116 protein-coding genes, 3 pseudogenes, 1 riboswitch and 1 other annotated feature (1 of these 121 running past the window's edge) are annotated in these 115,343 nt (G+C 40.7%); of the genes and pseudogenes, 26 read left to right on the top strand and 93 right to left on the bottom strand.

The features are described from left to right. Positions 1-224 carry the 5' portion of a DJ-1/PfpI family protein gene (locus JNUCC41_RS02280; RefSeq protein ID WP_192206189.1) on the bottom strand. 295 nt of this gene lie to the left of the window's left edge, so 224 of the gene's 519 nt are visible here — the first part of the coding sequence; it begins with the start codon at positions 222-224; its stop codon lies beyond the left edge, outside the window. Between the two features lie 137 nt (positions 225-361). Here JNUCC41_RS02280 and JNUCC41_RS02285 point away from each other — a divergent pair, with 137 nt between their 5' ends. Then, positions 362-757, top strand: a complete 396-nt coding sequence (locus tag JNUCC41_RS02285) for a winged helix-turn-helix transcriptional regulator (protein WP_192206190.1) — start codon at positions 362-364, stop codon at positions 755-757. Between the two features lie 523 nt (positions 758-1,280). On the opposite strand, the gene JNUCC41_RS02290 is transcribed toward JNUCC41_RS02285, so the two are convergent. Genes JNUCC41_RS02290 through JNUCC41_RS02300 form a run of 3 tightly spaced genes read right to left on the bottom strand, consistent with a single transcriptional unit; the run spans position 1,281 to position 2,836 of the window. Beyond that, complete coding sequence (locus tag JNUCC41_RS02290; RefSeq protein ID WP_192206191.1) at positions 1,281-1,766, bottom strand: SRPBCC family protein; 486 nt, start codon at positions 1,764-1,766, stop codon at positions 1,281-1,283. 15 nt (positions 1,767-1,781) lie between these two features. Then, complete coding sequence (locus JNUCC41_RS02295; RefSeq protein ID WP_228467491.1) at positions 1,782-2,315, bottom strand: GNAT family N-acetyltransferase; 534 nt, start codon at positions 2,313-2,315, stop codon at positions 1,782-1,784. A gap of 2 nt (positions 2,316-2,317) precedes the next feature. Continuing rightward, positions 2,318-2,836, bottom strand: a complete 519-nt coding sequence (locus JNUCC41_RS02300) for a YfiT family bacillithiol transferase (RefSeq protein ID WP_370662557.1) — start codon at positions 2,834-2,836, stop codon at positions 2,318-2,320. A gap of 396 nt (positions 2,837-3,232) precedes the next feature. On the opposite strand from JNUCC41_RS02300, the gene JNUCC41_RS02305 reads away from it, so the two are divergent. Then, positions 3,233-3,670: a GNAT family N-acetyltransferase gene (locus tag JNUCC41_RS02305; protein WP_192206193.1), complete on the top strand. Its 438-nt coding sequence runs from the start codon at positions 3,233-3,235 to the stop codon at positions 3,668-3,670. A gap of 60 nt (positions 3,671-3,730) precedes the next feature. Here JNUCC41_RS02305 and JNUCC41_RS02310 read toward each other — a convergent pair whose 3' ends face one another. Then, the gene (locus JNUCC41_RS02310) at positions 3,731-4,015 is read right to left on the bottom strand and encodes a transition state genes transcriptional regulator AbrB (RefSeq protein ID WP_053536026.1); all 285 of its coding nucleotides are present in this window, start codon (positions 4,013-4,015) and stop codon (positions 3,731-3,733) included. A 501-nt stretch (positions 4,016-4,516) separates the two neighbouring features. Here JNUCC41_RS02310 and JNUCC41_RS02315 point away from each other — a divergent pair. From JNUCC41_RS02315 to JNUCC41_RS02325, 3 genes are all read left to right on the top strand, one after another. Beyond that, positions 4,517-5,488: a DMT family transporter gene (locus JNUCC41_RS02315; protein ID WP_192206194.1), complete on the top strand. Its 972-nt coding sequence runs from the start codon at positions 4,517-4,519 to the stop codon at positions 5,486-5,488. A 144-nt stretch (positions 5,489-5,632) separates the two neighbouring features. Then, positions 5,633-5,732: riboswitch (guanidine-I (ykkC/yxkD leader) on the top strand. A gap of 72 nt (positions 5,733-5,804) precedes the next feature. Then, the gene (locus JNUCC41_RS02320) at positions 5,805-6,146 is read left to right on the top strand and encodes a DMT family transporter (protein WP_192206195.1); all 342 of its coding nucleotides are present in this window, start codon (positions 5,805-5,807) and stop codon (positions 6,144-6,146) included. Then, on the top strand, positions 6,146-6,460 hold the full coding sequence (locus tag JNUCC41_RS02325) for a DMT family transporter (protein WP_192206196.1): 315 nt from the start codon (positions 6,146-6,148) through the stop codon (positions 6,458-6,460). Before JNUCC41_RS02320 ends, JNUCC41_RS02325 begins: the two co-directional genes overlap by 1 nt. Before the next feature lie 388 nt (positions 6,461-6,848). Here the strand turns inward: JNUCC41_RS02325 and JNUCC41_RS02330 are convergent, their stop codons facing one another. The 17 genes from JNUCC41_RS02330 to JNUCC41_RS02410 all read right to left on the bottom strand — a co-directional run bounded on the left by JNUCC41_RS02330 (position 6,849) and on the right by JNUCC41_RS02410 (position 27,763). Next, the gene (locus JNUCC41_RS02330; protein WP_192206197.1) at positions 6,849-7,640 is read right to left on the bottom strand and encodes a DUF817 domain-containing protein; all 792 of its coding nucleotides are present in this window, start codon (positions 7,638-7,640) and stop codon (positions 6,849-6,851) included. Between the two features lie 72 nt (positions 7,641-7,712). Further along, positions 7,713-7,934: a helix-turn-helix domain-containing protein gene (locus JNUCC41_RS02335; RefSeq protein ID WP_063232556.1), complete on the bottom strand. Its 222-nt coding sequence runs from the start codon at positions 7,932-7,934 to the stop codon at positions 7,713-7,715. Between the two features lie 10 nt (positions 7,935-7,944). Then, positions 7,945-8,427, bottom strand: coding sequence for a DUF2975 domain-containing protein (locus JNUCC41_RS02340; protein ID WP_192206198.1), 483 nt, complete (start codon positions 8,425-8,427; stop codon positions 7,945-7,947). A 452-nt stretch (positions 8,428-8,879) separates the two neighbouring features. Next, a complete protein-coding gene (locus JNUCC41_RS02345; RefSeq protein ID WP_192206199.1) occupies positions 8,880-12,089 on the bottom strand; it encodes a DEAD/DEAH box helicase in 3,210 nt (1,069 codons plus the stop codon). A 427-nt stretch (positions 12,090-12,516) separates the two neighbouring features. After that, positions 12,517-13,626 carry a GerAB/ArcD/ProY family transporter gene (locus JNUCC41_RS02350; RefSeq protein ID WP_192206200.1) on the bottom strand — a complete coding sequence of 370 codons (1,110 nt, stop codon included), beginning with the start codon at positions 13,624-13,626 and terminating at the stop codon, positions 12,517-12,519. A 21-nt stretch (positions 13,627-13,647) separates the two neighbouring features. Further along, positions 13,648-14,871: a Ger(x)C family spore germination protein gene (locus tag JNUCC41_RS02355; protein ID WP_192206201.1), complete on the bottom strand. Its 1,224-nt coding sequence runs from the start codon at positions 14,869-14,871 to the stop codon at positions 13,648-13,650. Then, positions 14,861-16,498, bottom strand: coding sequence for a spore germination protein (locus JNUCC41_RS02360; protein ID WP_192206202.1), 1,638 nt, complete (start codon positions 16,496-16,498; stop codon positions 14,861-14,863). Before JNUCC41_RS02360 ends, JNUCC41_RS02355 begins: the two co-directional genes overlap by 11 nt. Positions 16,499-16,678: 180 nt before the next feature. Then, positions 16,679-17,296, bottom strand: a complete 618-nt coding sequence (locus tag JNUCC41_RS02365) for a DedA family protein (protein ID WP_192206203.1) — start codon at positions 17,294-17,296, stop codon at positions 16,679-16,681. A gap of 83 nt (positions 17,297-17,379) precedes the next feature. Then, the gene (locus JNUCC41_RS02370) at positions 17,380-18,030 is read right to left on the bottom strand and encodes a phosphatase PAP2 family protein (protein ID WP_192206204.1); all 651 of its coding nucleotides are present in this window, start codon (positions 18,028-18,030) and stop codon (positions 17,380-17,382) included. A 529-nt stretch (positions 18,031-18,559) separates the two neighbouring features. Beyond that, positions 18,560-19,798, bottom strand: a complete 1,239-nt coding sequence (locus tag JNUCC41_RS02375) for a cytochrome P450 (protein ID WP_192208004.1) — start codon at positions 19,796-19,798, stop codon at positions 18,560-18,562. 805 nt (positions 19,799-20,603) lie between these two features. Continuing rightward, positions 20,604-20,786 (bottom strand): DUF4083 domain-containing protein, encoded by a 183-nt coding sequence (locus JNUCC41_RS02380; RefSeq protein ID WP_228467493.1) that lies wholly within the window; start codon positions 20,784-20,786, stop codon positions 20,604-20,606. 291 nt (positions 20,787-21,077) lie between these two features. Next, a complete protein-coding gene (locus JNUCC41_RS02385; RefSeq protein WP_192206205.1) occupies positions 21,078-22,517 on the bottom strand; it encodes an amino acid permease in 1,440 nt (479 codons plus the stop codon). Positions 22,518-22,579: 62 nt separating this feature from the next. Further along, the gene (locus JNUCC41_RS02390) at positions 22,580-23,854 is read right to left on the bottom strand and encodes a peptidase (protein WP_192206206.1); all 1,275 of its coding nucleotides are present in this window, start codon (positions 23,852-23,854) and stop codon (positions 22,580-22,582) included. A gap of 28 nt (positions 23,855-23,882) precedes the next feature. Beyond that, the gene (locus JNUCC41_RS02395) at positions 23,883-25,061 is read right to left on the bottom strand and encodes a thiolase family protein (RefSeq protein WP_192206207.1); all 1,179 of its coding nucleotides are present in this window, start codon (positions 25,059-25,061) and stop codon (positions 23,883-23,885) included. Positions 25,062-25,066: 5 nt separating this feature from the next. Beyond that, positions 25,067-25,732, bottom strand: coding sequence for a 3-oxoacid CoA-transferase subunit B (locus JNUCC41_RS02400; protein ID WP_192206208.1), 666 nt, complete (start codon positions 25,730-25,732; stop codon positions 25,067-25,069). Next, the gene (locus JNUCC41_RS02405; RefSeq protein WP_192206209.1) at positions 25,717-26,415 is read right to left on the bottom strand and encodes a CoA transferase subunit A; all 699 of its coding nucleotides are present in this window, start codon (positions 26,413-26,415) and stop codon (positions 25,717-25,719) included. The genes JNUCC41_RS02400 and JNUCC41_RS02405 overlap by 16 nt, the downstream gene beginning before the upstream one ends. Beyond that, complete coding sequence (locus tag JNUCC41_RS02410; protein WP_192206210.1) at positions 26,396-27,763, bottom strand: aspartate aminotransferase family protein; 1,368 nt, start codon at positions 27,761-27,763, stop codon at positions 26,396-26,398. Before JNUCC41_RS02410 ends, JNUCC41_RS02405 begins: the two co-directional genes overlap by 20 nt. Positions 27,764-27,922: 159 nt before the next feature. On the opposite strand from JNUCC41_RS02410, the gene JNUCC41_RS02415 reads away from it, so the two are divergent. Continuing rightward, positions 27,923-29,482 carry a PucR family transcriptional regulator gene (locus tag JNUCC41_RS02415; RefSeq protein ID WP_192206211.1) on the top strand — a complete coding sequence of 520 codons (1,560 nt, stop codon included), beginning with the start codon at positions 27,923-27,925 and terminating at the stop codon, positions 29,480-29,482. 425 nt (positions 29,483-29,907) lie between these two features. On the opposite strand, the gene JNUCC41_RS02420 is transcribed toward JNUCC41_RS02415, so the two are convergent. From JNUCC41_RS02420 to pruA, 5 genes are all read right to left on the bottom strand, one after another. Next, on the bottom strand, positions 29,908-30,588 hold the full coding sequence (locus JNUCC41_RS02420) for a DUF975 family protein (RefSeq protein WP_192206212.1): 681 nt from the start codon (positions 30,586-30,588) through the stop codon (positions 29,908-29,910). A 635-nt stretch (positions 30,589-31,223) separates the two neighbouring features. Beyond that, complete coding sequence (locus JNUCC41_RS02425) at positions 31,224-31,478, bottom strand: biotin/lipoyl attachment domain-containing protein (protein WP_076364404.1); 255 nt, start codon at positions 31,476-31,478, stop codon at positions 31,224-31,226. A gap of 37 nt (positions 31,479-31,515) precedes the next feature. Next, positions 31,516-32,781, bottom strand: a complete 1,266-nt coding sequence (locus tag JNUCC41_RS02430; protein ID WP_228467495.1) for a Glu/Leu/Phe/Val family dehydrogenase — start codon at positions 32,779-32,781, stop codon at positions 31,516-31,518. Between the two features lie 22 nt (positions 32,782-32,803). Further along, positions 32,804-33,997, bottom strand: a complete 1,194-nt coding sequence (locus JNUCC41_RS02435; RefSeq protein ID WP_192206213.1) for an ornithine--oxo-acid transaminase — start codon at positions 33,995-33,997, stop codon at positions 32,804-32,806. Positions 33,998-34,015: 18 nt separating this feature from the next. Beyond that, the gene (gene pruA / locus JNUCC41_RS02440) at positions 34,016-35,563 is read right to left on the bottom strand and encodes an L-glutamate gamma-semialdehyde dehydrogenase (protein WP_192206214.1); all 1,548 of its coding nucleotides are present in this window, start codon (positions 35,561-35,563) and stop codon (positions 34,016-34,018) included. Between the two features lie 397 nt (positions 35,564-35,960). Between pruA and JNUCC41_RS02445 the strand changes: the two genes are divergently transcribed. Beyond that, positions 35,961-37,358: a sigma-54 interaction domain-containing protein gene (locus JNUCC41_RS02445; RefSeq protein WP_428834135.1), complete on the top strand. Its 1,398-nt coding sequence runs from the start codon at positions 35,961-35,963 to the stop codon at positions 37,356-37,358. A 73-nt stretch (positions 37,359-37,431) separates the two neighbouring features. Here JNUCC41_RS02445 and JNUCC41_RS02450 read toward each other — a convergent pair whose 3' ends face one another. The 18 genes and pseudogenes from JNUCC41_RS02450 to JNUCC41_RS02535 form a co-directional block, all read right to left on the bottom strand. Further along, complete coding sequence (locus tag JNUCC41_RS02450) at positions 37,432-38,118, bottom strand: FMN-dependent NADH-azoreductase (RefSeq protein ID WP_192206216.1); 687 nt, start codon at positions 38,116-38,118, stop codon at positions 37,432-37,434. Positions 38,119-38,147: 29 nt separating this feature from the next. Beyond that, entirely contained in the window at positions 38,148-38,996 is an 849-nt protein-coding gene (locus JNUCC41_RS02455; protein ID WP_192206217.1) for a VOC family protein, read from the bottom strand. A 4-nt stretch (positions 38,997-39,000) separates the two neighbouring features. Further along, on the bottom strand, positions 39,001-39,405 hold the full coding sequence (locus JNUCC41_RS02460) for a DoxX family protein (RefSeq protein ID WP_192206218.1): 405 nt from the start codon (positions 39,403-39,405) through the stop codon (positions 39,001-39,003). 136 nt (positions 39,406-39,541) lie between these two features. Continuing rightward, positions 39,542-40,360 carry a nicotianamine synthase family protein gene (locus tag JNUCC41_RS02465; protein WP_228467497.1) on the bottom strand — a complete coding sequence of 273 codons (819 nt, stop codon included), beginning with the start codon at positions 40,358-40,360 and terminating at the stop codon, positions 39,542-39,544. Beyond that, positions 40,338-41,675, bottom strand: a complete 1,338-nt coding sequence (locus tag JNUCC41_RS02470; protein ID WP_192206219.1) for an MATE family efflux transporter — start codon at positions 41,673-41,675, stop codon at positions 40,338-40,340. The genes JNUCC41_RS02465 and JNUCC41_RS02470 overlap by 23 nt, the downstream gene beginning before the upstream one ends. Positions 41,676-41,744: 69 nt before the next feature. Further along, a complete protein-coding gene (locus JNUCC41_RS02475) occupies positions 41,745-42,509 on the bottom strand; it encodes an ABC transporter ATP-binding protein (RefSeq protein WP_192206220.1) in 765 nt (254 codons plus the stop codon). Then, positions 42,506-43,303, bottom strand: a complete 798-nt coding sequence (locus JNUCC41_RS02480; protein WP_192206221.1) for an ABC transporter ATP-binding protein — start codon at positions 43,301-43,303, stop codon at positions 42,506-42,508. Before JNUCC41_RS02480 ends, JNUCC41_RS02475 begins: the two co-directional genes overlap by 4 nt. Beyond that, positions 43,300-44,139, bottom strand: coding sequence for a nickel transporter permease (nikC, locus tag JNUCC41_RS02485; protein ID WP_192206222.1), 840 nt, complete (start codon positions 44,137-44,139; stop codon positions 43,300-43,302). The genes JNUCC41_RS02480 and nikC overlap by 4 nt, the downstream gene beginning before the upstream one ends. Continuing rightward, positions 44,130-45,083, bottom strand: coding sequence for a nickel ABC transporter permease (gene nikB / locus JNUCC41_RS02490; protein WP_192206223.1), 954 nt, complete (start codon positions 45,081-45,083; stop codon positions 44,130-44,132). Before nikB ends, nikC begins: the two co-directional genes overlap by 10 nt. Beyond that, a complete protein-coding gene (nikA, locus tag JNUCC41_RS02495; protein WP_192206224.1) occupies positions 45,084-46,613 on the bottom strand; it encodes a nickel ABC transporter substrate-binding protein in 1,530 nt (509 codons plus the stop codon). A gap of 175 nt (positions 46,614-46,788) precedes the next feature. Further along, positions 46,789-46,992, bottom strand: a complete 204-nt coding sequence (locus tag JNUCC41_RS02500) for a hypothetical protein (protein ID WP_192206225.1) — start codon at positions 46,990-46,992, stop codon at positions 46,789-46,791. A 332-nt stretch (positions 46,993-47,324) separates the two neighbouring features. After that, positions 47,325-48,467: a mannitol-1-phosphate 5-dehydrogenase gene (locus JNUCC41_RS02505; RefSeq protein WP_192206226.1), complete on the bottom strand. Its 1,143-nt coding sequence runs from the start codon at positions 48,465-48,467 to the stop codon at positions 47,325-47,327. A gap of 5 nt (positions 48,468-48,472) precedes the next feature. Then, positions 48,473-50,563, bottom strand: coding sequence for a BglG family transcription antiterminator (locus JNUCC41_RS02510; RefSeq protein ID WP_192206227.1), 2,091 nt, complete (start codon positions 50,561-50,563; stop codon positions 48,473-48,475). A gap of 86 nt (positions 50,564-50,649) precedes the next feature. Then, the gene (locus JNUCC41_RS02515) at positions 50,650-52,593 is read right to left on the bottom strand and encodes a PTS mannitol transporter subunit IICBA (RefSeq protein ID WP_192206228.1); all 1,944 of its coding nucleotides are present in this window, start codon (positions 52,591-52,593) and stop codon (positions 50,650-50,652) included. Between the two features lie 205 nt (positions 52,594-52,798). After that, entirely contained in the window at positions 52,799-54,091 is a 1,293-nt protein-coding gene (locus JNUCC41_RS02520; RefSeq protein WP_192206229.1) for a CitMHS family transporter, read from the bottom strand. A gap of 256 nt (positions 54,092-54,347) precedes the next feature. Beyond that, positions 54,348-54,674, bottom strand: a pseudogene (locus tag JNUCC41_RS02525) (AraC family transcriptional regulator); the annotation flags it as partial. Positions 54,675-54,810: 136 nt separating this feature from the next. Continuing rightward, positions 54,811-55,500: a response regulator gene (locus JNUCC41_RS02530; protein ID WP_192206230.1), complete on the bottom strand. Its 690-nt coding sequence runs from the start codon at positions 55,498-55,500 to the stop codon at positions 54,811-54,813. 11 nt (positions 55,501-55,511) lie between these two features. Further along, positions 55,512-57,089, bottom strand: a complete 1,578-nt coding sequence (locus JNUCC41_RS02535; protein WP_192206231.1) for an ATP-binding protein — start codon at positions 57,087-57,089, stop codon at positions 55,512-55,514. 53 nt (positions 57,090-57,142) lie between these two features. On the opposite strand from JNUCC41_RS02535, the gene JNUCC41_RS02540 reads away from it, so the two are divergent. Beyond that, complete coding sequence (locus tag JNUCC41_RS02540; protein ID WP_192206232.1) at positions 57,143-57,556, top strand: hypothetical protein; 414 nt, start codon at positions 57,143-57,145, stop codon at positions 57,554-57,556. Positions 57,557-57,590: 34 nt separating this feature from the next. Here JNUCC41_RS02540 and JNUCC41_RS02545 read toward each other — a convergent pair whose 3' ends face one another. Next, positions 57,591-58,040, bottom strand: a complete 450-nt coding sequence (locus JNUCC41_RS02545) for a collagen-like triple helix repeat-containing protein (protein ID WP_228467499.1) — start codon at positions 58,038-58,040, stop codon at positions 57,591-57,593. A gap of 140 nt (positions 58,041-58,180) precedes the next feature. Then, positions 58,181-59,089 carry a DNA-3-methyladenine glycosylase family protein gene (locus tag JNUCC41_RS02550; RefSeq protein WP_192206233.1) on the bottom strand — a complete coding sequence of 303 codons (909 nt, stop codon included), beginning with the start codon at positions 59,087-59,089 and terminating at the stop codon, positions 58,181-58,183. Between the two features lie 168 nt (positions 59,090-59,257). Between JNUCC41_RS02550 and JNUCC41_RS02555 the strand changes: the two genes are divergently transcribed. Beyond that, positions 59,258-59,854, top strand: coding sequence for a bifunctional transcriptional activator/DNA repair enzyme AdaA (locus tag JNUCC41_RS02555; RefSeq protein WP_192206234.1), 597 nt, complete (start codon positions 59,258-59,260; stop codon positions 59,852-59,854). Next, positions 59,844-60,368: a methylated-DNA--[protein]-cysteine S-methyltransferase gene (locus JNUCC41_RS02560; protein WP_192206235.1), complete on the top strand. Its 525-nt coding sequence runs from the start codon at positions 59,844-59,846 to the stop codon at positions 60,366-60,368. Before JNUCC41_RS02555 ends, JNUCC41_RS02560 begins: the two co-directional genes overlap by 11 nt. A gap of 61 nt (positions 60,369-60,429) precedes the next feature. On the opposite strand, the gene JNUCC41_RS02565 is transcribed toward JNUCC41_RS02560, so the two are convergent. The 4 genes from JNUCC41_RS02565 to JNUCC41_RS02580 form a co-directional block, all read right to left on the bottom strand. Beyond that, positions 60,430-60,873 (bottom strand): DUF2690 domain-containing protein, encoded by a 444-nt coding sequence (locus JNUCC41_RS02565; RefSeq protein WP_192208009.1) that lies wholly within the window; start codon positions 60,871-60,873, stop codon positions 60,430-60,432. Positions 60,874-60,957: 84 nt separating this feature from the next. Then, positions 60,958-61,419, bottom strand: a complete 462-nt coding sequence (locus JNUCC41_RS02570) for a DUF2690 domain-containing protein (protein WP_192206236.1) — start codon at positions 61,417-61,419, stop codon at positions 60,958-60,960. A gap of 368 nt (positions 61,420-61,787) precedes the next feature. Continuing rightward, the gene (locus JNUCC41_RS02575) at positions 61,788-62,414 is read right to left on the bottom strand and encodes an NUDIX hydrolase (protein WP_192206237.1); all 627 of its coding nucleotides are present in this window, start codon (positions 62,412-62,414) and stop codon (positions 61,788-61,790) included. A 20-nt stretch (positions 62,415-62,434) separates the two neighbouring features. Then, positions 62,435-62,701 carry a transporter suffix domain-containing protein gene (locus tag JNUCC41_RS02580; protein WP_342614369.1) on the bottom strand — a complete coding sequence of 89 codons (267 nt, stop codon included), beginning with the start codon at positions 62,699-62,701 and terminating at the stop codon, positions 62,435-62,437. Between the two features lie 271 nt (positions 62,702-62,972). Here JNUCC41_RS02580 and JNUCC41_RS02585 point away from each other — a divergent pair, with 271 nt between their 5' ends. Continuing rightward, on the top strand, positions 62,973-63,653 hold the full coding sequence (locus JNUCC41_RS02585; RefSeq protein ID WP_192206238.1) for a copper homeostasis protein CutC: 681 nt from the start codon (positions 62,973-62,975) through the stop codon (positions 63,651-63,653). Between the two features lie 161 nt (positions 63,654-63,814). Here the strand turns inward: JNUCC41_RS02585 and JNUCC41_RS02590 are convergent. The 5 genes and pseudogenes from JNUCC41_RS02590 to JNUCC41_RS02610 form a co-directional block, all read right to left on the bottom strand. Next, a pseudogene (locus JNUCC41_RS02590) lies at positions 63,815-64,477 on the bottom strand (putative protein N(5)-glutamine methyltransferase). 328 nt (positions 64,478-64,805) lie between these two features. Continuing rightward, complete coding sequence (locus JNUCC41_RS02595) at positions 64,806-65,543, bottom strand: MerR family transcriptional regulator (RefSeq protein WP_192206239.1); 738 nt, start codon at positions 65,541-65,543, stop codon at positions 64,806-64,808. Between the two features lie 261 nt (positions 65,544-65,804). Beyond that, positions 65,805-66,659 (bottom strand): pentapeptide repeat-containing protein, encoded by an 855-nt coding sequence (locus JNUCC41_RS02600; RefSeq protein WP_192206240.1) that lies wholly within the window; start codon positions 66,657-66,659, stop codon positions 65,805-65,807. Positions 66,660-66,701: 42 nt separating this feature from the next. Next, entirely contained in the window at positions 66,702-67,181 is a 480-nt protein-coding gene (locus JNUCC41_RS02605) for a VOC family protein (protein WP_192206241.1), read from the bottom strand. 122 nt (positions 67,182-67,303) lie between these two features. Continuing rightward, complete coding sequence (locus JNUCC41_RS02610) at positions 67,304-67,813, bottom strand: GNAT family N-acetyltransferase (protein ID WP_192206242.1); 510 nt, start codon at positions 67,811-67,813, stop codon at positions 67,304-67,306. A 441-nt stretch (positions 67,814-68,254) separates the two neighbouring features. Between JNUCC41_RS02610 and JNUCC41_RS02615 the strand changes: the two genes are divergently transcribed. After that, a complete protein-coding gene (locus JNUCC41_RS02615; RefSeq protein ID WP_192206243.1) occupies positions 68,255-69,643 on the top strand; it encodes an L-cystine transporter in 1,389 nt (462 codons plus the stop codon). A gap of 83 nt (positions 69,644-69,726) precedes the next feature. On the opposite strand, the gene JNUCC41_RS02620 is transcribed toward JNUCC41_RS02615, so the two are convergent. The 5 genes from JNUCC41_RS02620 to JNUCC41_RS02640 all read right to left on the bottom strand — a co-directional run bounded on the left by JNUCC41_RS02620 (position 69,727) and on the right by JNUCC41_RS02640 (position 74,591). Beyond that, on the bottom strand, positions 69,727-70,488 hold the full coding sequence (locus tag JNUCC41_RS02620) for an HAAS domain-containing protein (RefSeq protein WP_192206244.1): 762 nt from the start codon (positions 70,486-70,488) through the stop codon (positions 69,727-69,729). 2 nt (positions 70,489-70,490) lie between these two features. After that, positions 70,491-70,820 carry a PadR family transcriptional regulator gene (locus JNUCC41_RS02625; protein WP_192206245.1) on the bottom strand — a complete coding sequence of 110 codons (330 nt, stop codon included), beginning with the start codon at positions 70,818-70,820 and terminating at the stop codon, positions 70,491-70,493. 180 nt (positions 70,821-71,000) lie between these two features. Further along, on the bottom strand, positions 71,001-72,002 hold the full coding sequence (locus tag JNUCC41_RS02630) for a hypothetical protein (protein WP_228467500.1): 1,002 nt from the start codon (positions 72,000-72,002) through the stop codon (positions 71,001-71,003). A gap of 353 nt (positions 72,003-72,355) precedes the next feature. After that, the gene (locus JNUCC41_RS02635; RefSeq protein WP_192206247.1) at positions 72,356-73,012 is read right to left on the bottom strand and encodes a phosphatase PAP2 family protein; all 657 of its coding nucleotides are present in this window, start codon (positions 73,010-73,012) and stop codon (positions 72,356-72,358) included. 229 nt (positions 73,013-73,241) lie between these two features. Further along, positions 73,242-74,591 carry an amino acid permease gene (locus JNUCC41_RS02640; protein ID WP_192206248.1) on the bottom strand — a complete coding sequence of 450 codons (1,350 nt, stop codon included), beginning with the start codon at positions 74,589-74,591 and terminating at the stop codon, positions 73,242-73,244. Positions 74,592-74,650: 59 nt separating this feature from the next. Continuing rightward, positions 74,651-74,887, bottom strand: a binding site (T-box leader). A gap of 347 nt (positions 74,888-75,234) precedes the next feature. Between JNUCC41_RS02640 and JNUCC41_RS02645 the strand changes: the two genes are divergently transcribed. Next, complete coding sequence (locus JNUCC41_RS02645) at positions 75,235-75,645, top strand: HTH domain-containing protein (RefSeq protein ID WP_192206249.1); 411 nt, start codon at positions 75,235-75,237, stop codon at positions 75,643-75,645. Between the two features lie 456 nt (positions 75,646-76,101). Here JNUCC41_RS02645 and JNUCC41_RS02650 read toward each other — a convergent pair whose 3' ends face one another. The 12 genes from JNUCC41_RS02650 to JNUCC41_RS27025 all read right to left on the bottom strand — a co-directional run bounded on the left by JNUCC41_RS02650 (position 76,102) and on the right by JNUCC41_RS27025 (position 85,614). Then, on the bottom strand, positions 76,102-76,335 hold the full coding sequence (locus JNUCC41_RS02650) for a hypothetical protein (protein WP_192206250.1): 234 nt from the start codon (positions 76,333-76,335) through the stop codon (positions 76,102-76,104). A gap of 326 nt (positions 76,336-76,661) precedes the next feature. Next, on the bottom strand, positions 76,662-77,357 hold the full coding sequence (locus JNUCC41_RS02655; RefSeq protein ID WP_192206251.1) for a cupin-like domain-containing protein: 696 nt from the start codon (positions 77,355-77,357) through the stop codon (positions 76,662-76,664). Positions 77,358-77,370: 13 nt separating this feature from the next. Next, positions 77,371-78,447, bottom strand: coding sequence for a TldD/PmbA family protein (locus JNUCC41_RS02660; protein WP_192206252.1), 1,077 nt, complete (start codon positions 78,445-78,447; stop codon positions 77,371-77,373). Continuing rightward, entirely contained in the window at positions 78,437-79,681 is a 1,245-nt protein-coding gene (locus JNUCC41_RS02665; RefSeq protein ID WP_192206253.1) for a peptide arginase family protein, read from the bottom strand. The genes JNUCC41_RS02660 and JNUCC41_RS02665 overlap by 11 nt, the downstream gene beginning before the upstream one ends. After that, a complete protein-coding gene (locus tag JNUCC41_RS02670) occupies positions 79,671-80,465 on the bottom strand; it encodes a hypothetical protein (protein WP_192206254.1) in 795 nt (264 codons plus the stop codon). The genes JNUCC41_RS02665 and JNUCC41_RS02670 overlap by 11 nt, the downstream gene beginning before the upstream one ends. Further along, positions 80,450-81,349 carry a multinuclear nonheme iron-dependent oxidase gene (locus JNUCC41_RS02675; protein ID WP_228467502.1) on the bottom strand — a complete coding sequence of 300 codons (900 nt, stop codon included), beginning with the start codon at positions 81,347-81,349 and terminating at the stop codon, positions 80,450-80,452. The genes JNUCC41_RS02670 and JNUCC41_RS02675 overlap by 16 nt, the downstream gene beginning before the upstream one ends. Positions 81,350-81,439: 90 nt before the next feature. Further along, complete coding sequence (locus tag JNUCC41_RS02680) at positions 81,440-83,326, bottom strand: B12-binding domain-containing radical SAM protein (RefSeq protein WP_192206256.1); 1,887 nt, start codon at positions 83,324-83,326, stop codon at positions 81,440-81,442. Positions 83,327-83,421: 95 nt separating this feature from the next. Continuing rightward, positions 83,422-83,556: a hypothetical protein gene (locus JNUCC41_RS27010; protein WP_260286709.1), complete on the bottom strand. Its 135-nt coding sequence runs from the start codon at positions 83,554-83,556 to the stop codon at positions 83,422-83,424. A gap of 54 nt (positions 83,557-83,610) precedes the next feature. Beyond that, positions 83,611-83,745 (bottom strand): hypothetical protein, encoded by a 135-nt coding sequence (locus tag JNUCC41_RS27015; protein WP_260286709.1) that lies wholly within the window; start codon positions 83,743-83,745, stop codon positions 83,611-83,613. A gap of 54 nt (positions 83,746-83,799) precedes the next feature. Continuing rightward, positions 83,800-83,934 (bottom strand): hypothetical protein, encoded by a 135-nt coding sequence (locus JNUCC41_RS27020; RefSeq protein ID WP_260286708.1) that lies wholly within the window; start codon positions 83,932-83,934, stop codon positions 83,800-83,802. A gap of 71 nt (positions 83,935-84,005) precedes the next feature. Then, entirely contained in the window at positions 84,006-85,397 is a 1,392-nt protein-coding gene (locus tag JNUCC41_RS02685) for an MFS transporter (RefSeq protein WP_192206257.1), read from the bottom strand. A gap of 88 nt (positions 85,398-85,485) precedes the next feature. After that, positions 85,486-85,614, bottom strand: coding sequence for a hypothetical protein (locus JNUCC41_RS27025; protein ID WP_286182314.1), 129 nt, complete (start codon positions 85,612-85,614; stop codon positions 85,486-85,488). A 167-nt stretch (positions 85,615-85,781) separates the two neighbouring features. Here JNUCC41_RS27025 and JNUCC41_RS02690 point away from each other — a divergent pair, with 167 nt between their 5' ends. Continuing rightward, positions 85,782-86,687: a helix-turn-helix domain-containing protein gene (locus tag JNUCC41_RS02690; protein WP_192206258.1), complete on the top strand. Its 906-nt coding sequence runs from the start codon at positions 85,782-85,784 to the stop codon at positions 86,685-86,687. Between the two features lie 446 nt (positions 86,688-87,133). Further along, positions 87,134-88,297 (top strand): MFS transporter, encoded by a 1,164-nt coding sequence (locus JNUCC41_RS02695; protein WP_192206259.1) that lies wholly within the window; start codon positions 87,134-87,136, stop codon positions 88,295-88,297. Positions 88,298-88,782: 485 nt separating this feature from the next. Here the strand turns inward: JNUCC41_RS02695 and JNUCC41_RS02700 are convergent, their stop codons facing one another. The 5 genes from JNUCC41_RS02700 to JNUCC41_RS02720 all read right to left on the bottom strand — a co-directional run bounded on the left by JNUCC41_RS02700 (position 88,783) and on the right by JNUCC41_RS02720 (position 92,366). Then, positions 88,783-89,424 carry a response regulator transcription factor gene (locus JNUCC41_RS02700; RefSeq protein WP_192208010.1) on the bottom strand — a complete coding sequence of 214 codons (642 nt, stop codon included), beginning with the start codon at positions 89,422-89,424 and terminating at the stop codon, positions 88,783-88,785. Beyond that, a complete protein-coding gene (locus JNUCC41_RS02705) occupies positions 89,417-90,463 on the bottom strand; it encodes a sensor histidine kinase (RefSeq protein WP_192206260.1) in 1,047 nt (348 codons plus the stop codon). Before JNUCC41_RS02705 ends, JNUCC41_RS02700 begins: the two co-directional genes overlap by 8 nt. After that, positions 90,460-91,206 (bottom strand): cell wall-active antibiotics response protein LiaF, encoded by a 747-nt coding sequence (gene liaF / locus JNUCC41_RS02710; protein WP_192206261.1) that lies wholly within the window; start codon positions 91,204-91,206, stop codon positions 90,460-90,462. Before liaF ends, JNUCC41_RS02705 begins: the two co-directional genes overlap by 4 nt. A gap of 157 nt (positions 91,207-91,363) precedes the next feature. Further along, on the bottom strand, positions 91,364-91,999 hold the full coding sequence (locus tag JNUCC41_RS02715; protein WP_192206262.1) for a PspA/IM30 family protein: 636 nt from the start codon (positions 91,997-91,999) through the stop codon (positions 91,364-91,366). A 19-nt stretch (positions 92,000-92,018) separates the two neighbouring features. Continuing rightward, positions 92,019-92,366, bottom strand: a complete 348-nt coding sequence (locus JNUCC41_RS02720; RefSeq protein ID WP_192206263.1) for a lmo0954 family membrane protein — start codon at positions 92,364-92,366, stop codon at positions 92,019-92,021. Positions 92,367-92,501: 135 nt separating this feature from the next. Between JNUCC41_RS02720 and JNUCC41_RS02725 the strand changes: the two genes are divergently transcribed. Together JNUCC41_RS02725 and JNUCC41_RS02730 are read left to right on the top strand one after the other, a co-directional pair. Continuing rightward, complete coding sequence (locus JNUCC41_RS02725) at positions 92,502-92,669, top strand: hypothetical protein (protein ID WP_192206264.1); 168 nt, start codon at positions 92,502-92,504, stop codon at positions 92,667-92,669. A gap of 36 nt (positions 92,670-92,705) precedes the next feature. Next, complete coding sequence (locus JNUCC41_RS02730; RefSeq protein ID WP_192206265.1) at positions 92,706-93,050, top strand: hypothetical protein; 345 nt, start codon at positions 92,706-92,708, stop codon at positions 93,048-93,050. A gap of 67 nt (positions 93,051-93,117) precedes the next feature. On the opposite strand, the gene JNUCC41_RS02735 is transcribed toward JNUCC41_RS02730, so the two are convergent. Next, on the bottom strand, positions 93,118-93,732 hold the full coding sequence (locus JNUCC41_RS02735; protein WP_192206266.1) for a TetR/AcrR family transcriptional regulator: 615 nt from the start codon (positions 93,730-93,732) through the stop codon (positions 93,118-93,120). Between the two features lie 173 nt (positions 93,733-93,905). On the opposite strand from JNUCC41_RS02735, the gene kynU reads away from it, so the two are divergent. The 6 genes from kynU to JNUCC41_RS02765 all read left to right on the top strand — a co-directional run bounded on the left by kynU (position 93,906) and on the right by JNUCC41_RS02765 (position 99,750). Continuing rightward, the gene (gene kynU / locus JNUCC41_RS02740) at positions 93,906-95,183 is read left to right on the top strand and encodes a kynureninase (RefSeq protein ID WP_192206267.1); all 1,278 of its coding nucleotides are present in this window, start codon (positions 93,906-93,908) and stop codon (positions 95,181-95,183) included. An 89-nt stretch (positions 95,184-95,272) separates the two neighbouring features. Further along, positions 95,273-96,694 (top strand): amino acid permease, encoded by a 1,422-nt coding sequence (locus JNUCC41_RS02745; RefSeq protein WP_192206268.1) that lies wholly within the window; start codon positions 95,273-95,275, stop codon positions 96,692-96,694. Positions 96,695-96,752: 58 nt separating this feature from the next. Next, the gene (gene kynA, locus JNUCC41_RS02750) at positions 96,753-97,598 is read left to right on the top strand and encodes a tryptophan 2,3-dioxygenase (RefSeq protein ID WP_192208011.1); all 846 of its coding nucleotides are present in this window, start codon (positions 96,753-96,755) and stop codon (positions 97,596-97,598) included. A 21-nt stretch (positions 97,599-97,619) separates the two neighbouring features. Then, on the top strand, positions 97,620-98,246 hold the full coding sequence (kynB, locus tag JNUCC41_RS02755; protein WP_192206269.1) for an arylformamidase: 627 nt from the start codon (positions 97,620-97,622) through the stop codon (positions 98,244-98,246). 422 nt (positions 98,247-98,668) lie between these two features. Then, a complete protein-coding gene (locus tag JNUCC41_RS02760) occupies positions 98,669-99,301 on the top strand; it encodes a LysE family translocator (protein WP_192206270.1) in 633 nt (210 codons plus the stop codon). A 113-nt stretch (positions 99,302-99,414) separates the two neighbouring features. Next, positions 99,415-99,750, top strand: coding sequence for a hypothetical protein (locus JNUCC41_RS02765; protein WP_192206271.1), 336 nt, complete (start codon positions 99,415-99,417; stop codon positions 99,748-99,750). A gap of 101 nt (positions 99,751-99,851) precedes the next feature. On the opposite strand, the gene JNUCC41_RS02770 is transcribed toward JNUCC41_RS02765, so the two are convergent. Next, on the bottom strand, positions 99,852-100,703 hold the full coding sequence (locus JNUCC41_RS02770; RefSeq protein ID WP_192206272.1) for an MBL fold metallo-hydrolase: 852 nt from the start codon (positions 100,701-100,703) through the stop codon (positions 99,852-99,854). Positions 100,704-100,835: 132 nt separating this feature from the next. After that, the gene (locus JNUCC41_RS02775) at positions 100,836-102,263 is read right to left on the bottom strand and encodes a phospholipase D-like domain-containing protein (protein ID WP_192206273.1); all 1,428 of its coding nucleotides are present in this window, start codon (positions 102,261-102,263) and stop codon (positions 100,836-100,838) included. A gap of 201 nt (positions 102,264-102,464) precedes the next feature. On the opposite strand from JNUCC41_RS02775, the gene JNUCC41_RS02780 reads away from it, so the two are divergent. Further along, the gene (locus JNUCC41_RS02780; protein ID WP_192206274.1) at positions 102,465-102,911 is read left to right on the top strand and encodes a hypothetical protein; all 447 of its coding nucleotides are present in this window, start codon (positions 102,465-102,467) and stop codon (positions 102,909-102,911) included. A gap of 546 nt (positions 102,912-103,457) precedes the next feature. Here the strand turns inward: JNUCC41_RS02780 and JNUCC41_RS02785 are convergent. Both JNUCC41_RS02785 and JNUCC41_RS02790 read right to left on the bottom strand, forming a co-directional pair. Continuing rightward, positions 103,458-104,006 (bottom strand): peptidoglycan-binding domain-containing protein, encoded by a 549-nt coding sequence (locus JNUCC41_RS02785; protein ID WP_192206275.1) that lies wholly within the window; start codon positions 104,004-104,006, stop codon positions 103,458-103,460. A 220-nt stretch (positions 104,007-104,226) separates the two neighbouring features. Beyond that, on the bottom strand, positions 104,227-104,388 hold the full coding sequence (locus JNUCC41_RS02790; protein ID WP_192208357.1) for a hypothetical protein: 162 nt from the start codon (positions 104,386-104,388) through the stop codon (positions 104,227-104,229). Between the two features lie 194 nt (positions 104,389-104,582). Between JNUCC41_RS02790 and JNUCC41_RS26590 the strand changes: the two are divergent. After that, positions 104,583-104,865: pseudogene (locus JNUCC41_RS26590) on the top strand (alpha/beta fold hydrolase); the annotation flags it as partial. A gap of 184 nt (positions 104,866-105,049) precedes the next feature. Beyond that, a complete protein-coding gene (locus tag JNUCC41_RS02795; protein WP_192206276.1) occupies positions 105,050-105,673 on the top strand; it encodes a DUF2238 domain-containing protein in 624 nt (207 codons plus the stop codon). Between the two features lie 830 nt (positions 105,674-106,503). Here the strand turns inward: JNUCC41_RS02795 and JNUCC41_RS02800 are convergent. The 10 genes from JNUCC41_RS02800 to JNUCC41_RS02845 all read right to left on the bottom strand — a co-directional run bounded on the left by JNUCC41_RS02800 (position 106,504) and on the right by JNUCC41_RS02845 (position 115,229). Further along, positions 106,504-106,653: an FbpB family small basic protein gene (locus JNUCC41_RS02800; RefSeq protein WP_192206277.1), complete on the bottom strand. Its 150-nt coding sequence runs from the start codon at positions 106,651-106,653 to the stop codon at positions 106,504-106,506. Next, positions 106,646-106,813 carry a Fur-regulated basic protein FbpA gene (locus JNUCC41_RS27210; protein ID WP_192206278.1) on the bottom strand — a complete coding sequence of 56 codons (168 nt, stop codon included), beginning with the start codon at positions 106,811-106,813 and terminating at the stop codon, positions 106,646-106,648. Before JNUCC41_RS27210 ends, JNUCC41_RS02800 begins: the two co-directional genes overlap by 8 nt. Then, positions 106,734-107,345: a flavodoxin domain-containing protein gene (locus tag JNUCC41_RS02810; RefSeq protein WP_192206279.1), complete on the bottom strand. Its 612-nt coding sequence runs from the start codon at positions 107,343-107,345 to the stop codon at positions 106,734-106,736. Before JNUCC41_RS02810 ends, JNUCC41_RS27210 begins: the two co-directional genes overlap by 80 nt. 192 nt (positions 107,346-107,537) lie before the next feature. After that, positions 107,538-108,140 (bottom strand): nitroreductase family protein, encoded by a 603-nt coding sequence (locus JNUCC41_RS02815; protein ID WP_192206280.1) that lies wholly within the window; start codon positions 108,138-108,140, stop codon positions 107,538-107,540. A gap of 279 nt (positions 108,141-108,419) precedes the next feature. After that, entirely contained in the window at positions 108,420-109,070 is a 651-nt protein-coding gene (locus tag JNUCC41_RS02820; RefSeq protein ID WP_192206281.1) for a DsbA family oxidoreductase, read from the bottom strand. A 215-nt stretch (positions 109,071-109,285) separates the two neighbouring features. Next, complete coding sequence (locus JNUCC41_RS02825) at positions 109,286-112,324, bottom strand: efflux RND transporter permease subunit (RefSeq protein WP_192206282.1); 3,039 nt, start codon at positions 112,322-112,324, stop codon at positions 109,286-109,288. 735 nt (positions 112,325-113,059) lie between these two features. Beyond that, entirely contained in the window at positions 113,060-113,758 is a 699-nt protein-coding gene (locus JNUCC41_RS02830) for a polysaccharide deacetylase family protein (RefSeq protein WP_192206283.1), read from the bottom strand. Positions 113,759-113,843: 85 nt separating this feature from the next. Continuing rightward, the gene (locus JNUCC41_RS02835) at positions 113,844-114,293 is read right to left on the bottom strand and encodes an ASCH domain-containing protein (RefSeq protein WP_192206284.1); all 450 of its coding nucleotides are present in this window, start codon (positions 114,291-114,293) and stop codon (positions 113,844-113,846) included. 105 nt (positions 114,294-114,398) lie between these two features. Further along, positions 114,399-114,848, bottom strand: a complete 450-nt coding sequence (locus JNUCC41_RS02840) for a VOC family protein (protein WP_192206285.1) — start codon at positions 114,846-114,848, stop codon at positions 114,399-114,401. A gap of 57 nt (positions 114,849-114,905) precedes the next feature. Further along, on the bottom strand, positions 114,906-115,229 hold the full coding sequence (locus tag JNUCC41_RS02845) for a hypothetical protein (protein WP_192206286.1): 324 nt from the start codon (positions 115,227-115,229) through the stop codon (positions 114,906-114,908). Positions 115,230-115,343: the final 114 nt, after the last annotated feature.

The following is a 115,343-nucleotide window of genomic DNA, read 5'->3' on the forward strand; positions in this document are numbered from 1 at the left end:
CCTGATCCCCCAATTACTGCAACTGCATCATAATCACTGGCCGAAACATCAGAAAAGATCACCTCAGCTACCGCCTTGCCTTGATCGTCCCCACTTATTTCACCGGTTTTCGTACTGGCTATCGTTACTGCCACTCCTGCATTTTCCAAAACTTCTTTCGGCTGAAATAATTCATCTTCATTAAAACGTTCTGGTGGTATAATTAGTAATGCTTTTTTACTCATATATATTGCCTCCTGAATTGAAATTGTCTGATGACTACTCAAATTGTAACGTTGGTAATCGACGATGGGAAGAATGCACTTTTATGTGCGGAGGTTACCTAAAGGTTACTGGTAAAATTAAAAAGGAGTTATTGTCCATGTCAGAAACATTAAGAGATGAAATCAAAGAAAAGATCTTAAACGGCTATTATAATTGCGAAAAAGAACTTACTTTATCCATATTCAGCGGTAAATGGAAAATCGTCATTCTATGGCATTTAGGTGTAGAAGGCCCACACCGATTCAGTGATCTTCAAAGGCTTTTCCCAAAAATATCCCATAAAATCTTAACGAATCAATTACGTGAACTTATGGAAGACGGAGTCGTCCATCGGGAGGTATATCCCGAGATCCCTCCCAAAGTCGAATATTCCATGACTGACCTTGGAATGACCTTGCTGCCAATCGTTGAAATGATGTATGAGTGGGGGAAAAACAGAATGAATGAAATTAAACAAGAAATGCATGTCAGTGAAAATGATACGAAAAAATAATGCATTCGTGTCCCGAAAAACAAAGTCAGTTGGACAATTTAAACGTTGATTGGAACAAAGGGCACTCGCTTTCCGCGGGGCGGGCGGTGAGCATCCTCGGCGTAAACGCCTGTGGGGTCTCACCTGTCCCGCTGCTCACGCAGGAGTCTCGCACTTCCACTCCAATCAACCTTAAATAGTCTCGTTTTAAAAACAACACAACAATCTTAACAAAAAGAGCCTTGTTTTTAGATTTGATAGAACACGACTCCCCCTTACATCTGTAGACCGAATATGCAGGCCTAGTTTGTAGACAATTCGAACCCCAGTTGATTTCAGAAATTAGCTCCCTTTCCGCCGACTGTCTGCCAAGCCTCCTCGACGCAAGTGTCTGTGGGGTCTCGGCTAGCCAGTTATTCGGCAGGAGTGTCGCAAATTTCTTCCATCCATTGAGGGTTTCAGTAAAAAAACTTTAAGGATAATCTAATATGGTCAATTACAGTCATAACATCACTTCGGTTTTATTTATTCACCTGCATTCCATTCATCCATCAAGTCGTTCTACGGCGGCCGTATATTCCTTATGCCATTTTTCCCATTCGTCCATCGGGAAGTCCTGATGATGACCATCCAGTAAATCACTCAACATTTCGAGGCAAACATGCCAGCCTGCCAAATCCTTTGATGTATGATCATTAACCGGCGTGATGGATTCTTTCAATACCAATGAGCATCCATCCTTTTCAGGGGATACCTCGAAACGAACCCAGCCGTCACCCCAATCAAAATCTAAAACGGCAGATTCCCGAAAATCCCTGATTTTCATATCAAAAGATTCCCCTGACCCATCATTGAAATTGAATTTGATGGTCCCGCCTTTTCGAAGGTCCTTCATTTCCAGGTTGGACATCCACCTTTCCACCTTATCATTCTCCGTCAAAGCACTCCATACCTTTTCGACCGAATGATTGAGCAGGCGGTCGAATCTTGCAATAATCCCCTTACCCTGTTTTTCGATTACAGCTTGCATATAATCCCCCCCCATTCAATTCGTTTTTTTATAATAAAAAATGGTTGGATCGTATTCACCATTTGCAGATTTCGCATAATCAGGGATCCTGCCTGCCTGAATATATCCCAATGAAGTATACAGGGCGATAGAAGGATCTCCCTCCCTTGTATCCAGGACCAATAATGTCCGTCCCTCCTGCTTGGCCTTCTTCTCAGCCTCCAGCATGAGTGAACGTCCTATTCCATTTCGCCTATAACCAGTATGTGTCATTAATTTTGCGATTTCCGCACGATGGCTGCCGTTTTGCTTTGAACATACATGTAACTGTACGCTCCCGACAATCTCACCCTGTATTTTAGCGACAAACAGAATCACATCAGGGTTTAAGGCGCCATCCCAATAATCAATGGCCTCAGACCGTTTCATGGGAGGTAAAAAACCAATGGACGCGCCATCTTCCACCACTTGCACTAAAAGATCGGACAGTTCATTAAGATGGTCTTCGATTGATGTTATTTGTTCGATTTTCACATCGGCGTTCACAGTAATCACACCTTTCTCAGTCATATTCACCATCCCTGGCGCTTTGATAAAGAAGTAATATGAGCCAGATGATGTCGTCCGTGCCAAGCATAAATGCCTATATTTTCACCGACAGTCACCTCTCCTGAATCAGGATGGATGAATATTCGGCTTAGGTCGTCTGCATGAAGACCCGATAAAAGTTTACACATTCGGATATGTATACCTTCGATTAGTGATAGAGAAACATCAATCGGTAAATCATAATCAGGCAGCTCTGCCCATTGCCCCTCCTCGTACGGTTTAATGACAGGACTTTCTTCCGTAAGGGCCAATTTGAAGCGAATATACGCATTCATATGACTATCGGCAACATGATGCACCACCTGGCGGACCGTCCATCCTCCAGGCCGATAAGCCGTATCAAGCTGTTCATCATCCATGTTACCTACCGCTTCACGCAGCATCCGAGGCAAAACTTCAATCTCGTTGAGCCACCCCTCGGCTATACCACAAGTAATTTCTCCGTCAAACTGAAACTTTCCAATCGGGTATCTTAAATCCATCTTCATTCCCCCTTGATGTTCAATAAAAATAGCATCTATATATATTCTTTATCAATTAAGACAAATCCTTTTTCCGACATACTTTGCTTTGCTCTACTACTCATCACTAAACATCAGGAAATTTATTCCACAACATTAGCACGAATGCTATTTCCATATTTAGCAACCATAAACAATTTTCACGAGTAAATCACCCAATTTCACGAGTATATGCTCCAAACTCACGAGTAAATCGACTAAACTCACGAGTAAACGCTGATATCTCATAAGTTTGCTGCTCACCTTGGGTTTATAGTCGAAAAAATCAGGATGGCACCGGAAAATGTGGCTTTGAATTTGTCGGGAAGCATGATTAAATGATAAATTTAGAGTATTCTAACAATTGGAGGTCCATTTATGAGCATACAGAAGGCTACATTACATGAGCTGGAATCACTGACCGAACTTTTTGATTTATACAGAGTGTTTTATGAGCAAGCATCCGATCCTGGTCGTGCAAGGGAGTTTTTAAGGGAAAGGCTGACAAATGGGGAGTCTGTGGTTTTTATGGCCTATGATGAAGGAAATCCTATTGGTTTTGTACAATTATATCCTTCTTTTTCATCTGTGAGTATAATGCGGTCATGGGTTTTGAATGATTTATTCGTGAAGGAGTCCGCCCGCAAAAAGGGTTTTGGCGAGGAGTTGTTGAACGCGGCCATCATGTTTGCACGCGAAGCAGGTGCCAAAGGGGTTTCACTGGAGACAGGCAAGGATAATGTAAACGCACAAAGACTTTATGAAAAAATTGGTTTCGTCCGTGAAACGAACCATTTTTATTATTTCACCATTTAATATAAAAAAGTGTAGGGAAAACCTTCCCTACACTTGGATGCTATATATCTAGTATATTAATTATTTAGCAGTTTCCATGCTGGCTTGAATTTCTTTAATTAGAAGTTCGGCACCTTCAGGGCTAAGTATTAATTTACCATCAGCAAGTTTCATATTGTCATCGGAAACCTCACCTGTAACTTGGCAAGTCATGTTTGGTTTATATTTTTGAAGGATGATGCGCTCTTGTTCTACATAAATCTCCAGAGCGTCTTTCTCATTAATTCCTAATGTTCGGCGCAGTTCAATTGGAATGACTACCCGTCCTAATTCGTCAACTTTACGTACAATACCTGTAGATTTCATTTAATTTACCCCACTAACTTTTTTGCGAATGTTGCATTTAATATTTCGTCACCATTCGACATTATTTGCACTTTTATAAAGATACCACTCCCTACCATATTCGTCAATTCTCGTATCTTCATATATTATCTGCCTCTATATGATTTTTATATAAAATATTAGTAATCCCTTCATAATCCGCTACATAACAATGTTTCTCGCTTGTCTAAATGGTACATTTTGTTAATTTAAATATTAAAATGGAAACGTCTTCATTTAACTCCAAAAGCCATTTCTTTCGTTCCATGTCGAATCATGGAGAAGGAATTTCACTAGCTTCAAAGAATCCTGTTGATTTTCTATTGCTTTTGAAGGACAATTTAACTTGATCGCTTATAATATTCCGAAAATTCATTCCACTTTTGACACAGTGGATATTTCTTGAAAGTCGTTTAGAAAGACGAAACGATTGCCATGCTTCCAGAGTCTTACTGACTCATAAAACAGATTGAGGTGAGTCAATTGCGTCCGATTATATTAGGTATTTGTTCCGCTTTCTTTTTTGCATTTACGTTTGTTTTAAATCAGGCAATGGAGTTATCTGGCGGAAGTTGGATATGGAGTGCTTCGCTGCGTTATATCTTTATGGTGCCTTTTCTGTTATGTATCGTGTTAAGCAGAAAAAATCTGCTTCCCCTTTTACGAGTGATGAGAGAAAAGCCGGGTCCTTGGCTGCTATGGAGTTTTGTCGGTTTTGGGTTATTTTATGCTCCTTTATGCTTTGCATCCGCCTACTCACCAGGCTGGCTAATTGCCGGCACTTGGCAAATCACGATCATTTCGGGTGCATTACTTGCGCCGCTGTTTTTTGAGAATGTCCAAACGAAAGATGGGCTTGAAAGGCAAAGAGGAAAGGTTTCTGTGAAAGGCCTCCTCATGTCCATGATCATCCTGCTTGGAATCATCCTGATGCAGCTGGAACATACCAAGCACATTTCAATGGCCAATCTTTGGCTGGGAGTGATTCCGATCGTAATCGCCTCGTTTGCATACCCTTTGGGAAATCGCAAAATGATGGAAGTATCCGAAGGACGTCTGGATGCATATCAGCGGGTATTGGGAATGACTTTGGCGAGTATGCCATTCTGGTTTCTGCTTTCATTGTACGGTTTCTTTACAGTAGGGGCGCCGACGAAGATGCAAAGTTTCCAATCCCTATTGGTGGCACTATTTTCTGGAGTCATCGCCACGGTCCTTTTTTTCAAGGCGACCGATTTGGTAAGCGGAAATATGCAGAAATTAGCTTCCGTTGAAGCTACACAATCGATGGAGGTCCTTTTTGCACTGGCTGGCGAATTACTATTCCTATCTTTACCGATTCCTTCTCCGTTAGCGTGGTTCGGCATCTTTATCGTCATCATAGGAATGATCCTGCATAGCTATGTATCACATAAAAAAGAAGGTGCATCACGGAAACGGATAGTGAGTGCCTAAACAGCAAGTCAAAAAGAGCCCCGAATCTTATCGGGGCTTTTTCAATTTTTTATTGCAGCAAAAAGCTCACCATCCATTTTTTTCATTAAACTTTTACCTTGTGTAAGTTCAAGAAGTATGTATAATGAAAGGTAATTGCATATGTCAAAGGTTTTCTAGGGTTCCGCAGTGCGTCTATTGCTGGTCTGGTCCGAGAGAAAACTCACAGCATGCTGTGCCACGGAAGGATAAAAGCCTGGGAGAAACTGTTTAACGGTTATCTCTTGGGCTTTTTTTGTTTTTTTGGTAAAGAATAATATCGGAGGTGCGGTATTTCATGAGCAAAAACTGGATTAAAGTATTCATTGCAGCTTTTTTTGAAGTATTTTGGGTGATTGGCTTAAAACATGCAGATGACTTTTGGACTTGGTCTGGAACGGTCATTTCGATCATCATCAGTTTTTATTTGATGATAATGGCTGGCAGGAAGCTTCCTGTCGGAACGGTATATGCCGTTTTTGTCGGTATGGGGACGGCCGGGACCGTTTTTTCCGAAATCATTTTCTTTGGGGAATCCTTCAAGCTGAGCAAAACGCTATTGATCCTCCTCTTATTATCAGGAGTGATCGGCTTGAAATTGGTGACTGATGATAAGGCTGAGAAAGGGGATGAATCTTAATGGCTTGGGTCTCTTTAATCTTAGCGGGGCTATTTGAAATGTTTGGGGTTGCGATGATAAATAAATTGCACAAAGACCGTAATTGGCAATCCTTGCTGCTGTTATTCATCGGATTCGGAGCAAGTTTCCTATTTCTTGCTTTTGCCATGAAAACCTTGCCGATGGGGACGGCTTATGCTATCTGGACAGGGATCGGCGCATCGGGCGGAGCGATAATCGGGATGCTCCTCTACGGGGAATCCAAAGATTGGCGAAGGGTCATTTTTATAGCCATGGTCCTTGGCGCAGCAGTGGGATTAAAACTTGTTTCATAGCAATGAGTGATGGTCGTTTTTCGTGGAAATTCAGAAGAAAAAAAGGAATAGGACACCGCAATTCTTTATAAAAGATTTAGAAAATCAGAGATGGCACATATATGTTCATTATGTGCCGTCTTTTCACCTAATTGTTTTTCATGCGAAGGCCGAATTTCTTTTTATAAGGCTCTTTTTGTAAAGATTGTTGTTTTTAAAAACGAAACGATTTAAGGTTGATTGGAACGCAAGTGCGAGACTCCTGCGGGAGCAGCGGGACAGGTGAGACCCCACAGGCGTTTACGCCGAGGAGGCTCACCGCCCGCCCCGCGGAAAGCGAGCATCTGAAGGGGAAATCAACCACACCCCTTTGCTTGGTAAATAGCAACAAAATAGCGAAAAAAGCCTTTTATAAAAATGGACTTGCATCCATCTTAGTGGATTCTTTCCCCTTAACCTGTTTTAGCGTCGCTACTATAAGAAAGCTAACAATCACTAATAAGAGCCATGAACTTACCTTTCCTAGATGAACGAGACTCCATGCATCGGTTTGGTTTGGATATTCCCAAGCTCCAAAGAACGTTGCGATATTTTCCGCTATCCATATAAAAAATCCGATGAGAACGAATGAAAGTGCGATTGGCATACGATAATGAGTTCCGCCAACCTCGTATGTGACCCATGATCGCCAAAAGACGATGATGACAAGTCCAGATAACCACCAACGAATATCAATCCAATAATGGTGGGTGAAAAAATTCAAATAAATCGCAGCAGCAAGAGATACAACGGCCAAAAACGGTGGCCACTTGACCAGTTCAACCTTTAACCTCCTCCACGCCTGGCAAAGATAACTCGCTACACTTGCGTACATGAATCCGCTATACAGCGGCACTCCAAAAATTTTGAAATAGCCTTCCTCTGGATAAGTCCAGGAGCCCATATGTACCTTGAAAAGTTCAAGAGCAAGTCCAATAAGGTGAAACAGTGTGATGACCTTCAGCTCATCCTTTGTTTCAAGCCCGGAACGCACCATCCACCACTGCATCAGAAGGCAGATGATGAGCAGCCAGTCATACCGCGGCAGGAAGGGAAGCGGTAAGAATTTTGTAATAGCCAAAGAGGCAAAAATAACGGCAGGGAACAAGCATGATAAAACCTGCTCCCAACCAAAACGAACGAGTTGTTTCAGTGCTCTCATGATTGGTGCCTCCATTTTTTTAATGGTTAAGTGACTCCCCTTTGCTGAAGTCTTTCTTGTTCTTCCACTTTTTCAATCTTGGGTGTCTTCATCATTTCGGTATTCTAATATATCTCCGGGTTGACATTCTAAAGCCTTACAAATCGCCTCTAAAGTTGTTAATCGAATCGCTTTTGCCTTACCGTTTTTCAATATGGAAAGATTGGCCATCGTTATTCCAACCCTCTCGGAAAGTTCTGTAACACTCATTTTCCTTTTAGCCAGCATCACATCAATATTGATTATAATCGCCAAGTTATTCACCTCAGACTATTAAGTCATTTTCTGATTTTATATCGATGGCTTCTTGTAAAAGCCTTTGAAGGACAGCAGCAAAGACTGCAATCACCATTGAAGCAAAAATAACGACCATTCCGATCAATATGATACCTGGGGCGTCATCCATTTCCGCTATGAGATAAAAGAGCGGCATGCCTACCACATACAAGCCACTGATTGTGATTGCACAATTTTTTATTGTCTTTAAAGCTCTTACAGATAATTCCGAGAAAGCTTTGTTCTTGTCAATATAACTTAAAAGTTTAAAGGCTTGATATAGAGCAAAGTAAAAAGGTATCGCCGATGCATACAAATCGATTAAAACGAGATATTTCAAATAAGTCATATCCGGATATAATTCTGCTGCAAAGTTCGCTATCTTAGGCACAAAAAAAATGCACAAAGCAAGAACAGGCAGTCCAATAAGAATGACAGCCATCTTTAAAAAGAGTGTTGTTCCTAGTTTCATAAAAAGCACCCCACTTATTTATTGTCCATATAATTTATCATATGATTTATCGTTTTACAATAAAACATTGTTGTTTTATATTATATTATTATTGTTACCTAAATATCCTTTTCTTTTAAAAAAAGAAAAGGATGTTTTAGCATACGTTGTTGCTATTTACCAAGTAAAGCGGTGTGGTTGATTTCCCCTCCAGATGCTCGCTTTCCGCAGGGCGGGCGGTGAGCCTCCTTAGCGTAAACGCCTGTGGGGTCTCACCTGTCCCGCTGCTCCCGCAGGAGTCTCGCACTTGCACTCCAATCAACCTTAAATCGTTTTGTTTTAAAAACAACAATCTTTACGAAAAGAGCCAAATAAAAAAGCATTCCTCATTATAAAGAAATGCTCATGACTAGACTATTCAATTCATAAATTGTTCCTGTCTGTTAATAAGCTGCGTAACCGCATTCCCCTCCTTATATCATCAGGATTTCCCTGATATCCTCTTCTGTAAGGGCAGACGGCGACTTATCCCCAGGGTCGATGATTTCTTCAATTAGGTGTCTCTTTTTCTCTTGAAGTTCATTCATTTTTTCTTCGATTGTGCCGCGGGCAATAAGTTTGATGACTTGAACCTCATTCTTTTGCCCCATTCGATGGGCACGGTCCGCAGCTTGTTCTTCAACTGCCGGATTCCACCAAAGGTCATATAGAATGACTGTATCGGCACCCGTCAGATTGAGACCCGTACCGCCCGCTTTCAATGAAATGAGGAATATATCCCGTTCCCCCGCATTAAACCGATTGCAGATTTCCACACGTTCCTTTGATGGAGTTTGCCCATCCAGGTAGAAAAAGGGTTGTCCTTTCATGGCCAGATCCCTGCCGATAATTTGAAGCATTTTTGTAAATTGTGAGAAAATCAGCACCCGCCTTCCAGAATGCTTCGATTCCTCGACAATTTGCATCAGTTGCTCATATTTTGCTGAACTGCCTTTATATCCGTCCACAAACAAGGCGGGGTGACAGCATATTTGCCGAAGCCGGGTCAAGCCTGCGAGGATCCTGATCCGATTTTTCCTGAGGGTGTCCTTGTCCAGGTGTTTCAGCGTATCATGCCGCAGCTTCGCCAGATAGGCGCCGTACAGTTTCTTCTGATCAGGGAGCAGTTCCATCGATTCCAGGGACTCGATTTTTTCCGGTAGTTCCGCAAGTACATCCTCTTTCATTCTCCGCAGTAAAAATGGGCGAATCCTGCGGGAAATCTGCTTCCTTGAGAGGTTGCTGTACTCCTTTAATCCCATGAATAGCTCAGGGAATACGACGTGGAAAAGGGACCAGAGCTCTTCTAGTGAATTCTCGATGGGCGTACCAGTCAATGCGAAGCGATGTGCCGCTTTTATCTTCTTGGCCGCTCGTGCCGTTTGTGTCACTGGGTTCTTAAAGGCCTGTGCTTCATCAAAGAACACTGTATGGAAGTCCTCTTTTTCAAACGACGCGATGTCTTTCCGGAGCAATGGATAAGAAGTGATCACTACATCCACGTCACCCACTTCCTTCAGCAGCTTTGTCCTTTCCGTCTTGTCACCATCCACGACGACGGCTTGGATATCAGGAGCGAATTTTGTGAATTCACTCAGCCAATTGTAGGTCAATGATGATGGGCAGACAATAAGCGCCGGAACCCTCTTCTTACGGATGTCAGGAAGCTCGGATAAAATGAACGTGATGCTTTGCAGTGTTTTTCCCAAACCCATATCATCAGCAAGAATCCCGCCAAAACCGTATTGGGCAAGTATTTTCATCCATTTGTAGCCGTTTTTTTGATACTCGCGCAAAATCGGTTCCAGACTATTTGGCACCTCGAACTCCAAGGCGCCCGGATTCCTGATGTTATCCAAAAACTTTCGGAAGGATTCTTCCATTGTGAATGTCTGGCTGTCATTAACGGAATCAAGGAGCTGCAGCCCTTTTACGATTGGCATGTTCAGCCTGCTTTCCCAGTCTTCCTCCTGTACGGGCAGTGCATGAAGAAAACGATTGATTTCCTCGAATTCCCTTGTTTCAAGGGAAAGCAGCGACCCATTCCTTAAACGATAGTATTTCCTTTTTTCTTCAAGAGCTGCTAATACCTCACGTATTTGTTTATCTGGGATATCATCCATTTCAAATTTGAATTCGAGCCAATTAGTACGTTCCTTTTTAATTTTCACCGTAATGCGCGGTGCAGCATTCCCACGGGAAATTCGGTTTCTTACAGCGGTCGTGGCGTAGATTTGCACCAGCTTCTGGAGTTTCGGAACGATGTGGTACAAAAACTCATACTCCAACTCTTCGTTATGCAAGAAATAGCCTCCGTCCGTCTTGGCAAACTGGCTATCCTCCATCAGCTTTAGTATCTCCGCCTCCTTCTCTACATCCCTTATCACCTTGGATTCCTGTTTTTCCAAAGGGTTGATCACAATATTCCCATATTGGAATTCCAGTCCCGCAAGCAGCCTGTTTTTCACACGATCCAAGTATAGCTTCGCAACCAGCGGTATCTTCAAGAACAATTCAGTGATGGATCTTGCTACATTGACTTTACCGAGTCTTTTCAAACCTGGTACCACTTTGTCCATGAATAATTCCAGCTGGTCATGATGGATTGGAATTTGATTCATCCCCGAATCCTCCATCATTTGCTTTAACTCTGAAAGGCGTTGAAAATCCTCATTTTCGAGCTGAACCAATTTTCCTTCAAATAGAACCAATGTGTATGCATTCATGACGATCATCTCGTGCAGCCTTTTAATATTCAGTTCATAACCTTTGGCCTCGCTTTCGGTAAAGTCAAACTGTAAAGGAAGCGGTCCGTTTGATACACGAAAGCCATTGAATGTAAGGCCGCCATAGGCAAGCTTCACCGATGGAGCCACTTCAAGGATGGGGACAAGCCTTCGAAAAGAAGATGGAGGCAAAAGTAATAAGTGATTGTCCAATGTGTATTCAGATTTATCCGTCAGGGCGTCAACATAGACTTTTTCATCCGATATCACTGTAATGAGCTCCTGAAGCACAGAATCATTTTCATTCTGAAAACAATGCAGCACCGGGTCATATATAAATGAAAGGGACACTTGGGCAGGCTTTCCTTCTTTAACTCGCTTCAGGAAATCCCGGACATTCGCCACATTGAAAGAACCGATTTTCATTTCCAGTCCTAACATATATTGATCCGTTCCCATCCATACCGGTTTACATGTAAATTCCGCTTCAAGCATCTTTCTTTTCTCAAAGTGGCGCTGATGACCGCTTTTGCGTACAGGCTGATTATTGAAAAGGGTCAGCAAGCCTTCTGACAACTTCTTATTGGCTGAAGCATCAGAGCTGTCTGCATTTAGGCCCTCAGGAATCGTCCCATCTCGCTGATGGTCGTAAACCGACAGCAGGACGGCTGCAATATGCTGGCAATCCCTTTGGAAGGAAGCTAGCGTAGGACAGCTGCATTTCGTCCGGAACCCCCCGACAGCATCCGCTTCAATCGTGACATGGAAGTCTTCCTTTCCTTTGACCGTTGCTTCACACCCATCAGGAAGATAACTTTCAAATGTCACTTTATTGGCACGATGAAAAGCTTCCCCTCTTTTGTAGGAGACGGCCCCGCACATGTCTTTTATGATTTTTTGATTCAATTTGATATCCAAATTGCCGCCCTCCTTCCGAGGTTTTTTGTTTTAGTGATTTTACATTCTGCCGAAAAATAAGCTCATTTTATCATCATACTATGAAATAGGTTTACGAGGTTGTAAAAAAGCAAAAAGACAAACTCCCACATTCGGAGTTCATCTCTATTTCAGCACCGGGAATTTGCAGTCATTGTTGTCCTTTCGTGTTGCCTTTCTTTTTTTTTCGATAAAAGAAGCTGAACAAAAGGAATACAAGAAGAATGAGAAAAAGGATAATTTCTGCAGGGTCCTTTACCAAAAATGGGTTAAAGGCATGCTTGATTGAATTATCCAAATCAAATCCCATTAATATATCCATACCTAAGGTTATGACCACTAAAGGGGCTAGGATCAAAACTGTAATGCCAAAGAGTTTCATTTCTCATCAATTCCACCTTTTAGGAACTTATTTTGGTGCTTGTCTTCCTTTTTTTCGATTCTTAAAAAAGGCAATGATCAAGAGAAGCAAAGGGATGATCACCTGAAATGGCAGATGGATGTAATGTGGTACGGCACCTAATCCTTCATTTATATGTTCCGTATAACTGCTTGCGATAATGATCGAGATCAATAAAATGATCATGCCAACAGGGTAAGCAAGTTTGGAGGGCTGTTTAACATTGAAAATATTCGCCGTACCCGTTACCGCTACATAAGTAAATACACTTAGCTTGATGAACCCGCCAATCATCAACAAAAATAAGAAGTACACATCGAGACGTTCAAGAAAGCCAGCGACCTCTATGGACTGGATGAGGGTAAGAATAGGGTATTGTGAACGTGTTGTAAGGTCCACGCCAAGTACAGCAACATTCACGGCCATTATTATCGCGAGAAAAATACCGCTTGTCGCCAAGCTCCCTATCCCGATTTTTTTCAATCGCTGAGGTTCTTTCAAATAAGGAAAAATCATTAAAAACACTATGACCTCGCCAAATGGAAAGAATACGATTTTAGTGAAACCCATTTTCATCATCTCTGTCCCGCTGATTTCAAAAATGGGTTTTAAGTTGTTTAAATGGATCATGCCTGAAGCAATAATTAGAAGCATGAAGGTCATTAAAAGTAAATTCTCCAAGACAAAGAATAGTTCCCCGGTCCTCACCAATACTTCTACCCCTTTACGGACCGTATATACCACGACTGACATGAATACAGCGTTCGCAAAAAATAACGGAATATGAGGATAGGCAAAAGTAAGCAGTGTATCTCCGAAATCCCTCAGCACCCTCGCAGAAAGATAGATGAAATAAAGGATGTATAGAAAAGCTACTATACTGCCTAGAAAATTCCCCAATATCTGTTTTACAAACTCTGTTAACAGCTGATCAGGGTAGTATTGAAAAAGGCCATAATAAATGAAAAATAATAAAAATCCGCCTATCATCGCAATAAGGATGACTAACCAAGCAGCCTGCTTGGCTTCACCTGCAAGCGGAACCAAAAGTGCACTGCCCATTTCAAACAGGAAAATAAGGACGAACAGCTGGTAAGCGCTGATTTTTGCCTTTTCCATGAGGATGCCACTTCCTTTCCATTATTGATCATTCTTTTTTAAATTCGAAAGATACGGCTTATTACGTAATCCAGTACGGCGAATGAAAGTTTCTGCCTGCACATCTACTTCCAGTTCAGGAAAAGAAACATCGTCCCAGTTTTTTTCGATTTTCTTCCATTCTTTAGGGTGGTTTTCGTGCATGATTTCACCAAAGCCAAAAATATCGGATTTATTTTTTTGTGCCCGAACGACCGCATCTTCCATCTCCTTCTTTAATTTCTTGGCTAACTTCTTTTCAATATCTATCAGAACATGCGTATCGGTTAGATTCAAAGGAACATTCACCTCCCGGATATCCCCTTCTGCACGGACCTTTATAAATACCTTAGGTTTTCCATTTTCCATTTTCACCGAAACGTTGGTTTTTTGACGAATCACCTGATAGGTGACTGCGTCTTTTTTACCCTCCCAATCAATATTTAACTGGGTACTTTTGATCCTATCCAATACCCACATTGACCCTATTGCCTTATTGCCATCCAGCCAGTCAATCAATTTTCCATCTTTAAAAACACCTATCCCTGCTGCATTAGGGTTTGCCTCAATATCCGAGGACATGGTATTCTCCATTTTATCTTCTTTACCAGTGTTTCCTTTCACGGTAAAACCGCTTATTAACGGTTCTTTCCCGGTACTAAGCAGATTCTTGATCACTTCTTGGAGATTGATGCTAATATTTCCCCCATGAATTTTTTCAGTGATTTCAATCGTCCTAATGATTTTCTCAGCAGATACCTTATCGATTGCGGTTAACGTTTCGACTATATCCCTTGCTTTCACACCCCGGGCAATCACGATCCTCGTAGTTGCCCTGAATTCCGGTGAGCGCTCAAATGCGTCGAAAATATCGTTGAGGCCCTCTTCTTTTGCTAGTTCCTCACCGATGACAATCAGGTTGGCATGGGCAAAATACATATCCCGCGAGATTTTAGTTGAAGCGAAACTATCCAGTTCAAGCACATTATCTCCGGTGGCCCTATAAATGGATATCGGTGGATTTGTTCCGCCGCCGCCCTGAAGTGCTCCCGCTACATTGCTTGGATTAATGATTTGGAACGTTCCCACTAACTTTCCTTCCTTATTTCTATCGAGTCCAACTGCCGAGACGATGGCTATTTCGTTTAACTCTTTTTTATCCCAACAGCCTGAGGTGAATGTAGTACAGATCAACATCAAGAACAGAATTAGCTTTTTACGACTCATCGCCTTCACCTTTTTTCTCGTCAGAAGTTTTCATTCCACGCGATTCCGGAGGCAGGGGTCTTTGATTATCGCCTTCCCTTATCAGGTTATTTTCGTTGGATAATAATTTGGGCCTTTCCTTGAATGCCCACATAGGTCTTCTGAAAAATGTGTCGCCTAACCCTTCCGGATTCAAAGGGGCGAGCGGTGTCATATAAGGAACTCCAAGTGAACGCAAGCTGCATAAATGAACAATAAGGATGATAAAGGCTAAAATCATCCCATAAAAACCTAAAGTGCCGGCACAAATGATGAATCCGAACCGCACAATGCGGGCAGAAATCGCTATGGAATAAGAAGGGGTTGCAAAACTGGCAATCGCCGTGATCGAGACGATGATGACCATTGCCGGCGATACGATACCAGCCTGGACAGCCGCCTGCCCGATGACCAATGCTCCGACAATGGACATGGTCGAACCAACAGCCTTTGGCATCCGAAGACTTGCTTCCCGTAATATTTCAAAGGTCATTTCCATAAGAAGCGCTTCAATGACGGCAGGCAAAGGAACCGTTTCCCTTTGGGCCGCTACAATGACCAGCAACTTCGTTGGGATCATTTCCTGATGAAAAGTCGTGGCTGCAACATAGACAGCTGGCCCGACTATAGAAATAATGAAAACGATGATCCGTAAAAAACGTGTGGCAGAAGCAATGTCGAAGCGATTATAGTAGTCTTCGACCGATTGAAAAAACTGTACAAATATTGCTGGGGCCACCAAGACGAAAGGCGTTCCATTAACGAATATCGCCACTCTTCCTTCCAGAAGATTTCCTGCGACCATATCCGGTCTCTCTGTATGGTTAAGGGTTGGGAATGGGGTCATGACCTGGTCTTCTATCAATTGTTCAATATATCCTGATTCAAGAATGCTATCGATGTTAATTCGATTTAAGCGCTTCTTGACCTCCTCGACGATCCCTTCTTTGACAATTCCGTTTATATACATGATGGAAACGTCCGTTTTTGTCACCGTGCCAATTTTCATCGACTCTATCCATAAATCCGGGGTATTGATGATCCGGCGTAACATGGCGATGTTCGTTCCATTCGATTCCGTAAACCCTTCTCTTGATCCCCGGACAGTCAAATGCGTGCTTGGCTCCTGAATCGAGCGCTTTTCTCCCCCTCTTGTACTGGCAACCAGGGCGATGTTTATTCCATCAACCAAAATGATGCTGTCCCCTGATAATAAGGACAAAAACAATTTTTCCCAATCCTTGACGGTTTCTACACCACCGAGGGAAACCACGTCTTCAGAAATTATATCCAATGCTTGTTGTGGAAGCATTTTTTCTGATAGATGAGGATTTTTCATGATTGAATCAATTAAAAAGTCCGTAACGCTTGGATTATCAACCAGACCTTGCACATACAAGATCGTTGTTTTCATCTCCGGATTTTGACCGATTTTCAACGTTCGGATAATGATGTCCGGACTGTTTCCCGTCTTTTTCTTCACGATTTCCAGATTGGCAGAAATGGAACTTTCAATATAATCAGGCGTTTGGCTTTTGGATTGATTGTCATCTTCCTTTTTCTTTTCACGTTGCTTCACTTGTCTCTTTTGTTTGAAAAAAGAAGCCATAGCACCGAACCTCATTCCTTTTTCGTTTCACTCATTTTGTCCAAAGCACTTCCCCTTTATTCTGAGTTCAGCCGCCTTCCTTCCATAAGAAAAAGGCTGTCGCAATGACAGCCTTTGGTGTTCATTTTCGGTTATGTAATGAAGGTGCCGACTCTAACGGCCCAATCAACTAAACTGAAATTATACTTTGCCTTTATTTTTATTCCTTCTTAAAATCAAAACAACGAAAATAATGAATAGCAAGGCCAATATCGCATAAACGATGTTAGAATAAATGTCCATATACCCTACAATATCTTCCCACGAAGATCCAACAGCTGCCCCGATATTCACTAAAATGATGTTCCAAATCAGTGTTCCGGCTGTTGTGTAAAGCAGAAAGAGCCAAAAGCTCATATGGGACATGCCTGCCGGAATCGAAATCAGGCTTCTGATCAGCGGAACCAATCTGCAGAAAAACACGGTCCATGCCCCGTACTTGTCAAACCATGAATTCGCCTTATGGACGTCCGGTACTGTTAATCTAAGAATATGGCCCCATCTTTCCACGAACTTTTCAATGACCTTCACATCTAGAAGTAAACCAATTCCATAAAGGACTACTGCCCCTGCCACTGACCCTATAGTCGATGCGATCACGACGCCCATGATCGTCATGTTCGCTGTAGTCGTCATGAAACCGCCAAAAGTAAGAATGACCTCAGACGGGATCGGCGGGAAAATATTTTCCAATGCTATCAATAGAAAGATTCCCATATACCCAAAATCATTCATGAATTCCGTAATCCAGTTTTCCATTTAATACGCTCCTAACTTTCTTGAATCAACAGCTGACCTGTTACCTGCCGGCTGCTTATCCTGCTATAACCTTGCTCCCTTTATTAACGACCTTTGTTCTTCCACCGGTCTTGATACCTTTGGAAAAACCAAATGGAAATCGCAATCCAACAACCACCTGCCAAATATCCGGCAATGATATCACTAGGATAATGGACCCCTAAATATATTCGGCTTATACCGATCGATAGGATCATCATCATGCTGAACAGAATCAATAGAATCCTCGCCCACCTAGCGGTAATGTGACGCCACAGCAGAAACGTGAGAATACCGTATAAAGAGAATGCATTCATGGCATGTCCACTGGGGAAACTGTACCCCCCTATTTCGATGAGCCGATGTAGATCGGGCCGGGCGCGTTGAAAGAATAGCTTAACCATCAAATTGAGAAGAGGTGAACCAATCATGACTGCAGTGAATAGGACTAGTTCCAAACGATGCTTCAAAACCCTATATAAGAAAAACAAAATGACCAAGGAAAGGATGATTATGGAACGGGTTGAACCTATGTAGGTAAAGAACTTCATGATGTCCGTCAGAGGGGGAGATTCCATTCCTTGCACCAAGGAAATCACATCTTGATCAAATTTCAGGTATTCATTTGCACTTATGGTAAATGCCATGAAACTGAACCCGATCAAAGAAAGTACACTTATTATAAAGGCAATGGTTAATTGCTGCTTTAATTTCATAATAACATCCTTTCACTTTTTAAAACCGTTCCATTTGGAAATTTCCATTTTACCATATCTTCTTCATTGCAAGGTTAACGTAAATGTTTGATCGCCAGTCAACCTAATTCGTGGAACATGCCCGAGCACAAAATTTCGCTCCTTTATCATACTACTCTATTCGTCATTGTCACCTCAACTTCAGGTTACTATAACATTTCCTGTCGACCGTTTCAGGAAGTGGCAGGAACATGTATGCCATGCGTCCCTGCTAAAAAGAAAAGGCTGTTTTCGCATACTTTGTTGCTATTTACCAAGTAAAGCGGTTGGTTGATTTCCCCTCCAGATGCTCGCTTTCCGCGGGGCGGGCGGTGAGCCTCCTCGGCGTAAACGCCTGTGGGGTTTCACCTGTCCAGCTGCTCCCGCAGGAGTCTCGCACTTGCGCTCCAACCAACCTTAAATCGTTTAGCTTTTTAAAAACAACAATCTTTACGAAAAGAGCCAAAGAAAAAAACCTTATGCAGGCTAGTGCAAAAGGTTTTTTCGTTTCTTAAACTGTAGGGAACGCCCTAAGCGGCAGTGATGTCAAAGTTTGCCCGGTCGCTGAATCGGTAAGATTCTCTTCTAACTGAAATGATGGCACCGCTTCAATATGCTTGAATTTCTTCAGGAATGCAGTAAGCGCAATCTTTGCTTCCAGTCTGGCCAACGGCGCTCCCAGGCAGAAATGAGGGCCATTTCCGAAGGTAAGATGTTTCTTATTATTAGGGCGGTGGATATTAAGGGTGAAGGGATCTTCAAACATCTCTTCGTCCAAATTGGCTGCACTCATCCAAACAACAACGTTATCCCCTTCTTTCAATTCCACTCCCAATAGATCGTTATCTTCCTTTACGGTGCGATCCAATTTAATAAGATTGAATCGGAAACGGAGCATTTCTTCGACCGCCTGCGGAACCAGATCCAGGTTTTCATGTAACTCTCGATAAACCTCTTTGTCATCGTATAGCAGCGAATAAAAGCTATTGGCCAGTAAATGACTTGTTGTCTCGACCCCCGCTCCTAAAATCAGCATGGTCGTCCGGACAACCTCATCATCCGTAAACATTTCCCCATCCACTTCAGACTTCAATAGATCTGAAATGATATCATCCGCCGGGTTCAATCGTTTTTGCACAACAATCGGATACAAATACTGATAGTATTCTTTTGCTGCCACTTGCTTCAATTCATTTACTTCTTCTTCTTTTTCTTTATCAAACGGAAGGAATAAGATATCCACCCATTTCTTAAACAATAAACGATCTTTCGAGGGAACGCCCATCAAATCCGACATGACAATGATTGGAAGCGGACTCGCCAATGATTGCACAATATCGATTTCCGTGTCCTCATCCATTTCTCCGATCAATTCATCAGCAATCTCCTTAATGCGAGGTTCCCAGTTTTGAAGACTTCTAGGTGTGAATGCTGCGGCAAGCAGTGAACGGCGTTTTCTATGCTCAGGTGGATCAGCTTCAGTGATTTGGATCTTTTCAGGCACAGAACCTTCATCACTATCCGTTCCAACCGAAATGGTAGTCCGTTTCCGAACACTTGAAAAATGTTTATAACCACTGAGAACCCGCTTCACATCTTCATATTTAAAAACATTCCACGTATCCGTTCCTTCGTGATAACTTACGGGGTCATTTTCTAGCATTTGTTTACACCAAGCGTACGGACTAAATTCCTCCGTCCGTGTTTTAAACCTAGTAATTTCTTTTACTGCAATAACTTCTTTCATGATACCGACTCCTCCCACTTCTCAAAAGTTACCTAACAAAAGGATCGGATGTTCAGCTTTCTCCATCTCCGCCGATTTGTTATAGGATCGAGCATTCCTGATAGACTTTTTCATGGAATCCTTAAATAAACATCTATTCCATTATAGGGTAAAACACTGCAACAAACCATGCATCTTCCATACCAACAGCCGTACATGAAATTTGCACCACTATCCCAACACCTATATGTAAAACTGCTTATTTTTTACAATTCACTTTCTTTTTCAATTTTTTTATGTCTCTCCATTGATGCTCAAAATCCAATCCTCTTTTTCAAATTCGGAGACAATGCTTTTCACTAAGTTATTTCAATATAGATTATTTTTATAATTGCCGGAGTTTGAACCGGAATGCCTCCACTGCATAGAGAACGGCCGCGCATGCAGCTGTCCAGTTTGTTAAACCCTTACTGAATTGAAGAAATTTGTGACACTCCTGCCGAATAACTGGCTAGCCGAGACCTGCTAGATGCTTGCTTTGCTGAGGCTTGGCAGGCAGTCGGCGGAAAGGGAACGGATTTCTAAAATCAACTGGAACTTTTTTGGGGGTTTGTAAATCTGATCGTTGATTTCCACTCCAGGCACTCGCTTTCCGCGGGCGGTCCGGGAGCCTCCTCGGCGCTCGCCTGCGGGGTCTCCCTTGGACACGCTTTTCCCGCAGGAGTCTCGTACCTTCCGTTCCATTCAACTGGAACTTTTTTCGAATAAAAAAAACTGCAGGCAAACCCGCTTTTCTTCGAGTTTGCCTGCAGTATGAACGATGCTGCCGTCAATTTTTACCCCTTTTAATCAGTTCCTGTAAATCATCCATTTTCTTTTCCATGATATCCAGTCTGGTTTTACGTTGCTTCATGGAACGGAAAAGAGATACGGTCCCAACGATGATCAGGATTAGAAATACAAGGCAAAACAATTGGTATATCATATCCGCAATATTAAAACCACTACTCACTATGTAATCCCCCTAAATGGCATTCTCAATATTCTATTATACACCAGGAAAAATGATCAATTTAACCTTTTTAAGGGGAATAGAGAATTAACTGTCACTTTTTTATGTTCCAAAAATTCCATCGTATATTGAATGTGGCTCTTTTTAATATCATTTCATGACCAGCTTTTATGCCAAACAAACCCAACAGTTCTTGAGCAGTACGGTTCAATGATCTTAAATTTTGCCGTTTATATATAGAAGAAACTTGTTTGAACTTGAGCTATATTATCTGTTATTTATCGTTCACTTTTAACTTTTATTAATTAAACGCACCTTTTCATAATCCTCTTGAACCGATGAACCCACATCTTTCTTTCCGCGTTTTTGCATAAATAAAATATATATCAAATGAAAGGCAATGGCTACTGGAACACCAATATAAATAGTCAATTTAGTTCCTTCGTCAAATACTAAACTTATTAATACAACTAGATTAAAGACAAATGCCAAGATAGGAACTAAAGGGTAAAGTGGGGTCCGAAATTTCAGATCACTAACTTTTCCTCCTTCAGCTACATATCGTCTGCGGAAAAAATACTGAGATGCCGCAATACTCATCCAAGCCAACATGGATGCCATTCCTGCTACAGAAAGGATCCAGGTATAAATAGTTTCAGCCGCTACTTTTGAAACAAGAATGGACACACATGAGATTCCCATACTAGCCGTTAAAGCAAGTAAAGGCACACCTTTTTTGGTTAACTTTTGAAAGGATCTTGGTGCCATCTTAGAACTAGAAAGAGAGTATAACATCCTAGTTGTAGTATAAAGACCAGAGTTAGCAACAGATAGTAATGAGGTAATAATGACAAAATTCATAATATCGGCTGCATATGGTATACCGATGTTATCTAGTGCTGTAACAAACGGGCTGGCATCTGGCTGGATTTGTTGCCATGGAACTATAGAAACAACGATAATCATTGACAAAACAAAGAATAATATTATTCGGTAAGCAGTTTGATTTATGGCCTTAGGGATCGTCTTCTCGGGATTTTCACTTTCACCAGAAGCAATTCCTATAAGTTCCGTACCGCCTAATGAATAATTAACAGCCATCATAGCAATAACTACTGCAAATATTCCATTAGGAAAGAAGCCAAATTCTGTTAAGTGTGTAAAATAAGGAGCCGCTGGTTCACCCTCAATTGGTACAATACCAAAAATGACGGCTAACCCAATAAAGATAAAAGAGATTATAGCGATTACCTTGATACTCGCAAACCAGAATTCTGTTTCAGCAAAACTGCGTGCAGAAAGGGCATTTACAGAAAATAGTACAATTCCTGCAATTAACGACCAGATCCATGGAGAAATATCAGGGAACCACCTTTGCATCAGCGAACCTATAATGATAATTTCATAGGCTACGGTAGAAGACCAACCAATCCAATAAATCCACCCAACTGTAAAGCCTGTCGATGGATGTATGTATTTAGTCGCATAAGCTTGGAAAGATCCGGATACTGGCATTTCCACTGTCAATTCCCCTAAGCACAGCATAACTAAATACATAATAAGTCCGCCCATCATATAGGCTAAAACTGCGCCTATAGGACCTGCCTGACTAATCGTAAAACCTGAAGCGTTGAAAAACCCTGCACCGATTACACCACCTAAAGCAATCATGAATAAATGGCGACTTTTCATTACCCTTTTGAGACCTTGTTCATTATCTAATTCAGCCATAATACCCTCCTAAATTAAATCAGCCGCTTTATGCTGAACTAATTTTTTCATTTTCTTTTAATTCAGATATTTCCCTTGATACTACACCACTGAATTATAGTTAATGCAATAATTTCTGCAGATTTAAAAACTTTATCCAATTCAATATACTCATCTGGGAAGTGTGCCATTTCCGTTGTCCCTGGTCCAAAAACTACCGTTGGAATTTTCCCTACTTCTGTAAGTAATCCCCCGTCAGTTCCCCAAGGAGAAGCCTCTATCACGGGTTCTTCACCAGTAGTTTCTCTATATTGATGAACTAACGTATTCATCAAATCATGTTCAAGATCGATTTCCCCTGGTAGCCATCGAGCACCAAACCATTCTAAGACAGGCGGATTTTCCTTAAACCATGGGTCCAGGACTGATAGTTGTTGTAGACATTCCTTCATTTCACGTTGTGCATCTTCTATCTTCTCGTTAGGTGCTATACCCATTCTTCCCTCTATTTTCAGCAAATCAGGTACTGAAGATGGCCAGTTTCCTCCTGAAACAACTCCGATATTAATAGGAATGGGGATAGGGGTCTGCTCGTATAATGGATCATTAATACGTTGATTCCGTTTAAACTCCAAAGCCCTGATTTGCTCCGCTAGTACCATTGCTTTATCAAAAGCGCTTACTCCCTCATATCGTGTTCCCCCGTGGGCTGACCGTCCTTTGACAAAGATCCTAAACCACATGGATCCTTGCTGTTTAGGGAAAACTCTCATATTAGTGGGTTCAGTGATTAGTGCAGCATCAGCTTTATAGCCTTTTAGAATAGTAGATAAAGTCCCTGTTCCACCACTCTCTTCTTCTATAACACTTTGAAAAATAACGTCGCCTCTAAGCTTAATATCGAGTTGCAGAATGGCTTGTAAGGCTAAAATAAATGAAACTAGCCCACCTTTCATATCCGTAACACCACGACCGTACATTTTTCCTTCCTTAATCGCTCCACTATATGGATCATCTGTCCATTGTTCATGATCACCCTCAGGGACAACATCAATATGTCCGTTTAAGATTATGGAACGGCCACCGCCTGTTCCGGGTAGAACACCTACAACATTAGGACTTCCTGTAAAATCAGCCCTTGACGAGCAAAAGTAGGGACTTTCGGTTAATTCTTTTCCACATGGCTCCCAGGCATCCACCTTTAACCCCATATTCGATAATACTTCAGTGATTATTGATTGCGCTTTTGCCTCATTTTTAGAAATACTAGGAGATTGTACAAGTCGTTGTAATAATTCTGTACCTTCTTCATAATGCTCTTTTAACCATGTTTGAATTTGTTCTTTGATTAATTGCAATACAGTTCACCTCGCTTTAATGTGGTTATTATGTTAGGTTTTCATATATGACGGTAAGCCCCATTCCTCCGGCCATACATAGCGTCACCATTCCATACTTTGTTTTGGTACGTAACATTTCATTCATTAGACTTACAGTTAGCTTAGCACCAGTTGCTCCAACTGGATGCCCCAACGCAATAGCTCCACCATTAACATTTACTTTTGAATAGTCTAACCCTAGTTCTTTAATAACAGCTAATGCCTGTGCAGCAAAGGCTTCATTAAGCTCAATCAAACCAATATCATCTAAAGTTAACCCGGCCAATTCCAGTGCTTTTTTTGTTGCTGGAACAGGTCCAATCCCCATAATGCCTGGTTCAACACCAGCACTGGAAAATGCTTTCACTTTTAACAAAGGTTTAATACCTTTTTGTATAGCTTTCTTTTTTGACATCATTAAAACTGCTGCTGCTCCATCGTTCATAGGGCACGCATTCCCAGCAGTGATTGACCCATCCGATTTAAAAACAGGTGGAAGATTGATTAATTTTTCTAGCTGAATATCCGAGCGTACAGACTCATCTGTCCTGAATGGGAAAGCTCCTTTCGTACCGGTGACCTGAATAGGGAGAATTTCATCTTTAAAATACTGATTTTCAATAGCCTGAACTGCCTTTTTATGGCTATCAAAGGCAAATTTATCTTGTTCCTCTCGGGAGATACCGTAAATTTGCGTTAAGCGTTCTGCCGTCATCCCCATATGTTCATTTTCCAATGAACAAATTAAACCATCAGTTAATAAGGCATCTTCCATTTCTACATTCCCAAACTTTGTCCCCCATCTGTTTTTAACTAAATATGGGACCTGACTCATATTCTCTACCCCACCTGCAATTACCACCTCTTCTTGACCGGCCTTAATCGTTAAGGCCGCGTTAGTAATTGCTTTCAAACTTGAACCACATGCCTTGATTACTACATGACCTGGAACACTCGTTGGGAATCCAGCTAATTGCGATGATATTCTAGCTGAATTCAATCCTCCCCCATGTACATAACCATGTCCAAATATTACTTCATTTACATCCGCTTTGGTAAGAGTGGTCTTCCCCATTAAACCCTCCAATATTTGTCTTCCCATTTCAGTGGCGGAAACACTTTTAAGGGACTTTCCAAATGCACCTACTCCAGTACGAACTCCTGATACGATGACGGCATCTTCCATTTCATTCACTCCTCAACTTTTCCTGTAGTTTTAAGTACTTTCAATTGTGCATCTGTATGTTTAATTACATCTTCCACCGTGTAAGGCTCCATAACTTCTTTTAACTCTAATCCTTGTGGCGTTACCTCGATCACAGCCATTTCAGTGATGATCAAACTAACACAACCTTTGGCGGTAAGTGGTAGTGTACATTCCTTCAGTATTTTCGATTTACCTTGTTTGTTTGTATGGTTCATCAATACAATTACCTTTTTAGACTTTTGAGCCAACTCCATCGCTCCACCCATACCAGGGACAAGTTTTCCAGGAACTATCCAATTTGCCAGGTCGCCTTCTTCGCTTACTTCAAGGGCTCCTAAAATGGTAACATCTAAACGGCCTCGCCGGATCATGCCAAATGCAGTAGCACTGTCAAAAAAGGAGGCTCCTTGAACCACAGAACAGGGATAACCACCGGCATTACATAAATTAGGATTAATATCACTCCTGTTTGGTGTCGGACCAGTTCCCAACACTCCATTTTCGGCATGGAATTGGACAGAAATATCCGATGGGATATAATCAGCAATTAATGTAGGAATGCCTATTCCTAGATTAACAATCATTCCATTTTCTATTTCTTTGGCAGCACGTTTAGCGATACGATGGCGATCTTCTACTCCCAAACCCATTTCCAATTCACTCCTTCACTCGGAATTACCATATCCACAAAGATTCCAGGGGTTATAATCGATTCTGGATCAAGTTCACCAACTTGAACAATCTCATCTGCTTCAACTATCGTAAAATCCCCCGCCATGGCAACTAAAGGGTTAAAATTACGTGCGCTTTTATCAAATACGAGATTTCCAAGATAATCAGCCTTTGAAGCATGAATTATAGATACATCAGCAGTTAATGCTGTTTCAATCAAATATTCCTGTCCATTTACAGTAATATGTGTCTTCCCTTCCTCAACAACCGTGGCTAATCCCACATCGGATAAAATACCGCCTAATCCCATACCACCGGCTCGAATACGTTCAATCAACGTTCCTTGTGGAGAAAATGTTACGTCCATTTCCCCCTTGTTCATTAATTGACCGGCTATTGGGTTGGAGCCAATATGAGAAGTAATTAGTTTCTTCACTCTTCCTGAACTAATCAACCTCCCAACCCCAACGTCCGGGAAACCTGCGTCATTACCTATTAAACTTAAATGTTTACATCCTTTATTCAATATCCCTTCTACAATGGTAGGGGGAGTACCAATGCCACCAAATCCTCCGTACATTAAGGAGCATCCGTCGGAAATTCTTTGAAGGGCAGCCTCTAAAGTACTTACCTTTCCTTGTTTAGACTTGGATAGTAGCATTGATCTTGCCCTCCATGTTGAGTTCACATTGCACTTCAATAATTGCTTCTTCTAAAATATCTACTAAACTATCAATTTCATCTTTTGTAATAACCAAAGGTGGCGAAATGATAATAGCATCCCCCATTCCATTAATGGCTCCTGACGCTGGGTAAACAAGTAAACCTTTTTCAAAGGCTTGTTTAATTACCCTATTTGTTACATTTAATTCAGGTGGATACGGGTTTTTCTTTTCACGGTCGGCTACAAACTCCATTCCAATTAAAAGGCCCTTTCCCCTTACGTCCCCAATCATTTCGCAAGACTTTAAAAGCGCTTTCAATTTACTCATAAGATATATCCCTTGTTCTTCTGCCTTTTCTACCAATTGATGTTCCTCAACGTATTTAATAACCTTTAGTGCAACTGCTGCAGATTGAGGATTGGCACTATAAGTATGGCCTCCTATAATGGACTTAGATCCATTTAATATAGGTTCCATGACTTTATCACTGACTAGAGTAGCTGCCATTGGGGTATACCCTGAACTCATTCCCTTTCCTAGAGTAATAAGGTCTGGAGTAACATTCCAATGTTCTATTGCAAACATCTTCCCAGTACGGCCAATTCCGGTCATTACCTCATCTGCAATAAATAGGACGTTACAACGCTCACAAATCTCCTGGATTTTTTGATAGTAATTAGCTGGTGGAGTGATGGCCCCCCCAGATGCACCTATAATTGGCTCGGCAATAAATGCAGCAACACGTTCTTCCCCAATACGACTAATCTCCATTTCAAGTTCTTGAGCACAAAGAAGACCAAATTCTTCTTCAGTTAAATGATCAGGTCGACGATAAGTGTAAGGGGCAGATACTGAAGGATAATCAGCTAACATCGCTGCAAACCTCTGTCTTCTTAATATATGTCCTGACATGGATAATGCTCCCATTGTAATGCCATGATAACTAGTCCACCTAGATATAATGCGATCCTTTTGCGGTTGCCCTTTTTCTTGCCAATATTGTATAGCAATCTTCATCGCTGTCTCGGTCGCTTCTGAACCACTATTTACAAAGAATGACCAATTAAGATCTCCAGGAGCCAATTGACTCAATTTTTCTGCTAGTTTTTCAGCCGGTTCATTGGTAAATTGTGATCTATAAGAAAATGAAATTTTTTCTGCCTGTGCAAGGGTTTCTTTAATAATCTCCTGTACACCGTGTCCAATACTTACCGTTACAGCTCCAGACGACCCATCAATATATTTCTTACCGCCCTGATCATATATATATATGCCTTTTGCAGATGCAGCTATTGGATATTGCTGTCCTAATACCGGTTTAATTAAATAATCTCGTTCCTTCATCCATTACATCTCCCTCGGAATTATAAGAGTATATTAAAACTTTATTAAAATTTCTGACAAATAACAATTTGACAAACGTATGAAAAAATAGATGTTCCATTATACACCGCGTATAATGGATGATAGGATAAACGAAGTTAAATCACTAGGGGGCTATCTATGGCTATTCGGATTTCTGAAGCTTTGCAACTGCCTATCATGAAACAAACAAAATTAAAGGCTGGCAAAAAGGGGTTACAAAATTGGATCAAATGGGTAACTATTGTGGAGGTAATTGAAGATATCTATCGTTTACAGGATGGAGAGTTTTTGATCACAACAGGATTCGGATTAGGAGAAAATACGAAGAAACGTAAGGAATTCGAAAAGCTTTTATCCATCGGAAAACTTTCTGGAATAGCTATATATACAGGATTTTATTTAAAGGAAATTCCAAAATCATTTATTACCATCGCAGATGAATATGCCTTACCTTTAATTGAAATTCCAGCAAACATAAACTTTTCTATGATTACAAAAGAACTACTGGTACAAATTGTTAACAAACAAAGCCAAACATTTGAATATTCACTACGAATCCATCAGGATTTTACACGGCTTGTATTAGAACAACACGGATTTGACCCCATTACAAAAACCCTTCATGAAATAATTGATGCAAGTGTAATCCTTATAGCAAAAGATGAAATAATAAGTTCCTACATAAAACATGACTTCATTGATATTAACAATTTAAAAAATCTATATGAAAAACAAATGGATAACTACAAAATTAATAGTCAACCTATTATAGCCAATAAAAATACCTATGGAAGTCTACTCATTATAAAGGAAAAAAGGTTATCGGATGAATTGGATTCAATTGCAATTGAGCATGCCACTACTGTATTTGCGATTGAATTTTTGCGGAGGAAAGCAGTAGAGGAAACACAATTGAGGTTAACTAGTGACTTCTTGGAAGAAGTATTAAATCCTATAATCCCAAATAATAAAGATATGATCGAGAGAGGACGTAAACTGGGAGTAGACCTTACAAATCCACAAAGTATCATATACATTTATTTTCCATTATTGAAAGAGGAGAAAATAAAGGAAAAATACAATGAGTTAACCGAAATTATTCAATACACCATGGGAAAGTCAAAAATCCCCTTCCTCATGAGGACAAAATCCGATAGTGTCATTATTTTGGCGGAAGTAAAACCTGGATTAAATATTTTAGAGTTAGCTGAGAACCTCTTAAATAATTGGAATTCGACATTATCAAATGAACAAATAGCTATAGGTATTGGTAAAACAACTGCCGACGTTTATCAATTACACAAAAGTGCTGCTGAATCTGAGCAAGCAGCACGATTTTCCCAAATTCTATTTAAACCAAAATCCATAGTCCATTATAACGATTTTGGCGTATATCAATTACTCATTGAAATGAAAGAATCAGGGGTAGATTTAGAAGAGTTTTACCAAAAATACATTGGAAATCTACTTGATTCAAAAGGTATAGACCTCATTACTACACTTGAAGCTTATCTTTTTTTCAATCAAAGTATTAAAGAAACAGCAAGCGAGCTATATATTCATCGCCATACACTGAAATACAGGTTAGAACAGATACAGAGAAAAACTGGATTAGACCTAAACAATTATGATAATGGCATAAAGTTATACTTAGCTATTTTGGCATATAAGTTATTAAAATACCTTCAAATTAAGTAAGGTGAAACGGATTTAACAACCTTTCACCTTCTTGGGGAATATACATTTGATTCAAATAGTTTACCTATTAACTCACTAAAACCCTTCTATAATTGTCTGCAAATCAAAAAGTAATTCTTATGTACACACTCACCGTTTTTAAAAATGGGAGTGATCGGTTGCCGGAAATGAATGGATTGATGCTTAGCATCCAGCCTCTTTTGGCCTGATCCAGCCCTTTAAAAAAACGGTAAGGATCTTAAAGCCCATAAAGAGTATGATGTTCCAAGCTGTCAGCGATAGCCACTCCAGGCACTCGCTTTCCGCGGGCGATCCGGGAGCCTTCTCGGCGCCTTACGTTCCAATCAACATTGTTTTGAAGTTTTAGGTAATGCCCCTTTTGACTACAAATTCAAACCGATAGCCATTGGCTATCGGTTGATCTTTTATCCCTCTATTTGTTGATCGTCGTCAATATCTCCTTGAGGCACGATTAATTCGTTATAGAATGCAGCCATTGTTGTTCCTGCATAAGGAATCAACCATAGTAAACCAATTCCCACCGTGAACATGCAAAGGATGCCCCACCCGATGAAGCTTAGGTGCATAAGGAAATACTTCCATTTCAAGCCCTTCATTCTTTTTCTGCTCTCTGTAATGGCTTCAAGCACCGTGTATTCAGGATGATCCTTCAATAAGAAAAACTGCTGCGAATAGGCGATAGCTTTGATGATACCTGGAATGATTAATAATAATGACCATAAAAAAATGAAAATTGCTTGTAAGATGGATGCCCCAATAAGCTTGAAAGAAGTTTTTCCATCTTTATAGATGGCGAATACTTCTGGAATATCAGGGTTTCCTTCCCTAACCAAATTCAGGTAGAACCAAGTGGTCGAAATGGTAAGCGGGATTAGGGCAATGGAAAAGACCATGCTGAAGATATCCGTCCATAATGGTGTTTCTTCCTGCATGAACCATTGTGAAAACCCACCGCTTCCGATCACTTCGACAATTAAAGGTAAAATGAGGTTGATCAAGAACAAGAGCAACATAAGCGAAATAGTTACTCCCCATTTACCTCCCAACGATTGAAGGGCTTTCCTCTTTAATTCTGAGATTCTCATACTCTGTTTTAACTCCCCTTTTTTAAATGGCGGAATTCCGAATGTTCCATTTTATTGTAAATAAGGATAGATTAGGAAAAACCGCTATTTATTTGATGTTTAAATCTCCTGTTGTATTTTAACATAATATTTCTGGTCGTGGGCTTAAATTCCTAGAAAGCACACATAGATAGAGTCAAACGGTTGAACCGATTTCGGGCAGCCATGATCAACTCCTTTCATACCCTTGGTCTACTGGCTTGTTTGTTCCATAACAGTTTATGAAGGGGAATAAGGCATTATGCGCTTCTAAATTAAAATACCTTCGCGAAACCATACCCTGTTAAGAGGGTATGGTTTCGCGAAGGTGCTTGTATTTATATTGGTAAAACGTCCTTTCGTTAATCTAGTTCTTTTTTCCTTCTCCAGATAGGCCGGGCCGCTCATTTAATTCTATCCTAAGATTTTTCGAACAGCATGGATAAAAACGTTAACGCCGAATGTCCAATCATTCTGATATTTTACCATGAAACAGGGCGTTTTTTCTTTTCAAACTTTTTCCTGGCTTTATGATTACCATTTAAATGATCACAACAAAAAAGAGCATCCCAAAGCAGAAATCGCTTCCGCCTTTGGAACACCCTCTTTTCCTATGATCAATCAGAGCCAGTTATAACAAAATCGTCTTGGAGCAAAGCTAAAGGAAGCTTTCTATTAATAGGATCCCCTGCCGAAACATTAATTTCAGTAATGTGACCACTGGCACCTATTGAAACATCAATCAATTTCCCATCCTCCGTTTTCACTAAAAAGAGCCTCTCCCATTCATAAACATAGGAATTCTTTTGAACGTAAACTTGTTCGACGGTCCCATCCTGAGCACACTCGATGGTATGAATCGGTTTTAACACGGAATCACTCCTCCACTCTCCATTATTTGACTAAAGCTTATACCCAGCCACGGAATATGGAGGCTTCTGCCATTTTTCTGACACCCACCATATACGCTGCCAGCCTCATATCCACTTTTCTTGTCCCGGACATTTCATATACTTGATTAAATGAATTGACCAATAACTCTTTTAATTTGGTTTGGACTTCAGCATCTTCCCAATAATAACCTTGATTATTTTGAACCCATTCAAAGTAAGAAACTGTCACACCGCCTGAACTTGCCAATACATCAGGTACGAGAAGCACATTGCGTTCCGTCAAGATCTTGGTTGCCTCCAAAGTGGTAGGTCCATTCGCTGCCTCCACGACAATTTGGGCTTTGATAAGATGTGCATTTTCTTTGGTGATTTGATTGGAAATGGCAGCAGGCACTAAAATATCACAATCTTGTTCCAGAAGTTCCTGATTGGTGATTGTATTATCGAATAGTGTCGTTACCGTTCCAAAGCTATCCCTTTTATCAAGTAAGTAATCGATATCCAGACCATCCTGGTTATAAATGGCACCATATGCGTCCGATATGCCAATCACTTTCGCACCTGCATCATGCATGAATTTGGCCAAAAAGCTTCCTGCATTCCCAAATCCTTGGACGATGATGCGTGCACCTTTCAGTTCTATGCCCTTACGCTTTGCCGCTTCCTCGATACAGATTGTGACACCTTGTGCAGTCGCCTTTTCCCTACCGTGTGAACCGCCCAGTACCAGTGGCTTACCTGTAATGAAACCAGGAGAATCGTGTTCTCTTATTCTACTGTACTCGTCCATCATCCATGCCATGATTTGTGAATTCGTATAAACATCCGGGGCCGGAATATCTTTTGTCGGCCCCACTATTTGGCTGATCGCCCGAACGTATCCGCGGCTAAGCCTTTCCAATTCACCGATGGACATTTGGCGCGGATCACAGATGATGCCACCTTTTCCTCCGCCATATGGCAGATTAACGATTCCGCATTTCAAACTCATCCACATTGAAAGTGCCTTGACTTCTTCCTCATCGACTTCGGGATGAAAACGGATTCCGCCTTTCGTCGGACCGACAGCATCGTTGTGCTGGGCACGGTATCCAGTGAAAATCTTCGTCGTATTGTCATCCATCTTAATCGGAATCCGGACGGTCAGCATCCGGAGAGGTTCCTTCAAAAGCTCGAACACTTCTTCAGAATAGCCAAGCTTATCAAGCGCCTCCTTGATTACGACCTGTGTTGAATCAAGCAAGCTGGCAGTTTCTTTTTCTTCTTTGACAGTTGTACTCAATGGAATTCACCTCATAGGTATATTAGGATAAAACTCTTTTAATGCGTTCGATTGCCCAATCCAAGTCTTCTTTTGTAATCACTAATGGCGGAGCAAAACGGATAACTGTATCATGTGTTTCTTTACATAGCAGTTTTTCTTCTTTAAGCTGCTCACAATAAGGTCTTGCGGCTTCCGTTAATTCGACTCCGATGAATAAGCCTCTGCCGCGGATATCTTTAATCATTGGATTCTTGATTTCTTTTAAACTATCCATAAAGTATTGTCCAAGCTCCAATGAACGTTCCGCAAGCTTCTCTTCTTCAAGAACTTCCAATGAAGCGATGGAAACCGCACATGCCAATGGATTGCCGCCGAATGTAGAACCATGTGAACCAGGATTGAATACGCCAAGGATTTCACGGTTTGCAGCTACGCAAGAGATTGGGAAAACCCCGCCGCCCAGCGCTTTACCTAAAATGTACATGTCCGGAACTACTCCATCCCAGTCAGAGGCGAACATTTTTCCTGAACGTCCAAGTCCTGACTGAATTTCATCAGAAACAAATAGGACATTATTTTCTTTACATAAGTCGTAAGCTTCTTTTAAGAATCCTTGTGGCGGTATGATGATTCCCGCTTCACCTTGAATCGGTTCGATTAAGAATCCAGCCGTTTGCGGTGTAATCGCTTCTTTCAATGCTTCAAGATCGCCGTAAGGAATAAGCTTGATCCCTGGCAGCATCGGTCCGAAGCCCCTTCTATATTCCTCATCGGATGATAAGGACACCGCTGCCATTGTACGGCCATGGAAGTTACCGACACAAGCAATGATTTCAGCTTGGTTTTCTGCGATTCCCTTAACATCATAACCCCAGCGTCTAACAGCCTTGATTGCTGTTTCAACGGCTTCAGCACCTGTATTCATAGGCAGTGCCATGTCTTTTTGCGTAATGCGGGAAACCATTTCATACCATGGTCCCAATTTATCACTATGGAATGCACGGGACGTTAATGTTACGCGATCAGCTTGTTTTTTTAATTCGTCGATGATTTTCGGATGCCTGTGGCCTTGGTTCACTGCTGAATAGGCACTTAGCATATCCATATATTTGTTGCCTTCAGGATCTTCCACCCAAACTCCTTCTGCCTTCGCGATGACGATTGGAAGTGGATTATAATTGTTTGCACCATATTGTTCTGTTTGCTCGATTAATTTTTCCGTTACTGTTGTCATGTTGATTCCCCCTAAAATTTATAGCGTTTCAGATGTTGTTTTTCCTTGAAGGTGAAGAACTAAATAATCAGGACCGCCCGCTTTTGAATCTGTACCTGACATATTGAATCCGCCAAATGGCTGGTATCCTACAATGGCACCAGTACAGCCGCGATTGAAATACAAGTTACCTACATGGAAATCCTCACGCGCTTGTTCGATATGTTCGATATTGTTCGAGATGACTGCACCCGTTAATCCATAATCCGTGTTATTGGCAATCTCGATTGCATGATTGAAATCTTTAGCCTTACAGAATGCAACCACTGGTCCGAAAATCTCTTCTTTCATGACGCGTGCGTTCTCATCCACATCGGCAATGATCGTTGGCTGGATGAAGAAACCTTTTGAATTGTCTCCTTCTCCCCCTGCAACAATTTTCCCTTCTTCTTTACCGATTTCAACGTAGCTCATGACTTTGTCGTAAGCGGCTTGATCGATGACCGGACCCATGAAGTTGCTTACATCCGTTGGTTCCCCGATTGTTTTTTCTTTCGTTAATTCAATGGCACGATTCAAGACTTGGTCATATACATCTTCCACTATGACGGCACGTGAACAAGCAGAACATTTTTGACCGGAGAATCCGAATGCAGAAGCGACGATTGATTGTGCCGCCAATTCCAGATCTGCTTCTTTATCAACAACGATCGTATCTTTACCGCCCATTTCAGCGATGACACGTTTTAACCAAATTTGGCCTTCCTGAACTTTTGCGGCACGCTCATAAATGCGGATTCCAACATCACGAGATCCAGTAAAGCTGATGAAACGTGTACGAGGATGATCTACCAAATAATCGCCCACTTCGGCACCGCTTCCTGGAATGAAGTTTACGACTCCGGCAGGCAAGCCCGCTTCTTCCAACACTTCGATGAATTTAGCTGCAATGACCGGTGTTGTACTGGCCGGTTTCAATAAGACTGTATTTCCTGAAACAAGAGCAGCCGTCGTCATGCCTGCCATGATCGCAAACGGGAAGTTCCAAGGTGAGATGATGACTCCGACACCAAGTGGAATATAATTGAAAGCATTATGTTCAATCGGACGGCTTTCCACTGGCATGCCGTCTTTAAGCTTCAGCATTTGACGTGCATAGTATTCCATGAAGTCGATCGCTTCCGCTGTATCTGCATCCGCCTCATTCCAAGGCTTCCCTGCTTCTTTAACCAATAGTGCCGAGAAATAATGTTTTCTTCTCCGAACGGTGGCTGCAGCCCTGAATAAAATATTCGCTCGCACTTCCGCGTTCGTTTTTCTCCAAGTTTGGAATGTCTTATCTGCCGCTTGCATCGCTTGCTCAGCAAGATCCTTATTCGCTTTGGATACGGTTCCGATAACTTCTTCTTTATTTGCTGGGTTTACAGAGGTAATGACTTCATCAGTAAACACTTTTTCACCATTAATGATCAGCGGATATTTCTTCCCTAAATCATTAGCTACATCATTCAATGCCGCTTGAAAAGCTTTTTTGTTTTCTTCGATTTTAAAATTAGTAAATGGTTCGTGTTTATATGGTTGGACCATTATGGCTCATCTCCCTAAAGTTTATGTTTTTACTTCTCGCTTATTAATAAAGCAAGTTCCGTGCCAACTTTTCATTTTTTTTGAAAAAATAATGATTTTACTTTTAAAATGCAATGAAATTCAGCACTTTTGGGGCAAAACTGACATAGTATGCCATTATTTTTTGCTCTAATCCCTTTTTTGTCGCTTAAACCTTACACTTTTTATTAATGCAAAATTCATGCCAACTAGAAAAACCATAAAAAACAGCGTTTTTTCACTTTTTCCGCAAAATATTTTTGCACTTCAATGCAAAATATTCTTGCTGTGCAAATTTTATTTGCGCCTTTGCTACAATTCCTCTACAATAGCTCTAAGAAAAGAAGAAAAACGGGAGGCATTCATGCATTTAGATCAAATCATTAAAATAGAAGGTTTCCAAACCATCCTCCACTCACTAGTGGACGTAATCGATATCGGGTTACATATAATCGATATAAAAGGGCGGACCATTATATATAACAAGAAAATGGCTGAAATAGAAGGCATGGATTCGGAAGAGGTATTAGGGAAAAAGATTCACGAGATCTTTAAATTCAAGGAAGAAACGGAGAGCACATTAATACGGGCGCTTCATTCTGGAAGGAAAACCGAAAACTCGAAGCAGACCTACTTCAATAATCTCGGACAGGAAATTACAACAATCAATAATACATTTCCGATTTTGGACCAGAATCAAAATATCATCGGAGCCATTGAAGTGGCAAAGGATATAACGAATCTTGAAAGAATCATTAAAGATAATATCCTGAATAAAGGCGATACGAAATATACGTTTGACAGCATCATCGGAACGAGTGAGAATTTCTTGGAAGTCATTGAAAAAAGCAAGCGTTCGACCAGGACGGCATCCTCCATCCTCATTGTCGGGGAGACGGGAACGGGAAAAGAACTCTTTGCCCAAAGCATCCATAATGGCAGCAGCCGTTCGACACATCCTTTCATCAGCCAAAACTGTGCTGCCCTGCCAGATAGTCTTATTGAAGGAATTCTTTTTGGTACGAAGAAAGGGGCCTTCACCGGATCGATTGAAAGGCCAGGTTTATTCGAACAGGCACAAGGCGGGACCATCCTTCTTGATGAAATCAATTCCTTAAATCCGAATATGCAGGCGAAATTATTAAGGGCCCTTCAAGAAAGGACGATTCGCCGCGTTGGGGATACAAAAGATAAAAAAATTGACGTACGGGTCATAGCAACGATAAATGAAGATCCAATAGATGCCATTGCAAATGATCATTTACGAAAGGATTTATATTATCGATTAAGTGTCGTTTCGTTATTCATCCCGCCTCTTCGTGAACGGAAAGAGGATATTCCCTTGCTGGCGCAATCCTTCATCGAGAAATTCAATGCGCTGTTCGAATTGAATATTGAAGGGATCAGTGAAGAGGTCTACTCGCTTTTTTATGATTACGACTGGCCCGGGAACGTAAGGGAACTTGAACATATCATTGAGGGGGCCATGAATTTAATGGAACCTGGCGATACAAAGATTGCCATCACCCACCTTCCGACGCTATTTAGGAAGAAAGCCCATTTGGAAGACATTCATCCCGAAAAAAAAGAGAATCATGCAATTGGAGATTTACAAGAGTCGACCTTATCTCTTGATGATTATATTGCCAATACTGAAAAGCAATATTTGGAGAAAATCTTGAAAGAACATGGCATGAATATCTCCCAAGCTGCCAAGGCATTGAATATAAGCCGCCAAAGCCTTCAATACCGCTTGAAAAAGTATCAGGTCAAATAACATCATTCCCGCACAAAAAAGGCCCCCATTATGATGGAGGGCCTTCTTTGCCTGCTATTCATTCGACTTGCAATCAGAATGTTTCAGCCGCTTTTGTAACGTTTTCCAAACCATCCGCGATGATTTCTTGTGTCCGGTCCGGATACTGATTATGGCCTTCAATGACCACGACCTCCGGATTGTTGATTCCCCATAGGCCAATGATATTTTTCACTAAATTCACGGCCATTTCAGCAGAAGCCATTCCTTCCAATGCATAATCAGAACCGCGGGCATTCAATAGCATGACTTTTTTATCACCAGCATACCCGACAGGACCTTCCGCCGTATAATTGAACATTTTACCGGCTTGTGCCAAATAGGAAAGGTATGTGATTAGCGGTGCAGGAACCGTTGAGTTCCATAGAGGGAAAGCGAATACCACTTTATCCATGGACAGGAATTGATTTAAATATTGGTCAACCAGTTCTGCCGCCTTTTCCTCTTCGGATGTCAGTTCAAGACCTTGGTTGCGTTTATACAACCCGGTTATCGCCGTATTTCCATAGTACGGAAGTTCTTCTTTAAATAAATCCAGCTCGGTCACTTCATCTGTAAGGTGTGTCTCTTTATATGCTTTTAAGAATGTATCATACATTTTCGAGCTGATTGCCTGATCTGCTGGACGATCATTCACTTTAACGAATAATACTTTTGTCATTTCTCCATTCTCCCCTGCCGCGGTTTCTTTATTTCCAAATAATTTACTTAAGAATCCCATTATCCTCACCCTTGCTTTCTGCTTTTAAATTAGACGACTAAATGAATCTTATTGCCAGATGGATCTGTTACAGCGAAAAACCCTTCTTTTTCCGTTACGACAGCCCCAATTCCTTGTAATTGCTCCGTTACTTTGTTTCTCGCATCTTCATCTGCAAAAACAAGAGTATACCAGTTCAGTCCCACACTATTTTCCTTTGGAGCAGGAGCGCCCACGCCATTCCAAGTGTTCAGCCCGATATGATGATGATATCCGCCGGTTGAAGTAAAGAGCGCTCCTCCATATCGATTCACAACGGTAAACCCAAGACCCTGCATGTAAAACTCCTCCGTTTTACGTAAATCCGCTACATGCAGATGTATATGCCCCATTAAAGTACCCGCAGGAAGTTTGCTCCACTCACCATCGCCTTCTTCCAGAAGGTCATTCCCATCCAACGGATCTGTGCCCATAGCGACTTCCCCACTGGCCCATCTCCAATCAGTGGATGGTCTGTCAGAGTATACTTCAATGCCATTTCCATCCGGATCGGTAATGTACAGCGCTTCACTCACTTCATGATCCGCCGCTCCAAATGGATATTTCGTTTGAAGTAAATGGCGTAAAAAAATCGATAAGTCGGCACGGCTTGGCAGCAAAAGGGCAAAGTGATATAAGCCCGTAGTCCGCCCTTCTTTCGGAATCACATCCACAGGCTGCTCAAGTGTCAGCAACGGGGTTTTTCCGTCTGTCGTTAAAACAGCTAGCCGGTCGGATTTCTTCAATACTTGAAGACCGAAGATTTCTTGATAAAACAAAATGGCCTTATTCAAATCCAATACATTTATACTGACTTCGCCAACAAAAGTAATTGGTTTTTGATGAAAATTTTTATCCATATTATCACTTCCCTTTTTTATTGAAAATCACATGATCCAAAGAAAGAACCGTACGGTTTGCACACACTAGATAGACAGACATGGCCAGCAGCGCCAAGTCCAGTTCATAGCCTGCCGCTTGCCCGTTTCCAAGAAAGCCGGCAGGTAATTTTGCCGTGAAGATCGCCCCCGCCATAATGACCGCAAATAGGACGGAAACGATTCGTGTTCCCAAACCCAGTATAACCGCAATTCCACCGATCAATTCGATTATTGCAACGATGTATGCCATGAAGCCAGGAATGCCAAGACTATCGAAGAATCCAGCTGTATTCCCTATGCCCCCTTGAAACTTTGAAACACCGTGAATGAAAAAAGTAAGACCTAAAATCACCCTTAAAAAAACTTGACCTGCATCATTTTTATTCATGTATGAATTCTCCTTTTGTTAGTTACTTTATGTAAGTTATTATATTTTAATAAGTTTGTAATGTCAAGTAAGTTTATAGGAATATCTTTTTCTCAAAAGAAAACGAATTGCCGGAGCAACTCGTTCCATGATGTCACTATTTAAATGTGTAATAAATGGTTGAATTGATGATGAAAGAATCCGCAATCGTTCTTCCGACTTCCTCACATGCCACTTTACTGAACTTTGTCGCATCAACGGGCTCATATAATAATCGATGAATGCCGTCAACCGACCTTATTGCGACGGTTGCGCCAGGGTTCGTCCGAAATATCCGTTCCAGTATTTCTTCTTTATTGGGAACCAGGCTGGCAATCCATACAAGATCGAACTCCGTGTAGTCATGAAGGGCGCCATCAATCAGTATATAGTCTGAATTCCCTTCGACATCCAGTTCGTGGACAATGCGCCTGCCAAGTGAATGGGCTTGTTCATCTATATCGAGACATGTCATTTTCGCACCCAACTCCCGTTGAAGCAGCAATGGACTTAATGGCAAAGGACCCGTCCCTACAAATGCGAATGATTGAATACCATTTTTCACCTTTTTCAATTCACTGATCTCCGTTTGAATCAGTTCTTTGTAGTTATCCCAATAAATGAAAGAACGGAAGTCATCAAGGGTGTTCACACTGCCAACAAATAATTTTGCATAATGATTCTCCATCAATGTTTCAGCAATCGTCAGCTTTTCAAGCATCGTATCCCGAATCGACCGGATTTCATCATGGTTGAGAATTTCTTCTGCCACATGCTGATCCAACGGTATCGAAATCATCGAAACCAGTTCGGTTAAAACGCGATTGATGATTTCGTTATTTGGTGATAAATCATCTTCTTTTAGTAAAATTTTATAAGTATCCATATATGTATGAATGATTTTTTCCTGGTTTCTAGACCATTTGATCGTTTTCAAGGCGCACACTCCTATTAGGAAATAATTTTTTGCTTAACCGTGGTATATAAAAAGCCAAAAATACCGAGCGTCCTAGGCTGAATACAGTAAAGGCCAGCCATAATGCATGGTTTTGATATGCCGGTACAAAAATATAAAGTGTTATCAAGAAGGCAATCAAGGAATAGATCATCGAGTTACGAATAGAGGCAGCTTCTGTTGCCCCAGTAAAAATACCGTAGAAAACGATGCCTACACTAGCAGATAGAGGGAATAAAATAAGCCAGATCTCATAAATGTTAGCCAGCTCAATGACACTTGGCATCCGTGTGAAAAGTGATAGGATGGTATCACCGCATAAATAATAACTGACAGCAATCATCAGGGAGAACAGAACACCCCACTGCAACGAAAGGATCAGGGTCTTCTTATATAAGGGCTTATCTCCCGCACCAATCGCTTTTCCCACAAGAATGCTTGAAGCATTTGCGAGCCCGTCAAAGAAGTAAGCCATCAGATAGTGAATTTGGATGAGTACTGCATTCGCCGCCAATATCTCCGTTCCATATGAGGCACTCATTGCCGTGAAAATATTAAAAACGGCCAACAGGCAAAGCGTCCTGATGAATAAATCCCGATTCACCGACATCATTTTCTTAATGGATGAAGGATCGAACATCTCTTTCAAAGGTGGCATTTCCATTCGATGCAGCGACGCTTTCACAATAATGATCAGTCCAATGAAGAAGGCCGTCACTTCCGAAAAAAGAGTCGCTATCGCTACCCCTTGCACACCCCATGCGAATCCATGAACAAATAGCAAATCCAGGGCAATGTTCATCAGGTTCATGAGCACCTGTAAAACTAGCGAAACCTTGATCTTGGACATCCCCATCAGCCATCCCAATATGACGTAATTCATCAAAGTGAATGGGATTCCCCATATTCGAATGTTGAAGTATTCAGCCGCATATCCTCGGACGTCAGCATCGGGATTCATCAATGTTAAGGAAACATGTTCAATTGGCTCCTGAAGCAGGATGAAACCTACCCCTGCAACAATCGCCAGTATAAACGGCCTTAAAAAGGCTAAAATGCCTTGCTTCCCATCGTTTGCCCCGAGTGCTTGTGCAGCGAACCCTGAAGTGCTCACCCGCAAAAAACCAAACAGCCAATATAAGGTATTGAAAATGACCGTACCTATGGCTACGCCTCCCAAATAAGCGGGGGTTGGCAACTGACCCACAACAGCGGTGTCCACAGCACCGATCAATGGCGTCGTTATCGTCGATATGGTCAGTGGAATGGCCATGGCCAAATATGATCGATGGTTCACCTTACTTCCTCCTTAAGAGTCAAACTTCACTTTAATCGAAACCATTACGATTTAAATCCCGAAACCTCATTATTCAAACATCGAAATCAGTTCTTTTGTGTATGAATGGCGATCGCTGCAAAAAAGCTGTTCGTTTTCGAAAGAATCCACAATAGCACCCCCTTTCATCACCATGATCCGTTGGCTCATCTCCTGTACAGCCGAAAGATCATGAGAAATGAAAAGGTAGGAAATGTCCAAAGTCTCCTGCAGCCCCCTTAACAATTTCAGCACCGCTGCTTGTGACAGAACGTCCAGGCTTGAAGTCGGTTCATCCAATATAATGAGGGCCGGTTCAATGCTGATCGCGCGTGCAATGGTCACCCGCTGCTTTTGTCCGCCGCTTAGCTCATGCGGATAACGTTCAGCAAGACTCTTTGGGAGCTCCACGGTTTCCAGCAGCTGTCCGATATAGTTCGCTTCACTTATATACGTAAAATGTTTCATATTGACCTGGCTGCCAAATTGAAGATATGGATCCATCAGTGAATCTTTTATCCTTAGTTTTGGATTCAAGGCCGATGCAGGATTTTGCAAAACGGCTTGGATGTACTTGCGATACGGTTTTAAACTGCGTTCGCTTTTGTTTTGCAGCGCGGTTCCTTCAAATAGGATGCTGCCCTGGTCAAAGGATTCAATCTGAAGGATGAGCCTTGCCAGTGTGCTTTTTCCGCAGCCGCTCTCGCCCACTAACCCGAGGCATTCCTTCCTTTCGATGCTGAAATTCACGTTCCTTAGTATTTCCACTCCGTTATCATAGCTTTTATGGACATTTTGCACTTCTAATAACGTCATCCTGACACTCCTTCAATCTCAAATGGAATTCTGCTCAATGATGGAGATGATTGAATCAGTTTATTCGTATATGCATGCTGCGGATGATTCAATACCTGATTTTTATCACCGGTCTCAATGATGGCCCCGTCTTTCATGACCGCAATGCGATCCGCATACTTCTTGACATGACGTAAATCATGGGTGATGAATAAGACCGCACATCCGGTTTCTTTTTGGAGCCTTGATAACAGCTTTAAGACCTTAAAGGAAGATACACTGTCCAAGGCTGTGGTCGGTTCATCCGCTATCAAAATATCCGGTTCAAGCAGCAAGGCTATCGAAATGGATACACGCTGAAGCTGCCCACCGCTTAATTGAAAAGGGTATCTGCCGTAGATATCTTCATTCAAGCCCACCGATATGAGCGCCTTTACCGCTTGCTGTCTCCTTGCCTTTTTGGAAAGGTTCAAATGTGTTCGCTGATATTCGTCGAAATGTTGGCCGATAGTGAGGAACGGTGTGAATGAGCCCTGGTAATCTTGAAAAATATAAGCCAGGCGCTTTCCGCGAATCTTCCTGATTTCAGAGGAAGATAGCGTTAAAAGATTTTTTTCCCCGTACCATATTTCCCCCTTCGCTTGGAGATTGGGTGCAAGCAGCTGACATATGGCCATGGCCGTCATGCTTTTGCCGCTCCCGCTTTGTCCGACAAGTGCGGACCACTCACCTTCCTGCACATCTAACGAAAGATCCTTGACGATATGACGTTGCTTTCCCATGATATTTAGCTGCCTCAAGGATAAAATGCTCATGATTCCACCTCCTTTTTCACATCGAATGCATCGCGTAAATAATCACCGAGTATGTTGGATAGAAGGACGACAAATACGATGGCGAGCCCCGGGTAAATCATCAGCATCATATTGGACTGAAAGTATGGACGGGCATCATTCAGCATGGCACCCCACTCTGGTGCCGGCGGCTGCGCACCGAGCCCGATATACGATAAGGAAGATATGAGCAAAATGATTTTTCCTAAATCAAGGCTAGCCAATACAAGCACGTTCCCGATAATGTGCGGAAATATATGCTTCCGCATAATCCCAAATGGACTTAATCCATTGATTGTAGCAGCTGTGACATAATCCTTCCGACGTTCGGTGATCACAGTACTTCGCACAAGCCTGGCATAATTCACCCATTTCACTAGAACGATCGCCAACAGGAGATTTTCAATTCCTGGTCCTAATAAGCCACTAAGCACAATGGCAACGATCGTATCAGGGAAGGCGAGAAATGCGTCTGCAATGCGCATGAAGATCCGATCGATCAGACCTCCTTTAAAACCGGCAACCACCCCGAACGGGACGCCGATGATAACAGCGGCAAACAGAGATAAAAGACCGTAGCCAACCGTCAGCCGTGCGCCAAGCAGAAGACGTGTCAATACATCACGACCTAGATGATCCGTCCCTAGCGGATGTTCCACGCTCGCCGGCCATAGCCTTTCTCCCAGATTGACCAGTGCCGGATCATGTTTCAGAACAAGAAAGGTGTATGCCGCAACGGCAAGGACTGTAGCCATCACCGTAAAAAGGACGGTCATTCTCCAGCGCCTTTTGGATCTTTTTTTGATAACTAACTCCATTTTCCATGCTTCCTTTCCTTCAGCCTTAGCTCCGGATTTAAATAGCGATAAGATAAATCCACGGCACTATTAACGATGAATACAATGATGGCCATGACCAACAAGTACCCTTGAATGACTGGATAATCCCGTGACCGAATCGAGTCCACGACCATCTTACCTATGCCTGGATAGGCAAAAATCACTTCGATCACCACTACACCGCCGATCAGGCTGCCAAGGCTGATACCGAATACGGTAATGACCGGGGGCAGGCTATAACGAAATGCATGGGCAAAGAATATCCGCATTTCTGAAATCCCCCTTGATCGGGCAGCCCTGATGAAATCATAACTGAGGGAATCTATCAAACTCGAACGCAGCAAACGGACGTACACACTTGTGATGGCAAGCCCCAACGTGACTGACGGCAGAATCAAAGAACGAAATCCGTCCCTGCCCATTGTTGGAAGGGCCCCCCATCGTACCGCAAATAAATCCATCAAGAGCAGCCCCAGCCAAAAGCTAGGAATGGCTGCGCCCAACAAAGAAACGGCGCGGCTAATCTGATCAATCCAGCTTCCCCTGTACAAGGCAGCAAGCGAACCTAATGGAATGGCTATACCAAAAATCACAAGCAATGCGCCGACCGCCAGCTCAAGTGTTGCAGGCAGACCGCTCATGATCATCTCCATCACAGGCTGGTTCGTCAGATAGGAATTACCGAAATCCAATTGGATAAAATCCGCAAACCAATCGCCATACTGCACTAACAGCGGATCATTGAACCCCAATTCTTCGCGAAGCTCATTGACTTGCTCGTTTGTGATCGACACATCATCCACTTGAAGTATCGAGAGGACCGGGTCCCCTGGAGCAAGCCGAACAAAAAGGAAAGAGATGAATGTAATCACAAGGACAAAAATCACGACCTCGATGAATCGACGGACTAAGATGCGGAACATTCACTTCACATCCAGTTCATTCGTCAGCATGTAGTATTCACTTCTCGAAGTGATCCAGTTTTTAACTCTATCGGCATCATAAGCAACAAGTGTATTCGGATGTAAAATGAAAGAATTATACACCTGTCCATCCACATACATCGCAATATCCTCAGCTAAATCCGAACGCTTATCCTGCTCGACCGTTACATTCAGCTTATCAATCAGGGACGTCAGGTGATCATCATCGGTTCCACTGAAGTTCAAGGCTCCCTTTGGATGATAAGTAGCATTTAAATAATAGCCGGCATCCCCGCGCGGAGCCGTTAAATTGCTGTAGGTCGTTAAATCCCAATCGCGATTGGCCGCCATATACTCTTCAGGGATTTCTATTTGCTTGATTTTCACATCAATCCCCAACTGGCCCGCATCCGATTGAAAAACTTGGGCAATTAACGGCAGGTCGGCACGTGAACTGTATGTAAGAAGTGTAAACGTTAACGGTTTGCCGTCTTTTTGCATGACACCATCTACTTTTTTATATCCCGCCTGATCAAGGAACCCTTTAGCAGCTTCCATTCCATTCTCTTTTTTCGGATAGTCCGGAGCAAAAGAGAAAGTGGACGGAAATGGTCCTGTTGCCACTTCTGCATGTCCTTGTAAAATCGTATCAGCAATGGAAGAACGGTCGATCAAGGCATCTATCGCCTTTCGGACGTGTATGTCCTGCAGGGCTTCACGTTCCAAATTCATCGTCATTTGATGTACGCGGAAAGTGGATGTCGATTCAACCTTCACACCATCTATCGCCTCTAAATTTTCCAGGCCTTCCACTTCCGGACGGAAAACAATATCGGCATCTCCCGATTCAAGGGCGAGGGACCGTGCATTGGCATCTTCATTAAACGAAAACCTGGCTCTCTCAAGCTTTGCGGCTCCATCCCAGTAAGACTCATACCGTATTAAATCAACAGCCGTACCAGGCATGAATTTCGAAACGGCAAATGGCCCTGTTCCTATCGGCTTGTTTATATAGTCACTTTCCTTCACGTCAATAATCGATGTATTAGGATGGACCAATTCAGAAGGGAACTCAGGAAAGGGAACCTCCGTCATGATGGTCAGCGCATTCCCGTCCGCTTCAATCGATTCAATCCGCAAAGCATTCTTGATCGCCGGACTATCCTTCATCGCCCTCTCCAAGGAAGCCTTCACCGCTTTGCCATCCATTTTCTTTCCATTCTGAAAAGTCACACCCTCCCTTAACTCAAAATTCCATAGCTGACCATCCTTGCTATCCCAGCTTTTCGCCAGCCAAGGTTCGATGGTCAAATCCTCATCATTGAGATGCACCAATGTCTCAGTGATTCCAGCCCTTAGTGACACATAACTAGTATCAACATTCGGATCAAGCGAGCTAGTCGCAAAATTAAAAAGCAAGTTCACTTCCTTCTCCCCTTCCACTTCATCATTCGCAGACTCTGTGGAACAAGCAGCCAAAAGAAAAACCGATAAACATACTATAAGAATCAATTTACTTTTTCTGAACACGATAGAATTCCTCCATTACCTCAACTATTTTTTTCGGCTTCAATATAAATCGTATTAATTACGATTTAGATTGAAGCTTTGCTTTACTATCATGACAATCAGGCAACGCATTGCCGAATGCTTATCCGAAATCAAACTATGTAATGCCTCGAGAATAAACTTAATTCACGAGTATTTACTCCAAATTCACGAGTATTTGTGCCAAATTCACGAGTAAATGCTCTCCGAATTCACGAGTATTTGCTCCAAACTCACGAGTATTTGTGCCCAATTCACGAGTATTTGCTCCAAACTCACGAGTATTTGCTCCAAACTCACGAGTAAATGACCCAAATTCACGAGTATTTACTCCGAACTCGAGTATTTGTACCAATTTCACGAGTAATCACTCCAAGTAATTGCGCCAATTTCACGAGTATTGCTCTAAACCCGTGAGTAACGGCTCTAAACCTCGTGCAATAGCCGCAAAATCTTAAGTAATTGCCCCTAACTCTTGATTTACTGCACCAATCCACATTTTGTAAAACCTAATCTCATTAAAAAGCTCCTTTCGAACAAATCAAAATGATTACGATTTATACTTTAAACTGCCTTTCATTATAAAACGGAATGATTACTGTTTACAAGATTTTTTTAAGTTTCAGCGGATATATAATCCGCTTTTTGATTAAGAAAAACTCCTGAAAAAATTTTTCAGGAGTTTTTCGGCTTTTATTTCAAGTTGTTGTAGTGGTTGATAACTTCTTTGGTTATTTCGCTATTTTCGTCCAATCCGCTAACTTCTTTAAGTGCGGTAGCTATACCGTGTTCTTTGATCATCGCTTGCAGTTTAAGGGCTTCATCATCTTCGTTAAAATCAAAGAGTAAAGCGGCGGCTATCGCTTTCGCCAGATTAGTATAGGAAAGTCCGGCTTTTTTAGCTTCTACGGCAGGGCGGACGAGGCGGTCGTTTGGTCCGAGCTTGCGCAGAGGTGACCGACCGACTCTATTCACCGAGTCATTCAGGTAGGAGTTTTTAAATCGATTAATTATTTTTTCGATATACTGCTGATGCTCATCTGCATCCAAACCGTATTGCTTTATTAAATAGGCGCCCGTTTCCCCTAGGGTATTCTTGACTTGCTCTACAATGCCCGCGTCCTCCAATGATTGGTCAATCGTCGATTTTTTATTTTTGAGATAACCGAGGTAAGCTATGACGGCATGTCCTGTATTAACGGTGAACAGTTTTCTCTCAATGAACGGGGCGAGTTCTTTTACAATGGTCATCCCTTCAACGGCAGGAATGCTTTCATTCGTTTCAACGACCCATTCATAATAAGGTTCCACCAAAACATCGAGTGATCCTTCGTTATTTTGGATAGGAACGATGCGATCGACTGCTGAGTTAAAGAAGTATACTTTTCCGGCAAGTTTTTCTTTTGTATCTTGATCCAGGTTTTCTAGGATGTAGCCTTCTAAAAGGTCTGTTGCCGATATTTGGTTTTCACAAGCGATCACATATAGTTTTTCATCGGTTTCCTTCACCCTTGAGGCTAATCCTTTTGCAATTAAAGGAGCGATATGAGGCAAAATATTGGGACCGATGGCAGTGGTGAGGTAGGTTGCTTCGGAAATTGCTTTAATGATTTCCTCTTCCTGCTTTAAGCTGTTTAAACCCGAAACATTTTCTACGGTTACGGATTCTTGTTGATCAGTAGCCAGTTTGACTTGATATTGCTTTTTATCATTTAATTGATCGATGATTTGTTCGGCTATGTCCACAAAAGTCACATGATATCCCGACTGTGAAAAGAGTGCGCCGATAAATCCTCTTCCAATGTTTCCTGCACCGAAATGTACTGCTTGTTTCATTACAATCATCCCTTTATCAAGTTAGTATATAAATAGTCCAAAAATATGGCTTCCAGCCTTCTGTTAATCATTTCCTCGTCCGAAGATGAAAAAATCATGATGGATTCATTGCTTTCAATTAAGCTTGAGCTTATTAAGCTGACGATTTCCTGCTGCTTCACACTCAATTCCTCAGGTGCCAGCATCAGCAGCAAATTTTTCATATGGACGTCATTTCCATCCATACCTTTGACCAGATGATATTCCTCCAGGTGGGCCACTTGGAATATCAGTTTTTTCACATTCTTGTGTCTCGTATGGAAAAGGCCCATTCCAGTGCCAGGAATGCCTAAACCACCTTTTTTTTCCCGTTCGTTTAAGGATCCGACCACATCATCCGCACCGATTAGCAGTGATTCATTTTCAGCCATCCTGACCATTTCTTCGATGATTTCCGGATGCCCTTTCAGATGCGGCAGCCGATAAAACCGGAAATTATCCATGATCGACTCGATGCTCTGCTGGGCATCTTTCAATTCCTGCAGTACTTCTTTCAGTTCGCCATCCTCTTTTTTGGCCAGGGTTTCCTTACGGGCTGAATGACTGCCATAACGCTTATTCTTCGTGAAGTTTTCAATATTCTTCCTTAAATAATTCCTGATGTTCAATATATTCTCTTCACTCAAAAGAGGGGATACAAGAATATAATCACTATCGATATACGGAAGCCGGACGGTAGAAATGATCACATCATAGTTTTTCAGGCTGCCCTGCTGCTGGATGTCTTTGATCGTCTTGATTTCTACAGTCTCGATTTCGATGATTTCTTTTTTGATCCGGCTTGCAAGCATTTTCGACGTGCCGATACCTGTCGGGCAAACGATGAGTGCCCTTATTGATATTTCTTCCTCCCGCAGCACTAATGCAGATCCGAAATGCAGGACGATGAAGGCTATTTCATCTTCAGGAAATTCTTTTATTTCTTTGAATCCCTTTTCCAGACTGGTCTTTACTGCCAAAAAGAGAACCGGATACTTTCTTTTAATGTCTTCGGTTAAGGGATTGTACAATCCCATTTCCTGTTTGATCCGGAAAAGCGATGGTTCCATATGGGCAAGGAGCCCTTGATACAAGGGGAAATCCTTGGTCAAATCGATTTGCAATTGTGCCGAAACATCTTTTATCAGGCTTCTTATCAGTTGGCCAAGCAACACACTGTCATATGGAACGGCATCCGCTGCATGAAGCTTGGAACCTTTCAGGATGGCAGCCAGGTAGCTTATATCATCGATGGTAAAAGAGACTTCCAGCATGGCGCTTAGTTCCTTGCCTATTTTATTCATGAGATTATTCTCATCGGAAAGTTCGCTTATTTTCTTGAAGTCCTTCTCCAAAAAAAATTGGCTTTCATTCCTTTGCAGGGTTACATAAATATGTACAATTAACCCTATATACCCGCTATCCGCCAAACGGGAATGAACACTGTTAAACGTTGAGTTCAGCACCCCATCGATAGCCAGAAGATATTCGGGATCGAAATAGTCGAGGATTTTCGCCTCTGGAAATTTCCCTTCTTGCAACAAAAATAAACTTTCAATCAGCTCTTCATTAAAAAAGTGCAGGAAATAGGCGGCCTGGGCTTTCCGTTTATTTTCTTCAGTGCCGGCAAGCTCTATTCCCACTCCCCTTTTTCTCGTAATCACGATATTAAAATTCTTTAACCATTCAGTCAGTTCGTCCAAATAGGTTGTAAGAGTCGTTATGCTTATACCGAGATCCCCCGCAAGAACTTGAGTTTTATATGATTCTTCTTGCAGTAAAGCTAAAAGGAGATGCAACTTTCTTTCTTGAGGCGTTTGATCGATTGGATGATTGCCCATCAGGTGCTGTACAAGCCGAAAGACTTGTTCATTCTTCCCGTCGATGGTCAGTCCCTCATGTGTATTGCGTGTTAAATGCAACTCAAATGATTGCAGGATTTTTTCTATGGACTTCAGATCACGTTGAACAGTCCGGACACTAACATTCAATTGTGTCGCAATGGATAAGGCTGTATGTTTTCCAGACGTTTTTATGATCAATTCTATGATTGATTTTTCCCTTGAAGTAATATACATGCTACCAACTCATTTCTGGTGGAGTAACACGAGAAAATACTGAATAGAAAAGCGTCAAACGCTTTTCTATTCTAGGTTAAGTGTATTTAATTATTTCCGACATTTATAATATCCATCAATTCCCTGGCTGATGTGGCTTTAACCATCTTTTCGATATTCTCCATCTCGGAGCAGGTAACTGCAATGCCGGATAGAATTTCAAGATGTGTCCCGTCCTTGCCGGCGATGCCGAATATCAATCGTGCCTTTTGGCCGTCAAAGTCGACACCATCAGGAATTTGCAGAACGGTAAATCCGGATTTAAGGACATCTTTCTTAGCTTCTTCGGTTCCGTGCGGAATGGCTACATCATTCCCCATATAGGTTGAAGTCAATTCATCACGGGCAATCATTGCTTCAATATAGCTTTCCTTAACGTAACCTGCATTGACTAAAGCTCTTCCTGCAAAGCGGATCGCTTCTTCCTTATTGGCGAATTGTTGATTAAGGAAGACGTTTTCTTCGCGAAGCAATTCATTATCATCCTGCTCATCATCATTGATGCCAGGCTCAATTGAATGTTCACGAACACCGGGAACCTTCTCTTCAGCATCTTCGACGATTTCATGCAGCTCATCGGTGCCATCGTCCTGAAGCCGTGCAAGCAATGAATCGTATTCAGGGCTCGATAGGAAATTATCCACCGATACATGATAAGCATTCGGCACTTTATTCTGTGCCCTTGGAGTTAGCTCTTCCTGTGTTATGACGATTTGTGCATCAGCAGGAATGTTCGAGATCGCCGTATTGGTCACGGTGATATTCAAACCGGCTTCCTTCACCTTCTTGCGAAGCAGCGAAGCTCCCATCGCACTTGACCCCATCCCAGCATCGCAGGCAAATATTATTTTGCTGACGCCTGATGGCATCGTGCCCGGATCTGAAGCGAATACATCGGCAACAGAGCTTTTCTTGCCTTTCATTTCTTGCATTTTTTTCGCGGCATCTTCAATATTCTCTTCAGATTGCTTTCCTGTTTTCAAGATGAATGCACCGACGATGAATGAAACAAGGGCTGCTACGATCACGCCTGCAAAGTTAGCAATATATGCGCCTGCATTATGCGGAGTTACTGCTGTAATGGCAAGTATGCTGCCTGGAGAAGCAGGAGCGAACAACCCTCCGCCCAGTAGGACCAATGTGAATACTCCACTCATGCCTCCAAGAATGACGGCTAAGAATAACATCGGCTTCATTAGGATATAAGGGAAATATATTTCATGGATCCCGCCGAAGAAATGAATGATGGCCGCTCCTGGAGCCGATTTCTTCGCCGTTCCCTTTCCGAAAAAGCAGTAGGCAAGCAATACGCCGATACCCGGTCCAGGATTCGATTCCAAAAGGAACAGGATGGAGGCCCCTGTTTGTTTAACTTGCTCTACACCGATTGGTGATAGTACACCATGATTGATGGCATTGTTCAAGAACAATACCTTGGCAGGCTCGATCAGGATACTTGTCAACGGCAGTAAACCTGTACCGATAAGCCAATCGACTCCAGCTACTAGCCAGCCTGTAAATACGTCTACAGCAGGACCAATGGCCAAGAAGGATAGAATGGACAATAAGCCGCCAATTATCCCCGCTGAGAAATTATTAACAAGCATTTCAAAACCGGCTTTTATTTTCCCTTCAATCAATTGATCGAATTTCTTGATGACATAACCGCCGAACGGTCCCATTATCATGGCGCCAAGGAACATCGGGATATCAGATCCGACGATGACACCCATTGTCGCAATGGCACCGACTACGCCGCCACGGTGGTCATGGATTAACTTACCACCTGTATACCCAATTAAAAGCGGCAGCAAAAACGTAACCATCGGTGTAACCATTTTGGCAAGGCTTTCATTTGGCAGGAAACCAGATGGGATGAATAAGGCAGTGATTAGCCCCCATGCTATGAAAGCTGATATATTCGGCATGACCATAGAACTTAGAAAGTTACCGAACTTTTGAACTGCAACTTTTATATTAAAGTGAGCCATTTTGCTCTCTCCCCTTCATAATTAATATAGTTTCCTTTAATCTTAAGGTACGTACCTTCCTCATTCAATAAAAGTAAAAGCTAACTTTGTCGCGAAAGAGAAGACAAACATAATGTATCTCACTTTTTATAGATTTATTCAGCGCTTGATGCAGACAGAAAAGAGTCCCGTTCGCATCTTGACGAACGGGACTCTTTAGAGAGCTTTATAGTGGGATGATTCCCAATAGGACACATACCACTATCATGACAAGCGTCGATCCGCATGCCCATTTCAGGAAGGTACGCTGCAATGCACCGAAATCTTCGCCTACCATTCCAACCAATAGATAGGTAGATGGAACAAGCGGGCTTAATAGATGGACGGGCAACCCTAATAGTGAAGCTCTGCCGATCATGGCAGGGTCAATTCCATAAGCAGCTCCCGCTTTAGCAAGCAATGGGAGCACACCATAGTAAAATGCATCATTAGACATGAAGAACGTAAAAGGTGCTGAGATGACGGCTGTAATGACAGCAAAATGTGTGCCCATTTGATCTGGAATATGCTGAATCAATGAGTTTGCCATGGCATCGACCATTTCCGTTCCGGCAAGGATTCCAGTGAAGACACCTGCTGCAAAAATCATCGAAATTACAGATAAAGCATTGTCCGCATAGTTTGCCACACGCTCTTTTTGATCACTGAGTTTCGGATAATTGACCGTAATGGCAATCGCGAAACCTATCATGAACAGAACCGCTGAAGGCATAAGTTCCATGATCAGCGCCACCAGCAATGTAAGAGTCAATGCGTAATTGAATATTATCAATTTAGGACGCTTAAGATAAGCATCTTCCGTTGCAGCCGCTTGCTGTGCCATAACACGATAATCTACTTCTATGATCCCGATTCTTTTTCTTTCTTTTTTACCCAGGCAATATGCCATGAAAAGGACGAACAGGACCCCGCCGATCATCGCTGGGATGACAGGAGTGAAAACATCGGACATTTCAAGTTTCAAAGCGGTCATCACCCGTGCTGTAGGGCCTCCCCAAGGAAGAAGGTTCATGACTCCAGATGACGAAACGGCAATGCCGGCCAATACAAGCGGCCTCATGCCAATCCGTTTATATAGCGGAAGCATGGCTGAAATCGTTATCATATATGTGGTTGTACCATCTCCATCCAAGGAAATCAGCAAAGCCAGGACGGCCGTGCCGATGGCGATTTTCACCGGATCTCCTTTTACAACCTTAAGTATCGTATTGATGATTGGATCAAAAACGCCAGCATCGATCAAAATGCCAAAGAAAAGGATCGCAAATAAAATCATGATTCCCGTTGGCGCAACGCCTTTGATCCCTTCCAGCGCCATCTCACCCATTTTACCGCCAAACCCGCCAATAAGTGCAAAGGCGCTTGGCACTGCAATCAAAGCTATCATGGCTGAAAGTCGCCTTGTCATAATTAAAATCATAAACGCTACTATCATCAAGTATCCTAATAAAGCGAGCATATCAATCACTCCTTATCTTCTAATAAGGTAAATTGTATATGAAACCGCTTCATTTGTAAGCGTTCTCAATTTATTGTGTTTTAAAACTATTTAGTTAATTTTGTTCATTGTGTTCACGGAAGGGATTTTTCGAGGCTGAACCGGCACCACTCCAAGGATTGAATGGCGGGTTCTTTAAGCGGATGATTGCAATTATTAAGAAAACTTTGACTATATTTTTTTTGCAAAGGCATGCTGCTGCGCATTCATTTTTCAATAGATTTGCCGGTCCATCCAAAAGGTCACAGCCGTAATCTATATTGGTCGTTGGTGTATCTTTACTGACTTCCTCGAATTCCAGCTCGTGTCATACCTTTCCAGGCCCTGATAGAAAGACCCCTAATGAAATGATGGCACTGTTGTAGGGTACATCCAAGACAATATAATAATGGTTCCATTCCGTATCGTTAACGATGGGCCGGTTCCCCATATTGTCGAATTGCAAAACATCATGAAGGGCATTATCCACCCTCATCCATAAACCACAAAATCCATCAACATCTTTTGACTTTATAAAACCCGACAGTTTCATTCTATTACTGATGATTGGGACTGTATCTCATTTCCGAACCTCCTTAAGAATAAGATAACAATTAAAACATCGTTTTTTTGACATATATTGCTTTTTTTAAATCGCATAAAAAAACACCTCCAATCTTGAAGGTGTTTCACACTTCATTCTATTGAATTTTATAATACCTTCGCTCAGGTCTTCCCACTACTCCGTATACGACTTCCGCTTTACATTTCTTTACGGATATCAAATATTCCAGATAGCGTCTCGCGGTTGTCCTGGAAGCGCCGATCTGTCCGCTCACTTGCTCAGCCGACAAACCGATATCGCTTGCTTTGAGTACCTCGATGACTTTCGCCAAAGTGATTTCGTCGACCCCTTTCGGTAAGGCCGGCCCATCGTTCGTTTCCGAAACCGCAGCTCCCTTATTCAAAATGAGATCAACAAAATCCTGATCTATCTCTTGTTTGGACTTCATCAGATGGACCTTCTTCAGATACTCTTCGATAACTTGATTGAAACGCTTCATTTCCACTGGTTTAATTAAATAATTCTCAACACCATAGTGAAGCGCCTTTTCAAGTTGGTCTTTATCCGTTGCCGCGGTGATCATGATGATATCCACATTCGGGAACCTTTTCCGTATGTCCGGAAGAAGGTCTGTACCAAGTTGATCCGGCATATAAACATCAAGCAAAAGCAAATCCGGGCTTTTTTGCTCCAAGATCCGAAGCGTTTTTTTGGCATTGACGGCTTTTCCGACCACTTCTATTTCATCAAAGTTTTTTAAGAATTTTTCATGGATATCCGCTACACGAAAATCATCTTCTGCGATGACTGCTCTTATCTTCAGCATTCTTTCCCTCCTCACTGTTCTTTAGGAAGATACACGGTGAATATGGTGTTTCCATCCTCGCTGTGAACTTCGATGATGCCGCCCAGCTCTTTGACGACATGATCAGCATTCGCAAGTCCATAACCACTCGGACTTCCGTTGTTTTTCGAAGTGAAACCCCGATCGAAAATATGGGCGACGGCATCCTCAGGTATTCCTTTTCCGTTATCACTCACTTCAAATACCATATCATTTCCGATATCTGTGGCGAAAAATTTCACGAGCGGCTCTTCCATGCTTGAAACCGCTTCAAGTGCATTATCGATAATGTTGCCCAGAATCAATGTTAGTTGTGACAATTTTATATGATCCGGCAGTTTCTCTAGGTAACTTTGGGCATCTATTTCAAAGATGATCTTCTTCTCCGATGCTTTCCCTATTTTTCCAAGTAAAAGGGCTTGTACCTTTGTATCCTTGATCTGTTCGAACACAACACGGTTCAAGGAATGCAATTCGGATGTTTCGCTTTGAATCATATCTATTGCTTCATCATATTCGCCTAATTGTATCAAACCTGAAAGGACGTATAGTTTATTGGTGAACTCATGGGTTTGTGCCCTTAAATCCTCTGAATGCATCTTCACTTCCGATAATGTGTTGACCATTTCCTCAATTTCCGTTCGATCACGGAAAGAAGCGACAACACCGCTTACCCCTTCACTATCGAAGATTGGCGTACAATTGACGATAACGGATTTGTCTTTCCATGAAATCTCCTTATCCACCTGCGGTTCACCGGACTTCAGCACTTCGAATAAATATTTTGAAGGGAATAGGCCATCCACATTCAAATGGCGAACGGACTCTTTAATATCGAGCAATTTTTTTGCCGGCTGATTCATCGAAGTAATCAACCCATTTTGGTCAATGGCCAGAATCCCTTCTTTCACCGATTGAAGCACTGCATTTTTTTCTTTATATAAATTGGCGATTTCAAATGGTTCCAGCCCCAATGTATCTTTACGTATGCTCCTTGCCAGCATATAACTGCCAATGATCGATATCATGATGGCCACTAAAGATACAATCATCTCTTTGGACAAATCCTTGAATATTTGGGCGCGGACATCGTCCACTAAAAAACCGACGGAGACGATTCCAATTATTTTTCCATCCGCATCGAATACCGGTGACTTCCCCCGAATGGAAAGACCGAGCGACCCTGCCGCTTCGGAGACATAATATTCGCCTTCCTTAATGGCCCTGGCATTATCCCCGCCTTCCATCCGCTTCCCAATTTCGGAAGCCAGCGGATGGGAATAGCGAATTCCCTCTTTATTCCCGACAACGATGAACTCGGCCCCTGTTTCCCTGCGGATCTTTTCGGCAATCGGCTGAATTATGCCAGCGGGATCCTCCGTTTCAAAGGCCTCTGTGACGGTAGGCATGAAGCTAATCGTCTTTGAAAGTTCCAACGCCAATTGACCTTTATCCTTCGCTATTTGCCTTCCTTCCATATAGGAAAAAGAAGTCGTCAATAAGAGTATCAAAAACAGGCTCAACGATAAGACTAACCCAAGAATCTTGGTTTCCAGCGATACTTTCCTCATATTCAGCAGCATCCTCTATTTTCATTTTCATTCACTAATTTTATAGGAGCATAATGATTTTACCATTTCTATTAAATATTGAACATTGTTGGCCGTTTATTTCACGACATTCAAAAATGTTTCAAATGACTTATATGATCATCATCACCCTTTTGCTTATTTATGATTTTTTTCCAGTCAGTTTACTATCTCATATCGTTTCATCCGAGGTACTTCTTGGGATTATGATTGTTTTATTTCTCAGTGTCCAATTTAAGAAAGATGGTCACGCCGATCATGAAATGAGGATCAAGGCGCAATTTTTTTACACTCTGTATCTCCTTTCCCTAGTCGGATTGTTGACCGCTTTAGGGGGACGTTCAACGATAGGCATATCCTTTAATGATGTCTTTCTTTGGATAGTGCTGCTTCTTTCTTGCTACCCTATCTTTTCTTACTGGAAGAAAGCAAAACAGCCTGAAACCTAAAAATGCTCAAAGGAAACATCTCCTTTGAGCATTTTCAAAAACAGGTAAAAGAATTGATTTGTCTTGTATCAATGCCAAAAATCGTCCAGAACCTGCCATTCCACCTGAAGCCGGCAACAGATCGCGGACCGACAAAAACAGGATAATACCAGAAACTCGCACCATTATTTAGCCATATAAAAGTATTCCTAAACAGACAAAACGAAATGGCACCTGGATCTATGGCAAATGTTGAAGCCGATTGCTGTTGAGGGATAAACGCTGGCGGGGGAGCTGTTGGTGCTTGCGAACCCGGCGGTGGCCCTGCACCGGGAAAACCGGGTTGGCCTGGAAAGCCTGGCTGCCCTGGAAAGCCTGGTGATCCAGGGATGCCCGGAAAGCCTGGTGATCCAGGGATACCTGGAAAGCCGGATAGACCGGGAAACTGCCGTTCAAGAAAAACTTGATCTTCATAATGATACGTCGGGTACATATACATGGTCATTCACCTCTATATGATTGAATGGAATAATGTATGTTATATGGACTAAAGATGTTTGGGCTGGATATGCAGTTTATCTCCGAATTTAAAGATATATCGACGCATTCTACTGTTTTATCTCCGAATTTGAAATATACACGAAGTCAATATAGCAATCTCCATAAATAGAAGGTCGCATAGGATTCCCAATCGGCCCACGCTGCCGATAGTTTCAGGATTTCCGCTTTCGTTGGTTTTGCTTCCGTTTCCATGACCAGTTTCATGGAATTATGCAGCCCGACGTCATCGATGGGAAAGGCTGCTGGAAAACGCAAACAGCGCATCAAGACATAGTTCGCTGTCCACGGACCGATTCCCCGTATTTTGGTCAGCATTTTTTCGGCCTCTTTTACATCCTTTGCATTCAACAGCTTTTCTTTAGTAAGTTCCCCTCCTGCAATCAGTTGAGCAACGCCTATTAAATATTCACACTTCTTCACCGTCATCCTCAAATCGGCAAAATCTTCGACCGTTAATTTCGCGATCACATCAGGCTTTGGAAACAGCCAATATTGCTTTCCTTCGAATTCAACAAAATCACCAAATCCCTCCACAAGCCTCCGTTTCAAGGTATAGGCATAGGTCAAGTTAATCTGCTGTCCAAGTATTCCCCAGGCAATCGCTTCGAATAAATCCGGGATGCCCATATTTCTCAGACCGAAGAATTGGCTTACCGGCTTGTGCAATAAAGGGTCATTTTGGGCCATCTCATAAAAAGGAAGCAGGTTTGTCTCAAGATCGAACCAATGACGAACGTATTGGGAAATAGCATCCATTACCTGATTATCCATCACTGCAGTTCGTCCTGGAAACCGAACGGTCAGCTCCGTTTCATCCATCGCACTGATTTCCACTAAGAGTGTCTCGTTCTCGATAACAAGTGCTCGATAAATTTTTTGATCAACAATGTCGAACAGACATTCATTGGCCGATCTTGATAAGTATGTAAGGTTTTCCGAAAAGCTAAACTCCCTTGGTACATGAATCCTCAATTCGATCATGCCTTCATCCATTGATATGTCCTCCTTTGTCCCATTCTCTTTATACTAATGAAAAATGGATTCGTTATCTTGCGCTTTCATTTAACTCCCTTATTTTAACATTACGTTATCTTGCTTTTATATTATCAATATGTTTGTATATCAACCCTTTCTTGTATACTAAAAGCAGAGGTGAATGTGTTGAATCCAAAAAAGGCAGATTTCCCGAATGAATATTGGAAAGCTATTATAGATTGTGATGCAGCATATGATGATCATTTTTTATACGGAGTAATTACGACGGGCATCTTTTGCAGGCCCTCCTGTAAATCCAGGGTGCCGAATAAGGAAAACGTGAAGATTTTCAAAAATGCCATGATGGCTTTGAAAGAAGATTTCCGGCCTTGTAAACGATGTAAGCCGGAAGGATTGAATTTGCCGATAGAAGAATGGGTTGAACAAATAGCCGAATGGATCGACACCCATTACAGCGAACCCCTCACATTGAATAAATTGGCGGATATTTCCCACGGGAGCCCCTATCATTTACAACGATCATTCAAGCGTGTGAAGGGAATCTCGCCCACTGAATACATTCAACGGCTACGCCTTGAAAAAGCAACGTGGCTGCTGGAAAAGTCCGAACAGCCGATAACTGAAATAGGCCTGGCTGTCGGGTTCTCTAGTACACCCTATTTCATGACGCTATTCAAAAGGAAAATGGGGATTACCCCTTCAGGATATCGGAAAGCTTATCTCAAAACTCAAGTTTTGGAGCGTGAAGAAAATGAAGAATGATAAAGAACAAACCATCGATTGGGCCATATTGCATTATGATAGATGGCAGTTATATGTGGCCAAAACGGAAAAAGGGCTTTGCTATGTAGGCTCTCCTGGTCAAACATATGAAGAACTGAAGTCTTGGCTACAAAAACGCTTTCCAAATGCGAGACTTATTGAAAATGAAAAAGCATTAAAACCCTATCTAAGAGAACTCCAAGAATATTTCGGAGGAACCAGGCAGACCTTCTCACTTCCGACAGATGTAAAAGGCACGCCCTTTCAACAAGAAATTTGGGCAGCGCTGAATCAAATACCTTACGGAAAAACCTGTTCCTATTCCGATATTGCCCAAATCATCCAAAGACCAGCAGCTGTTCGGGCGGTCGGTACGGCCATTGGTGCCAATCCTGTTCTGATCACGGTGCCATGTCATCGGGTTATCGGAAAAAACGGGAACATTACCGGTTACCGTGGAGGTACGGAGATGAAACAATATCTACTACATTTGGAAGCGGAAATGAAGGTATGAGCACAATCTGACCGAAAAAAAAAGCATCCGACCATACGGATGCTTTTTTTGCCTTAGTTTTTTAGTACCAAATGGTCACAGCTTTATTATATGCATCACTATTAGGGATTGCATGTATCCCTTGGGCCTGTGCCTTGCGCGGGTCATAATCATATACCATTGGTGTATAGCACGAGGTCTGCCCGACATTCACGACACCATTCCCCCCGGAGCTGGCACATGTATAGGCCTTACCATCAGTACTTCGGACGATTCTGGCGTCCGCTTCATGGTTGTATACGGCGGGCCGTGTCACGGTCACTTTGGCCCAGGCGGTTTTACAGACAGTGCTGAATTTCAATTCTACGTACGAATTTGAATCGATCCATTTTTTATCCTTCGTTACCGCCGAACTTGCACAACTATTATAGAATGGACTTTTTCCATCATAAGTATGTGTTTCAGCCAGAGCCTGATTTTTTCCAAATCCAAAGTCGACAAGAAACATCGACAGTGTCATCACCATGGATAAACCTATCATTTTCAGTTTATTATTCAAGTCATTCGTCCTTTCTTTGCATAAAAGTAGATGAAGGATTTCACTTTATGATTAATACCAGCCAGTTTCGCCTGCCGTATATGGCCAGTATGCAACCGCTTGAGCTTTTCGCGGATCTAAATCATATACCATTGGTGTATAGCATGACGTTTGACCTTTATTTATTTCACCATTTCCTCCAGGAGATGCACAGCTAAATTGTTTATTATCAGTATTTCGGACAACCAATGCCGTCGCCTCCCCATCTGCTTTAGCCGGTCTGCTTAGGGTGAGCTTTGCCCAAGCTGTTTTGCAAGTTGTACTGAATTTCAACTCTAAATTTGCAGAAGCACCGTTTAAATTAATTTTCACATTCTTCTTCGTTACTGCACTGTCCGCACAATTGTTATAGTAAGGACTTTTTCCATCATAGGTGTGTGTTTCTGCTGATGCATTGCTTGCAAAAAGATCAAGGGAGCCAAAAAGGACTAAAGAAGCTACAAAAAATGAAATACATAAAACCATTTTCTTCATTATTTCACTCATCCCCTTAACAAGATTTGTACACTGTTCATATTACAATTTTGACATATTCTTACAAGTGATAAATTCCCTAGTTCATGAAAAACTGCATCCCCGCCTTTAACTGGCAGCCTGCCATCACTATTACAGTCTGGTATGCTTCGCTTCATCAACCCAATCACCAGAGGACAAAGTCATTATGCCTATGAACCATTCAGGACAAATACGGGAACATCTAAGGACATATGAATGTCGCGTTGAGACAAAACGAGCCAATAGGCTGCCGTTGACCGGGAAAGACTCAGGCCGTTGTACTTAATGTTTTTCAGAAAAAAGAAAAGCCCCGACAAAACTCGAATCGTTTTGTCGGGGCTTCATTTTCATTTAGTAAGGTTTTCCCTGATCAATCTAATGATGCTTTCATAATAGGAAAGATCATGCGGAACGAACTCATCCCGTCCGACAAAGCTATCGATCTTCACCCTACGGCCTTCGTTATTCATTTCAAAGCCCTTAATATTCACTTTGTCCTCTGCTCCGGTCCAAAGCTTTTCGAAGTCATTCAGCGCAACCTTCACCATTCCGGAGACCTCTTCTGGCTGCAGGGTGAAATCATCGAAGCTATGTGCACTTTCATATAGAAAGACGTTTGCCAGTTCTTTGTCGATAAAATCTACTTTCGTTTGATGGTATTCAATGATCCCTAATGGAACCAACTCGTCAAAGGAAACGTCAATGCCTATTTCTTCTTTAATCTCCCTGACTCCGTCGTATACCGTTTCATGAGCCAGTAAATGGCCTGCAGCGGTAATATCCATTAGATTCGGATAATCTTTTTTCATCGCACAACGATGCTGAAGATATAGGTAATCCACGCCCGCTTCCGAACTTGCGAACCAGCAATGGAAAACCTCATGCCAATGTCCCAATCTATGTACTTCCTCACGTGAAGCTACGCCTGTTTGAATGCGATTTGAATCGAAAACTTTCAGCAACTCAGTTTCCATGGAACTTCACTCCCATTGCTTCATCCTTTTTCCTTTCGCCAATTTTTCGGGTTTAAATAACCTTTATATTTAGCAGCCACTTCTTTCCCGACCAAAAGCGCGCCTGCCCAAAACATGACTTCCGCAAAGACGATTGCACCTGTTATGACCCCTGCTTTAGCCGCAGTCGAAAATGGCGTAAAAGGAGCTACGACAGGAATGATCCAAGTGAGAAGGGAAATGATCAGAAATCCCATCCCTACTTTGTAAAACCTCGATTTCTTTACTTCCTTACCTTCTTTATCCAATTAAATAACCTCCGTCATGATGATTTTCATTTAATTACCCCGCCAGACATTCCACTTTCAAATAGTAATTGATTCTTTTTTTATACGTTCGAATGTTCATTTCGTTTCATAAATATGAGAAATAAATAAATTCCATTTGAGGAAAACTAATGGAGGAATTTGATGAGAGGTCATGGGATCTATTAATGAATTGACTTTACTATTCTTAATAGATTTAATAATCTTATACAAGCTATTCTTATAACACTTGCATGCAGGAAAGGAAAATACAATGTACATTGAATTCATTGCCACAACGATAGAAGATGCCATTATAATCGAAGAATCGGGCGCAGACCGAATCGAGCTTGTCAGTTCTTTGGCCGAGGGGGGATTAACTCCAAGCCACGCCCTGATAGAAGCTGTCGTCCATTCAGTAAAGATACCAGTCAACGTGATGGTGAGGCCCCATAGCCAGTCGTTTTGTTATACGCAAAAAGATTTGGAAATCATGAAAAAAGATATCCAAATCATTCGTTCACTTGGAGCGAACGGGGTCGTTTTGGGTGTATTAAATGAAAAAAATGAAATCAATCGACCTTACCTCGAAGAATTATTGACGGTATGTGAAGGTTTGGAGATTACATTCCACCGAGCCATAGATGAAACAAACGACCCAGTCATTTCAGCTGAAACACTGGCACAATATCGAGAAATCACAACGATATTGACGTCAGGTGGGCATGGGGATTTCCCCAGCCGCATGAAAACGATTCAACAAATGAAAAGAGTCTGCGGCGACATAGCGATACTGGTTGGAAGCGGCTTAAATAAGGATAATATCCTTGCTATCCATTCCGAATTGCATACCGGTCACTATCATTTCGGTACGGCTGTTCGAAAAAACAACAGTATCATTGAAGGAGTTATATTAGAAAAAGCTAAGGAAATCGTAAACATGCTAAAGAAATAACGTCGGAAAGGGACCGCTTCTTTGGTCCCTTTTATGATGCAGACCTCTTTTTTTATAAAAAGACCGAGTCCCAAAACCAAATAAATAGTGCCGTCAAAAGGCAAGCAAGAACAGCCAGCGTTCCAATCGTTATAAGAAAAAGCGCCATTAAAAACATTTCTTTACAGTGCGGGGCTGGTTCCAATTACGACAGTGGCGTCCCGTTCAACACACTTTACCACCCGTGGCATCACCCCGTATCCAGCAAAGATTTCCACGGTCTGCATCGCTTGCCGCTCACTGGTCTCGACTAACAAATGGGAGCCCGGTGCCAGCCAAAGTGTTGCCGAAGCTGCCACCCTTCGCTGGACATCAAGCCCGTCCGCCCCGCCGTCTAATGCCACCCTCGCCTCATGCATGCGCGCTTCATGGGGTAGTAGACCGATTTCCTCAGTAGGGACGTATGGTGCGTTTGCGACCAGTACGTCAACACGTCCCCGTAAATTGGATGGAAGCGGTTCATAGAGATCCCCTTCGTATACCTGACCATTGACTGAAGTGACGTTACGACGCGCGCACCGCACCGCGGCCGGGTCAATGTCGACGGCGTACAACTCGATATCTTCGAGAACATCGCCCACAGCGGAGCCAACCGCGCCCGTACCACAGCACAAGTCAACCACGACTGCTCCTGGCATAGCAAGTGCTGCCGCTTGGCGGACTAAAAACTCGGTCCGTCTGCGGGGTACGAAGACTCAGGGGTCAACTTCTATCCGGATACCGCAGAATTCCGCCCAGCCAATGACGTGTTCAAGGGGCAAACCCGCTATCCGTCTATCCACCATCCCGGCCAATTCGGCCGTTGTCCCTGCCGCGCTGATGAGCAACCGGGCCTCTTCCTCGGCGTAAACACAACCTGCGGCCCGAAGTTTAGTGACGATGCTTATATAAATGGCCTTTCCATTAAAAACAGCCACTTTACTTCCATCAACATCATTAATTTCCCCGAGGTTAAAGGCGGCATCTCTAAATTCCATAAGTTTCCCCCTATTCTCAATAAATCTGAATATTAAAAATATTACCACAACTATAGTATACAGCTTCTTAAACTGACCGTCCCTTTAGCTATAAAATAAAAAGGTTGCCGGAGCAACCTTCCATCTAATCTGGGAATCAATTTTTGTTAGCGTCAGCAAAATGACCCATCGCATCACACATGAATTTTGCTAAACCATCACCGTATTTGTCGATATTTTTAGTGAAACGTTGATCATTCACGTACATTTGACCTAATCCCTTGAAAGCATCAAGTGAGTATGTGCCGAAGTTATTGTTCAAACAATCATACCATTCTTTAATTGCCTCTTGTGCCTCCTCCGACTTGGGCGAGTCATTTCGGATTGACGCAAGTTTGATATAGATTTCAGATACAATATTCTGTGCATCTTTGGACATGCCCGCCACTTTAGCCTTCGACTCATCGACAGCTTTATCCCCCCAAAGCTTGCGGGCTTCTTCTTCATATGGATTCTGACTGAAATCAAATCCTTCAAATTTTTCTTTATTCGTCATTTGAATTTCCCCTTTCATATGCTTAATCGATTTTTCGACCGTCTTAATTAATTTATCGAGCTGACTGCGTTTTTCCAGTAACATTTTTTGATGTTGCATTAACGCATCTTGTTTATCAAACGAAGAGCTGCTTATCATTTGTTTTATTTCCTTTAACGGCATGCCAAGTTCCCTGAAAAACAGGATTTGCTGCAACATCTCAAGATTATCATTCGAATAAAGGCGATAACCTGATTCGGTTATTTCCTCTGGCGATAATAACCCGATTTCATCATAATAATGCAGTGTCCGCACACTAATGCCAACTATATCGGCCAGCTCTTTCACTTTCATTGGCACTGCTTCTTACCTCCTTTCGATATCATTTACTTTAAGGTATTACGCAACGTCAGAGTCAAATGGAAAAATGAAAATTTTCCGCCCAATTACAAAAGACGATCCTTCCCAATGAAGAATCGCATGTTAGTAGAACTCACTCTATGTAAAAGCTTAGGATTAAAGCTAAATCTACAAAATTTTCCCATTACTCGTGAATTAAACAATTTTCATTCATGGGGCGTATACTCTGCATGAAAGTCAGCTCTGATCTTGGCTTTCCTTCTATCTCCAATGATCGGGAATGCTTAATGTGCGCGGCAATTTTGTCTTTGTATCGCCTTTAGCCGAGTTAATCTGTGCTTGTGTGATGAAGAAACTCCCGGTGAGATCGGCACCGCTTAAATCAGCGTCCCTAAAGTCTGCACCGATAAGATCCGTCACTCTCATGTCTGCTTCTCTGAGGTCGGATGCGATAAGTAAAGCTCCTCTTAAGTTCGCTCCCCTAAGGTCAGCGCCTCTCAACTTTGCACCGATAAGGTCACTTCCCCTGCCTATTTTGTTCTGTTTTTTCTGTTTTTTATTTTTATTAAATGATGCCTTTTCACGTACGAGTTCACTTGTGCGCAGAAGCAAATCATTAACGATCGCTCTATGAGCTGGTACATTCAGGTCCATGATAGACTTTGGACTTTGCTTAGTGAGATATTCCGTTTCTTCGAAAGCAGCCTGCAAATCTTGATAAAGAGGTTTCGCATCTTCTAAATTCAGTGCTTCATTTAAGTAACAAAGCATTTCATGAAGTTGTTGCATAATAGGAAACACATCGAACATTTCCTTTGCTGACGCTGGGTTGTCTCTCCAATCGTTTCCAGCATATGTGAGTTGAGATACCTTTTGCCCCGCACCGAAGCATTCATATACCGTACAGCCCCTAAAACCTTTTGCTCTGAGATTTTCATGGATGCCGCAACGATAATCCGATTGAAGGTTTGAACATGGTGTACCCCCATCTTTATCAAATGCAAAATCAGCAGATTTTGCATAAGGCAAAGCTACACAGCACAAACCAAAACAATTCTCACAGTCTGCACGTAAATGGTTAAGAATACTATCGTGATTCGTTAATTGATTAAACAATCCTTACACTTCCTTCTATTAAATACAACCAATCGTTTCATGCTAGTTGATTTTTTTGTTTTCTTCTATAGAATTTAGTTCTTCCCATTCTTCAAGTGAAAGTTTTTCGGTCATATGCTTATATGCATCAGGGACTTTTATCGAACACATGAGTTCGAGGCTATTTCCATCTGGGTCATTGAAATAGACGGAAGCGTTACCTTGGTGCGGGCGCACAAAAGGTTCAATCGATTTCCTTTTTCCAAAAGGGACGACTTCAATTTTCAGGGATTGGAGCCAAGTTAATGCATTTTTCATATTTTCATAAGATACCCGAAATGCGATATGCCTTAGTGAAGGGTGGTATGGAGTTTGATATTCTTTCCCTTCCCATAATCCGACCCAGCTTTTGTTTTCCTCTATCCAAAAGAAGGCAGTATCTTCATCCCTCCAGGCTAGTTTCAAGCCTATTTTCTTATAAAAATCCATAGAGATGGCCAGGTCCTTGACGGGCAGATGGGCTTCATATAAACCTTCTATCATATTATATTCTCCTTCTCTTTTTAAATAATGAAATCTTTTGCAGCGAAAATATCTCGGGATTATTTCTTCATCTTTTATATCCTTTACAATTTATACGGTCTACTATATAGAAGAAATTGGATTTAAAGGATCCTACCATAATGGTAGAATATTAGCTTTTGACCGGAATCCGCACAAATTCCCTCATTAATCGATATCCTTTCAAAACCGTTTTTCACTAATACCTTTTGGGAGGCAATGTTGTCGCTTGTCGTTTTGGCTTGTATTTGATTCACATTCAATTCCGGCGCCAGATTAACCAAAAGCTTTAAAGCTTCATTTGCTATCCCCATTTGCGTAAACGCTTCACCGATTCTGTAACCGACATGAGCCGTACCCTTAATGGGATCGATATCCACAAGGTTAATCCTGCCGACGATTATGCCTGAAGCATCCTTAATTAAATAAAAAGAGGAGATTGCCTCTTCTTGTTCTTTTAATAATTCCTTGTGCCTGATCTCAAACGTTCCAAAACGATAATAATCATCTCCCCGGCCTGGCACCGTTTGCTCGAAAAACCTTCTATTATTGCATTCAAATGCAAATAACGCTTGTGCATCCTGTTCATTTAGCCTGTGAATGTATATATCCATCATTGCTTCATCCTTTCAAAAAAAGCCATGCATACGCGACCTAATATATCATTCAAGAAAACCAAGGGATTATCCTTCATCATAAATATATATCGAATATTTTTTATTCAACAGTCTTTAGCAGCAATCAACATCCTTCCCAACAAAACCAGGAAGTGCTCCCAAAGAGTTGGTATTGGATGATATCGTGATTGATTTGAAGAAGTAATAATTTTATCTATGAGAGGCATACTTAACCATTAATCCGAGAGTGGAGAAAGGTTCATGTATACCTCTTTTTTGTGACTTCTTATTCAGTCCATGAATAAGGATATATACATGAATTAGTTAAAAAGTCAAAAATAAATTATTTTCTTCTGGTAAAAAATCAACGGATGATGTATCATAGTCTTCAGATATTTATTATTCTTATTTGGTTAATCGGAATTAGGGGGAATATATATGATTGGTTATGTGTTTTTAAATCTTGCCATAATGCTCGTTCTTTTAGGCGTTTTATTTTACATGAATAAGAAGCATGTTTCCTTTACAAAAAGGGTCTTTACTGGACTTGGTTTAGGGATTGTATTCGGACTTCTTTTGCAGTATTTCTATGAGCCCCAGTCAGAAGCGATCGTTAAATCGGTCGATTGGTTTAACATTGTAGGTTCGGGCTATGTCAAGTTCCTGCAAATGATCGTCATGCCGCTTGTCTTCATTTCGATCTTATCCGCATTCACAAGATTGAAACTGACTAGCAATATTGGAAAGATCAGTGTGCTGATCATCGGAATCCTGCTTGGGACGACGGCGATTGCAGCAGCTGTTGGGATCACCTCGGCAACTGTATTCAATTTGGAAGCCGTTCAAATTGAGCAAGGGGAAGCGGAGTTAAGCCGCGGGGATCAAATCTCGGAAACTTACGGTACGATTCAGGATAAAACGATGCCACAGCAAATCCTTGAATTGATTCCGTCCAATCCGTTCCTTGATTTAACGGGAGCACGTCCGACATCAACCATTTCCGTTGTAATTTTTGCTGCATTCCTTGGGATTGCCTATTTAGGAGTAAAACGCAAGCAGCCTGAACATGCTGAATTTTTTGCTAAAATAGTAGATACATTGCACAGCATCATCATGCGTGTCGTAACATTGATCCTGCGATTAACGCCTTACGGGATCTTGGCGATCATGACGAAGACGGTAGCTACGAGTGATTTGGATGCCATCCTGAAACTGGGGAAATTCGTGGGAGCCTCTTATGTCGCCCTGATTGTCATGTTCCTCATCCATCTGCTATTGCTGATGCTTGCAGGATTGAACCCAATCGTATATTTAAGAAAAGCTTTCCCGGTATTATCGTTTGCCTTCACTTCAAGAACAAGTGCAGGAGCTCTTCCATTGAACATCCAAACACAGAAACAACTAGGGGTGTCGGAAGGTATTGCCAACTTTGCCGGATCCTTCGGCTTGTCGATCGGTCAAAACGGCTGTGCCGGAATCTATCCGGCCATGTTAGCGGTCATGATCGCTCCAACGGTTGGAATCAACCCGCTGGACCCTTCATTTATAGCCATGTTGATTGCCATCGTGGCCATTAGCTCTTTCGGGGTTGCAGGTGTAGGCGGAGGAGCAACCTTTGCTGCCATCCTGGTATTATCTGCAATGAACTTGCCAATCGCCTTGGCCGGACTGTTGATTTCCGTCGAGCCATTGATCGATATGGGAAGAACGGCTGTGAATGTCAGCGGAAGCATGACTTCCGGTATTCTGACCAGTAAAATAACGGGCGACCTGGATAAGGAACAGTTCAGCGAAGAATCATCTTTGAAAATAGAAGCTGAAATGTAAAATAAAAAGCATCGGACTTCCTGTCATGGGAAGTCTGATGCTTTTTTATTTGCCTATACATTGGAACCTGCAGGTAAAACACTTCAACTGCTTTTGGTTTTCCTGATCGTATATCCACAATAAATGAGGATACCCAGCATCGTTATTAAACTGCTCAGTATCAAATTAACGTCCCCTTGGTAATGGGTCTGTTTCAATAAAACTTCAGGTGCAAAAAGGAGGATCGGAATGATGATGGAAACCCAGGATTTGCTCCATAAGGATATGAGGATGAATATTGAAATGGCTAGTATTACAGCAATAATATTACCTGTGTTTTCAAATTCAATAAACGTTGTGCTATAGATCTCACTAAACAAAATTAAACCTGCAAATAATGCAATCGAGATTATGCCTAGTCCATATAGGAGTGCACCTTGCTTTACCTTGGATAATTTATGACTAGCCATATACCTAAAAGATAACATATAACCGAATATTGAAAGGATTGCCGCCAAAGGGTAGCCAATGATTTCCAATAATGAAAATCCAATCCCACCATTTATAGCTTTTGCAATAATCCAATAGGAAAATGCCCCGATTAAAATCATCGCTATATATTTCAGCCATCCCTTAAAATCAACTGACATTTCATCAGAAAGAAGTTTCATGTACTCTTTTGGACTTCTGCCTATGATATGCTCTACACTTTTTTCATTCCTCTCCGCTTCGAAAAGATGGACCTCTAACTCTTCGATGAGATCCTCGATTTCAGCCGTTTTCTTTCCACTTGAAAAAAGGTATAATCTGAGGTCTTCTAAAAAGAGTTGACTTTCCCTGGATAACGCTTTGTTAACATCAAGCACCTTTACATTCCCCCGTTGTTTTTCACTATTTTATTTACATTTGAACTTAGCTTATTCCACCGGTCAATGAAGACTTCCAGTTCGCTTTCGCCTTTTTCAGATAAAGAGTAATACTTCCGACTAGGACCTGCTGTTGATTTCTTTAAAGTCGTAATTACTAATTTTTCCTTCTGCATGCGAATTAATAATGGATAAATGGTACCTTCACTTAAAGAATCAAACCCATATCCCCCAAGCTTTTCGGCTAATTCGTACCCGTAAACCTCCCCCTCTTTAATGATCGCTAACAGACAACCTTCCAAAATCCCTTTAAGCATTTGAGTTGATGCCATGGATATTGAATCACCTCCCCCTTTGTCTTGTATAACAAGGTATTAGTTCAAAAAAATATTTACTTCATTTTACATTTACACTACCTTGTAATGCAAGTGTTTATTTCCTCATTATCCCTTTAGTGGGATTTATTCTTTTTTTGACGATTTATTTGAGCTACTTATTTTTTTATGTCCATTTTAATCAATAAGTAAATGCCTGATATTTTCTTGTTTCTTATATTTTCCCTTTATTTCCCCAACACCATCAATTGTAAGCGAATCACTGTTTTCAATGGGGCTATTGCCTAATATCAGATGTAATTTATTTATATATTTAATTCCATTACCAACATGGGCAATTACAGGTTGTTGAAAAAGAAAGTCTTGATTGCTGATTCTTACTTTTAAAAAGCTTTTATGTAAAAGTTTATCTTCTAAGGAGATGATATTCATCGGGTCAAAGGATTCAGCAGTTATTTCCCCTTCAATATATAGATGAATTCCTGCTTGTTGATAAAATTCTTCAAATTCATTTTTTCTCTTTTCTAAAGCAAAATTAACTGCTTCCTCTGTTTCAGTACTTACCTTCACATCAGCTATTGAATCTTCGATACAGTCACCGGTATGCTGTTTTAATAGGTCATATAATGTTTCTTCTCTATCAAAAAAACTTTCCATCCAGCCTGGTGAAAGCTCCTCAAGTAACAAACACATAAACAAACCGGAACTATAACAACTTCTTCTAATACTAGAAGTGGATTTAAATTTGTTTATTAGTGGTTGTGCATACTTTTTTAAAACTGAATGGTAATCAAGCGGGCTTTTTTCGGAGTAAGCCCTTAATTCGACATACCATGCAGGTCCCTCAATGGTTTCAATCAACTTTTCATATATCAGGTACTCTTCAATACTGGCTGCTCTTTTTTCCCTTAGGGCAATGAAAGCATCAAGGTATCGTTTCTTCTTCATTACGTTATTTTCCAACAACGCATGATAAAGATTTGTTCTTTCCCGATTTCGCAATTCCACATTTTCTTTTGACACCGGATATGTGATTCCCATCATTTCATCAGGAAACCGTTTTTCATCTTTAATATATTGATAGCCGTGAAATAATTCGTGAACCACTATTGAATACAAATCTTCATAATGCTCATACGAATCCATATTAACAATTGCAGTGGGATATTCTTCATACAAAATAATTGTGTCGCCAGTAAACCGTACATCCCACTTTAAAGTATGATATGTACATTGTAGATCGTTACTGAATTTGGGATGATTGAAAAGATAAACATTTTTCTTATCATATAATGCATAAGCAGCAAGTTCAAAACCCGGCCAATAATTTTCCAACTTCGCTTTAACCAAGTCTTCAGTAATTCTATTAAGATAATGAGGCATTCTTTTCCTCCCTCCATTGTTTCAATTCGATTAAAAACATCATATCATATATAATTTAACATAAATATCCAAATTTTTAATACACAAAAAGCCACTGTAACATATTAGCTCATGGGAGCCAATATTCTTACAGTGGCTTTTTCCTGTGGTCACTTTTTAATTTGCCTCGCTGCGAAATGATTGGCCTGATAAGCCGATAGGGCTTGGAACATATACTGGACAGCTGCATATACCCCACATGCAAGAAGTATCCCTGCGAGTACATCCAATACAGCATGCTGTTTCGTAAATAGCGTGGAGAGGATTATCAGTGTTCCGAATGCAGTGACACTGGCATACTCCCATTTATGCTGTTCTTTCCGCTTATGGGCGACGATCATCATGATGAATGTAGTCAGTACATGAATGCTGGGAAGACAGTTGACAGGTTGATCATGACTATAGACGATTCTCATTAAATGGGCAAAGATATCGTTCCCCACTACTTCTGGACGCGGGACTGTCGATTGCCAAAGGCAATATACAAGAAAACAGAGAAGTTTCCCCGATATTAAACTGCCTAATCCTACGAAATAGTGCTTTCGGTCAACAAAACAGTAGTATATCAGCAATCCATAAATATACGGATACCAAAGTAAATAAGGCACGACAAATTCTTTAATAAAGGGAATCTCCCCATCTATTATAGTCGTAACATCGACAGCATGACCTGAAGATTGGTTGATGATTGAATAGATGGAACTAGTAATCACCAAAAGTAATAGATAGTATAACGGGTGAAAGGATAGTATGGATTTGTTTTTCATGGCTCGCTCCGGCTTTCAATATATTGGTTTTTTTCCAAAGATTATTATACAACATTTTTCACTAGATTAACTCTTTAATTGCTAAAGTTAATGATTCCCATGAACTAGTAAAATGGATATCTCTTACTTTTGGTGTGACCAAGAATACATAACGAAAGCCATGGCATGCTACCATGGCTTGAAACTGAAACTTATATGCGAGAAGGCAAAAGCGATATCCCCGCTTTCTCTAGATTTTGTTATGGCGTTTTTTCCATACAAACGTCAAGGAAATGAAGATGTAGATGCAAAGTGTAATGATCGTAACGATTATGGATGTCGTGAAAATGATTCCGATCAGGATCGTTATTAAAGCGATGATCGCAGCCCAAGTCGTATACGGGAACCATTTTACCGAATAAGCACTTGTTTTTCCAGACTGTTGTTTACGTGATTTCAAATGGGCGAAAGCAATGATCAACCAGATGAATAGTACGGTATATCCTAGCGAACCCATTAGGAACTCGAATGTCTTGCTTCCAGCAAATAACGAAATCAGTACACCGCCATATAAAGCGGAAGTACACATTAAGATTGCGGGAACAGGTACTTTCTTCTTGGATAAACGGGAAAAGATTTTCGGAATGCGACCATCCACGGCTTGTGTATATAGAACGCGGGATGAACCATACAACCCGGAGTTCATCGAGGAAATGATCGCTAATAGAACAACGGCGTTCATAATATGGTCGGCACCAGGAATCCCAATCATTTGAAAGACCATTACAAACGGACTTTCCTGCACCCCGTTTACTTCGTTCCAAGGAATTAAGCTAACGATGATGAAAAAGGGAATGATATAGAAGGAAATGATCCTGATTAATGTACTGCGAACGGCTTTTGGTACCACTTTTTCAGGGTTTTTCGTTTCAGCTAATGTGACCCCGATGATTTCCGTACCGCCATATGAATAGATTACAACCAGCATCGCCGTGATCAAACCGGTCGATCCATTCGGAAAGAAACCGCCATGTTCAGTCAAGTTAGAAAAACCGACGGCTGTATGATCACCAAAAGTAACGAGCAGCAACAATAATCCAGCCATGATGAACACAATGATGACAGTAATTTTAATTAAAGCGAGCCAGTACTCCGTTTCAGCAAAAACCTTTACCGATAGTAAGTTAACCGCAGTAACTAAAACCGAAACAGCTAATGCCAGTATCCAGATTGGATATCCAGGCAGCCAATATTGAAGGAAAATCGCCGCAACCACTGATTCGGCCGCAATATTCAATACCCACATTTTCCAATAGATCCAGTCCAGGAAATAGGCAGGATACTTTCCTAAAATCGATTGGACCAAATCCCTGAATGTTCGTGCACCGCTATTGCGGACCGCCATTTCAGCTAAACCTTGCATGATGAATAATAGGATGATGCCACCTATCAAGTACGCAATGATTACGGAAGGGCCTGCCATATCAATGGCTGAACTGCTTCCTTTAAATAAACCTGCCCCGATGGCACCGCCTAATGCCATCATCGTAATATGCCTTGAAGTCATTGTCCTCTGTAAATTCCGTTTGTCCGTTTCCATATCCTTACCTCCCAAAAATCAAAAAAAGCATATCGTCTCTTCCTTCATAATCAAATGAAGAAAGAGACGATATGCCTTAAGCTTACCGCGGTACCACTCTTATTGGCTCTTTTCTAGAGCCCTGCTTTAAAACCTTGTAACGAAGGTCAATCGTTAAAACAAAAGAATGGAATCATTCCTTTCTTTCACTTTACCACTCCCAGGCAAGTTCAAAGTATCATTGGACTGCGTTGCACCAACCCGCAGCTCTCTTTACCGAATAATGTGCTTTTACTACTCCTGATCATTGCGTTTCAAAAATTAAATTATATCTGAATATTTTTAATAATATCCAATACTATACGGACTCAAAGTAAATTTGTCAATAACTTTCTCAGAATAATATTTTCAAAGAAACAAATCATGGGAAATCTCCTTGAGCCAGCACTATGAAATCAGTAGAATACTATGTGAAATAAAGTTGATGCATTATCACAGCAACTTCACTAGAAATTTGATCATTTCTACCTAAGGTAAATATTTCTTCAGTTTGATTGTTCCTAACTTAGTGCCATCCGTATTTTTCAAACAATAAATAGACAATATTATTATATTGTCTACTTCCATATATAATAGAGTTAAAAGTGAAAGAGGGTTATTTAAGATGATTGGTCATGAACCTAAAGAGTTATTAAGAACTCTTCTAAATGATTATAAAATGCCTGCGGCTTCATTAAGTAAAATTACAGGAATATCTGAGCAAGTCATTCTAGATTTTGCAAATGGTGAAAATATTCAATCCACGGTAACTCAAACAGAAATGATGGACCTAATAGATTTAGTGGGCCTATTAGTCATAGGCGTGCCTTCATCCGATGCAAATGAAAGGGTCTCTGCTATAACTCAAGCACTGAACAAAGAATTTGGTATACCAGTAGAGACGATTTCCTTATTCTCTAATCTTGAGTGTGAAGATATCGAAGAATTCATGAAAGAAAATGATTCTCTGTCCATTGAAAAAAGATACAACCTTGCAGTAACAGTCCTTTTTTTGCATTATATCTTTAAAAGATGATTATTTTATTTATGAAACACCTACCCGGGTCTGACTTTAATTTATGCAACGGAGCATTTCCAGGACAAACAAAACGTTTCAGCAACCATGCTTCAACTTCCCTTTTCGTTGTCTGAATATTCATGTAATTACCCTAACATAAACTAATAAGACCCAATGCTCGATACATGAGGGTGAAAACAGCAAGAGTAAGCAGCCATTTTTCAGAACGATTTAATCTTGGTCAGAAGAAGAACCACTACTGTCTTGTGGGGATGAGTGGTTCTTTTTCCGTTTCTTGGCGAACGAAGACAGGATGGCCATAATTAAGCTTAATACCTTCCCTATCTATAATTAGAGCAAAACCGTGGCCTTCTTTCAATCCGTCATCAATAATCCCCACTGGAATAACCGAACACTAACTTCCTGTTTACCTTATCAAATGAATCTATTAAAAGCCCAGGCTCTCCTAAACGTTTAAAACTCCCTCCCTAACCATGATGCCGCCACCATCAGGACCCCAACGACAATCACTATAACCGGTCCTACAACAATTAATCCAAATAACAATGAGACTACTGCGTCCAGAAAGATTCGAAATGGTCCTGCTTTTTCCTTTTTATTCTGTTGCTGCGTTAATAAGTCTTCAAGATGACCGACTTTTTGCTTCAATTCCTGCAATTCTTGAATCACTTTTGTGTCTTGATCCATGAAATACCACCCTCTCCAATTAACAATAAGTGTTAATTCTATCATTTATATCCATCTTTTCAAAGTGAGATTGACTATTCTCCGGCAAACATCCTTTCTTAAGTAATGACGGAATTGATAAATTCGTATGGAGGATTTTTGAAGCAAAGCAGGCGAAGGCTCACTAAGGGCAACAAGGATTCAGAGGGTAAAAAGAAAAACAGCCCTATGGCTGATTTCCCGATTTCATTAGATACGGCGGCATCACTAAAATCTACAGAATGTTTGTATGCCGCTAAATTTAGTAAATACCAGTTTTAAACCTGTCACTTAAAAGGAATAAAGGATTATTCCTTTTCATCTTTATACCAAAAATTCTCACTAACTGAGAAAGAGGTTTCGATATTTCGCACGGCATGCCACCAATTTTTAGGGGTGTACATTAATTCTCCAGAAAACTGTTCCACAATGTAGGGCTTGGAATATTTGAAATTTGGATCCTCCTTTAAATCCAAATCGAATAAATCATGCTTACATTCTTTCACATACTCAGTATCATCAGGGCTGAAAAAAATCCATTTTTTTTGGCCAAATACAACTGCATTCCAATTATGTGATTTCTCAAAATCCTGGTGTATTGGGGTTCCTGTTCCAACCGAACCTAGGAAAATCCATTTTAATTTCTTGTTATTTTTGGTCCTGATTGTATTATGGTCGAATAGAGATGGAGTTTCAAAATAACTCTCTAAATCTTCATTTCCCATGATGGAAAAGGGCCAGTCACAATACAATTTTTCGGGGTTATCATTTAAAATACCGATGAATTTACCAAGTTTTGATTTGTAAAATTTTTTTTCTTTATCGTATCCTGATTTCCTTATGATGATTTCCCTTTCTCCATAAGTAGACTGTAGATAGTCTGTATCCCAGTCCTTAGAAGGCCATAAATCTACTAATCCTGTTATTATCAGTGGCTTTTTACCCGCATAATTTTCTTCAAAATTCGTTAGTGATAATTGTTTATAGTGTATCTTATCTATCAATTCGCTCATCCTTTCAAAGTACGGGATAAAGTGTTAGATTTTCAAAATGAATATGAGGTGAACCTTGGGTGACGCTAAGATTATTTTCACCATTCTTATTACAGCCAAAAACCGGATTAAAGAAATGCAGTTCATTGCTAAGGGACTTAATAGCTTTAGCTGAATCAAGTTTGTTTCCTTTAATATCAAATCTTCTAAGTATTTTATTGGTTATTTTCCCATTTTTAATGACCAAACCATATGATGGCCGGATTACAAAATTCAAACCAAGTGATCCCCCACCCCAGGAACCTCTGCAATAGATCCCATTGTCGATTCCTGAAATTATCTCCTGTACTTCCATATTGCCAGAATCCAAATAAGTTGTTGACATTCTGGGCATCGCAAGCGAAGATATGCCAACGCTTCTTGCATTACATGAAGATTGTAAGCCTAGGAGCTTACAAGTTTTTGCGTTATGCATCAAACCTACGGTTATCCCATCCTTTATTAAGTGAGTCCTAAATGTTTCATTCTGTTCCGCATCCAATAAATAACTGCCATTTTGCCCAGGAATGGTCGGGTCATCGAATACGTTGATTTTATATTCTGACCATTTGTATCCCATCGTTATTCCATTTGGCTTTAAATACTCTAGGTAATTATCTGCTTCTAAAGTATGACCAAAACATTCGTGTACATAATGAGATCCAGTCCATGGCTCAAGCACAATTTGTGTTTCAATCTTGCGTTCAAGTTGCTGACCATATAAAGCAGCTTCTACTTCCGCTAAAATAACATCAAAATGATCCATTAATTCAGTACATGGTGACTTATTAGTTCTTGTTTGCCATAATACTGGAATAATAGATGTTGAAGTCTCTATTAAGATCTTTATAAGGATGGAATACTTTAATTCATAACTGCTTAATCCAATACGAAGTTTGAAGGACTTCCAATGTCTTGAGTGATCATAGCTATCACGTTCAATGAATTTTAAACAATGATTTAGTTCTTCTTGAAGAAACTTATTCTTTTCATTATCATCACACCTTGGTGAAACAACCCCTTCAACGGTTGAATCATATGATATTAAATATTCATTGTTCATGTTTCGTATCAGCCCGACTAATTACTAATTGCGAAGGATCGTCATGGATCTTGCCATCAAAATCCATTAATTTCATTCCTAGTTTTGCTGCGAATGCTTCACCCAATATATAACCCTCTATTCTCATAGGTAATAATTCGATGCACTCTTTTGATAAATCATATCCTTTTTGATACAGCTCCAAACGAAGGCAACAAATTAAACGTAATATTAGGCCATGTGCCTCGATGGTATCGACTATATTTCCAGTTTTATTAAACCAATTTAAAGCCTCTTCATAATTCCTATCCTTGAAAAAGTGAATGCCTAAAACATAGGCAGCCCAATATGAATCATCACCTTTTTTAGTCGCTTTTTGATAGCAATTCTTAGCAAGTTCAATTTCACCAGACTGGGTATAGAGAATCGATTTCAATTTCCAACCTATTGCTCCTAATGGCCTCAATTCAAAGTTTAATTCGTCTATTTCTGCTAGACTCAATTTTTTATTCGATGAAATTTTCTCCATCGTTACCTTCGGAGAAAACTTATCTTCCTTGGAATATACAATCTCCCTCCCCATTTGTCCTGCTATATATTTCCCTATCCACCTGAAACTTTCAGGTAGAAACCCACTTTTGATAGAATAGGACATTGTTTTCACTTGATTAAAGAGGCCTAGATTGTTCAATACATGTAAGGTTTCGTCTATATCATTCGATAAATCATTAGTCTTGGGATCATAAAAATAATCCAAATCGAAATCCACAATAACCTGCTCATTAATTATGAATTCTCCTAGATAGTCAATCGTTGTGACATGTAACTCAATATTATTTAATTGTACAGAAGCAGAGTTTTTTCCGTTTCTAAAGCTTGATATGAATTCTTTTCCATGGTTGGGTACAAGGGATAATAGCTCCCAAAGTAATTCACTAAACCCTTTTTCTCCCAACATACGAGGATATACCCATATTATTTTCCGAAAAAGGCCCTCTTGTATTGCGGCGTACAAAAAGTCATCAATCCCATAAGAATATCTTCCATCTTCCCTACAAGGAATATCTTTTTTCAATTCATCAATACACAGACCCTCTTTAATGAACTGACTGATTCTTTTCATTTTTGAATTTTCTATGAACTTTAAATCTAAGTGTTGATCAAAATAAACCAAGGTACTATTCCTGGGAATTTCATTGACCCAATATGAAAATACTTCACTATGTTCCTCATATACATATATTTTATCCATCATTCTTAATTAATCCTAAGTTTAGAATCCAGTCTATCTGGTCCTGATTGAACTTTTGTTGGCGGTTTATTTCCCTTGAACCTCCTATTTCTACCATTTCTAATACACTTGGATGAATAGGGCCCCTAATTAAATTTTTTTCGGTCGCTGCATATAGCCATATAACCTTTTCGGAATCACTAGCTACTTTTTTTCCACTTAGTGCCTCGGATATTTCTTTGGAGTATGTTTGGTACGCATAGTAAATATGACCATTATTTTTAACCAGGTCACTATCTATTCTGAAAAATGGGTGTTTATTGACTGTTAGTATAGATAAAATGGCATTTAAAAATTCGTGTTTTAATAGTAAATGATTATTATCAGCCGCAAGGATAAATTCTTCGTTTTCAGACAAATAATTGTAAAACGCTTCCTCGATACAAGTCCCCTCCCCTGCATAGGGCAATTCCATGTAGCACTCGAAATGTTTGGACGCCAGGAACTTATGCATTAACAGCGTTATATCGGTTTCAAGGGTTTCTAAAGCTTGAAAAACACCGGGAAAAGAAGTTCTTAAACCACCTTTATGTTCAATATTTCCGCTCATTAAATTTCTTACAATTGTTGTAGCCGTTGCTACAAGCTCTTCTTTATCTATTGTTTTTATGTGATTTAAATTATCAGCTGATAAATTCAGTTCATTAAACTCATCATTTAAAAAGTTATTTCTATATTGGTAATCATATAATAAATTGTAAAGTAACTCGTCTAGTGAATAATTCTTTGGTTTTAAATCATTTGCCATTTTTCAACTGCCTCCTTCATTCTTTGATAATTTTTCTGTGACTTCGGAATTAATATTCCTTCATCTGTATATTTAGGGTCTTCATATGTAATGGCTTTTAAATTAGGGCATAAAGGAAGCAAGTAATCTAAAAGCTGAATTTGTTCATCCATTAAAACTCCATGATGCAAATCTCTGAATTTCCCTTTAATAATTTGGCAACCTGAAAGATGCAATTCAAAACAGTTCTCAAAAGGCAATTTTTCTAAACCATTGAACATCTTTTCATTTGTATTCCCTAACAACCATTGATAACTAAGGATATGACCAATATCTATAGTGATAGGGGAGTTTGTCTCTTCGACCAATGTTCTGAAATAATCAAATCCATTTATTTCCCCAATAAAGAAGTTAGTACCTTCAGTGAATCCAGGAAATTCAACTGAAACTGGAACAGCCAGTTCAGATTGGTATTCGTTGATGTTCTTAATACAAGCTTCCAATCCTGCTGGTGTCATATATGGTGGTAAAGGGAAAGGGACGGTTTTCCCTTTTATTGACCACAGGCCAAGATCTTCTACAATCCATCTTATGTCGTATCTTTCTATAATCTTATTTGTGAATTCTATGATTTCTGTTTTTTTGTAATATTCGGTAGCCCCCATATTTAAAATCGTTTGATGGAATGCTCTCGCCTTTAGATGTGGATTGGCTTCAAATAATCTATCATAGGCTTCAAAGTAGTCCTCGGCTTTTAACACACTTCTATTTTTCGGTTGAAAAGCAAAGAAAATATAATTAAACTCGTCTTTATAATTTTGAAAAAAGCCTTTCATCTTAGGCGTGATGTCGTCATGGTCCCCTTTGCTGGAAAAACCTATATCTTCCCCCCAAGGTAAATCCATGCCTAAACCAAGCCCCAGTTTTTCCTTTACATTCGGAAATTTTATTTTCTGATAGACTGTGCTCATTTGTCATTCCTCCCATAAGTTATTTTATTTAAGGTTAATCACACCTTTTTCGACAAAATACTCAAGGTACTTTTTATCGTCAGCCTTGCTAATTATCAGTGTGTTTCCGAATACTTCTATGGATTCTGGCACTAAGAAGATTCTTTGCCATACAAAGTCCATGATATACGTCCTATCTAGCTTAATGATTTTAGTCCATGGGTTTATCAATAAGGTATTTGAAGTGATATCCTGTCCTACCGTTTTGTATTTATCAGGAGGTAGCTCATCATTCTTTTGGGGGTTGACACTTTTGTGCAATTGCAAGAATCTATTCAGCTTTTCTTCAAACGTTTTTCCGTCAGAGTATTGAAATGTTGCTCCCATTCTACCCATCCCATAATTGAGTAATTTGTTTCCTCTTAGATTCTTGCTTGATTGAATATGGATATCAGGATTATTTGTATCTTCATAAATATAGGTACCTGGTTCTAAAACGAGCATTTGCATGACGTCGATGCCAATCTTATCTTGATTTTTAAGTAAAAATTCCTCAGAACATTTAATTTCATCCTCGGTTTCACCAGGTAAGCCACCAATTATAGACATTCGCAGCGTAATGTTGGCATTATGTAAATTATCTATTATCTGTTGATAATTACTAGATTGCACTCCCTTATCCAAGGAATCTAAAATCCTTTGAGAATTGGTTTCATAGCCAACAGACATTAAAATACAGCCTAAATTACTTAGCTCAAAACAAAATTCAGCGTCTAACAACACATTCTCAAGACGGTTTCGTGTACTGAATTTAATTTCGTATCCTCTGGATTTAAGGATTTTGACTGCATTGACGACAAGCCTCAAATTAGTATTCTCATCTATGAAATTTATTCTATTAACCCCGTAATTGTTAATGATATCCTCGCACTCGTTTGCTACTTGCCTTGCCGTTTTTTGCTGATAACTTTTTTCTTTTCTGGATCTATTACCATATGAACAAAAAGTACATCGTCCCCAGTAACACCCCACACATGTAATCAAAGACATATGCACTTCTTCATCTAAATAGTTTTTGTACGGTAAATCAGAAAAGTCAGGTGGTAAGGCGTCGGTGATCCTATATGCAGACTTAGATGGGATATTTTCAACATTCTTCTCATTAAGCCAAACAATATCCGGCACCATCCCGATTTGGCAATCGTTTTTCAAATACCTGTCCAACATGAATAATGTTTCTTCACCTGCTGATATTCCTAATGAATCCACAAATTGATTTAATCCATTTAGGCTTAAGAAAGATGATTGACGAATCATGATTTGTTGTCCGCCAAGAATAATGTGAGTATTAGGGGAAAGTTCTCTAATCCACTTGCATATTAAAAGGGAAGGTAATATTTGGCTATAATAGGCAATAGAAATCGCGAAGATTTTGGGCTTATCGTTAAGAATTTTTTCTTTGATATTTTCATATAAAACCTTTGTTGCAATATCACTTTTTTTCCAACTAAAATTCCTTACCAATTCAAGGATTTCCTCCAATGAGGTAATCTCAAGCTTTAAAAACGAATTTACTAGTAATAGTTCTATGCCTTGTCTCACCAACCGAACGTCATACTTCAATGAATCAGAAGATTTTTTCTCAATAAATACATTATTGTAAAGTTGCTTTTGTTCTTTGAATAAGTATTTAGCCATTTCGACTTTATATATCAATTTTAAGTCTTTACTTCCGTTTTCATTGATGCTCACATATTCAGCTAAACAATCTTCACTAAAGAGGGTATGGCATAATTCAATATTTAAATCAATTTGACTTACACTCATTCCCTTGTTCCTCAAAAAACTAGTAATCATAGGTAAACTTAGATATGGAAAGAGCCTGGCTTCAGTTAGAGGAGGAAAAACTATCATAGCATCTGAATTTTCCATCTAAAGAAATTCTCCTTTAATTTATCCAAAGAGAGTGCTAGTTTTTTAAAAGCTAACACTCTCTTTGAATCACCATTATGGATTTAGGATCTTACTTATTTTTCTGCGTCCGACACTGTACTGAAACGGAATGCATGAAACGCACTACCCACTTCCAGCTCTTTAGCTTCGATTACTTCAAGGTTTTCCACTAGCTTTTCCGCCTGTGTATTTTCCACTTGCTTAGTCATATGTTCCACCTCCTTACCATTTGCAATGGATTGTGCCTGTAACTCTGCTCTAATCTATTTTTCTGCGTCCGACACTGTACTGAAACGGAATGCATGAAATGCACTACCCACTTCCAGCTCTTTAGCTTCGATTACTTCAAGGTTTTCCACTAGCTTTTCCGCCTGTGTATTTTCCACTTGCTTAGTCATATGTTTCACCTCCTTACCATTTGCAATGGATTGCCTGTAACTCTTGGCTCTAATCTATTTTTCTGCGTCCGTCACTGCATTGAAACGGAATGCATGAAATGCACTACCCACTTCCAGCTCTTTAGCTTCGATTACTTCAAGATTTTCCACTAGCTTTTCCGCTTGTGTATTTTCCACTTGCTTAGTCACATGTATCACCTCCTTTAAATCAATTCAAAGCTGTCTCTTCTTGGTATATTTCACTATCAGCTAAACGGGAATCATACTTCTTCTTTCAAAGACAATTTTATATTGCTCTTTAAAAGCCTTTTATCATATATGACTGTTCCAATAGCCACCAAATATAATCCTATACAAATGAATAACACGTAGGAAAAACCAACTTTGGAAAAGTCACCTTGGTCAGTGCCATAATCCAATAAAGTGTTGAATACCCCCGCCGCGAAAGCCCCAGTTCCAAACTGTACCATCTGGAACAAACCCATATAAACCCCGGTTTCTTCCTCAGGAACGGACATCATAGCAATTTTATTTTGTGTGGGCATGGAAATGACACCTGCCAATCCAAAAAGGAGAAATGCAAATATAAAGAAAATTAAGCTGCCATTAAACATTGTCATAGTAAGGTTTACCATTCCAATTATGGAAATCGAAATAGATAGAAGTAAAAGGTTTCTATTGTCTTTTAAATCTGCAAGTTTACCTGCATACCCAGATAACAAAACGGCCAGTATCGAATCTGCCATAATAATATAGCCAACAATATCTGGTTGAATATTATGTATATCCCGCATGTAACTTGGTATGTAAAGCACAATTACATTTGTGATAGTAAAAAGAACGAATATTCTAATAATTGATGAGATAAAAATGGTGTTTTTTATTGCCTTTCTTGGAAGCAGAGAAGTATTTCCGTAGTTTGCCCGTTCATAAAATATAAATAAAATCAAACTCAATATCGTAACAGCAATAGAAAGTGACCGTCCCACTATACTAATTTCATCGTTGAATATGAATTGAAAACTGATTACCATAACCAGTAAAGCCAAACTGTTTTTTAAAGGTAAATGAAGGTTTGCCGTGATTCTTTTTTTTGATTTGGGAGTTACCATTAATACAAGAATTAAGGATATGCAACTTATGATAATCAATACTCCAAATATCATTTGCCAAGAGAAGTATTTTATTACCAAACCTCCAGCAGCTGGTCCAATAAGTGAGGCAGCCGCTAAAACTCCGGAAAACCACCCAAAAGCCCAACCTAATTTATTATCCTTAAAACTTTGCCTAATCAATAATACCTGTGCCGGTACTACCATTGCATCTGCAATTGCCTGAAGCGTCTGATAAACCAAAAACAAATTCCAATTATTTGTGGTTCCACTAAGAATGGTAGATGCGATAAATAGCGATAGGCCAAATATCAACAATTTTCTTGCCCCTAATATATCCGCCACTTTACCAAAAAGCGGAATGAGAAAAGCGAAAAAAGAAAAGAATAGAATATTTCTAATTTGAAGTGTGGAATAAGAAATATTAAAAAAGTCTACAAGATTAGGGAACGCAATCGTCAGCATGGACGTAGACATCACACTAGCTATAACACATGAAGAAATGGTTATAATCAATAATTGATCTTTATTTATTTTCATATAAATGATCCTTTTTTTATTTATTTTATTTAAATTCGCCTTTAGGTATCTTCCCTTTTTAATATAGTTTGATATTGGTATTTAAACCTCAATGCTGATTCGGCAGATCATTTATTATAGGCCGATCATCTACAGCCAAATTGAAGCTTGAATCGAATTGTACAACCATCGCTAATGTAAATAGAATGGAGAACCCAGATACTAATATTTTTTTCATATCCCTAACCTCCTGATATTGATCGATACAACTAGTATAAACCATCCAAATATGGTACATTTTTCTTGTATGAATGCTACAGAGTATTTTTTTCGATATTTTTTATGTATTTCCAATGAATTACATAAAAAAATATAAAAGTATTTATATTTTTAGGAGTTGATAAAATGGATTCAAATATTCCTTTTAAGCTCGGAAATGTACTCTACACTTTAAGAAAAAGGTCAGGCATAACACAAAAAGTCATGGCAGAGGGAATCATTACTCAAGCACAACTAAGCAACATAGAGAAGGGGAAAGTCATTCCATTAGCGACTACTTTATATGAGCTCTCATTGCGTTTAGGTATCAGCATTGAGGATATACTTTTAGAAACTTATTCAGACCGAATGGAATATAGTGAGGAAGTGAAGTCTCAAGTCAGGGTTTCTATTAGAAATAGAGAGTATAGGCAGGTAAAACGGATTCTCGAAGCAGAACAATACCATGCAGATTTCCAGTCACCTATCAATAAACAATTCATCCTCTGGCATTTGGGGATCGTAGCATATTATTGTGATAATGATATATTGAAATCCCTGGACTTTTTAGATCAAGCACTAGACTTATCTACTCATTTTCATATTTTTTCTGCTCAAAAAATAGAAATATTGAATAGCAAAGCCATTATTTATAACGAAATTACTGAATATAAAAAGTCTATTGCCTCTTATGAAGATGCCCTTAAGCAACTTCAACAACTTCCAAAAACCTCAATGAATTATAGAATTAAAGTCCGGATTCAATACGGATTGACAAAATCTTTACATAAGGACGCACAATATTATGAATCTATAAAAATTTGCTCTGATGCTATTCAAATTTTGATCCGGGAAGAATCTATGTACCTTTTGGGAGAAGTTTTATATCAGCGCGCCTTATCCTTGCAGTCACTGAACAACATGGAAAGTGCCACAAAGGGGTATGAAGAGGCAAGGAATATATTCTTATTGCAGCAGAATTACGAATTTGAGAAAGTCGTTCAGGAAAGACTATATGAGATAAAGAAATCACTTAAAGTGTATAAAGATTGAAGAATTCACTTAGCAAAACATGCTTACTTTTTTGGTTGCATTCAAATCAATTTTTTTAGGGAATGTGTTCGTCTTGGATTTAATTAAGCATGAGAGTTAAGGAAGACGGTTATTTATATCAATCAGTACACAAAAATAATTAACCCGTAATAAAAAAGTCCCAATAACTACCTTTTCCAAAATGGGTGTCATGAATAGACTAATAAAAAAAACCTAGCTTATTCAAGCTGGAAAGCAAAGGATAGCATAAGGGGTCCCTATCTATATTCCTCGTTGTCATGAATTTTGAAAGGCATCTACCCTCATGGGTCAAGAATCTCTTTGAAACCCACTCTATCATTCTATTTTCATCTTAAAATTAAAACTATTTTTTCAAATTCTGTCATCAATGTTACAATAACAAGGTTGAAATCAATCTATAGAACACGTGAGGTATCATATTTTTTATGAAAGCAATACGATTATTAAAGGGTTTTAACTTTTTATATTTTGGACTGCTTGCCATTTTCATTCCGTTTCTCCCAGTCTATCTGGCTGATCAAGGTTTGCGTCCTGCCCAAATCGGATTCATCGTCGGTACAGGAGGTTTTGTCACCCTCATCACCCAGCCTTTATGGGGAATGATCAGCGACAAAACAAGGACAATACGAAAAGTCCTGTTGTTACTCATCTTTTTCTCGAGCATAATCGGTTATTTCCTCTATGATTCAAGCAGTTATCTTCAGCTCATCCTGTTTGCCATGCTGCTATATTTCTTTTTGATGCCGATCGATCCCTTGACGGAAAGCCTCAATTTTACGATGGCAGAGAAATCCGGGATCAGCTACGGCTCCATCCGGACATATGGTGCATTGGGTTATGCGGTCATATCGCTGATCACCGGCTATGTTATGTCTTATTTCGGGGCGAACAGCCTTGCCTTCCTTTTTGCAGGCATTGGTTTGATCAGTTTCATTATCAGCTGGATGATGCCTGATGCACCCGTTTCAGGGAAACCTGTCACCTTTAGCAGCCTTAAGCATTTTTTCGGCAATAAAGAGACGCTTCTCTTTCTGTTATTGGTCTTTATTTGTGCTGTTCCAGCAAGGATGAACGATACTTTCCTCGGGGTGTATATCCGGGAACTTGGAGGAAGTGCCAAGCTTGTAGGCTTGACCTGGTTCTTAGCGGCGGGAAGTGAAATCGTTGTGTTCGCCCTAAGTTTTTGGTGGCTTCGCAAGGGTAAGGAAATCATCATCATTTCGTTTGCAGCAGCGTTTTTCTTTATCCGTTATTTCGTCTCTGCGTGGATTACCGATCCACAGCTATTAGCTTATTTGCAAGTCATGCAGCTATTGACTTTCCCGATTTTCTACTCGGCGGCCATCCAATATCTATATCGGATCGTTCCGGTGGAATGGCGCGCCACAGGCCAGACCGTACTGGCGCTGCTATTCTTCGGGGTTTCGGGAATCATTGCTTCTTATATAGGCGGAGCCATATATGGGACTTACGGCGGCAAGACCCTTTACCTGTTCATCTCCTCCATCTCCTTTATAGGAATGGTATTCGCTTTGGTTCTTTATCGGATCTACGGCAAGAGGCTCGATACCGCAGATGAAGCTGTATAATGAAAAAAATCTTATAAAAAAGAGCATGTTTTGATCAAAACATGCTCTTTTGCATTCCGTTAGCGAAATAATGGGGCAACCGTTAACATTAGCACAGAGAAGCAAAGCAGTATAGTGGTTGTCCTGTTTGAGAGTTTTACTTGTCTGTCATTTTTATAGAACCCAGAAAATTGAAGCCGGTTTTTATAGAGTACATAAAGTAATGGGAAAATTGCCAAAGCAACAACCCATCCGCCCGTGGTATTCTCTACGGTTATACCAAAAATCGCATAGATTGAATTAATGATGAACCCCATTATCATTCCAATAACGAAAATGATGGTGATTATACGAAATAATTCTAAGATCACTCTTAACATCATTTCACCTGCCTTTTTCCCGTTATCCATAAAAAAAGGCTGCGTCAGCAACCTTGAAAAAACTTTACAGGATGGGATAGTTCCCTAAATATAACAAACTTTCCTCTATTAGTAAATGGACCCTCTTCACTGATCTTCTTGAACGAGCGAATGTTTAAAAGCGTAAATCACTGCTTGCGTGCGGTCCTGCACGGCAAGCTTACTTAATATATTGCTGACATGCACTTTGGCTGTTTTCAGGGCTATGTAAAGTTCATCCGCAATTTCCTGATTCGTTTTCCCTTGTGTCATCAGCAGCAAGATTTCCATTTCACGGTTTGTCAATTGATCATGAAGCTCGGTAATCTTTGGGCGACGCAACTTCTCCATCATTTTTCCCGTCACTTCAGGTTCAAGTACGCTTTGTCCCTGGAAAGTGGAACGGACGGCTCTCGCAATCTCGCTGGCCTTTGATGTTTTCAACATATAGCTCGTCGCCCCGGCTTCCAATGCCGGGTACACTTTTTCATCATCCAGGAAGCTTGTCACAATGATGATCTTTGCTTCAGGCCATTTTTCAATAATTCGTTTCGTCGCTTCTATGCCGTCCATTTCAGGCATCACCAAATCCATCAAAATGATATCCGGACGCAATTCCATTGCCAGTTCGACAGCTTTCAAGCCATTGTCCGCTTCCCCGATCACCTCGATATCCGACTGTGCAGATAAATAAGCCGATACCCCTATCCTTACCATTTCATGGTCATCGACAAATAATACTTTAATCATCATGATCACCTCCAGCATTTAATAATGGGATTTTCACTTCAAGTTTCGTTCCTTTATTCGGAACGCTTACAAGTTGCATCGTTCCGCCTAATTCAACAGCCCGTTCATGCATGTTTTGCAAACCATATGATCCCGTTTTCGACTCCTCGACATTAAAACCGATGCCGTCATCCGTTATCCGTAAAATGATCATCCCATCACGAACGATCAATAGCACTTCAAGCGAGTTCGCTTTTGCATGTCTCAGTGTATTGGAAATCGATTCTTGTAAAATCCGAAACAGATGGTCCTCAATCCCCTTATCCAGAGTGACAGGCTCCATCTTCCAATTTATATCCATCGTCACTTTTTGGGCCAATTCCAAAAGAAGCTCCTTCATTCCTTCATGTAAAGATTTTCCCTTTAATGCAACAGGCCTCAAGTGAAGCAATAACGCCCTCATCTCAAGCTGGGATTGATGGATCATTTCTTCCACTACCTTGAATTGTTTCATTTCCGCTTTTTCCATATCGGATTGTGACTCGGTGATGGCCGACATGAACATCGAAGCGGCAAACAATTGCTGGCTCACCGAATCATGCAGCTCCCGCGCCAAACGGTTTCGTTCCTGGGAAACGATTTCCTGAATCTGTTTCTCCTGATCTATGGCCTTTTCATTCGCCATTTTTTGTGATAATTTTGTCTGCTCATTGATTTGCTTATGGATCAGTTGCATCCGTTCCGCCATTTTAGCCATCTCTTGGACAGGATACGTCTCCTCTTGCGAAGGTAAGCGGCCCTGTTCAAGCAAATGCAGCCCTTCATCCACCCTTTCGAGCTGCCTCTTCCAAAACATTCCCGAAACGACTCCATAAATCAGCCCTACCGTCATGACCAGACTTGGCAGGAATATGACGAAGGGTAAGCCCATGACCACTTTCTCCCACAATAAGCTCCAGTCTGATAAAGGAAAGATGAAGAAAACCGCAGCCGGCAAGGCAAGGGACAGAACGAAAGCAACACCAAGGGCAGTCAATATCTGCCGTGCCAGTATACTCATATCCGCTTCACCTCTAAATCCCCAACTAAGATTGAAGTGATGATATGGACCTTGTGATCCGTTTCATTGAACCCTTCCGTTTGGTAGGAATAAATTTGATTAAAGACCCTGGATTCAGGCTTATTTTCAAAAATCCGCGCCCTGCCTGCAATGACAGAATGATGGACCCTGATTTCGACGCCATATGGGACGAGAACAGTGATATTGCCAATGATATTCCTGATGGAAATGACAGCGTCGCCTTTCGGTAAAATCGTTTTGCTTAAATCGATAACCGTATCACCGATCCCGCCCTGAACATTCACGGAATTCCATTCATATACATGCTCGGCCGTCTGTTGATGACCGAAAAACTTATTTTTAAACAGGTAATTGATTTTTAGCAATCGTTCCTTATTGATCTTTTCTTCGTCAGAATCGTCATTGGTTAAAATGGGACTGACCCAATCAGGATTCTTTTTGGACTGATAATATAAAAACAAAAGATAAATGAGGATCGCCATTAGGAAAAATTTAAAGACGAACATATTCAAGACATTGATGATAAGGGAAATCAACCCTATAAAAAATAGGATTTTCCCGATGGTCCGTTTTGTGAATTTCCTGCCTACATAGATGCATCCTATTGAAAAAGCGAGGGGAAAAAGGAGACCCCCTCCCTTAAATGCAATCTCTAAAAAAATCAGGACGACTCCGATGAGAAGTATCCATCCCATATAATCCGTCTTCATCTTGTTCAACATCGGTTCGCCTCCCCTGTATATGATCATGATATTCTTAAAAGGCACAGGAACCCGTGCCTTTTAAGAATACCATGAAATTATCATGTTCTGACAGCCTGTTTTCCCCCGCCCTCCATTCCAAAAGGTCAGGGGATAACAGCGATGCCATAAAAAACCTTTACGCTTCTTTTTGTTCCAATTCTTTTTCAAGCTGGACAATCCTGGCATCGATCGTATGCCGATTATAATCAGTATGGACCTGGTGCTCGATGCGATCGATATAATGCTCCATTTCTTCAAACATCGCTACCGGTTTGGCTTCGGATCTGCCCCCATCCAAAACCCGATTGATCCGGTTGTTTGCCCGGGCAATATTTTCCCTGCCCATGAGCTCCAGACGCTGCAGATGCATATCCTTCAGTTTATGCTTCATTTCTTCATATTTCCGCTCCAGTTCAGCCAACTGAACCTCTGCACTTTTATGCGCCTCCTTCAAGCTTAGCGCTCGCTCTTCATAGTGCAGGCTTTCCTTTACAGCAAACTCCATTAAATCCGTTTCTCCCGACTGCTTGGCAATCTCAGCCTGATGCTTACGTTTTTCAGCCAGATTTTGCGCTTGATTAAATTCACGCACAAACTCTTCTTTCAGAAGATATTGACGTTCAAGCAGCTTACCGACCTTTTCTGTCTCCTGCTCACATTGACGCAAATATTGATTTAACATTCCGATTGGGTTTTTTTGCTCTTTTTTATCCAACAAGTCGTGAAAATCCGCTGAAATCGTTTGTTTCATTCTTGAAAATAAATTACCCATTCTAATTACATCCCTTCTATTAGTTCTTATTCAACTCTTTCCACTCTCTTTCAAAATTTGAGAATGGGTCATTTTCTTTAGATGATGCACTTTCATCATTTTCATTCCATTTTTTATAAACCAGGTAAAGAACATAAGCTGCCACCAGTCCCAATATTGCCGGGATATGGGAAATAGAAACGATCAGCACGATAATGGAGACTGATCCCCACGCAATCTTCGCCCCTGTCGATTCGGACTTCATGAACTGCTTGAATCCAAAGTATAGGATCGTCAAGCAAATCGCCAGGCTGATCAGTGGACCAACGTTCGCCAGTAACAGAAAAAGCGCGATCAGTCCTACAATAAACAAACCAAATTTCTTCATTGTTTTCGTCCTCCTTTCTATGTTTATATCTTATCTATTTTTACAAGTTCGTATAATGAGCCTTAGCTATATTTTCTAGTAAGACTTAAGGCGTAGACGCCGTAAGTCCGATGCTAATGAGGGCGTTTTATTAGTGTGTTTTGGCGGTTTACACGTGAATTTGGGCAGTTTACTTGTGAGTTTTGCTGCTTTACTCGTGAGTTTGGGCAGCTTACTCGTGAGTTTTGCTGTTTTACTCGTGAATTTGGGCAGTTTACTCGTGAATTCTGCTGGTTTACTCGTGAGTTTGGCGTTTACTCGTGAATTCCGCCGCTTTACTCGTAAGTTTTGCGTTTACTCGTGAATTCTGCGGTTTTACTCGTGAGTTTTGCGTTTACTCGTGAATTCTGCGGTTTTACTCGTGAGTTTGGGCAGTTTACTCGTGAGTTTTGCTGTTTTACTCGTAAATTCTGCGGTTTTACTCGTGAGTTCCGCCGCTTTACTCGTGAATTTGGGCAGTTTACTCGTGAGTTCCGCCGCTTTACTCGTGAATTCTGCGGCTTTACTCGTGAATTCCGCCGTTTTACTCGTAAATTCTGCGGTTTTACTCGTGAGTTCCGCCGCTTTACTCGTGAATTTGGGCAGTTTACTCGTGAATTCCGCCGCTTTACTCGTGAGTTTAATGTTTTTGCTCGAAATGCTTAATGTTGTAAAGCCTTGAATAAAAAAAATCTTCCGATATTACCGGAAGATTGGTGAACTGCCATAATCATTACAAATACAAGCCTTCGACGTACACTGAGGTGATGGTTTGAGCAATTTCTTCGACAGAACTTTGATGTTCGTTTCGGACGATTTCCCACAGATACATTTCATTTGTGAAAAACCATCCTCTTGCCACAAGCTCATGGTTTAGTTCAGTTCTTGCCAGTCCATTTTGCTGTGCATAGGCGACGTCCTTTGAAATTCGCTGAATGAACTTCATGCGGATCGCTTTCCATTTATCTGAAATAATGGTTGAGAACCCAATGGCCTGTTCGAAAACTTGCATCATATTGCGTTCAGCTTCAGCCATTTTCAAAAAAGCATTAGCTTGTCTGTTTATGATATGTTTTGCTTCGTCTTTTGATTTTGGAAAGAAAGAGGTTTCGGCAATTTCATAAAATTGCTCCATTACATTTTCCATTAATACAATCAGCAGATCCTCTTTCCCTTTAAAATGAACATAGGCCGTTCCGTATCCGATGTTTGCCCTTTTGATCATTTGGGAAATAAGCGCAGCTTGATAACCTTCTTCAAGAAATGTTTCCTTTGCAGCTTCTAATAACTTTTGCCGTGTCATGATCGAGCGTAAATGCCGCTTATCCCCTACTTTGCCATTCTCCATGCTTATTCCTCCCCTTATCTTCTAGCATAAAGGATTTCCATAAAATAAAAAACATTTGTTGGAAAGGTTGATTCAATGTTTATAATTTTCTGAATTAACTTATTGACACCGTGTCATATTCTTTGGTACGATTCTCCTAGAATTATTTAGAATACTAATATAGGAGGATGATTATGGTTTCTGAATACACATTGGATCACGCTAAACAAATGGATGAGAAAGATACTCTTAAAGGATTTCGAGAAGAGTTTTATTTAAAGCCGGGTTCCATCTATATGGATGGAAATTCATTGGGGCTTCTTTCGAAAAGGGCTGAGCGCACTCTTTTGGAATCTTTGGAAGATTGGAAGGAACATGGAATCGATGGATGGACGCAAGGAAATCACCCATGGTTTTTCATGGCTGAGAAATTGGGAGCGAAGATGGCCCCATTGGTTGGGGCTTCTCCCGAGGAAGTTATCGTAACCGGCTCCACAACTGTAAATCTGCATCAGCTTGTTGCCACTTTTTATAAGCCAGAAGGTACGCGCACAAAAATTTTAGCAGATGAATTAACCTTTCCGACTGATATTTATGCCCTTCAAAGTCAGCTGCGTACACATGGATACGATCCGGAGACAGATCTCATCCGCGTCAAAAGCTCGGATGGCAGATTTCTTGAAGAGGATGACATCATCAAGGCAATGAACGATGACATCGCTTTGATCATCTTGCCTACAGTCCTGTATCGCAGCGGTCAAATATTGGATATGAAACGATTAACTGCTGAAGCTCATAAAAGAGGAATCGTAATCGGATTTGACGGATGTCATTCTATCGGTGCAATTCCGCATTCATTCAGCGAATGGGATGTGGATTTTGCGTATTGGTGCAATTATAAACATTTAAATGGCGGCCCTGGCGGTGTCGGCGGTTTATATGTAAATCGAAAACATTTTGGAACGATGCCTGGATTGGCTGGATGGTTCAGCTCCAAAAAAGATAAACAATTTGATATGGAACATACGTTAACACCAGCTGAATCAGCAGGCGCGTATCAAATCGGCACTCCCCATGTGTTAAGTTGTGCACCTTTGATTGGGTCTTTGGACATTTTTATTGAAGCGGGAATCGAGAATATTCGCGAAAAATCCCTGAAAATCAATCAATATTTAATGGATTTAGTCGAATCCGAATTGGCAGACATGGGATTTTTCATCGGAACTCCTAGAGAAGACAAGCGCCGCGGAGGTCATGTAAGCCTTGAGCATAAAGAAGCTGCACGGATATGCAAGGCATTGAAAGAGAACGGTGTCATTCCCGATTTCCGAGCACCTAACATCATTCGTCTCGCTCCGGTTGCACTATATACTTCCTACGCAGAAGTTTGGGAAGTTGTACAAATACTCAAGAAAATCATGTCAGAAAAACAATATGAAAAATTCAAGAATGAGCGTGAAGTGGTCGCATAACATGGAATTCCGCCAGATGGGGCTCATCCCTCAAATGGTCAGTTAATGTGAGCAGGATAAAATCTTTTTTGATAAAAAGGGGATGAACTATGGAGAACAAAAATACTCAATTGAACTTTAAAGATGAGCCAGAAAAAGGATTAAAACGTGAGCTGGAAACAAATCAGCTTTCCATGATCGCTATGGGCTGCGCCATCGGGACAGGGCTATTCCTTGGCAGCGGGCTTGCCATTCAAGCGGCAGGGCCAAGTGTATTGCTCAGCTATGCACTCGGGGCATTCATTGTTTTACTGTTGATGGGCTGTTTAGCCGAAATGACGGTTGCCCATCCCACTTCCGGATCTTTTGGGGCCATTGCTGAAAAGTACATGACTCCGATGGCTGGCTATCTTGTCCGCTATTCTTATTGGATTGCCAATGTTTTGGCTGTTGGGGTTGAGGTAAGTGCAGTCAGCGTGTATATGAAGTATTGGTTTCCGACCGTGCCGGGAATCGTATGGATTTTAGTGTTTGCAGGTGCACTGATTTATGTAAATGCTACTAGCGTGAATACATTCGCTACATTTGAGTATTGGTTCTCCTTCATTAAAATAAGTGCCATTGTTGGTTTTATCCTTCTTGGATCGTATGTACTATTCGGTTCTTCCGATCAGCCGCATATAGGACCTGAGAACTTTGTAAATGAAGGCGGTTTTTTCCCATTTGGCGGGTGGGGAATGTGGGTGGCCGTATTTATTTCTTTATTCAGCTTTCTTGGAACAGAAATGATAGCGGTTACATCGGGAGAAGCAAAAGATCCGGATGCAGCTGTTCCAAAAGCCTTAAAAGCGACCGTGTTCCGTTTATCCACCTTCTATGTGCTGACAATCGGCATCATGTTGATGATCGTACCGTGGAAAACGGCTGGGATTGAGGAAAGTCCATTCGTCAAAGTAATGGAAATCTTGAACATTCCTGGTGCATCCGGGATCATGAACTTTATTATTTTAACGGCTGCAGTATCTGCCATGAATGCCCAGCTCTATGCTTCAACACGTATGATGTTTTCATTGGCTCGCGGAAAACATGCACCTAGCTTTTTAGGAAAGCTAAACAAAAGGGGCGTTCCGGGAAAAGCACTTGCTGTCTCTACAACCGGGATTTTCATTGCGGCAGGCGTTCATGCGTTACTTCCTGGTTCATCCTATGCATTCATGATGGGGATCTCCATGTTCGGTGCCATGTTCACATGGCTCATGATCTTCATTTCCCATTTGTTTTTCAGGGTTAAATGGGAGAAAACCGGCGGACGCAAATTACCGGTAAGGATGATCGGTTTTCCCTATTTAACGATATTGGGCGCCGTTCTTCTATTCAGCTTAATGATTACAACATGGTTTACAGATTTCAAGATCATGCTTCAATTCGGGATACCTTGGTTACTATTTTTAACTATTGCTTATTTTGTTTCAAAAAGAAGAAATATTAACCATAATGTAATGGAAGAACCTCTGGAAAAGAAGATAGAATAGAATGACGGAATAAATAGTTTTGCATTTGGAAAAGTGAGGAGATTGCGGAATGAAGAATATGGATAACAATGAACAAACAATAACTGGTCTAGAGAAAGAAATTCAAACCGATTTTCAAAAAGCGATGTCTTACGGAGATTATCTCCACCTAGATAAGATTTTAACTAGTCAACATAGATGTTCCGATCATCATGATGAAATGCTATTCATCATTATCCATCAAGCGAGTGAGCTATGGATGAAGCTCATTTTGCATGAGTTGACAGCAGCAACTGAGTCCATCCGCCAAAACAAGTTGGAACCTTCGTTTAAAATGCTGTCGCGCGTTTCGAGGATCCAGCAGCAATTGATCCAGTCCTGGAATGTCCTTTCAACTTTGACGCCGGCTGAATACATGGAGTTCAGGGATAAACTGGGACAATCTTCCGGGTTCCAATCTTATCAGAATCGTTTGATTGAATTTGCATTAGGAAACAAAAATGTCCATACGCTATCAGTCTATCAGCACCAAACAGATTTATACGGGCAAATGCAGCAGGCCCTTCATGAACCAAGTATTTATGACGCGGCGATCAATGCACTTGTGGCGCGCGGATTACCTATTGATCAAGAAGCCACCAGCAGGGATTGGTCACAAAGATATGAACCAAATGCCAGTGTAGAAGAGGCGTGGCTGACAGTTTACCGCGATGTTGAGCAATATTGGGACTTATATGAGCTGGGCGAGAAGTTAGTGGACATTGGCCATCAACAGCAATTATGGCGTTTTAATCATATGACTACAGTGGAAAGAATTATTGGTAATAAACAAGGTACTGGCGGATCATCAGGTGTAACGTATTTAAAAAGAGCGCTCGATCAACACTTTTTCCCGGAACTATGGAGTCTAAGAACGAAGCTATAAGAAGAGATGGAGGTAAGGTGCATGGGGACATGGATTGATATTTCACAACGTCTGGATGAAAACGTTGCAGTTTGGCCTGGAGATACACCTTTTTCATACAAAGTCAATTGGAGTAAAGAAGAAAGTGGATCTGTCAATGTAGGTCAAATCAATATGAGTATCCACACCGGTACCCATATTGATGCTCCTTTTCATTTTGATGACGATGGAAAAAGAGTGATTGATTTGGATCTCGATTTATATATGGGAAGTGCCCGGGTTATCCATTTACCTAACAAAACAAGCATCGGTGTCAATGAATTATCCAGTATAGACCTGCAAGGCGTTACCCGTCTGTTAATTCGGACGGACGCTTGGAAGAATCGGAGTGTGTTTCCACAAACCATTCCTCATATCCAGCCAGAATTAGCGGCATATCTTTCAGAACACGGCGTTCGTCTTATTGGTCTTGATTTACCATCAGTAGATCCCTTGGATAGTAAAGAACTATCTGCACATCATGAACTTGCCGGTCATGGAATTCACATTTTGGAAGGTCTTGTACTAGACGGTATAGGAACGGGTAATTATGAGTTGGCTGCCCTCCCTCTTCCATTAGTTGAAGCAGATGGAAGTCCGGTACGTGCTGTGTTGAAAAAGTTACCCTAACTTATAACAGTGTTGGCAATGAACTAATAAAAAAACGAGCCAGATCAAAAAATGATTTGGCTTGTTTTTTGTTTCATTAAGGCTGTTTTCGCTTACTTTGTTGCTATTTTCCAAGTAAAGCGGTGTGGTTGATTTCCCCTCCAGATGCTCGCTTTCCGCGGGGCGGGCGGTGAGCCTCCACGGCGTATACGCCTGTGGGGTCTCACCTGTCCCGCTGCTCCCGCAGGAGTCTCGCACTTGCGCTCCAATCAACCTTAAATCGTTTCGTTTTAAAACAACAATCTTTACGAAAAGAGCCTTTATTAAACTTTCCCCTCTCATCCATTATCCTGGGAAAATCATGACCATCAAATTTTTCCCCTAAACCAAGTACATCTATGTTATAATTTTCAGAATTCATCACTAAGAGCGGAGGTCCGAATATGGAAAACTTTTATTTGTTCATCATCATGTGCATCCTTCTCATCATCTTACCTGGTCCAGATACAGCAATAGCCACAAGGAATACCGTTACCGTGGGGACGTCGGGAGGTTTTAAAACGATGTTCGGCACATGCTGTGCCCTGCTTATTCATACATCAGCTGCCGTGTTCGGACTTTCAGCAATCATTGTGAAATCCGCTTTACTATTTTCCATCTTCAAATATGTCGGTGCCGTTTACTTGGTATATCTAGGCTTCAAGACCCTATGGGGATTAAGGAATAAACAAGTGGCCGCAGCGGCGGAAATGCCCGTCAAAAGTAAATACGAAAACCAGTCTTGCTTTAAGCAAGGGTTCCTTACCAACCTGCTGAACCCTAAAGTGGCCGTCTTCTTTTTAACATTTCTGCCTCAGTTCGTGAATCCGGGAAATGATACGTTTTTACCGTTCCTGATCATGGGCATGACGTATACCGTGTTAACTGTGTTGTGGTTTGTCTTTTATATCTATCTGTTGAACCAGATCAGTGCTTTTATGAAAAAGCCTAGAACCCAAGCGATTTTCGAGGGTATAACCGGGACGGCCTTGATCGGTTTCGGGATAAAGCTAGCCCTGGAAAAAGCTCATAATTAATTTGAACTGCACCCTAATCGTTAGCCAACATCTAACAATTGGAGGTGCAGTTTTTATGAGTTATGATACAATAAAAACCATAATTTGGTGTTTTTATACAAGAAGAAAATGGCATGCCAACTAATGAAGTTCGGAAAACAAAGGATATCGGTTTTGGTTCACTTTCTTTTGCGCTATGTTTAATCGGAATATTGTTTACCTTTCAATTTGGTGATAAGCCTTGTTTTGGAGATAATATTTTAAATACTATCGGACTTAGCGCATGGTCGAATGGAGATTCAGGCATTCATTATACAATGTTCTATTCGGCTATATTTTTCATCCCCTCCTTTATCATTGGTCATATTCATCCCGATGATAGAGGAGCAAAGGCAGGGAAAATTATCTCAGGTTTCCTATCCATTCTTATTGTTACAGTACTATTAATGATTATTATCGATTTTTTGTAGTTCGGTTGCGGAAAAAGGGTATGAGCCCCATATTACCGAACCCATACCCCACCAAAACCTTTATTAAAGTGTTTACCTTGTTGTGTTCTTTAGTGCTTGTATCACTCAACATAGCCATTCACGAAAAATCTAACCGTTTCGAGCTCGTCCTCGGTTAAATCCCTCTTTAATTCTTTAGCCAATTCCTGCTCCATTAAATCTTGGTTTCCCCGATGCTTGACCACGGTTCTGGCACATTCTTTCATTAGCTTTAACTCCGCCTCCATCTCCTGTCTCGAGCAAGGCCGAGCATGATGGGAGAGGATATATGTTTCGGCATCATAGGCTTCAATTTTCTTAATGAGAAGTGAAGCCTGTTCAGCCGTATAATTCCACTTTTCAGCATAAAGATTGGCATAAAGGCAATCTCCCAGAAATAACGTTTTTTCTTCTTGTACATAAATGATGCAGGAATCTTTGGCATGGTCGCCGCCAACATGTTCAATGATACAGGTTATATTGCCGAGATCGATCGTCATCGTTTTTTCAAAGATGATATCAGGCAGGGGGAAGGTAATCTCTCTATTCGTCCCATGTTCCAATTTGATTGCATCGGCGCAAAAGAGAATCTCCGTCCCTTCTTCGACCCGTTGATCAAGGGCTTGATCTTCCCATGAAAGCTGCTGCATATCTTTCATGTTCGTGTATGTTTTTTCCTGACAAATCACCGGAATCTTGATATTCTCCAGCCCGAATACATGGTCCCAGTGTGAATGGGTAAGAACGAGGAAATTCCCGCTTATATCATGCCGAAGCAATTCGTCCTTAAAGAGCTGTGCATGCCTGACAGAGTTACCGGCATCGATGATGAGCGTTTTCTTGTTTCCCGTAATGGCGGCAAGTACCGGGCGATCGGTTTCCTGAACTGGCGTCAGATAGGCAATATGTTTCGATAGGTGCTGTAATGTTTGCATGTTTCTGTTCTCCTTACGATAGTTGTGATTAGCTTGCTCAAGTATAGCAAATTACACATGCTTTCATAAGATACACTCCGCGAAAGGTTAAAAAGACAACAATCACTCAGATTGCTGTCCTTTCGTCATCATTTAAATGAACCTATTCAAATATACGGTAATTTTCGAGAGGGCATTTAAAAAGGTGGCTTTAAAAAAAGACTCTTCCTTTTTCTGATCTTCAGGCAGTTCTATATATTTTTTATTGTCAGCAATGAGTGTACTATTCAACATTTTCGACTCGATCGCCACTGTCAGCTGCTCGGCAAATGCTTCACTATCGATGACCACCATCGATTCTGTATTTAAAAAGGCAGATCGAGAATCCAAATTGTAGGAACCCACTGCACTTAATCGTTGATCATAGACAACCGATTTACCATGCAAAGAATAAGGCTTTGAATATTCATAAAGCCTTGCCCCCGTTTCAACGATACTATCCCTACGCGCCAAGTATCCGGAAAAAGCGATCACATTCGGGGTTGATGCCGTAGAGTTGGTAAGTATCGTCCAATCAGCCTTTGAATCCAGCTTCTTCGGTACATATTGCTTCAAAGCATCCGCGGGAACAATATAGGGACTTTGAATAATTACCGATTGATTGGCATTCGCCGCAATATCCAATAAAGATCTCCACACAAAAGGGTATTTATTGAAACGTTCGATTGGATTATGAATGAAGGACACTTTTTTAGTAGGTGTTGTAGCCTTGCTCCAATCGACGGCTGGATGAACGAAATCGGCTTCAGTTTGCAAAGCTGCGCTGTATTGTTTCACCAATGCATCTCTTTCACGTTTCCCTTTTTCCGTTTGCCTTTTCGAAAGGTTTGAAAAGACATCGCTCGTATACGGATGGTTCCATAATTCATTCATATAGACCTTCATTTCAACGATTACACTATCTTTTTCCTCTTTAGCATTGAAAATGAGCACATCCCTGTCATAGACATAATTCTTCGGCGGCTTGCTGGCTAAATACTTATCGGCGATATTTCTCCCTCCGATGATGCCCAACTTCCCATCTACAATGATGATTTTGTCATGAAGGCGATTATGCCAGGTCCACGGCTTAAATGGCTTAACGGTTTCGTAATATCTTAATTCAATGTTTTCATGCGAGGCCAAGGCATAACGGGCACTGCTTAATTGACCTCTGAGTCCATGAGATATTCCATCCAAAAGAATTCGGACTTTGACACCTCTGTCAGCCGCTTCGATCAAGGCTCCAATAATAAGTTCGGTTGATTTGCCTTTTCCAAAAGCATAGTAGGCAATATTGATTGAATGCTGGGCTTCCTGGATCATTCGCATCCGAGCGAGTCCCGACTCATAGCCGTCTTCGAGAAGCAGGACACGATCCACGGTGGATTCCTTCTCACCCATATATTCACTCACATGTTTAATCGGCCTATTTTCTTTTTTTTCTGCTTTGGGGAAAAGAACCACTGCAGTCACCACTACATAAAGGAAATATAATAGAAGAACGATCAGAAACCCTATTATTGCCGTTTTTACAGTCATTGAGCACTCCCCCCTTCAAGCGATATTTTATTACTATTTGTAATATGCGAAGACTCTATTCACCATCTGCATGCTTGATAGTATCAAGCGATGCCACTAACCCACTTTGCTTGATTCTAGGTGCACTTTTTTTCTTTTTAAATGTGACAAAGTGGTGAACATGAAAGCCGTTGCATAATATGATATAGAAGGAGGGATTTCATGCTTAAACAACCTGGTAAAATAAGTATCTTCAATTATTGTTTTGCATTAGGGGTATCAGAAGTATTCTTTTTATCCAGCTTTTATCTTTCCATTCTTGACGTTTCATTATTTGCGATCGCTTTACCATTTTCCGCTTTATTTCTAATGTTCTCCCTGTACCTATTCCTTCGAACGCACAAAGCAGTAAAGACCTTACCCAACCAAGAGGAACGAAGAAGCGAAATTCATGCATTCTATCATCAATCTTTCGGGATTTTCACGATCATTTTTTTCACTTTACTTTTTGTAGCTTTAGCCTTTATTCCTCTGCTCGGAAACGGCGGGCATTTCTATCTTCTTTATTGTTTACCTATGGCCTTGCTTTGTATGATCCCTTCGATTGTATCTTATAAAGGAATGAGATTATTCAAACTGGAAGCCGACGGGAAATTAACGAAAATCTAATTATTTACCAAACCTTCGTTTCATGAAACTCTGGAAATGATCAAAGAAACCAATCGGTGCTCTTTCCATGTTTTTTTGTTGAATGTGTAGGTAAAATGAGGATATAATAATTATTACTAACATATAAAAAAAGACACTGGTTAAACCAGCGTCTTAATGAACAGCAAACTGCATAAAGAGCAGCGGCTTTCCGTGGTAAGTCAGTGGCTACTCAATCATGAAAGTAACCCTTTTCCTACATACATCTGGCCGGATGGTATGGAGGGGGTTACTTTTTTAATGTAACCGCGATTATTGCGACGATTAAAGAGGCGAATGAAATCATTAGCATCAGTCCGTCCATAATAGAAATCACCAGCGACACCCCCTTTCTTAAAAAGGAGTGGCCGCTGCCCACTATACCAAATTGCTGTCCAATTACTATTATATCTATTTATTTGTTATTTATATCCAAAAAAGTGGATGTAGTTAGTCTTCTTATTATATCCATGCCTTACAAAAAAAAAATCCCACATAAAGTGAGAACATTCTTTGCGTGTATATCCTTTATTGTTCCACTACACGGCCATCTTTATAAATGTGGAACCACCCAATCGTTCCTGTGCCGCCTTGATCGATCCAATCTTTATTAGCTGCTTTATAGTTGTAATAGGATTTTCCTTTGCCATCTTTCAGCAATCTGCCATCACCGCTGAATACGATCTTGTTACCCAGCTTCTTCTTCCCTAACGCGATCGCGTCTTTCTCCGTGAACTGTTTTCTTTCCACCTTATTCTCATCTAAAGCAGCCCATGTCATCGGACCGACGATACCATCTGAACTCAAGTTATGATCTACTTGAAACTCCCTTACCACATTTTGTGTTTGGGTACCGAAAATCCCATCTACGCCTACACTATATTTAACATCTTTAAGGCTTTGCTGTAAGTCTCTTACATAACTTGAACGTGAGCCTTTCCTGAGGGTCGGGCGCGTTTCCGCCTTCGTTTCGATTTTCTCCTTTGTTGCTGCGTGGGTAATTGAAGTTCCCGTTCCTAGTGGGGCCAACATCAGGGCAACAGTTGGAATGATGACCAATAATTTTTTCTTCAACACATATAACCTCCATTCATTTGATCACTCCTGCAGGTTTCTGGCACTTTCCTTGGAGCCCATTCATTATAACGTATGGAGTAGTTTTATTGGTGTTTTATTACTTAAATTATAAAAAATGGTAAATACTATTCATGGTATGTATTAAGCTTATATGATGGAGGTCCCTTTTCTTACTAAAACAAAATGATCCCCTAAAGGGGATCATTTTGTTTTAGTGATTTTATGGCTGTTGTTGATTCTGCCCTTGCATCCCAGTTCCCATGCCCATCAAGTTAGTGGCAAGCGGCACCATATTATTCATTTTCCCGCCATTTCCACTCAACATTTGATAAGTAGCAATACCTACTCCGACCGAAGCGACAACTGGCAAAATTTTATTCATGTTAGCCTTCATCTTAATCACCTTATTTTATATTTTTTTGTTCATTTCCTGAACTCTTATATCTTGTTCAAAAAAACCCAAAAAATTCAAGATGATTGTAACCGAAACGATTAGTTATAAAAATACGTTTGAAAGGGAAAATTCTTTCAGGAGGGATATTATGCAAGTTCTCTTCAAATGAGGTGAATATTCATATGCCCATGTTAGATGTGGACGGTATTAGCTTGTATTATTCTGTTAAGGGAAACGGTGTTCCTATTGTTTCTATTCATCCTCCAGTACTGACAAGTGTGTATTTCCAATACCAACTGAAGGAATTATCAGAAGAGTTCAAAGTTATCACTTTTGATATTAGGGGTCACGGAAGAAGTCAGTATTCAAGACGCCAGTAACTTATCCCCTGATTATAGAAGATATCAATCATCTATTGGATCATTTGGAAATTAAAAAAGCTATATATGCGGTTATTCGACCGGACCATTGCATCATTACGCTTATTTATTACATGAAAAATTGCCATTTACGGAATTAAAATTCATTGAACATGCCAAGCATCAGGTCCCTACAAGCGGCTAATGATTTAAATGAAAGCATTAAGCGTTTTATCCATACACGAACTGTTTGATTCTATCAACTGATAAATTTAATGGAGTGAAAAAAATTGGGAAGAGATAAAAGCATACTGATTCATTTATTATTTCTATTGCTAGTCACTGCCGTTTTTATTTGGTCAGTCATTAAGCCTGAAGGATACTTGATATGGACAATGGAAGTACTTCCTGCCGTTGTGTTTCTGATTTATTTACTTGCTACATATAATAAATTCCGCCTCACTACATTATCCTATTTCGTTGTTGCCGTTCTTTCAATCACCATGTTCATCGGTGGCCATTATACGTACTCAAAAGTCCCTGCATTTAATTGGCTAAAAGATCATTACGATCTAAACCGGAACCACTATGATCGGTTTGGGCATTTCCTGAAAGGTTTATTTGCGATTGTGATTAGAGAAATATTAATACGTAAAACCCCTCTAACAAAAGGACCGTGGTTATTTGCTGTTACATTAAGTTTTGCGCTTGCCATTGGAGCCTTATATGAAATCATCGAATGGATAACTGCCATTGTTTCAAAAGGTGGAAAAGCTTCAAAAGAATTTTTAGGAACACAAGGTGATATTTGGGACGCACAATGGGATATGTCGTTAACATTAATAGGCTCTATCCTTGTATTGTTCACCTTGTCCAAACTTCATGACAAACTGTTACGAAAAGTGAAAAATTGAGAAGAAATATTGGGTCCGACCTACAAACAAAAACTGTAAAGGCTTAAATGAATTACAATCAGGATGCTTCACGAAGCCCTTTAATATCAAATTAGAATTTGATCGTTAATATGATGCTCCATATGTTCTATGAAAATCAACAGCATTCAATATCAGGTCCAAAAGAAAAAACCGAAATCAACAAAAGATTTCGGTCCCACTATAGACAAACTCGAAGGAAAGTCAGTTTGCCTGCAGTTTTTTATTTAAAAGCGTTTCAGTTGATTTCAGAAATCCGCTCCCTTTCCGCCGGCTGTCTGCCAAGCCAGTTATTCGGCAGGAGTGTCGCATATTTCTTCAATCCAATAAGGTTTCATTAAACTATGAAAAACCGTATAAATCGTGTTTGCTTACAGTTTTTCATTTAGGCTCTTTTCGTAAAGATTGTTGTTTTTAAAAACTAAACGATTTAAGGTGATTGGAGCGCAAGTGCGAGACTCCTGCGGGAGCAGCGGGACAGGTGAGACCCCACAGGCGTTTACGCCGAGGAGGCTCACCGCCCGCCCCGCGGAAAGCGAGCATCTGGAGGGGAAATCAACCACACAGCTTTACTTGGTAAATAGCAACAAAGTATGCGAAGCCTTTATTTAAAAACAGACCAGTTGATTGGAACGGAGGGTACGAGACTCCTGCGGGAAAAACCTGTCCAAGGGAGACCCCGCAGGCGCAAAGGCGCCGAGGATGCTCCCGGACCGCCCGCGGAAAGTGAGTGCCTGTAGCGGAAATCATTTTACAAACCCTAAAAAAGCATCCAAACCTTATTTTGTTGACTGAACCAAATTTCTAACCAGTCATGATTGTACTTGCTTACTTCCCTTTTTTTCATTGATGGCTTTTTGATCGATTTTTATATAGATGCGTTCCACTTCCATTTTGTCATGCAATAGAAGTTCGCGGTTTTCCTTTAGCAGTTCAGTATAAAATTTCCTTCTCCTAGACATTTTTTAATTCACCTCTCAAGTGATTGAATTCCTTTTGTAAAACAACGATCGGAAGCTCATATAGTTGTTTATTATATTTTTTAAAAATCCCTAATTTCAGAAGCTCTTGTATAAGTTCCTCTTTTTTTACTTCTCTCTTTGAACTTAATTGGGTAATCATCAAGGACCCTCCTTAACAAAAATGCTGACTTTCGGTATTTCGGACTGCCTAGCATCCGATCCCACATGCAGATTCTCCATTTCTTCCTATTGCTTCCCCATATAAGGGCATGCTCTGCAAAGTCTTCACTTTTCCTAAATTGTTCGTATGTATTGCTTTCATGGTGTATTTTCAATACTCGATCATATACATCAAATCCAAATTGCTTCATTTTATCGGAAAGGATATCTATCGCGGCGCACGGTTTCGAATGGGTCAAGTCGCCGGCACCAAAGAATGCGACCTTCCCTCCAGCAAAGTCCACCTGGTCAATTTCTTCATAAAACTCGTGTGCTTCATACGGTAAATCTTCAAGATTCCATGTATATAAACCAATAAAGGCCAAATCAAAATCCTTTAAAGCATCAACTTCAACAGTATCCAATCTTTCCATATATACTTCACAGCCGACAGCCTTCATTCTATTCTTTATGTTTATAGCCATCTTCTCGGTATTACCGGATAAACTGACATAACCAATGAATACCTTCATCTATATCACCTTCCTAATTGAGAATTAATTTCATTACACAGTTTACTATAAATGAAAATGATTCTCATTGTCAATTATTTGTTCCCTATATATATAATGCCGCTGGAACGTTTCTTCAAAAAAAGAGCACGTTTTACTCTTTAAGAGTAAACGCGCTCTTGGTTAATCCAGTATCCACCCTAAATCTTTGAATTAATAAAATTTCACAATATCTTCGAAAGGCAGTAACGTTTTTTCTCCTGGTTGTTCATTCGGCTCACCAAATGGCATTTGAGCTATCAATGACCATTTCCCTGGAAGATCCCAAGCCTTCATCACTTCTTCATCAATGATTGGATTATAATGTTGTAAAGATGCCCCTATACCTTCCGCTGATAAAGTCATCCATATTGCATACTGAAGCATAGCATTTCCTTGATGGGACCAATATGGAAACTGTTCTTTATAGGAGGGTGCTTTTTCTTGCATTTGTTCTATTGTTTCTTGATTTTCAAAGAATAGAATAGTACCCACTCCATCACGAAATCCTTGTAATCGTTCTGCTGTTGCCGCAAAGCTCTCTTCTGGAACACGGGAACGAAGTGTTTCTTTTACAATATCCCAGAACTTTTCATGCTCGTCATCCATCACTACCACCACTCGTCCACTTTGCATATTAAATGAAGTTGGTGCATGTAAAGCCGTTTTTAATACTTCATTCATTTTTTCTTTCGTAATATTTTCGTTCTTTTTCACCTTACGGATGGAACGGCGATTGATAATGGCTTCTTTTAAATTTGTTGTAGTTGCTGACATTTTGATTCCTCCAAATTATGATGTTTTTAATTTTTGGCTGTTTTCGCTTACTTTGTTGCTATTTTCCAAGTAAAGCGGTGTGGTTGATTTCCTCTCCAGATGCTCGCTTTCCGCGGGGCGGGCGGTGAGCCTCCTCGGCGTAAACGCCTGTGGGGTCTCACCTGTCCCGCTGCTCCCGCAGGAGTCTCGCACTTGCGCTCCAATCAACCTTAAATCGTTTCGTTTTAAAAACAACAATCTTTACGAAAAGAGCCTAATTTTTTTAATCCTCAAAAGGCTTTAGCAATTCCCCTTACCTTCACATTGCAAGCCCTCAAGTTCATTCCGTTCATTTTTTGCTTCTTCCTTCTCAATGACTTGCGCTAACCTTTCTTTACTGGCTAGTCCTTGAATCACTTCATCACCAATAATAAACGTTGGGACAGCCCTTATATCTGCTTCTTCATAAGCATGTTTCAGTGCTTCTTGGTGCACTTCCCGATACTTTCGTGACACTAATGCTTCTCTAAAAGCATCTACAGGAAGTTCAACTTCACCCGCTAATTTTGTCAATACTTCAATATCTTCAATATTTTGTTCCTCTTGAAAAAACGCTGTAAATACTCTGTTGTGGAACTCGTTCCCTTTTCCGTGCTCCTTTGCAAAATGGCACCCTTCGAACGCCAAATGTGTATATGGATGCGGGGAGACACGGGGTAAACGCATATCCACTCCAAGTTTTTTCGCAACAGGGAGAATGTAAGAATCCCATGAATTCAACTTATCGGGTTCATTCCATGGATCTATTTTGGAATGTGGACTCGGTCGCAATTCAAATGGCATCCATTCCACTTCTACATCCTTTTCCTCCATGATTTCATCCAAAGGACCTTTACCTAAAAAACAAAATGGACATATAAAATCAGAATACGCTTTAATTTTCACTGTCATTATATATTCCCTCACTTTTCATCATTGGCTAAACTTGTAACCGAATCAGTTACAATACAAACCAAAAAAAATATAACATTTTCACTAGCTGTAATCATTTTAGTTACAGGAGGAAAGAAAGTCAACCATTATTTTTAAAAAACTAAGAGCATGCACTATTTTACAGAAAAAAAAGTTTGTAAAGAAAGCGTTGCTTCTCTACAAACTTTTTATTATTACATTTCGATTTGTTCGTTAACGGGTTCTCTCTTTTTCTTTCTCTGTTTTTTCGATTTTTTATAGTGCAGCAATTCGTATATACATGGAATGACGATAAGTGTGAGCAGTGTAGACACAGCTAGCCCGCCAATGACAACGATCGCTAAACTTTGTGAAACCAAGCTTCCTGTTTCGGCTTTTTTATACAATAGGGGCAGCATGGCACAAATCGTTGCTACAGCCGTCATTATGATCGGACGGAATCTTGTAGCTGTCGCTTCGACGATCGCATCACGGATAATCATTTTTTCTTCGTTTTGTTTGACTCGATCCAGAAGCACAATCGCGTTTGTCACAACAACTCCAATTAACATGAGAGCACCCAGCAGTGCTGTAATATCGACTGGAATTCGGCTGATAACCAATCCTAATACCGCTCCAATGGCAGCGAATGGCAAGGAAAATAAAATGGCGATCGGTGCTTTGATCGATTTAAATGTTATAACCATGATTAAAAAGACAATGCCGATCGATATTAACATCGTAAGGAACAGATCGGAAAAATCATCTGTTTGCTGAGCACTGGCTCCCCCGACTAGAATATCTACATCATTCGGAATATCAAGTCCTTTGTTCTTCTCTTTATCTCCAAATATCTCAAGATTTATTTTACTTGCAATATCGGAAAGCTTAGCCGGATCGACCGTTGCGTTCAATTGAAGATACGTTTCCCCATCTTTATGGAACTGCGTTGTTGCACTCTCCTCGCTCTTTAAAGAAGCGACCTTTGACACTGGGGCTAAACCGCCATCTGTCATGATCGGAATGTTTTTTAAATCCTCTGGTTTTTTAGGATCTAAGATCGGTTCAAGGACGACAGGGGTCTGCTTATCCTGTAAAGTTATATTTCCGATAGGCGTTTTATTAAGCATGATACCTAATTGTTGACCGATTTGTTCTGTATTGCCTTTAGCCGGATCTACCTTGAATGAATAAATGGTTTTCTTTTCGTCTTGGTTCGTTGTTACTTCTTCAATTCCTTTAATATCCTGTATACTTTCTTTTACCTTATTGGCTGTCAGTTCCAAATCTTCAACATTACTGCCAACCACATCTATCGTAATGTTCGTCTTTGATGCCCCCATCATAAAGGAAGAGGCTTGTGCCGTAAGTTTCGCATCAGGATAGTTTTCTTGTTCCTTTTCCATTTTTTTCAGGATCGAATCTACATTTGCTTTATCCTTTACCAGGATGCCGAAAATCGCTTCCGTCGGTGATGTGACTTCCCCATATTGTGCTGATTCTGCAGAGTTTCCTAATTGCATGAAAATATTATCTACTTCACCCATATCCTGCATCGTTTCTTCGAGTTCAATCGCTTTTTCCTTCACTTTTTCATAGGGCTGATCATTTGGATAAGTTAATGTCACGGAGACATAGTCTGCTGAAGAATTATCAATCGCCCCTTTTGGCATGGCAAAATATGTACCAATGGAACCGACAAACAACAGCATAGCAATAATCAAGACAACCCATTTATGGTTTAGTGACCAAGTAACGAGCTTGGTAAAACGCTTGGCCGGGCGATGTTTTGGCAGCTTCGTCCTTTTCAGCAATCCTGCACTCATTAACGGGACAACCGTTAATGCCACGATTAAGGAAGCCAGTAAAGAATAAGTGACAGTCAAAGCGAAAGGAAGAAGAAACTCTTGAAGCCCTCCATTCAATAAGGCAACCGGAAGGAAAACGGCTACAGTCGTAAGGGTTGAAGCTGTTATCGCCACTCCCACTTCTTTCGTTGCATCCATCACCAATTCAATTGAAATCTTCTCCTGCTGCATTTTCCGGAAAATATTTTCAATAACAACAATACTATCGTCCACCAAGCGCCCGATCGCTACAGCTACACCGCCCAGCGTCAAAATGTTCAGCGTCACTCCCGACAATGACAGCAAAAATAACGTAAAGCCAAGAGATAGCGGTATGGATACGATTGTAATGAATGTAGATCGTACATTCCGTAAAAAGACCATGATTACAATCGTGGCGAATAGCGCTCCCAGCAGAACTTCTTTTACCATCGTCTGAACGGAAGTCTCCACCATATCAGCTGTAGATAAATAAATGATCGATTTCTGGTCGCTATACTTTTCATTAATTTTTTTCGCTACTTTTTCAACCTCTTTACTGATTGTGACAGCATTTGATTGACTGTCCTTGATAATGCTTAAATCAATGCTTTCCTTTCCATTAAAACGACTGATGAGGTTGCCATCCTTCGCTTCTTCAACTTTTGCTATCTCTGCAAGTTTGACGTTCGGGGTGACCTTTAACGCTTTTAATTTTTCAATACTTGTTAAATCCCCGATAACCTTGATGTTACTTGCCTTCCCATCAATCACTTTTTCACCTACGGCCAAAGCTGCATTCTGACCGTTAAGTACGTTCATGACATCTTGAATGGAGACTTTCTTTTTAGCCAATTCTTCATTATCCACCTTGACCGAAAGAACGGATTGGGAAACTCCAAATGTCTGTACATCGGAAACCCCTTTAATATCTTTATACAGAGGCTCTAATTCTTTCTTGGTAAAGTCTATATTTTCAGCTGTTAATCCATCCTTAAAAGTAACGGAAACAAATGAAATGGGAATCATAGATGTATTTAACTGTGTAACAGTAGGCTTTGCCATGCTTTGTGGCAAAGCTACACTGCCTAAAGCCTCTTGAACATCAAGTTTTGCTTGCTTCATATCCGATCCGGCTTCAAAGAATAGATCTACTTTTGAAAACCCGTCTCCCGTTGTGGAGTATATGGAACTCTTTCCCTTAACTCCAGTGACCGCTCTTTCAATAGGTTCTGTAACTTGTGCTTCCATCGTTTTCGAATCGGTGCCCTGCCCCATTGTGATAATCGTAACTTGTGGATTATCAGCAGATGGTAAAAATTCCATCGGCAGCTTAAAATAACTGACAACTCCTATCAACAAAATAAATATGGTTACCAATGAAACGGCAGCCTTGTTCTTAAACGACCACTTAGTAAAAAACTCCACGTACTAATCACCCCTGAATAAAATTTAAAAGAAAATAATTCCATTTAAAATCTTACCATATATTACTAGTATTTAAACGTTAATTTTTTATTGATTTTTATATTTTTTTATGTCTCTCTATGTGAAGAGCTGTTTTCCACATAAAAAAGGCTGCCGCAGCAGCCTCCAGTTTTTAGACAAAAGGAGTTCAATCTAAATGTTAAAACAAAGTTGATTGGAACGTAAGGTACGAGACTCCTGCGGGAAAAGCGTGGCCAGGGGAGACCCCGCTGGCGCGAAGCGTCGAGGAGGCTCCCGGACCGCCCGCGGAAAGCGAGTGCCTGGAGTGGAAATCAACGTTCAAATAGCACAACCTAAAAAAATGCAAACAAACTCGATTATTTATATCCTTTGAAAAAAAGCATAACGATAGCCAAAACCATTACCCCGATAAACAATAACGGGCCGATGCCCGAGCTATACACGAAGTATACTTTGATGTGGCGAAAAAGGAGCACGACAAGAAATAGGAATAACAGGAAACACAAAATGATGATCAGAGCGGTATTTTTATTCCGATACAAGTAACCAGCCCCATTTTAAAATAGCTTTTTCATGCGATTGCATGCCATCAACGAATTCCGTTAAGAAACAATATGCAGACCACGTTTTGTACTATTCTGTAATATATCAAATAAAAAAGGGCTGCCGCAGCAACCCTTTTCTTCGAAAACCGTACATACGGTATAAATGAGACTACATTTCCTGAAGTTCATTGACCGTTACGAACGTATACCCTTCGTTCGTTAACTCCTGCAAGATCCCTTCAATCGCTTGAAGTTCTTTCCCCGTATCATCATACATCGGGTGCATCAGGATGATCGAACCTGGTTTTATATTTTCCTTCACATACTTCACTTTGTCAGAAGCAGTAGTGTAATAGCTATCTGGTTCCAGATTCCAGGTAATGGTCTCTCTATCATTTTCATTTAAATAATAAGGCAGACCTATGATTTTTTTCCCGTTTGGTGGCCGGACGTCAATTTCACCCTTATATCCGGAGTCCTGAATTAATTTATCCGTTTTCTCGATTTCCGCCTTGATAAAAGAAGGCGATTTAAAAACCATTCGCTTGTGGGAATATGTGTGATTCCCAATCTGATGTCCTGCTTCCGCTATTTTTCCAGCTTCCTCTGGGTATTTTTCGATTTCGTTACCAATCAGGAAGAAAGTAGCTTTTACATCGTATTTTGCCAATAACGGAAGGATCTGATTCACATTCTTCGATGGTCCATCATCAAATGTCAAAGCGACCACTTTTTCATTCGTCTCGACATTATCCGTCAATCCTCCGAATACCTGATATGTTCTCGAATTCATTAATTTATACGTACCAAGTAATAGCAGGAAAACAACCACGATTCCCAATCCAATGAATGTCAGTTTCTTTTTCATGCAAATACCTATCTTTCTATAAGTTTTTAATCCAATGACCTATTATAGCAAATCACTGAACGAAAACACTTATTGTTCACTTCCGTCACTTTACATGTATCAATTCAAAGCGCTCACACACAAGTAGCATATCTTCTTTAAAGGTGTGCCCGATCTTGTCCAATTGTTCTTTCAGCCATTTTTCATGAGCCTCCCACCAGTATGTATAGGTTCGATCTCCTTCCCCTTCTGCAATCGCAAACTCTTCGCTCACTTCATTCATGGGCAATACTTCGACTTTCACTGTTTGGATGATGGCTAAGGGCTCATCCTCACTACTTAAAATAATGCTGTAATCACCTACGGATGGTAATGGTTCATTTTCCTCTTCATAAAAAACATACCCAGAGCACGTAGCCGTTTTCATCCCATCCATCACTAATTGAGCCAACTGATCGGGATCAGCCCCGAATTGCCATGCACTGACTGCCTGGGGTTTTTCTTCATCTTTCCCCTGCCAAAATTCATTCCAATATAATTCCGCTTTGACATTCATTCTATGATTCTCCCATTCTGTTTTGACATAAAACAGATATAAATGATTATTATTCTTGAAGTTTTCGCCCATTTGTCATTCGCTTTTTTTACTTCTGTTTTTCATTTATATCTGTTCCCATTCACTTAAATACATACGATTCTTGATTTTTTGGGGATTCTCCATTTTACTAATAAACTCCAAACTGTTTCCGTCTGGATCATTAAAGTGAATTTTAGCGTGGGCATATTCCCCGTGAGGCATCACGAAAGGTTCTATTGGTTTAAATCCAAAAGCCTCTCTTGGCGCATAGCCCCTATCTTCAAGCCATGCGACTGAGCTCTTTAGATCTTCCAATGATACTTGAAAAGCGATATGCCGTAGGGAGGGATGATACTCAACTTCCACTTTTTCCGTTTCCCAAAGCCCCAACCAACTTTTGTCCTTTTCAATCCATAGAAATGCCAGGTTGTCTTCAATCTTATGATCTAACTGTAAACCAAGCCCCTCATAGAATTCGATGGAACGTTTCAAATCACGAACCGGTAAATGTGCTTCATATAAACCTCTTATCATTGAAAAACCACCTTTTGTCAGTTCTATCTCCCAAGAAGCTTCCCTGGTTCAATCCCTTTATCCTATTGTTCTACGGGGCAATTCTATTTCCCCAGTTATCAACAAGGTGATGATGATCACCCAAAATATAAAGAATGATGAGGAAAAAACCAAAGAAATGATCGGGATCATTTTTTTCTCGGTTTTCTTCAAAATTCCTATGACAGAGAGGGCGATGCCGGCAATCGTAAGGAAAAAAGTTATATAATCACCCGTCATGCTCCCGGTATTTGCCATTCTAATAGGTGTAATAAAAACAGTAAAAAAACAAATGATTCCAATGATGAATGAAGTAAAACTGATTACACCGTACCTCTTCTGAATACATGCTTCGTTTTCCATCGAGCACACCCTTTCATCAAGAATCCTGCGCATCTATTAATATCTCACAAATAATTTTAACATATACTACCAGACAAATTGTTGTGCACAGAAAAAGGGGTCAAAAGACGGTGA

Source organism: Brevibacillus sp. JNUCC-41 (assembly GCF_014844095.1).
Taxonomy (GTDB): domain Bacteria; phylum Bacillota; class Bacilli; order Bacillales; family DSM-1321; genus Peribacillus; species Peribacillus aracenensis.

Excerpts from the sequence above, each read along its gene's own strand:
- JNUCC41_RS02285 (WP_192206190.1), top strand. The coding sequence starts at position 362 with ATGTCAGAAACATTAAGAGATGAAATCAAAGAAAAGATCTTAAACGGC.
- JNUCC41_RS02290 (WP_192206191.1), bottom strand. The coding sequence starts at position 1,766 with ATGCAAGCTGTAATCGAAAAACAGGGTAAGGGGATTATTGCAAGATTC.
- JNUCC41_RS02295 (WP_228467491.1), bottom strand. The coding sequence starts at position 2,315 with ATGACTGAGAAAGGTGTGATTACTGTGAACGCCGATGTGAAAATCGAA.
- JNUCC41_RS02300 (WP_370662557.1), bottom strand. The coding sequence starts at position 2,836 with ATGGATTTAAGATACCCGATTGGAAAGTTTCAGTTTGACGGAGAAATT.
- JNUCC41_RS02305 (WP_192206193.1), top strand. The coding sequence starts at position 3,233 with ATGAGCATACAGAAGGCTACATTACATGAGCTGGAATCACTGACCGAA.
- JNUCC41_RS02310 (WP_053536026.1), bottom strand. The coding sequence starts at position 4,015 with ATGAAATCTACAGGTATTGTACGTAAAGTTGACGAATTAGGACGGGTA.
- JNUCC41_RS02320 (WP_192206195.1), top strand. The coding sequence starts at position 5,805 with ATGAGCAAAAACTGGATTAAAGTATTCATTGCAGCTTTTTTTGAAGTA.
- JNUCC41_RS02325 (WP_192206196.1), top strand. The coding sequence starts at position 6,146 with ATGGCTTGGGTCTCTTTAATCTTAGCGGGGCTATTTGAAATGTTTGGG.
- JNUCC41_RS02330 (WP_192206197.1), bottom strand. The coding sequence starts at position 7,640 with ATGAGAGCACTGAAACAACTCGTTCGTTTTGGTTGGGAGCAGGTTTTA.
- JNUCC41_RS02340 (WP_192206198.1), bottom strand. The coding sequence starts at position 8,427 with ATGAAACTAGGAACAACACTCTTTTTAAAGATGGCTGTCATTCTTATT.
- JNUCC41_RS02350 (WP_192206200.1), bottom strand. The coding sequence starts at position 13,626 with ATGGAAAAGGCAAAAATCAGCGCTTACCAGCTGTTCGTCCTTATTTTC.
- JNUCC41_RS02355 (WP_192206201.1), bottom strand. The coding sequence starts at position 14,871 with ATGAGTCGTAAAAAGCTAATTCTGTTCTTGATGTTGATCTGTACTACA.
- JNUCC41_RS02360 (WP_192206202.1), bottom strand. The coding sequence starts at position 16,498 with ATGGCTTCTTTTTTCAAACAAAAGAGACAAGTGAAGCAACGTGAAAAG.
- JNUCC41_RS02365 (WP_192206203.1), bottom strand. The coding sequence starts at position 17,296 with ATGGAAAACTGGATTACGGAATTCATGAATGATTTTGGGTATATGGGA.
- JNUCC41_RS02370 (WP_192206204.1), bottom strand. The coding sequence starts at position 18,030 with ATGAAATTAAAGCAGCAATTAACCATTGCCTTTATAATAAGTGTACTT.
- JNUCC41_RS02385 (WP_192206205.1), bottom strand. The coding sequence starts at position 22,517 with ATGGCTGAATTAGATAATGAACAAGGTCTCAAAAGGGTAATGAAAAGT.
- JNUCC41_RS02395 (WP_192206207.1), bottom strand. The coding sequence starts at position 25,061 with ATGGAAGATGCCGTCATCGTATCAGGAGTTCGTACTGGAGTAGGTGCA.
- JNUCC41_RS02400 (WP_192206208.1), bottom strand. The coding sequence starts at position 25,732 with ATGGGTTTGGGAGTAGAAGATCGCCATCGTATCGCTAAACGTGCTGCC.
- JNUCC41_RS02405 (WP_192206209.1), bottom strand. The coding sequence starts at position 26,415 with ATGCTACTATCCAAGTCTAAACAAGGAAAGGTAAGTACTTTAGAGGCT.
- JNUCC41_RS02410 (WP_192206210.1), bottom strand. The coding sequence starts at position 27,763 with ATGAAGGAACGAGATTATTTAATTAAACCGGTATTAGGACAGCAATAT.
- JNUCC41_RS02415 (WP_192206211.1), top strand. The coding sequence starts at position 27,923 with ATGGCTATTCGGATTTCTGAAGCTTTGCAACTGCCTATCATGAAACAA.
- JNUCC41_RS02420 (WP_192206212.1), bottom strand. The coding sequence starts at position 30,588 with ATGAGAATCTCAGAATTAAAGAGGAAAGCCCTTCAATCGTTGGGAGGT.
- JNUCC41_RS02435 (WP_192206213.1), bottom strand. The coding sequence starts at position 33,997 with ATGACAACAGTAACGGAAAAATTAATCGAGCAAACAGAACAATATGGT.
- pruA (WP_192206214.1), bottom strand. The coding sequence starts at position 35,563 with ATGGTCCAACCATATAAACACGAACCATTTACTAATTTTAAAATCGAA.
- JNUCC41_RS02450 (WP_192206216.1), bottom strand. The coding sequence starts at position 38,118 with ATGGGATTCTTAAGTAAATTATTTGGAAATAAAGAAACCGCGGCAGGG.
- JNUCC41_RS02455 (WP_192206217.1), bottom strand. The coding sequence starts at position 38,996 with ATGGATAAAAATTTTCATCAAAAACCAATTACTTTTGTTGGCGAAGTC.
- JNUCC41_RS02460 (WP_192206218.1), bottom strand. The coding sequence starts at position 39,405 with ATGAATAAAAATGATGCAGGTCAAGTTTTTTTAAGGGTGATTTTAGGT.
- JNUCC41_RS02475 (WP_192206220.1), bottom strand. The coding sequence starts at position 42,509 with ATGACGTTATTAGAAGTGCAAAATGTCCATAAAAGCTATGATAACGGA.
- JNUCC41_RS02480 (WP_192206221.1), bottom strand. The coding sequence starts at position 43,303 with ATGAGCATTTTATCCTTGAGGCAGCTAAATATCATGGGAAAGCAACGT.
- nikC (WP_192206222.1), bottom strand. The coding sequence starts at position 44,139 with ATGGAGTTAGTTATCAAAAAAAGATCCAAAAGGCGCTGGAGAATGACC.
- nikB (WP_192206223.1), bottom strand. The coding sequence starts at position 45,083 with ATGTTCCGCATCTTAGTCCGTCGATTCATCGAGGTCGTGATTTTTGTC.
- JNUCC41_RS02505 (WP_192206226.1), bottom strand. The coding sequence starts at position 48,467 with ATGAAACAAGCAGTACATTTCGGTGCAGGAAACATTGGAAGAGGATTT.
- JNUCC41_RS02510 (WP_192206227.1), bottom strand. The coding sequence starts at position 50,563 with ATGTATATTACTTCAAGGGAAAAATCAATCATAGAATTGATCATAAAA.
- JNUCC41_RS02515 (WP_192206228.1), bottom strand. The coding sequence starts at position 52,593 with ATGGCTCACTTTAATATAAAAGTTGCAGTTCAAAAGTTCGGTAACTTT.
- JNUCC41_RS02520 (WP_192206229.1), bottom strand. The coding sequence starts at position 54,091 with ATGCTCGCTTTATTAGGATACTTGATGATAGTAGCGTTTATGATTTTA.
- JNUCC41_RS02530 (WP_192206230.1), bottom strand. The coding sequence starts at position 55,500 with ATGCTGAAGATAAGAGCAGTCATCGCAGAAGATGATTTTCGTGTAGCG.
- JNUCC41_RS02535 (WP_192206231.1), bottom strand. The coding sequence starts at position 57,089 with ATGAGGAAAGTATCGCTGGAAACCAAGATTCTTGGGTTAGTCTTATCG.
- JNUCC41_RS02540 (WP_192206232.1), top strand. The coding sequence starts at position 57,143 with ATGATTTTACCATTTCTATTAAATATTGAACATTGTTGGCCGTTTATT.
- JNUCC41_RS02545 (WP_228467499.1), bottom strand. The coding sequence starts at position 58,040 with ATGACCATGTATATGTACCCGACGTATCATTATGAAGATCAAGTTTTT.
- JNUCC41_RS02550 (WP_192206233.1), bottom strand. The coding sequence starts at position 59,089 with ATGGATGAAGGCATGATCGAATTGAGGATTCATGTACCAAGGGAGTTT.
- JNUCC41_RS02560 (WP_192206235.1), top strand. The coding sequence starts at position 59,844 with ATGAAGAATGATAAAGAACAAACCATCGATTGGGCCATATTGCATTAT.
- JNUCC41_RS02565 (WP_192208009.1), bottom strand. The coding sequence starts at position 60,873 with ATGGTGATGACACTGTCGATGTTTCTTGTCGACTTTGGATTTGGAAAA.
- JNUCC41_RS02570 (WP_192206236.1), bottom strand. The coding sequence starts at position 61,419 with ATGAAGAAAATGGTTTTATGTATTTCATTTTTTGTAGCTTCTTTAGTC.
- JNUCC41_RS02575 (WP_192206237.1), bottom strand. The coding sequence starts at position 62,414 with ATGGAAACTGAGTTGCTGAAAGTTTTCGATTCAAATCGCATTCAAACA.
- JNUCC41_RS02585 (WP_192206238.1), top strand. The coding sequence starts at position 62,973 with ATGTACATTGAATTCATTGCCACAACGATAGAAGATGCCATTATAATC.
- JNUCC41_RS02605 (WP_192206241.1), bottom strand. The coding sequence starts at position 67,181 with ATGATAGAAGGTTTATATGAAGCCCATCTGCCCGTCAAGGACCTGGCC.
- JNUCC41_RS02610 (WP_192206242.1), bottom strand. The coding sequence starts at position 67,813 with ATGGATATATACATTCACAGGCTAAATGAACAGGATGCACAAGCGTTA.
- JNUCC41_RS02615 (WP_192206243.1), top strand. The coding sequence starts at position 68,255 with ATGATTGGTTATGTGTTTTTAAATCTTGCCATAATGCTCGTTCTTTTA.
- JNUCC41_RS02625 (WP_192206245.1), bottom strand. The coding sequence starts at position 70,820 with ATGGCATCAACTCAAATGCTTAAAGGGATTTTGGAAGGTTGTCTGTTA.
- JNUCC41_RS02635 (WP_192206247.1), bottom strand. The coding sequence starts at position 73,012 with ATGAAAAACAAATCCATACTATCCTTTCACCCGTTATACTATCTATTA.
- JNUCC41_RS02640 (WP_192206248.1), bottom strand. The coding sequence starts at position 74,591 with ATGGAAACGGACAAACGGAATTTACAGAGGACAATGACTTCAAGGCAT.
- JNUCC41_RS02645 (WP_192206249.1), top strand. The coding sequence starts at position 75,235 with ATGATTGGTCATGAACCTAAAGAGTTATTAAGAACTCTTCTAAATGAT.
- JNUCC41_RS02650 (WP_192206250.1), bottom strand. The coding sequence starts at position 76,335 with ATGGATCAAGACACAAAAGTGATTCAAGAATTGCAGGAATTGAAGCAA.
- JNUCC41_RS02660 (WP_192206252.1), bottom strand. The coding sequence starts at position 78,447 with ATGAACAATGAATATTTAATATCATATGATTCAACCGTTGAAGGGGTT.
- JNUCC41_RS02665 (WP_192206253.1), bottom strand. The coding sequence starts at position 79,681 with ATGATGGATAAAATATATGTATATGAGGAACATAGTGAAGTATTTTCA.
- JNUCC41_RS02670 (WP_192206254.1), bottom strand. The coding sequence starts at position 80,465 with ATGGCAAATGATTTAAAACCAAAGAATTATTCACTAGACGAGTTACTT.
- JNUCC41_RS02675 (WP_228467502.1), bottom strand. The coding sequence starts at position 81,349 with ATGGATTTACCTTGGGGGGAAGATATAGGTTTTTCCAGCAAAGGGGAC.
- JNUCC41_RS02680 (WP_192206256.1), bottom strand. The coding sequence starts at position 83,326 with ATGGAAAATTCAGATGCTATGATAGTTTTTCCTCCTCTAACTGAAGCC.
- JNUCC41_RS27010 (WP_260286709.1), bottom strand. The coding sequence starts at position 83,556 with ATGACTAAGCAAGTGGAAAATACACAGGCGGAAAAGCTAGTGGAAAAC.
- JNUCC41_RS27015 (WP_260286709.1), bottom strand. The coding sequence starts at position 83,745 with ATGACTAAGCAAGTGGAAAATACACAGGCGGAAAAGCTAGTGGAAAAC.
- JNUCC41_RS02685 (WP_192206257.1), bottom strand. The coding sequence starts at position 85,397 with ATGAAAATAAATAAAGATCAATTATTGATTATAACCATTTCTTCATGT.
- JNUCC41_RS27025 (WP_286182314.1), bottom strand. The coding sequence starts at position 85,614 with ATGAAAAAAATATTAGTATCTGGGTTCTCCATTCTATTTACATTAGCG.
- JNUCC41_RS02690 (WP_192206258.1), top strand. The coding sequence starts at position 85,782 with ATGGATTCAAATATTCCTTTTAAGCTCGGAAATGTACTCTACACTTTA.
- JNUCC41_RS02695 (WP_192206259.1), top strand. The coding sequence starts at position 87,134 with ATGAAAGCAATACGATTATTAAAGGGTTTTAACTTTTTATATTTTGGA.
- JNUCC41_RS02700 (WP_192208010.1), bottom strand. The coding sequence starts at position 89,424 with ATGATTAAAGTATTATTTGTCGATGACCATGAAATGGTAAGGATAGGG.
- JNUCC41_RS02705 (WP_192206260.1), bottom strand. The coding sequence starts at position 90,463 with ATGAGTATACTGGCACGGCAGATATTGACTGCCCTTGGTGTTGCTTTC.
- liaF (WP_192206261.1), bottom strand. The coding sequence starts at position 91,206 with ATGTTGAACAAGATGAAGACGGATTATATGGGATGGATACTTCTCATC.
- JNUCC41_RS02715 (WP_192206262.1), bottom strand. The coding sequence starts at position 91,999 with ATGGGTAATTTATTTTCAAGAATGAAACAAACGATTTCAGCGGATTTT.
- JNUCC41_RS02720 (WP_192206263.1), bottom strand. The coding sequence starts at position 92,366 with ATGAAGAAATTTGGTTTGTTTATTGTAGGACTGATCGCGCTTTTTCTG.
- JNUCC41_RS02735 (WP_192206266.1), bottom strand. The coding sequence starts at position 93,732 with ATGGAGAATGGCAAAGTAGGGGATAAGCGGCATTTACGCTCGATCATG.
- kynU (WP_192206267.1), top strand. The coding sequence starts at position 93,906 with ATGGTTTCTGAATACACATTGGATCACGCTAAACAAATGGATGAGAAA.
- JNUCC41_RS02745 (WP_192206268.1), top strand. The coding sequence starts at position 95,273 with ATGGAGAACAAAAATACTCAATTGAACTTTAAAGATGAGCCAGAAAAA.
- kynA (WP_192208011.1), top strand. The coding sequence starts at position 96,753 with ATGGATAACAATGAACAAACAATAACTGGTCTAGAGAAAGAAATTCAA.
- kynB (WP_192206269.1), top strand. The coding sequence starts at position 97,620 with ATGGGGACATGGATTGATATTTCACAACGTCTGGATGAAAACGTTGCA.
- JNUCC41_RS02760 (WP_192206270.1), top strand. The coding sequence starts at position 98,669 with ATGGAAAACTTTTATTTGTTCATCATCATGTGCATCCTTCTCATCATC.
- JNUCC41_RS02765 (WP_192206271.1), top strand. The coding sequence starts at position 99,415 with ATGCCAACTAATGAAGTTCGGAAAACAAAGGATATCGGTTTTGGTTCA.
- JNUCC41_RS02770 (WP_192206272.1), bottom strand. The coding sequence starts at position 100,703 with ATGCAAACATTACAGCACCTATCGAAACATATTGCCTATCTGACGCCA.
- JNUCC41_RS02775 (WP_192206273.1), bottom strand. The coding sequence starts at position 102,263 with ATGACTGTAAAAACGGCAATAATAGGGTTTCTGATCGTTCTTCTATTA.
- JNUCC41_RS02780 (WP_192206274.1), top strand. The coding sequence starts at position 102,465 with ATGCTTAAACAACCTGGTAAAATAAGTATCTTCAATTATTGTTTTGCA.
- JNUCC41_RS02790 (WP_192208357.1), bottom strand. The coding sequence starts at position 104,388 with ATGAATAAAATTTTGCCAGTTGTCGCTTCGGTCGGAGTAGGTATTGCT.
- JNUCC41_RS02800 (WP_192206277.1), bottom strand. The coding sequence starts at position 106,653 with ATGTCTAGGAGAAGGAAATTTTATACTGAACTGCTAAAGGAAAACCGC.
- JNUCC41_RS27210 (WP_192206278.1), bottom strand. The coding sequence starts at position 106,813 with ATGATTACCCAATTAAGTTCAAAGAGAGAAGTAAAAAAAGAGGAACTT.
- JNUCC41_RS02810 (WP_192206279.1), bottom strand. The coding sequence starts at position 107,345 with ATGAAGGTATTCATTGGTTATGTCAGTTTATCCGGTAATACCGAGAAG.
- JNUCC41_RS02815 (WP_192206280.1), bottom strand. The coding sequence starts at position 108,140 with ATGTCAGCAACTACAACAAATTTAAAAGAAGCCATTATCAATCGCCGT.
- JNUCC41_RS02820 (WP_192206281.1), bottom strand. The coding sequence starts at position 109,070 with ATGACAGTGAAAATTAAAGCGTATTCTGATTTTATATGTCCATTTTGT.
- JNUCC41_RS02830 (WP_192206283.1), bottom strand. The coding sequence starts at position 113,758 with ATGAAAAAGAAACTGACATTCATTGGATTGGGAATCGTGGTTGTTTTC.
- JNUCC41_RS02835 (WP_192206284.1), bottom strand. The coding sequence starts at position 114,293 with ATGAATGTCAAAGCGGAATTATATTGGAATGAATTTTGGCAGGGGAAA.
- JNUCC41_RS02840 (WP_192206285.1), bottom strand. The coding sequence starts at position 114,848 with ATGATAAGAGGTTTATATGAAGCACATTTACCGGTTCGTGATTTGAAA.
- JNUCC41_RS02845 (WP_192206286.1), bottom strand. The coding sequence starts at position 115,229 with ATGGAAAACGAAGCATGTATTCAGAAGAGGTACGGTGTAATCAGTTTT.